Raw genomic sequence first — 115343 nt, forward strand, 5'->3', positions numbered from 1 at the left:
GTGTTACCCAACCTTCAACCTGCCCATGGCTAGATCACCGGGTTTCGGGTCTATACCTTGCAACTAGACGCCCAGTTAAGACTCGGTTTCCCTACGGCTCCCCTATACGGTTAACCTTGCTACAAAATATAAGTCGCTGACCCATTATACAAAAGGTACGCAGTCACACCACGAAGGTGCTCCCACTGCTTGTACGTACACGGTTTCAGGTTCTATTTCACTCCCCTCGCCGGGGTTCTTTTCGCCTTTCCCTCACGGTACTGGTTCACTATCGGTCAGTCAGGAGTATTTAGCCTTGGAGGATGGTCCCCCCATATTCAGACAGGATGTCACGTGTCCCGCCCTACTCATCGAGTTCACAGCATGTGCATTTTTGTGTACGGGACTATCACCCTGTACCGTGCGACTTTCCAGACGCTTCCACTAACACACAAACTGATTCAGACTCTGGGCTCCTCCCCGTTCGCTCGCCGCTACTAGGGGAATCTCGGTTGATTTCTTTTCCTCGGGGTACTTAGATGTTTCAGTTCCCCCGGTTCGCCTCGTTAGACTATGTATTCATCTAACGATAGTGCAACGAATTGCACTGGGTTTCCCCATTCGGGTATCGTCGGTTGTAACGCTTCATATCAGCTTACCGACGCTTTTCGCAGATTAGCACGCCCTTCATCGCCTCTGACTGCCTAGGCATCCACCGTGTACGCTTAGTCGCTTAACCTCACAACCCGAAGGTGTCTTTCGACATCATCGTGCTGCGATTATTGAGAGACTCTACCTGCAGATGACTCCTTGTCTCGGTAAATCTACGGAGAGACAAGTTTTAGCTGCAGTGTTTCAATTTTCAGCTTGTTCCAGATTGTTAAAGAGCAATATCTTAAACACGACTCGTTAAAGTCATCTTTAAGATATTCAGTTGATAATGTCTTTCACTCATTATCGGATGGCGTCCCCAAGGGGATTCGAACCCCTGTTACCGCCGTGAAAGGGCGGTGTCCTAGGCCTCTAGACGATGGGGACACAGGAAATTCCGACTAAATCAAAAACTTAATCGTTTCTCGTGTCATCATGAGTCGAAACTCACGACATCAACAGGTGCTCTTGCTCATTACTATTATCAGACAATCTGTGTGGACACTACGCAATGCGTATCATTAGGTAAGGAGGTGATCCAACCGCAGGTTCCCCTACGGTTACCTTGTTACGACTTCACCCCAGTCATGAATCACAAAGTGGTAAGCGCCCTCCCGAAGGTTAAGCTACCTACTTCTTTTGCAACCCACTCCCATGGTGTGACGGGCGGTGTGTACAAGGCCCGGGAACGTATTCACCGTAGCATTCTGATCTACGATTACTAGCGATTCCGACTTCATGGAGTCGAGTTGCAGACTCCAATCCGGACTACGACAGACTTTATGTGGTCCGCTTGCTCTCGCGAGTTCGCTTCACTTTGTATCTGCCATTGTAGCACGTGTGTAGCCCTACTCGTAAGGGCCATGATGACTTGACGTCATCCCCACCTTCCTCCGGTTTATCACCGGCAGTCTCCCTTGAGTTCCCACCATGACGTGCTGGCAACAAAGGATAAGGGTTGCGCTCGTTGCGGGACTTAACCCAACATTTCACAACACGAGCTGACGACAGCCATGCAGCACCTGTCTCACAGTTCCCGAAGGCACCGAAGCATCTCTGCTACGTTCTGTGGATGTCAAGAGTAGGTAAGGTTCTTCGCGTTGCATCGAATTAAACCACATGCTCCACCGCTTGTGCGGGCCCCCGTCAATTCATTTGAGTTTTAACCTTGCGGCCGTACTCCCCAGGCGGTCGACTTAACGCGTTAGCTCCGGAAGCCACGCCTCAAGGGCACAACCTCCAAGTCGACATCGTTTACAGCGTGGACTACCAGGGTATCTAATCCTGTTTGCTCCCCACGCTTTCGCACCTGAGCGTCAGTCTTTGTCCAGGGGGCCGCCTTCGCCACCGGTATTCCTCCAGATCTCTACGCATTTCACCGCTACACCTGGAATTCTACCCCCCTCTACAAGACTCTAGCTTGCCAGTTTCAAATGCAGTTCCCAAGTTAAGCTCGGGGATTTCACATCTGACTTAACAAACCGCCTGCGTGCGCTTTACGCCCAGTAATTCCGATTAACGCTTGCACCCTCCGTATTACCGCGGCTGCTGGCACGGAGTTAGCCGGTGCTTCTTCTGCGAGTAACGTCAATCACTTCACGTATTAGGTGAAATGCCTTCCTCCTCGCTGAAAGTGCTTTACAACCCGAAGGCCTTCTTCACACACGCGGCATGGCTGCATCAGGCTTGCGCCCATTGTGCAATATTCCCCACTGCTGCCTCCCGTAGGAGTCTGGACCGTGTCTCAGTTCCAGTGTGGCTGGTCATCCTCTCAGACCAGCTAGGGATCGTCGCCTAGGTGAGCCATTACCCCACCTACTAGCTAATCCCATCTGGGCACATCCGATGGCGTGAGGCCCTAAGGTCCCCCACTTTGCTCTTGCGAGGTTATGCGGTATTAGCTACCGTTTCCAGTAGTTATCCCCCTCCATCAGGCAGTTTCCCAGACATTACTCACCCGTCCGCCGCTCGCCGGCAAAGTAGCAAGCTACTTTCCGCTGCCGCTCGACTTGCATGTGTTAGGCCTGCCGCCAGCGTTCAATCTGAGCCATGATCAAACTCTTCAATTTAAGATTTGTTTGATTTGCTACCGAAGTAGCGATGCTCAAAGATTACTTTCTGCAAATATGCATTCGAACCGAAGTTCAAATGTTTACTGCTTTGGTCACTCTTCAAGACTTGATATTTCTTCTGCCTGCCGAAACAGGCTTTGATATCGTCTTGCGAGTGCCCACACAGATTGTCTGATAAATTGTTAAAGAGCGTTCGTTACCCGTTCGCTTGTGGCGAATCTTACGGTAACGCGGGAGGCAGATAATACGCTTTCCCGCTACAGAGTCAACAACTTAATTCGTTAATTTTCTCTGTTCTCCCCGGCCACTCTGTGAAGTTGCTCACAGCGCCGTGTCGATGGATGCGCATTATAGGGAGCTGCTTCAGAATGGCAAGGGTTTATCGTAAAGTTTATTCCGTTTGCTGATTATTTGCGCTTTACGCTTATTTAACCCGCATTTTGATGGCTTTTGGTAGTTCTGCGAGGCTATTTAGCACCCAATCGGCCAGCGCTTCACCCGCTTCAGTTACGGGTTTACCGCTTCTCACCAGAACTTTAGTACCGACATTGGCAGCCAATGCGGCCTGCATGTCTTCAATTTTATCACCTACCATATAAGAAGCAGCCATATCGATGTTCAATTCTTGCTGTGCTTCTATTAACATGCCAGGTAACGGCTTGCGACATTCGCAGGTTTGACGAAACTCGTCGACACTTCCTTCCGGATGATGCGGACAGAAATAGATACCATCCAAATCCACACCGCGATCGGCCAGTGACCAATCCATCCATTCTGTCAGGCTGACAAACTGGGCTTCGGTAAACATGCCGCGGGCGATGCCAGATTGGTTAGTCACTAGCACCAAGGCAAAGCCCATTTCTTTTAATTCACGGCAAGCATCAATCACACCGTCAATAAACTGAAAGTTATCTATCTCGTGGACATAACCGTGGTCGATATTAAGAGTACCGTCACGATCTAAAAATATTGCGGGAACTGGCTGCGTCACTTATATGCTCCTGAGGACTGTAAACACCGCTAGTATTGCATGTTTCACCCATCATTGAGAATGAAGAGAAATAACCTTCCCAGTTGACTTGGACGTCTAGACGCCTTAACATCCGATCCATGCTTTGGTTTCACTAAAGTTTACTTTTTATCTAGCCACGGAAACTAACGATAAAATAAGAATAATATGATTAAACTCTCCAATATCAGCAAAGTGTTTCAGCAGGGATCGCGTGTTATTACCGCCCTCTCTGACGTGACTCTTCACGTCCCTGCCGGACAGATCTATGGCGTTATCGGCTCATCAGGCGCAGGCAAAAGCACCCTGATTCGCTGCGCCAATATGTTAGAGCGACCAACCAGCGGTCAGGTTCTGGTTGATGGTCAGGATCTGACTTCATTATCAGAACGCGAACTGACTCGCGCACGCCGTCAGATTGGCATGATTTTCCAGCATTTTAATTTGCTCTCCTCCCGTACCGTATTCGGTAATATTGCTCTGCCGCTTGAGTTGGATAACACGCCGCGCGCAGATATAAAGAAGAGAGTGCTCGAATTACTTGATTTGGTCGGTTTGGCTGATAAACAGGACGCCTATCCGGCTAACCTTTCCGGCGGACAAAAACAGCGCGTGGCTATTGCCCGAGCGCTTGCCAGCAATCCGAAAGTTTTATTGTGCGACGAAGCCACCAGCGCACTGGACCCAGCGACGACCCGTTCTATTCTGGAACTGCTGAAAGACATTAACCGTCGGCTGGGATTAACTATCTTGTTAATCACCCATGAAATGGACGTGGTAAAACGCATTTGCGATCAGGTTGCCGTTATTAGCGAAGGCAAGCTGATTGAGAAAGACAGCGTGAGCGAAGTGTTCTCCCATCCGAAAACGCCGCTGGCGCAGCAGTTTATTCATTCCACGCTGCATCTGGATATCCCAGAAGACTATGCCCTACGCATGAGCGCTGAACCTGCGTCTGACCGTGTGCCATTGCTGAAACTGGAATTTACCGGCAAATCCGTAGACGCTCCGCTGATTTCTCAGGCAGTACGTCGCTTTAACATCGATATCGGTATTCTGAGTTCACAAATGGATTATGCCGGCGGAGTTAAATTCGGCGTTATGTTGGCGGAATTGCACGGCGAAAGTGAAGATGGCCTGGCCGCAATCAAATTCCTGCAAGATCATCATGTAAAAGTAGAGGTTCTGGGTTATGTCTGAGGCAATGATGTGGTTAATGGGCCGGGGCATCTGGGAAACGATTGTGATGACCTTCGTTTCCGGCTTTTTCGGTTTTGTACTGGGCCTGCCAATTGGCGTGTTGCTGTATATCACACGTCCTGGGCAAATCAGCGCCAACAGTACCTTATATAAGACAGTCTCAGCGTTGGTGAATATTTTCCGCTCCATACCTTTCATTATTTTATTGGTTTGGATGATTCCATTCACTCGCATGATAGTAGGCACCTCTATCGGCCTACAGGCGGCAATCGTTCCTTTAACCGTAGGCGCTGCGCCATTTATCGCGCGTATGGTAGAAAACGCCCTACTGGAGATTCCATCTGGTTTGGTAGAAGCGGCTCGCGCCATGGGTGCCACGCCGTTCCAAATCATCAAAAAAGTATTATTACCAGAAGCTTTGCCCGGTTTAGTTAACGCGGCAACCATTACGCTGATTACTCTGGTCGGTTATTCCGCCATGGGTGGCGCAGTCGGTGCCGGTGGTTTAGGTCAAATCGGATACCAATATGGTTATATTGGGTATGACGCGACCGCAATGAATACCGTCTTAGTATTATTGGTTATTTTGGTCTATCTGATTCAGTTCTGTGGTGACCGGATCGTCAGAGCCGTGACTCACAAGTAATAATCAGCCTGCGATAGCGCTCACAGCGGCGCCTATTAAAATGAATGTCTATAGAGGAAAGGATATGTCTTTTAAATTAAAATCTATCGCGGCAGTCGGCGCGCTGATCGGAACCCTGCTTTTGGCCGGTTGTGGTCAGGAAGAAAAAGATACTAATCACATCAAAGTAGGTGTGATCGTTGGCGCTGAGCAGCAGGTTGCAGAAGTTGCGCAGAAAGTTGCGAAAGATAAATACGGTCTGGACGTTGAGTTAGTTGTATTCAACGATTATGTGTTGCCTAACGAAGCGTTGAGCAAAGGCGATATCGATCTGAATGCTTTTCAGCATAAACCTTATCTGGATCAGCAAATCATTGATCGCGGTTATAAATTGGTTTCCGTTGGTAATTCCTTCGTTTACCCCATTGCCGGTTACTCCAAGAAAATCAAATCACTGGACGAACTGCAACCGGGCTCCAGCGTCGCAGTACCTAACGATCCAACTAACCTAGGCCGTTCCCTGCTGCTGCTGGAAAAACAAAATCTGATCAAACTGAAGCCAGGCGTAGGCTTGCTGCCAACGAAGCTGGATATCATCGAAAACCCTAAAAACCTGAATCTGGTTGAGCTGGAAGCGCCCCAGTTACCGCGCGTTCTGGATGACCAGAAAATTGCGCTGGCGGTGATCAACACCACTTATGCCAGCCAGGTTGGTCTGACTCCGGCGAAAGACGGTCTGTTTGTCGAAGGCAAAGACTCACCTTACGTTAACCTGATCGTGGCGCGTGAAGACAATAAAGACGCGGAAAACGTGAAGAAATTCGTACAGGCCTACCAGTCTGAAGAAGTTTACGAAGCCGCGAATAAAGCCTTTAACGGCGGTGCTGTAAAAGGCTGGTAATTTTTCATTACTGATTTTAGTGAATATATCTTCAAGACGGGCTACGGCCCGTCTTGTTATTTGCATGATAGATTGCTTCAATAGCGCAACTTAAATATAAAAAGCAAAGGAATCTCTATGCGTGCGTTACCTCTCTGTTGGTTAGCTCTTTCGCTAACTGGATGTTCCATGCTGCAAACCGAATCATCCAATGGCGGGAAGATGTTGCCAAACCCACAGCCGACGGCCAAATCCACTCAAACTACGGCTCCGCGTTCTGCGCCGGTGAAACTGTATAAAACCGCCGAAGAGTTGGTCGGTAAACCTTTCCGTGATTTAGGGGAAGTTTCAGGTGAATCCTGCCAAACCAGCGCGCAAGACTCACCGCCGAATATTGCCACGGCGCGTAAGAGAATGCAGATTAAAGCCTCTTACCTGAAAGCAAACGCGGTATTGCTCCATGAATGTCAGATTATCAGCGGCGCGCCAGGTTGTTACCAGCAGGCGATTTGCCAAGGTTCTGCGTTGAACGTATCGTCAAAATGACCACGTTTTCCTTTGAGCAGATCGGCGTTATCCGGTCGCCCTATAAAGAAAAATTTGCAGTTCCTCGACAGCCGGGGCTGATTGAAGACGGCGGCGGTGAGCTACAATTACTGGCTCCTTATAATCAGCCAGAGGCAGTTCGCGGCCTGAATGATTTTAGCCACCTATGGATAATGTTTGTTTTCCATCAAACCATGGACGGCGGTTGGCGACCTACTGTGCGTCCTCCACGCCTTGGCGGCAATGCTCGTATGGGCGTATTTGCCACCCGATCGACTTTTCGTCCCAATCCCATCGGTATGTCGCTCATTGAGCTGAAAGCCGTGCGAGTGAAAGGTTCGGAAGTGGTGCTTGAGCTAGGGAGTCTGGATCTGGTCGACGGCACGCCGGTTATCGATATTAAACCCTACCTGCCCTTTGCAGAAAGCCAGCCGCTGGCTCGTGCCGGTTTTGCTCAATCAGCACCTGACACCGATATGCCAGTAACATTTTCCGCTTATGCCCAACGGCAGTTAGCAGAAAATCAGGCGCGCTACCCGAATCTAGAGCGTTTTATTTCTCAGGTTCTGGCACAGGACCCTCGTCCGGCCTATCGGAAAAATGAAGTAGAAACGCGGGAATACGCAGTATTATTATTAGAGTTTAACGTTCGTTGGCGAGTTATTGGGCAGCAAACCGAAGTGTTATCCCTCGACCCACGCTAAATTTCGTGCTGTTCTCTTTTGACAACCGTTTCTCACTGGTAAACTAAGCTACTTTTACTGTTTTTGACTGCCTGACCAATCTCGGCAGCCTGTTGCAATTTGCAGTTCTAATGGAACCAAAACATCATGCGCACTAGCCAATATTTGCTCTCCACTCTAAAAGAGACGCCTGCCGACGCGGAAGTCATTAGCCATCAATTGATGCTGCGTGCCGGCATGGTTCGTAAACTGGCCTCAGGTCTTTATACCTGGCTGCCCACCGGTATTCGCGTTCTGAAAAAAGTTGAAAACATCGTTCGTGAAGAGATGAACAATGCGGGCGCTATTGAAGTTTCCATGCCGGTAGTTCAGCCCGCAGACCTGTGGCAGGAGAGCGGTCGTTGGGAGCAATACGGCCCTGAATTGCTGCGTTTTGTCGATCGCGGCGAACGTCCTTTTGTACTTGGCCCGACTCACGAAGAAGTGATTACCGATCTGGTTCGTGGCGAAATCAACTCTTATAAGCAGTTGCCGCTGAACTTCTTCCAGATTCAAACCAAGTTCCGGGACGAAGTACGTCCGCGCTTTGGCGTTATGCGCGCCCGCGAGTTTCTCATGAAAGATGCTTACTCTTTCCATACAACGCAGGAGTCTCTGCAAGAAACTTACGATGCCATGTATGCCGCATACAACCGTATCTTTGAACGTATGGGGCTGAACTTCCGCCCGGTTCTGGCTGATACCGGCTCTATCGGTGGCGACGCATCCCATGAGTTCCAGGTTCTGGCCGACAGCGGTGAAGACGATATCGTTTTCTCTACCGAATCAGACTACGCGGCGAATATCGAATTCGCGGAAGCCATGGCGCCAAACGAACCTCGCGCGGCCGCGTCGGAAGAATTGCGTGTTATTGATACGCCAAATGCGAAAACCATCGCTGAATTGGTAGACCAATTCCAGTTACCCATCGAAAAAACCGTCAAAACCCTGATGGTTCATGCCCATGAAGAAAGTGGCCATAAGCTGATTGCCCTGCTAGTACGTGGCGATCACGAGCTGAACGAAATCAAGGCGGAGAAACTACCGCAGGTTGCCAAACCGCTGACCTTCGCGAGCGAAGAAGAAATTCGCGCTATCGTAGGCGCAGGTCCTGGTTCTCTCGGCCCGGTGAACCTGCCAATGCCAGTGGTTATCGATCGCAGCGTTGCAGTTATGAGCGATTTCGGCGCTGGCGCAAACATTGATGGCAAACATTACTTCGGTATTAACTGGGAGCGCGATCTGCCGCTGCCGCAGATTGCTGATCTGCGTAACGTGGTTGAAGGCGATATCAGCCCAGACGGCAAAGGTACTTTGCAGATTAAACGCGGTATCGAAGTGGGTCATATCTTCCAGCTGGGCACCAAGTATTCCGAAGCAATGAAAGCGACGGTTCAGGGTGAAGATGGCCGCAATCAGGTCATGACCATGGGCTGTTACGGCATTGGGGTTTCCCGCGTAGTGGCGGCGGCGATTGAGCAAAATCATGATGACCGCGGGATTATCTGGCCAGATGCTATTGCGCCATTCCAGGTTGCTATTCTCCCTATGAATATGCACAAGTCTTTCCGCGTTAAAGAGCTGGCGGAAGAACTGTACGCCACTCTGCGCGCTAAAGGCATCGATGTCATTCTGGACGACCGTAAAGAACGTCCGGGCGTGATGTTTGCCGATATGGAACTGATTGGCGTGCCGCACAATATCGTTATTGGCGATCGCAACTTGGACAGCGAAGAAGTGGAATACAAAAACCGCCGTGCCAGTGAGAAGAAAATGATTAAAACCAGCGAAATCATTGAGTTCCTGCTGAGTGAAATCAAAGGCTAATCAGCCGAGAATGGATACCAAAAAGCCCTGTTTTTAACAGGGCTTTTTCTTTAGCTGAATCACTGAAAAACCAGTGAATAATCCGTCCGCTTACGATTATTTGCTATTACAGGTCTTACCCGCAGTGAACTTGATATTGCCATCAGGAATCATGGACTTATCCCACTGTCCGTCTTCCATAGACGGTCGCATACCAAAATGTCCATTTAACGTCAGGAAAATCGGCTCGCCGGCGTTTTTCCGCGCATTCATATAACCGGTTTCCAACTCGACATTATTATCAACCGCGAAGCTATGGCCGGTAGCGCAGTCGGTAAACTGTGCCGCATCAGCCATATAAATATACATGCCACGCAAAGGAATAGACGTCGTTGGCAAAGCTTCGCTGGCCGTTAACTGGTAGTTCAGAGAGGATGTAATCCGTTGTCCATTTTGATCCAACATTTCCAGATTCTTTCCTACCGGATGGAAATAGCGCTTCTCACCTTTAGCGCTGGTTAACACTAGCTTATCGGCGGTTCGCGCCCAGGTTCCCTGCTCTGAGAATGTCCTATCGCCATCTCTGGTATCGCGATAAGTTTCCTGCAATACGAAGGTGCCGTCAGCATCTAAAAATAAAGACGTATCCAGCCCACTGCAATCCGCGCAAGGCAATACGCCCTGATAACTTTGCAGCATCGGTTGTAAAGGTTGCTGTTTTGGCTGATAAAGGTTTTTACAGCCCAGCAGTGACAAAGCGCCAGCTGCTAATAACAAAGTAATACTGAGTTTTCTCACAGCTTATCTCCTACTGCGTACCAATCCTATGGACCCACACCCCTGCGGTATCAATCCTGATGTATTTTGCCGCGCAGCGCTTTAGTTGCACCTTTGCGGACTTTTCCTTCCACCCGCCGAATTTTAGAGCCTTTGGTCGGCTTGGTTGGTCGCCGGGTCTTCTCTACGACCATGGCTTGGCGAATCAGCGCCGCTAAACGGGCCAGAGCTGCCTCGCGATTCATATCCTGACTGCGGTATTCCTGAGCCTTGATAATCACCACCCCATCCGCCGTGACCAGATGATGATTCAGCGCCAACAGGCGCTGCTTGTAATACTCTGGCAGGCTAGAGGCCTTGATGTCAAAGCGCAAATGTATTGCCGTTGAGGATTTATTAACATGCTGGCCACCCGCGCCCTGAGCCCGGATCGCCGTTAGCTCTATCTCGCTGTCGGCCAGCGTCACGCTATTCGAAATATTTAACACACTTATTGCTCGCTGCCTTGCCATTCAGAAAAAGTGATTTCCAGATTATTCTGAGCATCAGAAAGCCAAATGGTTCCCTCTTGCAGGGTCGCCTGCAAATTCATGTTGCGAGCGGACATCGCAGCCAGTTTCGCCATTTGCTCATCATCCAGAAAACGTACCTGAAGATTTTCATGGCCGGAAAGTTTCTCTTTAACCTGCGGCCACCACACTTTCGCCGCGCGTTCCCCATAGGAATAAAGAACAACTTTTTTCGACTGATTGCAGGCTTTGCGCAAGCGCTTCTCGTCCGGCAGCCCTAACTCCACCCACAGCTCGATGCCGTTATGATCGTTACGCAGCCAGATTTCCGGCTCATCGTCCGCACTTAGGCCTTTGGTAAATAACAAACGCTCGTCCGCATGGCAAATCCACGCCAATAGCCGCAGCATCATGCGTTGATCGGTTTCGGAAGGGTGCTGTGCCACCGTCAGGTTAGTATCCATAAAGACATTGCGATCCATATCGGCAATATTGACTGTGGCTTTGTGAATGGTTGCTTTTAGTGCCATGGGTGACCTCTTGATTTTCAGGAGGACAGTGTACTTGATCCCGCCTTTGCGCGCGCTGCTAACCCCACATAAACCGATTATTAATGGCTTTTAGTAAGCAAAGAAACCTTCCGCTGAACGCTGATATCTCTTCAACTCCTGTGCTATAGTCCTTATAAGTTCAGAGTTTATCTTCGTGGTTTTACAATGTGGTTTACCATTGAAAATCCACCGGGTTAAACTTTTCCGGGAGGATACCGTGCAACAATACTGTGAATTAGTACGTCGTTTTTATTCCGAGATTGGCAGTGGCGATCTTGGGTATGTGCCTGATGCGCTGGGCTGTGTATTGAAAGCATTGGACGAAGTTGCGGCAAATGACGCACTGCCGTCCTCCGTTAGGGAACAGGCGGCTTACGCCGCCGCTAACTTATTGGTGAGCGATTATGTCGATGAGTGAAGAGTATCAACCCATCAATTGCGATGATTACGATAATCTGGAACTCGCCTGCCAGCATCACCTGATACTGACGTTGAAGTTGAGAGGCGGTGAGATCGTAGAAGGTAAAGCCAGCGACCTGCTATTACGCAAGCATGTCGAATACCTGATTGTGGAAGAATCGGGGAAAATGCGCGAGTTACGGCTGGATCATATCGCCAGCTTCAGTCATCCAGAAATTGGAACTGTCGTGGTCAGTGCTTCGTAATCCTTTCGCCAAAAAAAACGGGCCGCTGAAAAGTGGCCCGTTTTGTTTTTAACCAAGGCGAAATATTAGGGTTTAAGGCTGGCATAGTAAGCCGCCAAATCAGACATATCCTCATCGGTCAAACCTGAAACATAGGCGCGCATCACCTCAGCCTGACCGCCAGAACGCCCGCCGGTTTTATACGCTTTTAGCGATTGCTCAAGATAGAGCGCATTTTGCCCTGCCAAATTCGGATACATCGGCACCGAAACCTTACCATTCATACCGTGACAGGCAATACAGGCGGCAGACTTCGCCTTACCGGCCTCAATATCATTTTTCGCCATTGCAGAAAAACTGCATAGGCTCAACGCCACTGCCAGACACACAACTGATTTCATCATTGATCCTCAAGACCGCTTTTATTATTCGTTATTTATTCTGTTATTCAGCTGACGCCACTGAACGCACCAGCAGGCTCCGCCTTCTTCGGCTACGCCCTCTGGCGTGATAAATACGCCGATGGCGGCTATCAATTGCTCACCAAAATACAATAGCGGAATACGTTCGCGCTCCCAAGGCGGAATGCCTAATTCCTGCCACAATTTTTTAGCGCGCCGCGAATGCCGACGCCCAACGATTCTGATGTTCCCCTGTAGGCCAAAACGGACGCTAACAGGTTCATTTTCAGCGGGCACTCGGATTTTCTGTCCCTTCTCATCAGCCAGTTCCAAACGTCCCAGCCCGGCGGGTAGCTCCAACGGCGATGGCACAGACCACGGTAAAACTGTCGTAGTGATGGCTTCCAACTGCGGTAATACATACAAATATTGCCGAAAACGCCGTACCTGATGAGGAGCTAACTCCAGCACCGGTTCTGCATCAGCCCGCGCCAACGCCACTTCATTCCAAATTCGCTGTAGCTGTTCTCTGGCGGGCATCGCCACGCCTTTCTCTGCCAGCCAACGACGCAGCAAGGCACCGCGTTTAGCTTCCGACATTAGCGCTAAACCGTTGATCGCTAAAGAACCATCCGGTTGCCGTAGTTGCGCCAAGGGTTCAGATAATAGCTCATCTAACAATTGTTCCTGCTCAGCGCACAACTCCGCACTACGCGCCACCGATCGGGAAAAATGCGGCCAACGTTCGGATAAAACCGGCAATACTTTCAGACGCAGAAAATTACGATCGAAGCGATCGTCCTGATTGCTATCATCTTCTATCCATGCCAACTGGCAATCTTCGGCGTAACGCTCTAATTGTTTGCGAGAAATAGCTAATAATGGGCGCAAAATCTGCCCCTCAGCAAATGGCATAGCCGCAGCCATCGAAGCTAAACCCGCAGGGCCGCTGCCGCGTTTTAACGCCAGTAAAAAGGTTTCACTTTGATCGTCGAGATGCTGAGCAGTAAGTAAGGTTTCTCCTTCTGCCAAGTGGCTGGAAAAGGCCTGATAACGCGCGGTTCGCGCGGCGGCTTCTATCCCACTGTGGCGCGTATCGAGCTGTACCCGAACAACTTCAAATGGCACATTCCAGCCCTGACACTGTGCCTGGCAATGTTCCACCCAGTTTTCCGCCAGTGGATTCAAACCATGATGTATATGAATAGCGCGCAGGGTTAGAGACGGCAACAGACTAGCGCGCAGCTGCACCAAAGCGTGGAGCAACACGCTGGAATCTAGTCCACCGCTGAATCCCACCAGAAAACTGGTTTGCCCACGCAGGTTATCGGCAATATATTCAACGAGTTGTTGTGGCTGATTCATCGATACATCACCGAGACGGCTTCAATTCATACAGTTCCAACGGCAGCCCGTCCGGATCCTGAAAGAAAGTGAAACGCGATTGTGTATAAGGATCGATTCGCACCGTTTCACAAGCCACGCCCTTCTCAGCCAATTGCTTAACGCTCAAATCAATATCATCTACCTGAAACGCCAGGTGACGTAAGCCACAGGCTTCCGGGCGGCTTGGCCGCGCAGCCGGAGCCGGGAAGGAAAATAACTCAATGATATAATTATCGTTTAATGCCAAATCGGCTTTCCAGGAATCACGCTCTGCGCGATAAACCTCACTCAGCAAAGCGAATCCCAATACGTCGCAGTAGAAATCCTTGCTGACCTGATAATCTGAGCCGATCACCGCAATATGGTGAATCTGGCGAATGTCCAACATGGCTGGCTCCATCATTATTTTTCACCCGCTGGCTAACGGGTGATGGGTTATCAACTGGTTTTCAGCACCTTAACCATATATCGTCCATCGTCGGCCAGATGAGCGCCGTGAATATCGGTTTCAAAGCCGGGATAGTGCTCGCCGATAGCACACAGCATCAGCAGGAAATCCAACACCGCTCGGCTTTCTTCGGTAATCATTTCACCCGGCATCACCACGGGTACGCCCGGCGGATAAGGCAGAATCATATTGGCAACCACTTTGCCAATCAGATCACCCATTTCACATTCTTCTATATTACCGCGGATTTGCTGTTGGAACATATCGTAAGGCGTCAGTTTCATTTCCGGCAATACGCTAAAGGACTGATGCATTAGACGCGGCAAGTCATGGTGACGAATAAGTTGATGTATGCCGGCGGCGAGATCCTGAATTCGCATATGACGATAAAAATCAGGATCTTCCGCATACAAATCCGGCAGCATATTTTTGACACGTAAATTCAGATCATAGGCGCGCTTAAACTCCATCAGCCCACGTAATAAACTCATGGCTTTGGTTTTATCTATACCAATACTGAACAGGAACAATAAGTTATACGGCCCGGTTTTCTCAACTATAACGCCACGCTCATCGAGAAATTTTGCCACTAGAGCGGCAGGAATACCTTCCTCCGTCAACTGCCCATCACTGTTCATTCCCGGCATCAGAATCGTGACTTTAATCGGGTCCAGATACATATGATCAGCGTCTGCCTTAGCAAAGCCATGCCAGTTTTCGCCCGGCTCTAGCGGCCAGCACTGGATGTCTTCAATATCATCTGGCTGCCAGACGTCAAAGAACCAGTTATCGCTTTCGGCTCTCAAGCGCTTAACTTCTTTACGGAAATGCATCGCGCGCTCAATAGAGCGCTGAATCAGCCGTTTGCCCGGTTTACCTCGCATCATGGCGGCTGCCGTTTCCATTGAGGCCACGATACCGTAATGTGGGGAAGTGGTCGTGTGCATCATATAGGCTTCATTAAAGGTCGATTCGTTATAATCGCCTTTTATATGAATCATCGAAGCCTGAGAAAATGCGGCCAGTAATTTATGCGTCGATTGGGTTTCGTAAATAACTTTACCGGGAATCCTATCGCCGCTCATTCCACTCTTACCATCGTAGATCTGGTGAAATTGAGTGTAAGGCACCCAAGCAGAATCAAAATGTATCGAAGGAACGTCCAGAGTCTGTTTAATATAATCGGTGTTATACAACAGACCGTCATAGGTTGAGTTAGTAATAACCGCATGGACAGGCCAGGTAGCCCCCGCCGTTTGCGCGATCTTTTCGTTGATGCTTTCGCGAGTAAACTCTCTCTTCGGTATTCCGCCCAAAATACCGTAGGCATTACGCGCAGGCCGCAAATATAGCGGCGTGATATCGCTCATCATCAATAAATGCGTCAGTGACTTATGACAATTACGGTCGATCAATATGCTGCAACCGGCTGGGGCAGAATACATGCCGACGATTTTATTGGCGGTCGACGTACCGTTGGTCACCATATAACTTTTTTCGGCGTTGAAAGTACGCGCGATATACTCTTCGGCTTCTAAATGCGGGCCGCTATGATCCAGTAAAGACCCCAGTTCGGTCACCGAAATAGAAATATCGGCTTTTAAGGTATTGGCGCCAAAGAAATCATAAAATAGGCTCCCCACCGGGCTTTTCTGAAATGCCGTGCCCGCCATGTGCCCTGGGGTGCAAAACGTATATTTTCCCTCTTTAACATAGTGAAACAACGCTTTGGTCAGCGGCGGCGTGATGACATCAATATACTCGGCGGTATACTGCTCAATATGCTGAGCAATATCATCGGCTGCGTTAAGCGCATATTCGAAGAAATACAGTGCCATGCGCATTTCATTCAGGCTGACATCCAGCGATGAGGTCGTATTGATAAAAGCATAAATCGGCAGGTATTCATTTAACTCGTTGATCTCGGTACACAGCGCCATGCTGTGCTGATCCCAATCGAAAATGACGCCAATAATCCGAGCGTTATGTTCAATCAGCTTGAGTAGATCCTGCCCATCTTTCGGGTAAACCAGTTGAAAACCTTTAGCTTGCAGAGCGCTGTGAAGCTCACGAATTGGCTCATCCTTATAGTAACCCCCCATTGGGCTCATAATGGCGATGATATTCATTTGTATAGTCCTCACATTTTTATTTATCCCTATAACAACATGAAAACTCGCCGCTGTGTACCTAATTAGATAATAATGTTGGAAATTCTATATCAGACACCATGCCATATATTGACTGCATTCTGGACAAAATAATAAATTTAATCACCGAGTGAATTAATCGGGCGAGATTAAAGCCACAATTAAAACTAAAAAAGAGAACGATCAGACAATAATAATTATCAAAACAAGCCCAGCCAGCAAATTAAATAACATCAAGTAATAATCAAAATGTAACTTATTTTAAGGCTTTTAAATTTTTGATTTACATTTAACACTTCACCATCAAAATATAATATTTTATTTCACAGGTTATAAGGATGGTGTTATGCAGGGAAAGTTTCTCTCTCTATTAATCAATACACTGTTTATTATTGGACTTCTATTTTTTTATATATCCGCCAGCTATGCTATTTACCCCGTTAACCTGGTATACCGCGCCGACACCCGGGACTTAGGGGAGATAAATGCAGCTAACGGAATGCGTCCTTGGGCAGGCCCACGCGTTGATTATGATCTTATACATCATTTTGATGGAGAATCTGTCGATGATTACACCAGTGCCTTTGTCTCTACCAGCGCTTCGTTTCGTCATAGCATCGAGCACGCAGCATCACTTGCCAGAGCCAATAGCGAAGAGCCTTTTGAGGAAGACTTTCGAATTTTTATCTATGCCATAAGGCCAGAGTCAAACTTCTATGAAGTCGAAGGTTCTATCGCACATGCCAGAGATACCAGCGCCGAACACTCACCACGACAAGCCGGATTATCAGCGCTATTGCATAATTATGGCGGAATGGAGGAATGGGTGGCGCTGGAAGGTATATCGGCGGAGCGGATCATTTCTTTTATCGAAATAACCGGAGAAATATTGCAGAATTATTATCAATCCGGTCAGCTATTTTCAAATGGCTTTTGGATAAATCGATGGCAGCCAAATTTAGGTTATAACTCAGCCAACGATGGTGATATCAGTAGCTCAGAATTTTATACCCATATTGGCAATCCGCGAGGTTATCGTGATGTAATACAAGGTGAAACACTGCCCCCATTAGCCGCCTCTTTTACTTGTATAACTCCCAACTCCAATTCCATGAAGAAAAGGCAGTTACAAAATAAAAGATGTAAAACCAGAAAAGGCAGACATTTTTATTTCGTCAACAGACTTATTGCGGCATTAGAGAATAACGTTGAATAAATAAACATATCTCAATGAGATATTAACCCACCATAATATAAATGATACACGGAGGTTATTTTGAATAAACCGATTATTTTTTCTCTGTTTGTTTCATTAACGCCTATTGCCTTTGCCGATGATACTCCTGGCTCCAGTTATGTCATCGATGGGACCGTCGCGGCCATTCGCGTATCGGATCAGGGGTGTCGGATTTCATTTAGTGAGAGAACCGAACCACGCGAAAATATGGTCTGGCATTTTAGTGACGTACCGATAATCTGTAATCTGGCTAAAACGGCTTATGTACTGCGGGAAAAGGTCAGAGTAAACGTGGAGATAAACCCGGATAAAAGTTACGTTAACACTATTTCTAGTATTATTCTTGGCGATACCAACTCAAAGTGGTTACCCAATAATCTCTGATTGAGCGGCTATTATTGCCCAATAAAAAACCCGGAGTCAAAGTGAGTCCGGGTTTTTGTCTGAAAGATTAAATCAGCAATAGCCGTAGTTCATCAACCGCTGGTAGCGGCGATTCAGCAACTCATCGTTATTCAACACATCCAGATCGCTCAGATCGGCCAGCAATTGCGCTTTCAGTGAAGCGGCAATGGCCTGATAATCGCGATGTGCACCGCCTAAAGGTTCAGGAATCACGGAATCGATCATCTTGAGCTCTTTCAGGCGTGGCGCGGTAATACCCATAGCTTCGGCAGCTAACGGCGCTTTATCCGCACTTTTCCACAGAATTGACGCACAGCCTTCCGGCGAAATCACCGAGTAAGTGCTGTACTGCAACATATTCACTTTGTCGCCTACGCCAATCGCCAACGCGCCACCGGAGCCGCCTTCACCGATAACGGTACAGACGATAGGCACATTCAGACGAGACATTTCGCGCAGGTTACGGGCAATGGCCTCTGACTGGCCGCGTTCTTCGGCGCCAACGCCAGGGTAAGCCCCCGGAGTATCAATGAAAGTAATGATCGGCAGCTTGAAGCGCTCAGCCATTTCCATCAAACGCAGCGCTTTACGGTAGCCTTCTGGAGCAGGCATACCGAAGTTGCGACGAATTTTTTCTTTGGTTTCACGGCCTTTCTGATGACCAATGATCATCACCGGACGGCCTTCCAAACGGGCAATTCCGCCGACGATAGCTTTATCATCAGCATAGGCACGGTCACCTGCCAGCTCTTCGAAATCCGTAAAAATGTTAGCGATATAATCCAGGGTATAAGGACGTCGCGGATGGCGCGCTAATTGAGCGACCTGCCAAGCCCCGAGGTCCGAAAAAATCTTCCGCGTCAGCTCAACGCTTTTCTCACGCAGACGCTGGACCTCTTCATCCAGATTAATATCTAATTTTTCGTCTTGACGGCTGACTGCAGTCAGCGAGTCAATTTTCGCTTCCAGCTCTGCAATCGGCTGTTCAAAATCAAGAAAATTCAGACTCATAGCATTCCTATTTTAGTCAAATTCCAGTTCCACCTGCTCATTACCAACCAGCGTCCGCAGGTCGATCAATAAACGGTCTGTCGGGGTAACACGCCACGTGGCACCAAATCGTAGTCTGGCGCGCGCATCTTCCCGTTGGTAATAAAGATGTACTGGGATCGTCCCCGATCGGTGGGGTTCCAACGATTGGCGGAGACGGTTCAAAAGCTGGTCATCAATTTGCCTGTCAGTCAGCGAGATAGCAAGCCCACGGGCATATTTTTCACGAGCTTCACTGATATCCATTAACTCACGGGCGGTCATTTTAAGTCCACCGCTAAAGTCATCAAAGCTGACCTGCCCACTGGCTATCAGGATACGGTCTTTTTCTAACAAATGCTGATATTTTTCCAACGCATCCGTGAACATCATCACTTCCAGACGCCCGGAACGGTCATCTAGCGTACAGATGCCGATACGATTTCCGCGTTTTGTTACCATCACGCGCGCAGCGATTACCAGCCCCACTGCTGTCGTCATTTTGCCCCGATCCGTCGGGTGCATATCTTTCAGGCGCAACCCACCGGTATAACGCTCGATTTCCTTTAGATACTGGGTAATCGGGTGACCGGTTAAATACAGCCCCAGCGTCTCCCTCTCACCGTCAAGAACCACCTGTTCCTGCCAGCGCGGTACGTTAGCATAAGATTGCTCGACCTGCTCAGGCGCATCCGCCAGTACGCCGAACATATCTGCCTGACCAATAGCTTCCGCTTTGGCATGCTGATCTGCCGCTTTCAGCGCTTCTCCGAGAGAGCTCATCAAGGCCGCACGATGCGGACCGAGACGATCGAAAGCGCCGGACATTATCAGTTTTTCCAGAATCCGTCGATTCAGTTTTTTGGTATCAACCCGCGCACATAAATCGAACAGATCTTTAAAGTAGCCGCCTTGGTTGCGGGCTTCCAGCATAGCTTCGATTGGGCCTTCGCCCACGCCTTTGATAGCGCCAATGCCGTAAACGATCTCGCCTTCATCGTTCACATGGAAATGATACAGCCCGCTGTTTATATCCGGCGGCAGGATTTTCAGCCCCATGCGCCAGCACTCATCCACCAAACCAACGACTTTCTCTGTATTATCCATATCAGCGGTCATTACCGCAGCCATAAATTCAGCCGGATAATGTGCTTTCAGCCACAAAGTCTGATAGGAAACCAACGCGTAGGCGGCAGAGTGAGATTTGTTAAAACCGTAACCCGCAAATTTTTCTACCAGATCGAAGATCTTAATCGCCAGTTCGCCGTCAATACCCTGACTTTTAGCTCCATCTTCAAACACGGAACGCTGCTTGGCCATTTCCGCCGGATTTTTCTTACCCATTGCGCGGCGTAGCATATCCGCCCCGCCGAGGGAGTAGCCCGACAGCACCTGAGCGATCTGCATAACCTGTTCTTGGTACAAAATAATGCCGTAGGTAGGCTCTAGTACCGGTTTCAGAGATTCATGCTGCCATTGGATATCTGGATAGGACAACTCTTCGCGACCGTGCTTACGGTCAATAAAGTTATCTACCATGCCTGATTGCAACGGTCCTGGGCGGAACAGCGCCACCAAGGCGATCATATCTTCGAAGCAGTCGGGTTTCAGGCGTTTAATCAGATCCTTCATCCCGCGGGATTCGAGCTGGAATACCGCCGTCGTTTCCGACCGTTGCAGCATATCAAAGCTCTTTTTATCCTCCAGCGGAATGGACGCGATATCGATGGGTTCCAGCCCGGTCTTGGCGCGACGGGCGTTGATCATCTCCAGCGCCCAGTTAATGATGGTTAGAGTACGCAAACCGAGGAAGTCAAACTTCACTAAACCGGCATATTCGACATCATTTTTATCGAACTGAGTAACCGGGTTATTCCCCTCGGCGTCGCAATATAGCGGCGCAAAATCGGTAATTTTGGTCGGCGCGATAACTACCCCACCGGCGTGTTTACCGGCGTTACGGGTAACACCTTCCAATTTACGCGCCATATCGATCAAGGCTCGAACTTCTTCGTCCGCTTCGTAAATTTCAGGTAACTGTGGCTCGGCGGCGAAGGCTTTTTCCAGCGTCATCCCCGGATCGGGCGGAATCAATTTGGAAATACGATCGACAAAACCATAGGGATGGCCCAGCACCCGGCCAACGTCGCGGATTACCGCTTTAGCGGCCATCGTACCGAAGGTAATAATCTGCGAAACCGCGTCACGGCCATACATTTCAGCAACGTGCTCAATCACCAGATCGCGTTTTTCCATACAGAAATCGACGTCGAAATCGGGCATGGATACACGTTCAGGGTTCAGGAATCGTTCAAAAAGCAGATCAAATTCCAGCGGATCCAGATCGGTGATTTTCAGGGCATAAGCCACCAGAGAACCTGCACCTGAACCACGCCCCGGCCCAACCGGTACGCCGTTATCTTTCGACCACTGGATAAACTCCATCACGATCAGGAAGTAGCCTGGGAATCCCATCTGGTTGATAACTTTAAGCTCGATATCCAGACGTTCATCATATTCAGGCCGCTTTTGCGCCCTGACTTCCGGATCCGGGAATAAAAATTCCAGACGTTCTTCCAGACCCTGTTTGGATTTTTCGATCAGAAAATCTTCGGTACTCATATCCCCGGTCGGGAATTGAGGCAGGAAATATTCACCCAGCCGAATTGTCACGTTACAACGTTTGGCAATTTCAACGCTGTTGATCAGCGCTTCAGGAATATCCGCGAACAGCTCGCACATCTGCTCTTCATCGCGCATAAACTGCTGAGGACTATAATTTTTTGGTCGTTTCGGATCGACCAAAGTGAAGCCATCATGAATCGCCACGCGAATTTCATGGGCATCAAAATCCGTTTCATCAATAAAGCGCACATCGTTGGTGGCAACCACGGGAATACCGCGTTCAGTCGCTAATGCTACCGCTACGTGCAGATAATTTTCTTCGTCCTGTCGTCCAGTACGGATTAGCTCTAAATAGTAGCTACCAGGGAAGTATTCATTGTAAAAATCAAGACATTGATCGACCTGAGCCTGATTGCCACGCAGCAAAAATTTGCCTACGTCGCCCATACGTCCGCCGGACAACAAAATCAGCCCTTCGCGGTGCTTAATCAGCCAGTCACGATCGATAACCGGCCCTGCGGGGCCATAGCCACGCTGATAAGCCTCGGAAATAAGCAGGGTAAGGTTTTGATAGCCTTCGTTGTTACGCGCCAGAATAGTCAGATGCGCAAACTCATCGCCCAGCATCTCGCTCTGCACACAGAAATCAGCGCCAATGATAGGTTTGATTCCCGCGCCGTGAGCGCTGCCGTAAAACTTCACCAAACCGCACAGGTTGGTAAAGTCAGTAATCGCTAACGCTGGCATGCCTAAGGCGGCAGCCCGCTTCACCAAGGGTCCAATCTTGGCTAATCCATCGATCATGGAATAATCGCTGTGAACACGCAGGTGGACAAAACGAGGTTCGGCCATATCCAGATACCAGAAATTAGTGGATTGAATCACACCCGCAGGACTGGGTGTCTCGGGGCATCATAACTATAACCTGTATCACGCAAACCATTGTATGGATGCAATTCGATATTCACTGGCTATACGTTGTTTCCATCAGGCAGTAGCAATGCGGGCCTATGCCAGCCCGAGCACGCGTTTAACCGGAGCAAAACTGCGACGATGGTGATCTGTGGCACCCAATGCGGCCAACCGCTCTAGATGGAATGCGGTCGGATAGCCTTTATGCTGAGCAAAGCCGTAATCCGGAAACTCGGCATCCAGCAACGCCATTTCCCGATCGCGGGTCACTTTTGCGACGATAGACGCAGCGCTAATCTCAGCCACTCGGCTATCCCCTTTCACCACCGCGAGGGACGGCATCGGCAGTGCCGGACAACGGTTACCGTCGATTAAGACATAATCAGGCGCAATATGCAGCCCGGCAACCGCTCTCTGCATCGCCAGCATGGTAGCGTGCAATATATTCATATCGTCAATTTCTTCCGGCTCTGCGCGCCCCAGACTCCAAGACAGCGCCTTCTCGGTAATCTCGTCATAAAGCGCCAATCTGCGCTTTTCACTGAGTTTCTTTGAGTCTGCCAGCCCGATAATGGGTTGATTCGGGTCGAGGATCACTGCGGCGGTCACGACCGCGCCAACCAGCGGCCCGCGCCCGACCTCATCAACGCCGGCAATGAGATTTGCCTGCGGATAAATAAAAATATCGCTCATTGCTTCGCTAATTCCAATACCGCCTGTGCGGCCTGTTTGTCCGCATCGCAGCGAATGCTTTGGTGCAAGGCCAGAAAACGTGTTTTTAGTGCTTCAACCGCCTCGCCACCCTTCAATAAAGGTAATAAAGCGTCTGCCAATTTTTGCGGCTGACACTCTTGCTGTAGCAATTCGGGAACCAGTTCTTCGCCCGCCAGTAAGTTAGGTAATGAGACATAAGGCGTTTTCACCAAACGCTCCGCCAACCAGAAGGTGAAAGGCTTCATACGGTAACCCACAACCATCGGCGATTTGGCCAACATGCATTCCAGCGCGGCGGTGCCCGAAGCCAACAGAGTGGCATCGCTGGCGACCATTGCAGCTCTGGCTTTACCATCCAATAAATGGACGGATAATTCCGGTGCAACTTCGGCTTTTATACGTTCGAACTGTTCCCGACGCTTGCTGTTCACCAGCGGCACCAATACTTCTAAATCAGGGAATTGCTGCCGTAATATCTCGGCGGTGCGTAGAAAGTCGGCACTTAACATTTCGACTTCTGAATGCCGACTCCCCGGCAATAACGCCAGACAGTGGACATCAGTAGCGATACCTAATTCAGCACGAGCCGCCGCACGATTGGCAACCAACGGCATGGCATCCGCCATGGTGTGACCAATAAAACGACAGGGAACGTTGAAACGATCGTAAAACGCTTTTTCGAAAGGCAGAAAAGCCAAAACCATATCTGTGGCTTTACCGATTTTGAAAACGCGCTTATGACGCCAGGCCCAAACCGAGGGACTGACGTAATGAATAGTGCGAATTCCGTTCTGCTTTAAGCGGCCTTCCAGGGTGATGTTAAAATCGGGAGCATCGATACCCACGAATACATCGGGAGAAAGCTCGCTGAAACGGCGCGTCAAATCCTTACGGATTTTAAGAAGACGCGGTAACCGTTCCAGCACCTCCACAACCCCCATCACAGCCAACTCTTCCATTTCGTACCAGGCTTCACAACCCTCGGCTTGCATTAAGGGGCCGGCAACGCCGACAAAGCGGGCATTGGGAACCTGAGCTTTAAGCGCCCGGATTAACCCTGCACCTAAAATATCGCCGGAGGTTTCTCCGGCAACTAACCCAATAGTTAATGGGCGATCGGCTGTCATGACAGGCTCTTGCATAAGTTAGCGGATAATACCGCGGGTCGAACGAGCGAAGAAATCGCTGAACGGCTTAACCGCAGGATGCTGCTCGGCCAATTCGGCAATTTCCGGCTTCACTTCATCCAAAGTACGTCCGCTGCGATACACAAGCTTGTAAGCATTACGGATAGCATGCAGAGATTCTTTATCAAAACCACGGCGTTTCAGCCCTTCGATATTAATACCGAACGGTGTCGCGTGGTTTCCTTGCGCTATGACAAAAGGAGGCACATCCTGCGCAACCCCGGAACAGCCGCCAACCATTACATGTGCACCGATCACACAGAATTGATGAACAGCGGTCATTCCGCCAATAATGGCATAATCATCCACTTCAACGTGGCCACCCAAAGTCGCGTTATTGGCAAAGATGCAGCGGTTGCCGATAATGCAGTCATGAGCGATATGGGCATTAATCATCAGTAGGTTATCGCTACCAACTTTCGTCACCCCGGTACCTTGTACCGTGCCACGGTGGATAGTCACACTTTCACGGATACGGTTACGATCGCCAATTTCCACCCGTGTCGGTTCGCCGGCATATTTCAGATCCTGGTTAGCTTCACCAATGGAAGCAAACTGGTAAATCTCATTATCGCGGCCGATTTTAGTCACGCCGTTCACGACAATATGGGATTTCAGTACTGTGCCTTCACCAATTTCCACCTGGGAACCGATATAGCAAAATGGGCCAATGTGAACATTAGCACCAATCACAGCACCTTCTTCAACGATAGCACTCGGGTGGATAAAGGCGGTTTTGTCAATCACGTATCAAGACTCCTTAGATGCGGGTACTGCTGCTGGTGCCGGTTTGCTGCGTGCGCACATCATGGTGGCAGTACAGACAATTTCACCGTCAACTTTAGCAACACCGGTAAAGCGGGTTAAACCACGACGCTCTTTGACGAATTCAACTTCCATAATCATCTGATCGCCAGGCACTACCGGGCGTTTAAAGCGGGCTTCATCAATACCAGCAAAGTAGTAAAGTTCGCCTGGTTCAAGTTTACCGCGGCTTTTAAATGCCAAAATACCGGTAGCCTGCGCCATTGCTTCCAAAATCAGTACGCCAGGGAAAATAGGCTTACCGGGGAAATGGCCTTGGAAAAAAGGCTCGTTGAAAGAGACGTTCTTCACTGCACGTAGAAATTTCCCTTCCTCAAAATCCAGGACGCGATCTACCAGCAAAAAAGGAAAACGGTGCGGCAGTAGATCTAAAATCTCTTCAATATGCAGAGTATGAGTGTCAGTAGTCAAAATACTCTTCCTGTCTAAAAAATTAATGCTATCAACGACACGGCCTGCTTTGACCCCAAAAGGAGATCATTAGGCAGGCCGCAAATTAGGAACTCTGTACGCTTCGGGCAGTAAGCGCCAATAGCTTTTGTTATTGGCTCAGAGTGGTAATTACTCTTTATCGATTTTACGTTCGACAGCTTTCAAACGCTTATTCATCTCATCGATATTCATCACCAGTGCTGCGGTTTTTCGCCACGTTTTATTTGGCTGCAACGGAATTCCGGAGGAGTATACCCCAGGTTCAGTGATTGGACGCATCACCATTCCCATTCCGGTCACAACAACCTTGTCGGCAATCTCCATGTGACCATTGATCACACTGGCACCACCGATCTGGCAATATCGGCCAACTTTCAGGCTTCCCGCCATGATAACGCCGCCCGCAACTGCGGTATTGTCGCCAATAGTCACGTTATGCGCAATCTGGCATTGATTATCAATGATGACACCATTACCGATAACCGTGTTATCTAACGCGCCGCGGTCGATAGTTGTACAGGCACCAATCTCCACGCGGTCACCAATTATTACGGTGCCAAGCTGCGGGATTTTGATCCAATTGCCACGATCGTTAGCGTAACCAAAACCATCTGCACCAATGACCGTACCGGATTGAATCAGGCAATGCTGCCCAATCTCAACTTCATGATAAACGGAAACATTGGCCCACAAACGGCTACCTGCACCGATACGTGCATTTTTACCGACAAAACAGCCCGCACCGATAACCACGTTATCACCCAGAACAACGCCGGACTCAATCACCGCATTTGCGCCAATTGATACCTGATTGCCCAAGGTTGCTTCAGGGGAAATCACTGCGCTTGGGGCGATGTCCTGAGCTGGCTGCGGAGTGGTATCCATAATCTGCGCCATGCGCGCATAGGTCAGATAGGGATTTTTAACGACTAAAGCAGCAACGTTACAATAAGGCAGATCTTCCTCGGTCAAAACCACGGCGCTAGCTTGGCAAGACGCGAGTTGTTCCCGGTAACGGCTGTTTGACAAAAACGTGATTTGCGCAGGTTTGGCAGAATGCATTGAAGCGATGCCGGTGATGACAATTTCGCCATCACCGTGCACTTGTGCATCCAACTGCTGGGCTAAATCAGCCAGTCGAATTGAAGGCATGTGTTATTTAACCTGTTTCAGCACGTCAGCAGTGATGTCTTTTGAGGAATCAGCGTATGCCACAGCATTCGCGTCGATAACCACATCATACCCACCTTTACTTGCAACAGATTTCACAGCGTCCTGAATACGGCTCAGGATTTTGTTACGCTCTTCCATCTGGCGACGACGGTTGTCTTGTTCAAACGCCTGCGCTTTTTGAGAGAAGGTTTCACGCTGCGCCATGACGTCTTTTTCCAGTTTGGTACGATCGCTGGCTTTCATGGTAGAACCGTCGCGCTGCAGCTTCTGCATTTTGGTCTGCAGATCGCGCTCCATTCCTTGCAGCTCGGTTGCACGGCCTTTGAATTCATTCTCCAGCTGCTTAGCCACGGTTTCACGCGCGGGTAATTGTTGGAAAATGCTGGAAACATTAACAATAGCAATCTTGTCAGCGGCTTGAACGCTGGCTGAAGCAGCCAATGCTAAACCAAGACCTGCGGCACACAACCACTTTTTCACTATAAACTCCTTACCATTACCCGTTTGTGTCAGAGACACCCTGAAATGCACTTGACGCCGGATTTATCCGATGCGGCAAAGGTAATACTAGATCACCTTTGCAACAGGGAGATCGGCGTCAGCGCGATCTTTACTTATCGATCAACAATTCTTGCTCAACTACTCAGTAGCCTGTTACCAGGTTTTACCGATGTTAAACTGGAACTGCTCGGATTTATCACCCGGATAGTCTTTGACCGGTTTGGCGTAAGAGAACACCAATGGACCCAGCGGTGACATCCACTGTAATGCTACACCCGCAGAAACGCGAATATTGCTTGGGTCGCTGTAGTCAGGAATCCCGGCGGCTCCCGTTGCCGCAGTGTTTTCCCAGTGGGTATCCCAAACGGTACCTGAATCGATAAAGATCGAAGTACGAACCGAGTTAGAATACTTTTCACTGATAAACGGCGTTGGCGTGATCAATTCGATACTCGCCACAGCCATGGCATTACCGCCCACAGCATCGGTAGATTTATTAACCGTAGCGCCATTATTCGCATAGTATGCAGCTTTAGGCCCGATGTTGTTCGAGCGGAAACCACGTACAGTGCTGGAACCACCGGCATAGAAGTTCTCATAGAACGGCATTTCTTTGCCACCGAGGCCATCGCCATAACCTAAGCGCCCGCGACCTAACAGAACCCAAGAACGATCCTGATCCAACGGCAGGTAGCCGGAAGTATCGAAGGTCACTTTGTAGAATTCATTATCGGAGCCAGGAACGGTTACTTTACCGTTAACCGAAGATTTTACACCGGAAGTCGGGAAGAAACCTCGGTCTAGGTTGTTATAAGTCCAACCAAGGTTCAGGGTAAAGTCATCAGCGGTGAAGTCAGCGCGGTCAGTATAGTTCGGCTTTTGGCCGACTGACTCGAGATAACGCCACATAGCAACCTGCGGCAACATGTCGGACAGACTGTTGTGCACATAGCCCACGCCTACGCGTAATGAGTTATTTTCGTTGATTGGGAACCCAAGGGTACCGTCAACACCGTAGCTGCTGTTGGTATAGCCAGACAGGTCTGCGTTATCCGCTTTAAAATCGTTGTAGAACACACGACCACCCAGACTCACACCGTCAACGGTGAAGTAAGGGTCGGTTAACGTAAATTCAGCATAGGTCTGGTAATCATTCTTAGTACCGTTAATCCCTACGCTGTTACCCGTGCCCAGCCAGTTATCCTGTTGAACACCCACCTGGAAACTCACGCCACTTTCAGTACCGTAGCCAATGCCGAAGTTCAGGCTACCGGTATTACGTTCTTTAACTTTGTAAACAATATCAACCTGATCGGCAGTACCCGGAACACGCTGCGTTTCCACATCGACGGTTTCGAAGTAACCTAAACGGTTCAGACGATCTTTACCTTGTTCAACCTGAGCGTTACCCAGCCATGCACCTTCCATCTGACGCATTTCACGACGAAGAACGGAATCTTTACTGGTGTCATTGCCTTCGAAGCGAACGTGACGCACATAGAAACGGTTACCCGCATCCACATTAATGTGCAGTTTCACGGTTTTATCCGCATCGTTGATTTCAGGCTGAGTCTGTACGCGTGGGTAAGCGTAGCCATAGCGACCTAACATCTTTTTGATGTCGTCTTCCATGCGCGTCACTTTACCGCCGTTATACAACTCGCCCGGCTCAATTTTGGTCAGCTTCTCAGCTTCAGACTGATGGCCCGCCAGATTCCCGTTGACCACCACGCTGCTCAACTTGTACTGCTCGCCTTCTGTCAGGTTGATTGTGATGTAGATGCCTTTTTTATCCGGCGTCAAACTCACCTGAGTAGAATCGATGTTGAAGCGTGCGTAACCGCGATCCAGATAGAAGCTACGCAGGATCTCAAGATCGCCTGCCAGTTTCTGTTTCTGATATTTACGGTCACCAACCACGTTCCACCAAGGCACTTCATCGCGCAGCTGGAAACGTGAAATCAGTTCGTCTGTGCTAAACGCATGGTTACCGACGATATTGATCTGCTGAATCTTGGCAGATACACCTTCGGTAAACACCAGCTTCAGATCGACACGGTTGCGCGGCAACGGCGTCACTACGGCTTTCACCGAAGCGCTGTATTTACCCACGCTGTAATAGAAGTCCTCCAGACCTTTTTCAATGCTGGAGATCGTTGTGCGGTCTAGTGCCTCGCCAACCCGAACGCCAGAGGCTTCAAGGTTCTGTTTAAGCATATCCTCTTTCACCGCTTTGTTACCGGAGAAAGTGATACTGGCGATCGTTGGGCGTTCTTTGACTTGAACAATCAGAGTATTACCATCGCGCAGAACGCGAACGTCCTCGAAGTTGCCTGTGGCAAACAACGCACGGATAGTATTACTGATGTCATCATCACTGACGGTATCGCCTACGCGAACCGGCATATTAAGTAACGCCGCACCGACGGCGACTCGCTGCAGGCCCTCGAAATGAATGTCTTTCACTACGAACCCGTCTGCACCGTATACGGTGGCGCTGCCAAACAGCAGCGACGCTATGAGCAACTTTTTCATCGCCATCGTTGTTATGCGTTCTTCCTAACCTATCCCCTGCCGTTAAAAGCGGGAGAAATCATTGAAAAGTGCAAGTCCCATCAACAGCATTAGCAATATCGAGCCAATGCGGTAGCTGAAATCTTGAACTCGCTCAGAAACCGGCCCACCCTTGAGCTTTTCTATCGCCAGGAAGAGCAGATGTCCACCATCTAATACCGGTAACGGGAACAGATTGATAATCCCCAGGTTGACACTAATCAGTGCCAAAAACATCAGGTAATAAACCAATCCGAACTCGGCTGAAACCCCTGCGCCCTGTGCAATGGAAATCGGGCCACTCAGGTTATTCAGCTTAACATCACCAGTAATCAGTTTACCCAACATGTTGACCGTCAACCGCATCAACTGCCAGGTTTTATCCCCAGCCTGATAGAGTGCCGTAAACGGACCATATTGGCGAATCGTTTTATACTCATCCGGAAGCGGTATAACTTTCGGAATTACGCCTGCAAAGCCTTCGGTTCTGTCTTTACCCGCCGATTTTGTATCTGGAATCAGGGTTAAAGACAAGGGAGAACCACCCCTTTCAATTTCAACTGCCAGCGGCTTGCCAGGATTTTCGCGTACCCGGCTGGCAAATGTCTGCCAACCTTCAACTAGCTGACCGTCAACTTTAACGATCCTATCCCCTGCTTGTAAACCCGCCTTTTGCGCTGCCGACTCTGTTTGAACCTCTTGCAGCACTGATTCAATCTGCGGGCCACGAGGAATAATCCCCAAAGTCACCACGGGGTCCTGCTTATCAGGCTCGAACGACCATTGACGTAAATCCAGAGTTTTCTGTACTACGTTATCAGAGCCAAAAGGGGCTACGCCAACTTGCACCTGCTGGTCGCCAATTTTACCGACCAGAGCAAGACGAACTGCAGACCAATCAGGCGTTTCGATACCGTCAACAGACTTAAGTTCCATTCCAGCAGAAATATCAGCCTGCGCAGCAATGGATTGTGGGGATATTTCACCCACAACCGGACGAAAGCTCGGGATGCCGATGATAAACACCAGCCAGTAGGCAAAAATAGCGAAGAGGAAGTTGGCGATAGGGCCGGCGCTGACGATCGCAGCGCGCTGGGCAATACTTTTATTGTTAAAAGCCTGATGGCGGAATTCCGGGGCAACGGCCTCGGCACGCTCATCCAGCATTTTCACATAACCGCCGAGGGGAATCAGGGCGATCACATATTCTGTACCTTGTCGATCGGTTCTGCGCCATAAGGCTTTGCCAAAACCGATAGAAAAGCGCTCAACACGGACTCCACAGCGACGCGCCACCCAAAAGTGGCCGAACTCGTGAACCGTAATTAAGATGCCCAGCGCAATGATAAATGCAGCCAGGTTCCAGAGTATGCTCATCATAATCCCTAAACTCCCCGTCAGTGACGGATTAAAACACTAACAGCATCAGGCAGGCAAATACCGGCACGGCTGCGGTCAGGCTATCGATACGATCCAGTATCCCGCCATGACCAGGAATCAGATGACCGCTGTCTTTGATTCCCGCTTCACGTTTGAACATACTCTCGGTCAAATCCCCGAGTACTGAGGCCAGAGCCGCAACCACAGAACACACTAACAGTTTTTCCGGAATCACATCCAGCGGAGCATAGCGGCCAAACAACCAGGCTATCAACGCCGATGACAGCAAGCCGCCTATCAACCCTTCCCAGGTTTTCCCGGGGGAAACTTTCGGTGCAAGCTTATGTTTGCCGAACATTTTGCCAAACATGTAGGCACCGGAATCCGCGCCCCACACCAGCAACATCACGTAAAGCAGCCACCAGGCACCGGTTGAATGATTTTGCTCATAACCGTACTGACGCAGCGCAAACATGCCCCAGAAGAATGGCACTATGGTCAGAATACCGAAGATAATTCTGATGGTTCGCGAGTCACGCCAGAAAGCAGCCGAGCGCGGGTAGGTCAACACCAGCAACAGAGCGGCTATCCACCACCCCATCGATGCCCAAAGCGGGCCACTGACTTGCAAATCGTGCACTGTAGGTTGATATTCTGGAATACTCAACCACATCGTTACCAGCAAGAAACCGCAGAGTATCGCCAGCCAGATGCGCTGTGAGTGCGAAGCGAAGCCAGCGAGCTGCCCCCACTCCCAAGCAGCCAGCATACATACAGCCAGCGTCACTATGGCAAAACCAATCGGAGGCAGCAAAAACAGCGCCCCGATGACGATAGGGATTAAAATCAAAGCAGTTATGAGACGATACTTCAGCAAAAGTTCCCCCTAGGATGCAGCAACATCGTTAGGTGTCGTTCCACCGAAGCGGCGCTCGCGTTGTGCAAATGCATTCAGCGCACCTTCAAAGACAAGTTCATCAAAATCAGGCCAAAGGACATCAGTAAAGTAAAGTTCAGCATAGGCTATTTGCCACAGCAGGAAATTACTGATGCGATGTTCGCCACCGGTCCTGATCACTAGATCCACCTGAGACTGTTCGTTCAGGCAAATATGAGAATTTAACAAATCCTCAGTGATATCTTCAGGTTGTAACAATCCCTTTTGAACCTGCCCAGCCAATTGGCGCATTCCCTGAATGATATCCCAACGTCCACCATAATTGGCAGCAATGTTAAGCTTCAAACCATCATTATTTTCCGTCAGCGCTTCAGAGCGTCGAATGCGTTCCTGCAGACGTCCACTGAAGCGGCTGATATCACCAATAACGCTTAAACGTACGTTATGTTTATGCAGACTTTTCACTTCGCTGTCCAGCGCTCGAACGAAAAGCTCCATCAGTGCGGTCACTTCCTGAGCAGGGCGATTCCAGTTTTCACTACTAAAAGCATAAAGCGTGAGCGCATCTAATTGATGAGTGGCGGCAAAACTCACCGCACGGCGAACTGATTTCACTCCCGCTTTATGACCGAAGATCCTTAATTTACCCTGGCGTTTAGCCCATCGGCCATTACCATCCATAATAATAGCAACGTGGCGCGGGCCTTGGGGGGACAAGTTAGCCCTATCTTCATTTACGGACGACATAACGCGAACATTCTTCCTCAATAAATACGACTGCTCTTCCCTAACATTAGGCCTCATGCGCACAAAAAAAGCCGTGTACTGAATCACGGCTTCTTATATGACAGCCAAACCAGAGGGTCTAAATACCCATAGAACCGTTAATCAAGGGTCTGTCTGCCCATTGACGGCGCAGACTATATCATCTCAGTCCGAGACGAACAAATTCCACCAATGAATAACATCACCTTCAACGACTTAATGCACCTAATGCTCGCTCAGCAGCAATTCGTGCCAAACGGTCAATATCTAAGACTTCATCGACTGAATTGGGTTCCTGCAATGCCAAACTTTCGAGCACATTTCTGTTTAATCTCGCAATATCTGTGAAACCGATACGCGATTGCAAGAAAGCCATGACAGAAATTTCATTAGCCGCATTTAACACTGTGGTCGCCGCTTGCCCTGCGTTAAAAGCTTCCATCGCCAGCTGCAGACACGGATAACGCTGATAATCAGGCTCTGCGAACGTCAGCGGGCCCATACGGCAAAAATCTAGCGCTTCAACGCCTGATTCTACCCGATTTGGGTACGCCATAGCGTGGGCGATTGGCGTGCGCATATCCGGTGTACCAAGCTGCGCCAGCACGCTTCCGTCCTGATAGCGAACCATCGAGTGAATCACCGACTGCGGATGCAGAATCACTTCAATCTGCTCAGCCGAAGCGTTAAACAGCCAGCGAGCCTCGATATATTCCAGCCCTTTATTCATCATGGTAGCTGAATCGACGGAAATCTTACGCCCCATCGACCAGTTTGGATGAGCGCAGGCTTGGTCTGGCGTCATTGTGGCAAACTGATCCAACGGCGTTTCACGGAAAGGACCGCCGGAGCCGGTCAGGATAATGCGCGATACACCATTCTCAATCAGAGAAGAATAGCCTAACTGTTGCTGAACGCGCTCTGGCAGGCTTTGAAAAATGGCATTGTGTTCACTATCGATGGGGAGCAGCTGCGCACGACTTTCTCGCACCGCGTCCATGAAAAGACGACCACAGGTAATCAAAGATTCTTTATTGGCCAGCAGCACTTTTTTACCGGCGCGGATCGCCGCCAGCGTAGGTAATAGCCCGGCTACGCCGACGATAGCCGCCATTACCTGATCGACTTCACCGAGAGCAGCAAGTTCGCAGGCCGCCTTTTCACCGGCTAATACTTCGGTTTTGCTACCTTGCTCAGACAGCAAAAGGCGCAGCGCCGCAGCAGAATCTACGTCCGCCATTGCCGCATAACGCGGGGCAAATTCCAGACATTGTTCTGCCATTAATGAGACATTGCGCCCTGCAACCAATGCGGTGACGGCGAATAAATCGGGATTAGCCCGCACAACGGCCAATGTACTGCAGCCAACGGAGCCGGTAGAACCAAGAATAGTCAGTTGCTTCATGAGGGTGCTCTGAATAACTGTTTTTATGATAGGAAGATGCATCAGTATGAAACATCTGAGCCCGCAAGACTAAGACATTTAGCCCAAATATCAGCTGTTGTCTTCAATAAAACCGTACAGATGTAAAAAACAAAGCGCCGCCTAAGCGACGCCTTGCGGAACCGGTTAACGATTAGAAATTCATTAACTCAGCTTCTTTATCGGACAAAATAGAGTCGATTTTCTTGATGAAGGTATCAGTCATTTTCTGAACTTCATCCTGACAACGACGATCTTCATCTTCGCTGATAGCTTTATCTTTCAACAAGGCTTTAACCTTATCGTTAGTATCGCGACGCACGTTACGCACAGAGACACGGCCCTGCTCTGCTTCGCCACGCACCACTTTGATCAGGTCTTTACGACGCTCTTCGGTCAGCGGAGGCAGCGGAACGCGGATCACGGTGCCAGCTGAAGATGGGTTCAGACCCAAATCAGAAGACATGATCGCTTTTTCTACCGCGGCGTTCAGGCTGCGGTCAAATACGGTAATTGCCAGCGTACGGGAGTCTTCTACTACCACGTTGGCCAACTGGCGCAATGGCGTTGCGCTACCGTAATATTCAACCTGAATACCATCAAGAATACTTGGTGAAGCACGGCCAGTACGGATTTTATCGATATGGCCCTGGAATGCTTCTACGCACTTACCCATGCGCACTTCTGCATCTTTTTTAATTTCGTTAATCACGTTGCGAACCCTTGTAAACTGGTTACTTGGCAGGCTATACCTTGCAGCATAGCCGGTGAATATGTAAACCAGCAATTGCTGGTTAAAAGGGACTCAGCGCACAATTACGTGAAGCCCCTGATTAGAACGGCGCTATTTAGCGATCAACGTTCCTTCGTTTTCACCCATCACAACACGACGCAGCGCGCCAGGTTTGTTCATGTTAAATACGCGAATTGGCAAGTTATGGTCACGAGCCAGCGTAAAGGCGGCAAGATCCATCACTTTCAGTTCACGTTCTAACACGTCTTGATAGGTTAACTGTTCGTACAGCGTTGCATCAGGATCTTTCACAGGATCGGCTGAATACACACCGTCAACTTTGGTGGCTTTTAACACCACGTCGGCTTCGATCTCGATACCGCGCAAACATGCCGCTGAATCAGTAGTGAAGAATGGGTTGCCGGTACCGGCAGCAAAAATCACCACGCGATTGTGACGCAGTAGGCTGATTGCTTCAGCCCAGCTGTAATTGTCACATACGCCGTTCAACGGGATTGCCGACATCAGGCGGGCGTTCACATAGGCACGGTGCAGTGCATCACGCATTGCCAGGCCGTTCATTACGGTAGCCAGCATTCCCATGTGGTCGCCCACTACGCGGTTCATCCCAGCCTGTGCCAAACCGGCACCGCGGAATAAGTTACCACCGCCAATTACCACACCGACCTGAATACCCAGTTCGACCAGCTCTTTGACTTCCTGAGCCATACGATCCAAAACGCTAGCGTCGATACCAAAACCTTCCGCGCCTTGCAGGGCTTCGCCACTCAGCTTTAGCAGGATTCGCTGATATACGGGTTTTGCATTGGTTGCCATGGTGTTCTGTCCTAAGCAGCAGTAATAGTATTGGGGATTTGACCGTCATACATTCAAAACACCTATAAGTGCGCTGAAAGTTTACGGACTAAATTCTAGATTGGATAAAATGGAACCGCCTGTTGGCGGCCCCATTTTTAAGCATTAAGACTGTTTGCTCATTGCTGCAACTTCAGCAGCAAAGTCAGTCTCAACTTTCTCGATGCCTTCGCCCACTTCAAAGCGGATGAAGTTGATCACGTCAGCTTTATGCTCTTTCAGCAGCTCGCCAACGGTTTTGCTTGGGTCCATTACGAAATGCTGACCGGTCAAAGAAACTTCGCCGGTGAACTTACGCATGCGGCCTTCAACCATTTTCTCTGCGATTTCGCGTGGCTTGCCAGATTCCATAGCGATGTCCAACTGGATTTGGTGCTCGCGAGCAACAACTTCAGCAGGGACGTCTTCTGGTTTAACGTATTCTGGTTTGCTTGCAGCGATGTGCATAGCGATGTGCTTAACCAGCTCTTCATCAGCACCGGTAGCGGCAACCATAACGCCGATACGTGCGCCGTGCAGGTAAGTCCCCAGAATGTCGCCTTCCAGAGCAGCAACACGACGGATATTGATGTTTTCACCGATTTTAGCAACCAGGTTAGCGCGTTGTTCTTCGAACTGTGCTTTCAGCACTTCGATATCAACGATTTTGCCAGCCAGTGCTGCATCGATAACTTCGTCGCCGAATGCTTTAAAGCCAGCATCTTTAGCAACAAAGTCAGTTTCACAGTTCAGTTCCAGCATCACGCCGAATTTGCCGTCTGCAGAAACTTTCGCCAGGATGATACCTTCAGCAGCGATACGGCCTGCTTTCTTGGCAGCTTTAGCCTGACCAGATTTACGCATGTTATCGATCGCCAGCTCGATGTCGCCATCAGCTTCAACCAGCGCTTTCTTACATTCCATCATGCCTGCGGCAGTACGCTCACGCAGTTCTTTTACCAAAGCAGCGGTAATAACAGCCATTTCAATTTTCCTCGGTTCTCTCGTGAAGATAGTTCTCACTGTAGATACGCAAAGGGGGCCTATAAAAGGCCCCCTAACCAACATATTTCAATACCTGGTTAATAAGGGCTCAGTGACGAGCCTGTCTTATTATTCAGCTTCTACGAAGCTTTCTTCCGCTTGAACGGCCAGATCTTGAGAACGACCTTCACGGACGGCGGCAGCAACAGCGCTCAGATACAGTTTAACTGCACGGATTGCGTCATCGTTACCAGGGATAATGAAGTCAACGCCATCTGGATCGGAGTTGGTATCAACGATAGAGAATACCGGGATACCCAGGTTGTTAGCTTCTTTGATAGCGATGTGTTCGTGATCGGCGTCAACAACGAACAGTGCGTCAGGTAAACCGCCCATGTCCTTGATACCGCCCAGGCTGTTTTCCAGCTTGTTCAGCTCACGGGTACGCATCAGAGCTTCTTTTTTGGTCAGCTTTTCAAAGGTGCCGTCTTGAGACTGGATTTCCAGATCTTTCAAACGTTTGATGGACTGACGAACGGTTTTCCAGTTAGTCAGCATGCCGCCTAACCAGCGATGGTTCACGAAGAACTGGTCGCAGTTATGAGCAGCTTCTTTTACCGCTTCGCTTGCTGCGCGTTTAGTACCAACGAACAGGATCTTACCTTTACGGGAAGAAATCTTGGTCAACTCAGCCAGAGCTTCGTTGAACATTGGTACAGTTTTTTCCAGGTTGATGATGTGAACTTTGTTACGTGCGCCGAAGATGAAAGGCTTCATTTTCGGGTTCCAGTAACGAGTTTGGTGACCAAAGTGAACACCAGCCTGAAGCATGTCGCGCATGGAAACAGTTGCCATGATTAAAACCTCTATATTTAACGATTGGGGTTATGCCTCCACGTGTCCCATAACACCGACCCCACAAGCCTCCGCTATAAGACAGCGACTTTAGGGCACCCCGGTGTATGTGCCGACACGTGTGTGTTATTTACACATATGAGTGCGATTAGTACTACTTGGCTGAAGACTCATTGCTGCCCTAAGGACAAATGACGCAGAGCGGATCGCCGGCGCGCTTTATACCATAATCCGGCACCATACACCAACTTTTGTTGCATTTCGTGGCAGCATAAAAAGGAAAGTTTGGCAGCAATTTGCTGGGCTGGTACCATGTGCAACAGCATTTTTTACTTATTTAATCATAACAGCGGCCACGCTCTGGCCCCTGTGGACCTTTTCTTCATGGCTATCACAATTAAAACACCTGCAGATATCGAAAAAATGCGCGTTGCCGGCCGCCTGGCCGCCGAAGTGCTGGAAATGATCGAACCTTACGTAAAACCGGGCGTAACGACCGGCGAACTGGATCGTATCTGCCACGATCACATCACCAATAAGCAGCAGGCTATTTCCGCCTGTCTGGGCTACCACGGCTTCCCGAAATCAGTCTGTATTTCTGTTAACGAAGTCATTTGCCACGGTATTCCAAGCGACGATAAAGTGCTGAAAGACGGCGATATCGTGAATATCGACGTTACCGTAATCAAAGACGGTTTCCACGGTGATACGTCCAAAATGTTTATCGTTGGCAAACCAACTATTCTGGGCGAGCGCCTGTGCCGCGTCACTCAGGAAAGCCTGTATCTGGCGATTAAAATGGTGAAACCGGGCATTCGTCTGCGCACCTTGGGTAAAGAGATTCAGAAATTCGTCGAAGCGGAAAACTTCTCCGTAGTACGCGAATACTGCGGCCACGGTATCGGTGAAGGTTTCCACGAAGAGCCACAGGTTCTGCACTACGATGCAGATGACGGCGGCGTGGTGCTGCAACCCGGTATGGCTTTCACTATCGAGCCGATGGTTAACGCCGGCGATTACCGCATTCGCACCATGAAAGACGGCTGGACGGTAAAAACCAAAGATCGCAGCTTGTCTGCACAGTATGAGCATACTATTGTGGTAACTGAGAACGGCTGCGAAATAATGACGTTGCGTAAGGATGACACCATCCCCAACATCATAACGCACGAGTAATGACGACAAGCCGGCAATCGCCGGCTTTTTTATGGGCTGCGTTTTATATCAGGAACCCCTATGTCTGACCACAACACTGAAAACCCTCTCCCATCGGCATCAGTGAGGGCTCTCCCTGAGCAGCCTGCATTTCCCAGCACTTATTCTGATAGCGAACTCCACTGCCAACCGTTGAAACAACGTCTGGAAACCTTCCAGAACTGGCTGGCCGACGCCTTCAATGCAGGGGTGAGCGCGGAAAAACTGGTGGCAGCCCGTAGCAATTATATTGATGCTCTATTACAGCGACTGTGGTCATTTTATGGCTTTGAGCATATTCCGCAGACCGCACTGGTCGCCGTTGGTGGCTATGGGCGCGGCGAACTGCATCCCCTGTCCGATATTGATGTATTGGTATTAAGCGAGCAGCGTTTAAGCGATGAGCAGGCGCAGCGCGTCGGGCAGCTTATTACCCTGCTATGGGATTTAAAACTGGAAGTCGGTCACAGCGTACGCAGCCTTGAAGAGTGTCTGCTGGAAGGCTTGGCTGATTTAACCGTCGCCACCAATTTGATCGAATCCCGCATGATTTGCGGTGATGTCGCACTGTTTTTGCAAATGCAGAAACACATTTTCAGCGACAGCTTCTGGCCCTCACCCGAATTTTTCGATGCCAAAATTGCCGAGCAACAAGAGCGGCACAAACGCTACCACGGCACCAGCTATAATCTGGAGCCGGATATCAAAAGCAGCCCCGGCGGCCTACGAGACATTCACACCTTGCTGTGGGTTGCCCGCCGCCACTTTGGTGCCACCACGCTGAGTGAAATGGTCGAGTTCGGTTTCCTGACCAAAGCGGAAAGCAACGAGCTTATCGAATGCCAAAGCTTCCTGTGGCGCATCCGTTTTGCCCTTCATCTGGTCTTAAATCGCTACGATAACCGGCTGCTGTTCGACCGCCAGCTTAGCGTGGCACAACTGCTTCGTTATCAGGGAGAAGGCAACGAACCGGTGGAGCGCATGATGAAAGATTTTTATCGTATGACGCGTCGTGTCAGCGAACTGAACAACATGCTGCTACAGCTATTCGATGAAGCCATACTGGCACTGGATACTAATGAAAAACCACGGCCTTTGGATGATGATTTCCAGCTACGCGGCAATCTGATTGATCTACGGGATGAGCAACTGTTTATCCGCCAGCCCGAAACCATCATGAGAATGTTTTACCTGATGGTTCGCAATCAGGATATCATGGGAATCTATTCCACCACCGTGCGCCAACTGCGCCACGCTCGCCGCCACCTAAAACAGCCGCTGTGTACCATTCCAGAGGCTCGTAAACTGTTTATGGCTATTCTGCGCCATCCGGGAGCCGTTTCCCGCGCCTTACTGCCAATGCACCGCCACAGCGTGCTGTGGGCCTATATGCCACAGTGGGGCAGTATTGTCGGCCAGATGCAGTTTGACCTGTTCCATGCCTACACCGTCGATGAACACACTATTCGGGTATTACAAAAACTGGAAAGCTTCGCCGACGAATCAACTCGTCCGCGTCATCCATTATGCGTAGAGCTATATCCGCGCCTGCCGCAGCCGGAATTACTGTTGCTCGCCGCGCTGTTCCACGATATAGCCAAAGGGCGCGGCGGCGACCACTCAATTCTCGGCGCGCAGGATGTGCTGGAATTTGCCGAATTACACGGATTGAACTCGCGGGAAGCTCAGCTTGTTGCCTGGCTAGTTCGTTGCCATTTATTGATGTCAGTGACGGCTCAGCGTCGTGATATTCAGGACCCAACGGTTATTCAGCAATTTTCTGCCGAAGTACAAAGTGAAACGCGCTTACGCTACCTGATTAGCCTGACGGTGGCTGATATTTGTGCCACCAATGAAAACCTGTGGAATAGCTGGAAGCAGAGTTTATTGCGCGAGCTATATTTCGCCACTGAAAAGCAGCTGCGACGAGGCATGGAAAACAGTCCGGATCTGCGAGAGCGCGTGCGCCATCACCGCCTCCAGGCGCTGGCATTACTGCGAATGGATAATATTGACGAAGAAGCGCTTCACAGAATCTGGAGTCGCTGCCGCGCCGATTATTTCCTACGCCATTCACCAAATCAATTAGCCTGGCATGCCCGTCACTTACTTGAGCATGATTCCACCAAACCTTTGGTGCTAGTCAGTCGCCAGGCTACGCGGGGCGGCACAGAAATCTTTATCTGGAGCCCGGATCGCCCTTCCCTATTCGCTGCCGTGGTGGGTGAATTAGATCGGCGTAATCTGAGCGTTCACGACGCTCAGATTTTCACCAATCGTGACGGTATGGCGATGGATACCTTTATCGTGCTAGAACCGGACGGCAGCCCGTTGGCGCAGGATCGGCATCCGGTAATTCGTCATGCGCTGGAACAGGCAATGACACAGCCGAACTATCAGCATCCGCGGGTCAGACGTTTATCGCCCAAACTGCGTCATTTCAGCGTGCCTACCGAGGCTAACTTCCTGCCAACTCATACAGATCGCCGTAGTTATCTCGAACTGATCGCCTTGGATCAGCCGGGATTATTGGCCAGAGTTGGGGAAATATTTGCTGATTTGGGATTATCACTTCACAGCGCTCGCATCACCACTATTGGCGAAAGAGTTGAGGATTTATTCGTATTAGCAGATAAGGATCGTCGGGCATTGAATGCCGAAACGCGAAAGGAATTAGCACAACGGTTGACAGACACCCTCAATCCGAACGATAAACTGTGATACAAATAACTTTTTAACGATTATTTTTTCTTACAACCTTTCAACTTCAGGAAAGAGAACCGGATGCAGCAACTACAGACCGTTATTGAAAACGCCTTCGAACGCCGTGCAGAGATCACTCCGGCTAACGTAGACACCGTAACGCGCGAAGCCATTAACCACGTTATCAATCTGTTAGATACCGGCGCATTGCGCGTAGCGGAAAAGATTGAAGGCCAGTGGGTAACACATCAATGGCTGAAAAAAGCCGTTCTGCTCTCCTTCCGCATCAATGATAACCAAGTGATGGAAGGTGCAGAAACTCGTTATTACGATAAAGTCCCAATGAAATTTGCTGATTACGACGAAGCGCGCTTCCAGCGCGAAGGCTTCCGCGTCGTACCTCCGGCTACCGTGCGCAAAGGCGCTTACATTGCCCGTAACACCGTGCTGATGCCTTCCTACGTCAATATCGGCGCTTTCGTTGACGAAGGCACCATGGTTGATACCTGGGCGACAGTAGGTTCTTGCGCACAGATCGGTAAAAACGTGCACTTATCCGGCGGCGTTGGCATCGGCGGCGTATTGGAGCCATTGCAGGCTAACCCAACCATCATCGAAGATAACTGCTTCGTAGGCGCACGTTCAGAAGTCGTTGAAGGGGTTATCGTCGAAGAAGGCTCCGTGATTTCCATGGGCGTATTCATCGGTCAAAGCACTCGTATTTACGATCGCGAAACCGGCGAAATTCATTACGGTCGCGTACCGGCTGGTTCGGTTGTGGTTTCAGGTAATCTGCCGTCCAAAGACGGTAGCTACAGCCTGTACTGTGCGGTTATTGTGAAGAAAGTCGACGCAAAAACCTTGGGTAAAGTCGGCATTAACGAGTTATTACGTACCATCGACTAACATTCAACTAGCGGGCCAATCAGCCCGCTATTTTTTTGTCTTGTAAGCAGTTATCGCCTGCAATCACATATTATGGCAACAATAACCGCCATAATAGAAACTGTGGAATATAAAACCAATAAGGTGGCGCTATGTATGACAACCTGAAAAGCTTAGGAATCACTCAACCGGAAGATGTCGATCGCTACAGCCTGCGTCAGGAGGCCAATAACGACATTCTGAAAATTTATTTCCGCAAAGATAAAGGCGAGTTTTTTGCTAAAAGCGTCAAATTCAAATATCCGCGTCAGCGTAAAACCGTAGTTGCGGACAACGCCGGACAAGGTTACAAAGAGATTCACGAAATTAACCCGAATCTGCGTTATGTGATTGATGAGTTGGACCAACTTTGCAAACGCGATCAAGTTGAAGTGGACTTGAAACGCAAAATTCTGGATGACCTGCGTCATTTGGAAAACGTGGTTGCTCACAAAATCTCTGAAATTGAATCCGATCTGGAAAAACTAACGAAAAGCGGCCGCTAATACCTGCCCATAATCCGTTAGGAACAAGATAGACAATCACAAAACAAACAGTAAAAAGTGGCGATATCTGTTCGCCACTTTTATTTACATCAATTTATTTACGCTGAGCGTGTGAGCACGGCTACGGCTGGATTCCAACCCGGTTTATTTCAGCAACTGGCCCCATTGCTCTACCCACGGGCAGGAAACCGCCTCAGGCTCCGGCTGCTCAATCGCATCAATTTCCAAGATCTCGCCGATACGCGTCGCGCCCTGCTCCTGCAATAAAGCGTCAAAAGCACGACCTGCGCCACAGTAGTTATCGTAGCTGCTATCGCCTAATGCAATAACGCCGTAGCGCAGCTCAGGCTGGTAACCAACCTGATCGCGCACAGCCTGAAACAACGGCGCGATATTGTCAGGAAAATCACCTTGCCCAGTGGTGGACGTGATCACTAACGCATAATGCTGGCGATAATATTGCCAGGCTTCCAGCGTACCTTCGTCAAATAGCTTAACTTCGTGGCCTTGCTCATTCAGTATGTTTTCAGCTTCTTCCGCAACTAAAAGCGCATTGCCATAAACCGTACCGACAAAAATACCCACCTGAGCCATAAAAAACCTTCTTTAAATTACCAATAAGTTACTCACTATCCTGACCTTCGTCGCCAAGAAACTCAACCCTTTCAAGCTCAGGGAGAAGGCCTTCCCAGCCAAATTGTGACATCACGCCCTGCCAGGCACTGTCCCAGCGCGCAGATAGCGCCAAGGATTCACCGGTGACCGGATGATTCAGCGATAAATGGCTGGCATGTAACATTAAACGTGAGCAATCAAAATGTTGCGACATTCCGCGATTCTGACGTAAATCGCCATGCGTGCTGTCCCCCAGAATCGGGTGACGAATATGCGCCATATGACGTCGTAACTGATGTTTACGCCCGGTTTCCGGAGTCAGTTCCATCAAGCTGTAGCGAGCGGTTTCGTAGCGACCAATAGCAACCGGCATCTCGGCTCTCGCTAACGCACGGTAATGCGTAATCGCTGGTTTTGGCGCTTTATCCCGGCTGGCAAACTTATCGGCAATTTTGTCCAACTCTTCGGTCAAAGCGTAGTCGAGAGTGTCGTCTTCTAACACATAACCGCGTACAACCGCATGATAAACCTTCTTAACTTCATGTTGTTCGAACTGTTGTGACAATGCGCGTGCCACTTCGCTAGACAGCGCCATCAACAATACGCCGGAAGTCGGACGATCCAAACGGTGTAGGGTATACACATGCTGTCCAATTTGGTCACGCACCGTTTGCATCACAAAAACGGTTTCATTACGGTCAAGCCAGCTGCGGTGTACCAGCCAACCGGCAGGCTTATTAACCGCAACAATATGTTCATCTTGATAAAGTATTTCGAGCATTATTCGCTTTCTATGTTTAACAGGTCATCGAGACGCTGCAACTGCGCCAGAAGAAGACTGCAATCCGTCTGATGATCTTTCAACGCCACCTCAAAATAAGGCGTTACGGCAAAGCGGGTCGGTAAGGGAGCATTTTTTTCTAGCAGCGCATTCATTCGCGGTAGCAATACCCACTGAAGCCATTGCTCAGCGGCCATGGTATCGACGCAAAAAGGCTCAACGCTTTCAAAGGCCTCAGCCTCAGGCGGAGATGACTGCCAAAGATTAATGGTGCGTAATGCCAGATCGATATCCTGTAAAATCTGGCGTACCTGATTGTTTAGACTCATGTTTTAATTCTCGACCAAAAATGGGCCAACACAGGCCAGAAAGGAAGGTTCACTCCAGATAATCCGGATGAAAACAAAAGCGCGCAAGCATACCATCGAAGCGCAGGAGACCCAACTATCGGCTAACTAAATCCGCTATCAGTAAACTAATTAAAGGAAGCGAGCCTAAGCCGCAGTGAAAAAAAGCATAAAAAAAGGGGTACTGTTTGACCAGTACCCCTCTGTTCGTTTTATAGCAATCCAGCTAAATTGATGCTCCCTGCTCAATCCTTGAAAACTTTTCCTGCGGTTATCCTAACCAGCAATCCTTCGCGATGTCCTACACCATCCTGGTGCGATCCTTAGGTCATCCTAACCCACCAATAATCCTTTATCGGCTCCCTATCTCCATCCTGGAGGTGTCCCTTGTTTCGTCCTAAAACATCCCTTCACTCGTCCTGAGCAGTCCCTGATTTCCTTCATCCTGAAGCTGCATCATCCCGATGCTGTTCCTTTCCAACCAGATCCTATCTGGTGAATAAAGGATCGCTTAATTGGCGAACAGAGACAAGATACTGTAAAGCCTCTTATCTATACGTTTTAATAGACAAAAAATTGAATGTTTATAACGGAGTGATTTTATTGAGAATAATTCTCACGCAAGAAAATCATCTTCAAAAAATAGAAGCTATGTCTTACAGGCCGTGTGAGAGATCTCTCACACGGAAATCAGATAACCTTAATTAAATTAAGGTTTAGATTGGCATTACTGGGCGCAATGCATCGAGGAAATGGCTCAGGTTGGAGGCTAAAAGCGTACGTTGATTACTGCCAAAGTGCTCCAAAACGACATTGCCAGTAACGTTGCACAGCGATGCCATTGTCATTTCAGATTCTGTCGTTGCCAGAAACAGCGTCGGGGACAGTTTGAGCCGTTTTTGCGTAACCAAATGACCGATAAGGTTTTCCTGTAATCGAGTAAAATCATCCTCACTCCATACCTGCAACAGAGTAAAACGATGATCGCCCAACTCCGCGGTCATATCTCCCGCATACTGCTGCGTGTAAAAGGTATGAATATCGTCATGTAACTGGATTTCTAACGCGCGAGCCACGTTTTCTAACGTTGCTGCCGGCAAGAATGGCTGCGGAAGCCAATAAATCTGATCCTCGTGCGTTTCCGTGATACAAGGCGAAGCCACCCCGTACAACTCGTGGCTGGCTGGCGCATGGGCGGTTTGCTGCTGCCATAGTTCAACGTAGCGCTGCGTAAAGCTCTGTAGAGCGGTTGAAACATTCTGGTCCATATTTTCTCTCAACATCCGATAAGCCTGCGCTAAACTGGGAAACGAAACTTCGCCTTCAGCGACAATGCCTAGCGCGGCATAAATGGTAAACTGTCGGCTATTGTACCGATCTCTCACCTAGGGAACAGCATGTCTTCATATCAAGATCATCAGGCTCTGGCCGAACTCACTTTAGGTAAGCCTACCGCTTACCGTGACCACTATGATGCGGCCTTGCTACAGGCAGTTCCCCGCAGTATGAATCGCGAGCCGCTGGGATTATATCCTGATAACCTTCCCTTCCACGGCGCGGACATTTGGACTATGTATGAGTTGTCCTGGCTCAATGCCAACGGCTTGCCGCAGGTTGCCGTCGGCGAAATCAGCCTGAATGCCGATAGTGTTAATCTTATCGAATCCAAGAGTTTTAAGCTGTATTTGAACAGCTTTAACCAGACTCCGTTTAGCGATTGGGAAAGCGTTCGCCATACTTTACAACAAGACCTATCTATCTGCGCGCAGGGCGAAGTCAGTGTCACACTCTATAAACTGAGTGATATAGCCGGGCAACCTATTGCTGATTTCCATGGAGAATGTCTGGATGAACAAGATATTCGCATCGATAATTACGAATTCAGCACCGATTATCTGAAAGATGCCACGGGTCAACAGATCGTTGAAGAAACGTTGGTCAGCCACCTATTGAAATCCAACTGCCTGATCACTCATCAGCCAGATTGGGGTTCGGTTCAAATCCGCTACCGTGGCCCACAAATCAATCGTGAAGCATTGTTGCGCTATCTGGTTTCCTTCCGTCATCACAATGAATTTCATGAGCAATGTGTGGAGCGTATTTTCAACGACTTAATGCGCTTCTGCCAGCCTGAAACGCTGTCGGTCTATGCCCGCTATACCCGCCGCGGCGGCCTGGATATCAACCCTTGGCGCAGCAATACCGACTTCACTCCGTCGAACGGGCGTTTAGCGCGTCAATAATGCGTGCCATTACGCAACATTGGCAGTAAAAATCTCGTTAGTATTGGCAAAAAACAAGGGACAACGTTAAGGTGAATTGAAGTGTGTTACGGCAATAATGAACGATAAAGACTGCCGTCACCTGAAGAACAATTTATGTGATATTTCAATGGAGACATCGAGAGCGGAGCTCTGGTACGCAAAAAAGCGAGATCATAAAGAGAATAGCCGCTCTCTGGTGCAATGCAGTTACGACGGCCCCTCTGCGGGGCGTAAAGGAGTCATTTTGATTACACATATTAGCCCGCTTGGCTCAATGGATCTGTTGTCTCAGCTCGAAGTTGACATGCTAAAACGCACTGCCAGCAGCGACCTTTACCGCCTGTTCCGTAATTGCTCTCTGGCGGTATTGAATTCAGGTAGCCAGACCGATAACAGCAAAGAGCTGCTATCTCGCTACGAAAACTTTGATATCAATGTGTTACGTCGCGAGCGAGGCGTCAAGCTGGAGCTTGTCAATCCGCCAGAACATGCCTTTGTTGATGGACGAATCATCCGTTCACTACAAGCTAACCTGTTTGCGGTTCTGCGAGATATTCTGTTCGTGAATGGTCAGATCGTCAGTGCCGGACGTTTCCAGCACCTGAATATGGAAAACTCCAGCCATTTGACCAATCTGGTATTTTCTATCCTGCGTAACGCCCGCGCACTGCATATTGATGAAGATCCTAATATGGTGGTGTGTTGGGGCGGGCATTCTATCAATGAAATTGAATATCTGTATGCCCGCAAGGTCGGTAGCCAACTGGGTCTGCGTGAACTAAATATTTGTACTGGCTGCGGGCCAGGTGCGATGGAAGCGCCGATGAAGGGCGCGGCGGTAGGCCATGCGCAGCAGCGCTATAGACAAGGTCGTTTCATCGGTATGACCGAGCCTTCAATTATTGCCGCTGAACCGCCAAATCCTCTGGTTAACGAACTGGTAATCATGCCAGACATCGAAAAACGTCTGGAAGCCTTTGTACGCATAGCTCACGGCATTATCATCTTCCCCGGTGGCGTTGGTACCGCAGAAGAGTTGCTCTATTTGCTTGGGATTTTGATGAATCCTGAAAACAGCAATCAAGTTTTACCTTTGATTCTGACCGGGCCAAAAGAGAGTGAAGATTATTTCCGGGTATTGGACGATTTCATCGTGAATACATTAGGAGAGAAGGCGCGGACTTACTATCAGATTATTATCGACGATCCGGACGAAGTGGCTCGCCAAATGAAAAAAGCCATGCCACTGGTGAAAGAAAATCGCCGAAATACCGGCGATGCCTATAGCTTCAACTGGTCTATGCGCATTGAACCAGACTTGCAATTGCCATTTGAACCAACCCACGAGAACATGGCTGCACTGAATTTATACCCTGATCAACCGGCAGAAAAGCTGGCTGCAGCACTACGTCGGGCATTTTCAGGCATTGTGGCTGGTAATGTAAAAGAAGTCGGCATTCACGCCATTGAGGCTTATGGGCCTTATAAATTACACGGCGACCCACAAATGATGAAGCAGATGGATCATTTGCTACAGGGCTTTATTGCTCAGCATCGAATGAAATTACCGGGCAGCGCATATACGCCATGTTATGAAATCTGCCCTTAAACGCGAGCGGCTACGCGTGCTCAATAAGGTTTAAGCGGCAGTGAGGATAATCCCCGATACTTAGTCATTCTAAGTATCGGGAGAGTACGGGGAGTAATAAAGTCGATGCGATAGCATGACGTATCAGAAGTATCAGAAGTATCAGAAGTATCAGAAGTATCAGAAGTATCAGAAGTATCAGAAGTATCAGAAGTATCAGAAGTATCAGAAGTATCAGAATTATCAGAATTATCAGAATTATCAGAATTATCAGAATTATCAGAATTATCAGAATTATCAGAATTATCAGAATTATCAGAATTATCAGAATTATCAGAATTATCAGAATTATCAATAATACCGATTTTATTTTCACCCACACAATTTCGACTATCAGGACTCTTGCCTTCAGGTTATGGATATACACCTTCTTATCGTTGACGCTCTCAATCTCATTCGCCGCATCCATGCAGTGCAAGGTTCCCCTTGTGTAAATGCCTGTACCCATGCATTACAGCAACTTATTTCACACAGCCAGCCTACCCATGCGGTTGCCGTTTTTGATGAGGATGACCGTTCCGATAGCTGGCGCCACCATTGTTTGCCGGATTACAAAGCAGGGCGATCGCCAATGCCGGATAATTTACAGCAGGAAATGCCGCAGCTTAGACAAGCTTTTGCCGAACTGGGCGTCCCCTGCTGGCACTCTCCCGGCAATGAGGCCGATGATTTAGCCGCCACGCTAGCAGCTAAAATTGCCGGAGCCGGACATCAGGTCACCATAGTTTCTACCGATAAAGGTTACTGCCAGTTATTGGTGCCAAACGTACAGATTCGGGATTACTTTCAGAAACGCTGGCTGGACTTACCATTCGTCAAACAAGAGTTTGGCGTTGCCCCACATCAATTACCTGATTATTGGGGGCTAGCCGGTATCAGCAGCAGCAAAATCCCCGGCGTAGCAGGGATAGGCGCTAAAACGGCAGCGGTGTTATTGCAACAGGTCAACAGCCTGGAAGAGTTATATCAAAACCTAGAACAGGTTCCGGAAAAGTGGCGAAAAAAGCTGCAACAGCATCAGGACATGGCCTTTATCTGCAAACAGGTAGCCACGCTTAAAACAGATTTACCGCTGAACGGTAACCTGCAACAGCTACGCTTAGGCCATAGTTAAGGGAGCAATCGGCCTAATGCTGGTCACTTAAGGTGACCAACTGCCTTTTTATCCGAGCTGGTAAGATTACGGGCATGCTCAGGAAAAGTGAGATTGATAATGCCGAGGGCTTGTGAAAGTTCCATTAAAAAGGGTTCATGCAGAGACATGAACCCTTTTACATCAACCAACGGATCGGTCAACCGCTCATTAAACGATCGGCATTAGCCAATCGCCCCCCTGATTTTACATCTTAGCTATTGAATCTCTGCCGTTGACCCGAAGGTTTTAAAGATCGGGGTTTGAACGTTTAATTTTGAATCCCGAGCGCCCAATCACTCACGTTTGGCTGTGAGTGAAATCATAGATTTAGCTTTAACCAACAACTAAATACGTTCATCTCTACGACCTGGAACGCCAGCCCAGATACGACGAACATGCACGGTCACTTCCTCACGATCGTGATAAAGCTGTTTAGCCTGAATATGCGCATTAATACCGTTTTCTTTCAACTGTTCATCCATCATCGCCAGGTTTTGCAACACTTCTTCGTAGCGCTTTTTCATTGGCAATTTAAGATTGAAAATTGCCTCACGACACCAGCCATTGACCAGCCAGTCGGTAATCAGCTGCGTTACTCGCGCTGGCTTTTCAACCATATCGCAAACCAGCCAATAGATATTGCTGCGCGTTGGCTCATATTTGAATCCGTCCGCACGGTGATGAGTCACCTGCCCGGTATCCATCAGACTCTGGGCCATAGTGCCGTTATCCACCGCCTGCACCATCATGCTGCGTTGAACCAGCTGATAAGTCCAGCCACCCGGACAAGCGCCGAGATCCACCGCGTGCATGCCGCTTGCCAAGCGTTCTTCCCACTCATCCGCAGGAATAAATTCGTGGAAAGCCTCTTCCAGCTTCAGCGTCGAACGGCTTGGTGCATCCGAAGGGAATTTCAGGCGCGGAATCCCCATATACAGAGGAGAGTTGTTGTTACTGTAGGAATAACCGACATAACAGCAACCAGAAGCGATAAAGAATACGTGAACCACCGGACGATGCGGATTTTCACGAGTCTGCAAAATCTTCTGTTCACGCATCGCGGCACGCAGCGGCACCGTCAGTTTGCGGCAGAATTTAAGCAATTCTTTACTCTCATTGGTGTCCGGCACTTCAACTCGCAGTTCACCGGCTTTTTCCACCACGCCGACCAACATCCCTACGATCGGAGACACTCGGTCTTCCGGCGGCAGATCCTTTAGCAGTTCGCCAACAACCATCATTTGCCGAGCAAAAATCAGCTCTTTAAACGGCAGCTCGCGAATCAGGCGATCCGCATCTTCATGCTGGTAACACTCGAATAAGACATAACCGCTATTATCTTTTACCCGAGCAAAACCAAAGACTTCGTGTTCTGCGGCCTTGGCGGTAATTTCCGCCGCACACTCTTTTTCAAAGCCTTGACGGCAATATAAAGCAATTTTATTCATGGCGTTCTGCCCTTTTCCGTAGACGCAGCGCGCCAATCAACATCAAAATCCATCCCGCCAGAAAGCATACGCCGCCAATCGGCGTGACATATACCCAAAGTTTCAGGTGCGATAGAGCCAGGCAGTAGAGACTGCCACTAAATAACACGGTGCCGAGGGCCAATAAAGCGCCGCTCCAGTAAAACCAAATACTGATCTGGCGCTGCATAGCAACGGCCAAAGCGAGAATAGCCAGAGTATGAAATCCCTGATATTCCAAACCGGTACGGATCCAGGCCATTTCATTTACGCCCAGACTTCCGCTTAATACGTGTGCGCCAAAAGCACCAAAAGCGACATAGAAAAAACCGCTGATAGCGGCAAAGATCAGCATCAAACGACCACTCATCGTTATTTACCTTATTTTATAGATAGTTACCGTGGTGAAATTAGGTAATTTTGCGTTTTTTCACGATCAATTTTCGTAGCGGAATCGTAATTTCTCTTGTTCACTGGCTGCCCGAGCCAGAATCCACTGACGAAAGGCAGCTATTTTACCCAGTTCTGCCTGACTGTCATGACAAACCAGATAAAAAGCATTTTTACTTACCAGAACCTCATTGAACGGACATACCAACCGCCCCGCTTCGATTTCGGTCTGAGCCATCACATTATTCACCAAAGCAATACCCTGACCGTGAACCGCGGCCTGAACCACCATGGCACTGTGACTAAAAATCGGCCCCTGCTGCACATTAATTTGCGGAACGCCCAACTGACGGGTATAGGCCAACCAGTCGCGGCGGGAAGTATCATGCAACAAAGTATGATTAGCCAGATCTGCCGGCATTTTCAGCGGATGTTCGCCCATTAGCAGGCTAGGAGCACAAACTGGCAGCAGAAACTCGGCGTACAATCTTTCGGTGCGCAGCCCCGTCCAGTTGCCGCGACCGTAGAAAATAGCCACGTCTACATCATCTGCCAATTTATCTTCTTCACGGTCAACGGCCTGGATTCTGACGTCAATCCCCGGATAAGCTGAGTTAAAGCTAGATAAACGCGGAACCAACCATTGAATAGCAAAACTCGGCGGTAAACTGACCGTTAATGCCCCCTTGGCGCTACGGGCCTGTAATTTGCGCGTAGCTTCGTTAATCGAAGTGAAAATTTCTTTAATATCCAGGTAGTAACTTTGCCCTTCTTCCGTCAGCAGTAAGGAACGGTTACGTCGACGGAAAAGCTTCAGGCCCAGAAAGTCTTCCAGAGATTTAATCTGGTGGCTAACGGCGGCCTGAGTGACAAATAATTCATCCGCCGCCTTAGTAAAACTGAGGTGGCGCGCGGCCGCATCAAACACGCGGAGAGCATTAAGGGGTGGCAATCGTTTTGACATGAATTGGATACTTTTTTATAACGGCTCATCCGCGGATGAAACCCTTTGTTTACTTATTAGTTTTTGTAATGCGAGCCATTATAAATTGTCCGTTGATGATGCGCCAGCAAATACCTATAGTGGCGGCACTTCCCGAGCCGGAACGAAAAGTAAGTTTAGTATCCAGGTACTGAATTGCTTTTGGCTTTGTGGTTGTGATGTTGTGTTTGCAAATGGTCTGGAATGCCAGACATAGTAGCTAAGCTACTGTTTTTTCACTTCCTGTACATTTACCCTGTCTGTCCATAGTGATTTTATGCAGCACCGCCCCATAAAGCGGTGCTTTTTTTTATCTTAAGTTTAAGCTTCACTGCGCGTTGCACGTCAGAAAAGCTTAAACTTAATCAGGTAGTCAGGCTAAAATCCGCCGGTATTATTTCCCTTCCGCCATTTCTTTTACTTCGGAACGGTTAATTTGCTGTTCTGTGCCGTTGGCATCAATGTAACTGATCATACCGGTATCATTATCGACTTTAGGTTTACCATCGGCGACGATGGTGCGACCATCATTGGTATGCATGACATAGTTGCTTGAGCAGGCTGCGAGAGTAAAAGTAAGCATTAAAGCGGAAAGTACGGCAGCTGTCTTTTTCATGGATCACTCCTTGCAGATTAAAATACTGAAAAAAATAATTTAGATTATTAAATTAATTATTCGCCAGACACTATTCAGCATAACAAACTTATTACATATTTCCATGAATCTGGGCAATTAGCGGGCTAATTACCCGTTAAACACCGAAAAATAAGAATGATCTTAGCTTTTCAGAGGATTTGAGCACTGTATGAAGTCTTTTAACCCCGCAGCTTTTCGCGCAGAATTCCCGGCTATCAATAGTTCGGGAATTTACCTGGATAGTGCCGCTACCGCGCTGAAACCCCAAGGGGTGATTGATGCCACTCAACAGTTTTATGCGCAAGATGCGGCCACGGTACATCGCAGCCAGCATCAGGCCGCTCGTTCCCTGACCTTGCGTTTTGAACAAGCTCGTCAGCAAGTCGCTGATTTTATTAACGCTCCTACGGCAGAAAATATTGTCTGGACCAAAGGCACTACCGAAGCGATTAATCTGATCGCGCAAAGCTACGCTCGCCCTCGCCTCCAACCCGGAGATGAAATTCTGGTGAGCGAAGCAGAACATCATGCCAATCTGATTCCCTGGCTAATGGTCGCAGAGCAAACTGGCGCAACCTTGGTAAAACTACCGCTGGGCAGCGACTTTCTCCCTGATTTTCAGCAGCTACCCGCGTTATTGACCGGGAAAACGCGCATTTTAGCGCTGGGGCAAATGTCTAATGTCACCGGCGGTATGCCTGATTTGGCTTTGGCTATCGATCTGGCACACAGTAAAAACTGCATAGTGGTCGTTGATGGTGCTCAAGGTGTGGTACACAGCCCGGCGGATGTTCAGGATTTTGATATTGATTTTTATGTTTTTTCTGCTCATAAACTCTATGGCCCGACGGGAATTGGCGCGTTATATGCCAAAACAGAACTGCTGGAAGAAATGTCTCCTTGGCAGGGGGGCGGTAAAATGCTGACTCAAGCTTCCTTCGCCGGTTTTACTCCGCAGGATGCTCCTTACCGTTTCGAAGCAGGAACCCCCAATATCGCCGGGGTTATCGGCCTGTCCGCCGCACTTAGCTGGCTTGAAAATATTGATATTGAAGCGGCAGAAGAATACAGCAGTGGTCTGGCTACGTTAGCGGAAGAAAAACTGAGCAAACTGGACGGATTTCGCAGTTATCGTTGCTCTCACTCCAGCTTGCTGGCTTTTAACTTTGACGGAGTACACCACAGCGATTTGGTAACACTGCTGGCAGAGCAAGGTATCGCTCTGCGCGCCGGTCAGCATTGTGCTCAGCCGCTAATGAGTGCGTTGGGTATCAGCGGTAGCCTGCGAGCCTCGTTCGCGCCCTACAATACCCGTGAAGAAGTAGAAAGCCTCTGCTCAGCGATAACTTTCGCGCTAACATTATTGCAGGATTAATGAAAACCTCAGGAAAAGCTGAGGCTCACTGAATAGAAAAGAGAAGAAAATGACCGCCCCACATCCATTTGGCCAAGAAGTTACCCGCGACGACCTTATCGAGAAATTCAGTACTCTGAAACAGTGGGAAGATCGCTACCGCCAACTGATTTTGCTGGCTAAGCAGTTACCGCCGATGGATGAATCGCTGAAACAAACTGAATTCGAACTGTCCGGCTGTGAAAACCGAGTCTGGCTTGGCCACGAACTTTTGGCGGATGGCCGACTGCATTTTTATGGGGACAGCGAAGGCCGAATCGTTCGAGGTTTACTGGCGGTATTACTGACCAATGTGGAAGGGAAAACGCCCCAACAGATTTTGAATCAAGATCCGTTAGATTTGTTTGATCGACTGGATCTGCGCCAACAGCTAAGCAGTTCCCGCGCCAGCGGTTTACAGGCACTGGCGCAGGGCGTTAAAACGATTGCTGCTCGCTATCAGAATCCGATTTAGACCGCCTCAAGTTGTCGCGCCGCTTTTGCCAGCATTTTTTTCAGGGCATGAGAGACCGCAACAAAACCGAAGGTGGCGGTGACCATAGTCACCGAACCGAATCCTGAGGCGCAATCCATCTTTTTAGGGCCTTCCGCAGTGCTGCGGGAGGCACAGACGGAACCATCAGGTTGCGGATAAACCAGCGGTTCAGTGGAAAAAACGCAATCAATCCCGAGCTTACCTTTGCTGTTTTTCACTACGTTATAATCGCTTTTCAGCCTTTCACGCAGTTTAGCTGCCAACGGATCCTGAATCGTCTTGGCTAAATCAACAACTTCAATCCGAGTTGGATCTATCTGACCGCCAGCGCCACCGGTTGCTATAACCGGAATTCTATAGCGACGGCAATAGGCCAGTAATGCCGCTTTGGGACGAATGCTATCAATTGCATCAATGACATAGCTAAAGTTTCGATCCAGCATCTCAGCCACGTTGTCTGGCGTAATAAAGTCATCAATGCAGGTAACCTGACATTCAGGGTTAATCGCCCGAATACGCTCGGCCATAACCTCTGTTTTAGACTGCCCCACATATTGTCTCAGCGCATGTACCTGCCTGTTGGTATTGGTTACACACACGTCATCCATATCAATCAGAGTAATGGCACCGATACCGGTTCGGGCTAAGGCTTCTGCCGCCCAGGAACCCACTCCGCCAATACCAATCACGCAAACGTGAGCCTGCGAAAATACCGCCAGCGCCTGTTGACCATAAAGACGGGCTATGCCACCAAATCGCTGTTGATAAGCTTCAGAATACAGTGTGCTCATAACCTTATTTGTACCTTATAGAGAAATAACCTAAAACCAGTCTACGAATGCAAAAGCGGCCAATTGGCCGCTTGATAAGCTGTGACTGTAAACAGAGTCACGCCATGAGTCGCCTAGTTGTTCACTAAAAGCGAAGAGCTGGAAGGCGTGTTAGCTTTATCACCTTTATAAGCGGTAAACATTGGGCCACCGCTTTGAGCATTTTTCAGCACCCATACACGGCCATAATGGTTATAGAAACCAGCAGCCTGACCGGCTTCATGACCAATACCCTGATAAATATCGAAATGCTGACCTTTGATTGCTCCACCGACGTCCAGTGCAACCATCAGGCGCATTTGATATTGCCCGGTAAATTTGCCCTGTTCGTCCAGCAGCGGCACTTCGGCCAGCAGCGTTGTTCCCGCAGGAATTAATGAACGATCCGATGCAACGGAAGCTTTCGCAATCAATGGAACCGCGCTCGCACCTTTTACCGGGGCGTACATTTCCGGTTTAAAGAACACAAAGGACGGGTTCTGCTCTAATAACTCTCTGACTTCAGCTTCACTGTGCGTTTCAGCCCATTTACGAATAGCCTGCATCGACATATCGGCCTTAGCGACTTCACCGCGGTCGATCAGCACTTTCCCAATGCTGCGGTAAGCATGGCCATTTTTGCCTGCGTAACCAAAGAAAGTCAGAGGCCGCCCATCACCAAAATCTACGTAACCGCTGCCCTGCACTTCCATCATAAAGTTATCCATCAACGAATTGGTGTAAGCGATAACTAAATTGCGATCATCCAATGCGCCCGCGTAGATTCCGGCGCGATCCGGCAGACGGCCTTTGCCTTTTTTAGATGGCATACGGTACAGAGGATGACGGAATTCTCCTTGCGGCGTATAGCGAGCTTGTAAAACCGGAGTGTAATAGCCGGTAAACTGGACGTTTCCAAAATTATCCACCCCTTCCATTTGATAAGCGTTCAAACCAAACAGGCTGAGTTTGCTGGTATCCGCACCCGCTAACATCCAGTTTTGGACTGCTTCAAAAGTATTACTGTGGCGGTTGTAAAGATTAGGTGAAGCCTGATTAATCACTTTCACCTGATCTGAATAATCTTTTGCGTTGACCGGCTTACCCGTGGCGCTGGGTTCATTCACCAGTTCCAGAGAATGGCTCAATCGACCATCCTTATATTGTTGACCACGATCGGTGGGCCGTGACTGACAACCAGCCAATACTGCAATCATTAATCCGCTCAGTAGGTATTTGCCCCAACGTCCTTTCATTACACGCCTTCTTATACACACATTTTATCTTCCGGCTGAACGATAACAAACGCCTATGGATAAAGGAATCAGTAGCCACAAAAAATCATATACTGACTCATATTGCCCATTACGTAGAAAAACAAACCACATAGTTCACAAATTAGTCAATTGATTGTCTTTATGCAGTTTAAATGCCAAAAGCACTTGCAAGAAATGTGATCCAGAGTATAGTGCGCTGAATCGGACGCGGGGTGGAGCAGCCTGGTAGCTCGTCGGGCTCATAACCCGAAGGTCGTCGGTTCAAATCCGGCCCCCGCAACCAACCGATACTGATTACCAGCAGTATCAAATGTCGTCCGATAGTCTTGAAATAATAGTAAAATAAGTTGTTAGACGGACGCGGGGTGGAGCAGCCTGGTAGCTCGTCGGGCTCATAACCCGAAGGTCGTCGGTTCAAATCCGGCCCCCGCAACCAACAACTTGATAGTCAGTAGAAAATAAGCATTAAGACGGACGCGGGGTGGAGCAGCCTGGTAGCTCGTCGGGCTCATAACCCGAAGGTCGTCGGTTCAAATCCGGCCCCCGCAACCAATTCTTAATCACAGTTTTCTAACTCAAGACACCCTCAAGGGTGTTTTTTTGTTTCTGGCCTCCGGAAACTACCCTATCCCGTCTGACTTCCCTAATGTATTTCCTTACTCCATTCCCAATCAGCCAATCCTTGGACCGATAAATTCCAAAGCGCCTTAATACCATTCCCAGCGCCATTACACCCGAGCAACTGCCCCACCGTTAGCAAAGTAAGCTTTGATTCCGGCAAATACAGATTCAGCAATTTGTTGTTGGAAATGACTGGTACGTAATTTACGTTCTTCTTCTACGTTACTGATAAAGGCGGTTTCTACCAGAATCGAAGGGATATCCGGCGCTTTTAATACGGCAAATCCAGCTTGATCAACTCGATTTTTATGCAGTTTATTAATTTTACCCAATCGATGTAACACTTCTTTACCAAATTTTAGGCTGTCGTTAATCGTCGCGGTCTGTAGCAGGTCAATCATGGTGTGATCCAGATAGCGGTCGCCGCTTTTACTGACGCCGCCGATCAGGTCAGCCTCGTTCTGGGTTTGCGCCAGGAATTTCGCCGCCGTACTGGTTGCACCTTTGGTGGATAACGCAAATACCGACGAACCTCGAGCGGCTCTATTGGTAAACGCATCTGCATGAATCGAAATAAACAGATCGGCGCGCTGCTTACGGGCTTTTGCCACCCTGACTTTCAGCGGGATAAACACATCTTCATTTCGCGTCATAAATACCCGCATATTTGGCTCACGCTGAATCAGCGCGCGAAGGCGGCGGGCAATTTGCAGCACAATGTCTTTTTCGCGAGTTTTGTTTTTCCCTATTGCGCCAGGGTCTTCGCCACCGTGCCCAGGATCCAGCATAATAACAATCGGGCGATCACGTCCTGCCTTACCCGCCCGAGCCGATTCGGCCGGCAAGGTTCGCTCCACGTTACCTTTGTTGTAATCCTCAAGTAGCGCCAACAAAGGATCGTCTTCCTCGGAAACGCCTCCCTTAGCGGGATAAAGATCGACAACCAGACGGTTACGGAATTTGGAAACAGGCTTCAGGGTAAACAGCTGCGGGCTAATACTTTGCTTGAGTTCCAATACTAGACGCACGGTATTTTTATCAAACTGTCCAACGCGAGCCTGCTTTAAGTAAGGATCGCCAGATTGGATTTGCTCACCAATCTCTTTCAGTACGCTATTGAGATGAACGCCTTCGATATCCACCACAATTCTGTCGGGATTCGTTAAAGCAAATTGGCGATATTTAAGTGGCGTATTCGATTCCAACGTCACACGGGTATAGGTTGAGGAAGGCCATACCCTAACGGCAACTACCTGAGATGCGGAGGCAAATCCAACCTGACTAACACTGAGTAACCAGGTTGCAGCTACGCCTTGCAGTAAACGGCGACGCGCGGGATTATGATCTGAATTTGCCATGGAACTCCAAAGTAACTACCAATAAACGATGAAAAAACAACCAAAAAAGATAATGATGGCAAAACTTTAGCGAATCACTCCTCCTCTGTCATCAGAAAACATTTTTATGTTATTCAATTTATTACTCTCTCATAGCCATACACATGCATTTAATAGCAATTTCTTGCTTGCCTTCACGGCCACAAAAGAATAAAAATACAAAAATACCGAATAAAAATTCAAAGAGGGTCTGCCGTGAAGGAACGTAGTACTGAACTGGTCCAAGGGTTTCGCCACTCAGTTCCCTATATTAATGCGCACCGGGGCAAGACGTTTGTCGTCATGCTCGGCGGGGAAGCGATCGAACATGAAAACTTCGCCAATATTGTCAATGACATAGGGCTATTGCACAGTCTAGGGATTCGTCTTGTGGTGGTTTATGGTGCCCGCCCACAAATCGACAGCAATCTCGCTCAGCATAACTATGAACCTATTTATCATAAGCATACTCGGGTAACTGATTCCCGAACTCTGGAGTTGGTTAAGCAGGCAGCAGGATTACTTCAGTTAGATATCACCGCTCGTTTATCCATGAGCCTGAACAACACGCCACTGCAAGGTGCTCATATCAACGTCGTCAGCGGTAACTTTATTATCGCGCAGCCGCTCGGCGTGGATGATGGTGTTGATTATTGCCACAGCGGCCGTATTCGCCGTATTGATGAAGAAGCGATTCATCGTCAACTGGATAGCGGGGCTATCGTTCTGATGGGGCCGGTGGCCGTTTCTGTCACCGGAGAGAGCTTTAATCTGACCTCTGAAGAGGTGGCAACGCAGCTTGCGATTAAGCTAAAAGCGGAAAAAATGATCGGTTTCTGCTCATCTCAAGGGGTAACGGATAGAGATGGGAATATTATTTCCGAGTTGTTCCCCAACGATGCCCAGAAACGCATTGAAGAACTGGAGCAAGAAGGCGACTACCACTCCGGCACGGTACGTTTCCTGCGTGGGGCATTAAAAGCCTGTCGCAGTGGCGTTCGTCGCAGCCATTTACTGAGTTATCAGGAAGATGGAGCACTAGTGCAAGAACTGTTCTCCCGCGATGGTATCGGTACCCAAATCGTAATGGAAAGCGCAGAGCAGGTAAGACGTGCAACTATTAACGATATTGGCGGCATACTGGAGCTTATTCGTCCATTGGAACAACAAGGTATTTTAGTGCGCCGCTCCCGTGAGCAGTTAGAAATGGAAATTGATAAATTTACTATCATCGAGCGTGATAATTTGACTATCGCCTGCGCGGCTCTCTATCCATTCCCAGAAGAACACATTGGCGAAATGGCCTGCGTAGCGGTTCATCCCGATTATCGCAGTTCGTCCCGCGGTGAAATGCTGTTAAAGCGGGTAGCCAATCAGGCACGCCAGATGGGGCTGAAAAAGCTGTTTGTGTTAACCACTCGCAGCATTCACTGGTTTCAGGAGCGCGGTTTTACTCCCGCAGAAGTGGACGTTTTGCCCGTTGAGAAGCAGGAACTGTACAATTATCAACGGCGTTCAAAGATCTTGCTGGCAGATCTATAGCTCATTGATATAAATAGCCCGTTGATATAAATAAATTTGAATCTGAGAATTTAAAAAGCGCAGCTCGTTACCGGTAAAGCTAATAATCGATGGTACAAATTATTAGTGGGGGTTCGAGCTGTAACTTTTATTTATGGGCAGCGCTTATGTGTAGATAGATGTCGATGCGTAGATGCTGATGCGTCGAAACGACAGATTTCTTATACGACGAACGTCAAAAACCAAGCAAACAAAAAAATAGCAACAAACTGATTTATAACGATTTATACATCCCCCTGCCGTTACTCTTTTTTGATCATCAACATACCAAAACATTAACTGAAAGCCCATCACCTAACCCTTCCGCTGATAAGCTTTACCAGGCTTTCCATCCGCTTACGTTGAGATATTGCGACCATTTCCCCCATTAAACATGGCACCCAAATCACCGGCTAAACGCTAGCGAATTAAGCGTTCCACCAAACCACTGCGTCGCTGAGTTGGAGTCAATATTGCGCTGGTCAATACCTTATCAGTGCAATAGAGCGTTAAGTGCTTCCGAGCACGGGTTATCGCCGTATAAACCAATTCTCTGGTGACTACCGGAAGAAAATGGTTCGGTAAAACTAACGCCGTGTGCTCAAACTCCGATCCCTGAGACTTATGCACAGTCATCACATAGGCTGTTTCATGGCTGGGCAAACGACTCGGTTGTACCGATTTAATGCTGCCATCAGGTAACTGGAAATGAACGCGTAAATCGCCTTCAGAGTCATATAAAGCAATACCAATGTCGCCGTTGAATAACCCAAGGGCGCTATCATTGCGGTCAATCATTACAGGCCGGCCAAGATACCAGCGACCTGATGGCCCAGGAATCCGGCGAATCAATCCTTTCTGGTTGAGAATCTGCTCAATTCGTTCGTTCAGACCGCTAACGCCAAATGGCCCGGTTCGAAGCGCACAAAGCAACTGATAACGACCAAATTCAGTCAATATAACAGCGGGATCGGCCCCCTCAACCACCTGCTGCAAATAACGCTGATAACCGACGAGGCTATGGTGTAATAGAAGTTGGTAGTCCTCAGCGTCAGATAACGGGAAATACTCAATATCTTCGAAGTTGCCATTCAATATGGAGAGTGCCTCACGAGGCTTACCCGCGTTGACCGCTAACGCCAGTTGTCCAATGCCGGATTTCTCATCAAAACGGTAGCTTTTCCGGAGCAAACACAGGCTATCGCGTATATTTGCCGCGTTATCGATAGCAGTTCCAGCAAGCTGGCAACCGGTCAGACGCGTCAGCTCTTCTGCCCGCTTTGGGCTATACCCTGACTCTACCAGCCGGCAGATATCCCCTAAAACGGCACCGGCTTCAACCGATGCCAATTGGTCCCTATCTCCGAGGAAAATCACTCTAGCCTGCGGTGGCAGTGCCGCAATCAATTTTGCCATCATAGGTAAATCAACCATCGATGCTTCGTCTACCACCAATACATCCAAATTCAACGGATTTCCCCGGTGAAAGCGTAAACGTTGGCTATTGGGTTGAGCGCCAAGCAGGCGATGTATCGTTGAGGCCTGATCGGGAAACAGCTTTCTTTCGTTTTCACTGAGCGGCAGAGCGCTACTGGCCTTACCTAATGATTCCGTTAATCGCGCGGCAGCTTTCCCGGTCGGGGCAGCCAATTGAATACGCAATCTTTTCACTTCATTCAATTGCACCAGCGCCGTTAACAGCTTGGCCACCGTAGTCGTTTTTCCGGTGCCTGGCCCGCCGGAAATCACCGAAATTCGGCGAGTCACGGCAACAGCCGCAGCCACCTTCTGCCAATCGATTTCACTCGATGACGAACCAAACAGGTTATCCAGAATCCCTCGTAACCGTTTCTCATCGATTGGTTCATTCACTTCATCACGGGCAATAAAATCTGCTACATCGCCCTCACTCTGCCACATACGCTGCAAATAGAGGCGTTCCTGCTGTAATACTAAAGGCGTAGGTAAAGAGCCATCACTGATTGCATCCGAATTTTCTAACGCAGCCTGCAAATCTGCAGCATCCGGTTCGCCGGCAGCTTGCCATAACGCATGAGCCAAATCGGGCTGGCGCCCGCAAAACAGTCGTTCCGGATGCAATCTATCTAAAGGCAGGCAAACGTGCCCGGCTCCGGTTTCAGCGCTTAAATATGCTGCTACTAACTGGATTAAAGGAGAATTATCAGTGGCAATCATCCGTGCAAACTGAACGTCTAACGGGCGCAATAGTTTGTCGCTAACCGCCTGTTCCAGCAGCGTTATCATACTGACTCTCCTTCTACGTTCACGGATTCCCCGCTAAATAGGCGATCCATTCCTTCAACCAAGGCGATATCCGGCCGACAGTCAAAAACGCCGTTTCCGGGTTTTTGGCTGTCGGCACCACGTAAAAAGAGATAAATCACGCCGCCAAAGTGCCGCTGATACTCATAGTCGGGTAAACGATGGCGCAAATAACGATGCAGAGCCAAGGTATAGAGCTGATACTGCAAATCATAGCGATGTTCAGCCATAGCCTGTTCCATCGCCTCTCTGGTATAGGCGCTGCTATCTTCCCCCAGCCAGTTTGATTTGTAGTCCAACAGATAATATTTACCCTGCCAGCAAAATACCAGATCGATAAAACCTTTTAGCATTCCTTGAACCTGCTGGAAATCCAGCTTGGGGCAACGGGCGGACAGAGGGTCATAGTACCTGACCAAAGCATCCAGTTCATTTGGCTGCAATAAACGCTCGATAGGTAGGTAAAACTGCAGCTCTGCTTGCTTCTCCTTCGGTGATAAATGGCTCAATGTCACGCCTGTATTGTTTAACGGCGTAGTGAGGATATCGGTAATCCATTGATACAAAACCGGTTGCCATTCATCCCCTAGCCCCTGCTGCTGTAGTTGCTCAGCTAACCAGGCTTCGTCGAGGGGCTGACTGAAGTCCAAAGGTTCCAGTAAATCATGTAAAAAGGTTCCAGGCGCAGCGCCTCGCGGGAAGGTATGAGCCGTCAAACCCGCTTCTTCCGTAGGCCCTTGTTCTCCAGCAGCGTCGGTGTCCAGCTTCGGTAATAGCTCCTGAGGTAACACATCGTCTGCCGGAATACTGATATTTTTGGACGAGCCGTGTTGTTGTAACCCCGAATAACTGGTTACACGCCAGTTATCGAACATTCTGCGGGAGAAGGTACGACCAGCCAGCTCGGGCATAGGTTCGTTTTGCTGCTGCCACTGACGATCATCCAGCCGTTCGACCACGGTGACCGCAATATCCTCATCGGATAATTCAGCCAGTTTTTCAGCCAGGTAAACGGCGTCTCCTGCCTGCGCAGCTTGAACCAGGTAACCGAGAGCACTGAGATGCATATCACTCTCCCCCTGTTTTTTCCGGCCACCTTTAATGAGGGGAGCAATACCTATGCTACAGTGATAAACCGAGCGGGTAAGGGCAACGTATAACAGGCGAAGATCTTCAGCTAACCGCTCTTCTTCAGCCAGTTGCTTACTCTCGTCACTGGCGTTCAAATCCAGCAGGGCTTCAAAATTGGTTCTATCGTGGTACAACACATCCTGTTGCTGCCTGAAATTGCCCACAAAAGGCAACCAGACCAAGGGGTACTCCAATCCTTTCGACTTATGAATGGTGATGACCTGCACCAAATGGCGATCGCTTTCGAGCCTTAACTGTTGATTTTCCGATTGATGGTTGGGCTGAGCAATCTGTTGAGCCAGCCAGCGAACCAGACCATGCTCACTTTCTAACTGCGATTCTTCTTCCTGCAATAACTCCCCCAAATGCAACACGTCAGTCAGCCGCCGCTCACCACCAGCCGTAGCCAGCAGATTTTCAGCCAATCCCCTACGCGCAATAAGCTCACGTAGCATCGGTAAAACACCACGTTTTTGCCAGTGTTGGCGATAGCGATCAAACTCCTCAACTAACGCATCCCAAGCTTTTTCATCGTGATTAAGGGCATCTAACATCTGCGCATCCAGCCCCAGCAAACTGGTCGCCATAGCGCTGCGTAATGCCCTTTCTTGCTCTGGTGCCAATACCGCCTGCAACAACCACAATAAATCCTTGGCTTCTGGGGTATCAAATACGCTGTCTCGGTTGGACATATACACCGAAGGAATAGAAAGCAGACTTAAGGCATCACGTATTAACGCAGCTTCCGCGCGGCTACGCACCAGAATAGTGATATCCGACGCTTGTACCGGACGCGGCCCATCCGGTGTCTGTAAAATCGCCTTTCCATGCTGCCCGGCGGTTAGCCAATCACGAATCTGCACGGCACATTGGCGAGACATAAGCTGCTGATATTCACTCACACCAACGCCATCACCATGCTGTAACCAGAAATGCAGTGCAGGCTGCGTAAGACCCTCAATCTGGAAATCCAATACCTGGTTTTTCTCTGCCGCCGCAACTTCAATAAAGGGTATTTGCTCGAATAAAAAAGGCGCTTTAACTCGGCTAAATAAGCGGTTTACCGAACGAACCATCGGAAAAGATGAACGCCAGTTGGTTTCCAACGTGTAGTGAGCATTAACCTCAGAGCGAGCACGAATATAGGTAAAGATATCCGCACCACGGAATGCATAGATCGCCTGTTTGGGATCGCCGATAAGCAACAGACCGCAATCTTTCTGGCGGCCATACAGCGTATTGAAGATGCGGTATTGTTGAGGATCGGTGTCCTGAAATTCATCAATCATTGCAACGGGATAACGCTGCCGGATAGCGTCAGACAACATTTCACCGCCCGGCTGCTGTAAAGCAGCATCCAAACGGCTGAGAAGATCGTCAAAACCGAGCTCTGCCCGCTGCCGTTTCTCCTGCTGAACACTCATTCGAATTTCGCTGATAGCTCGAGCCAAAATCAGGTCTCGCAGCGTTAAGGGTTGTTCAAACAAAACGTCAATCGCGGTAAATAGTGGATGTTCAGGAACCGCACCTTTTTTGGTTTTTTCAAACAAAACTGTCTGGCGAAACTTCTCTAATTCTTTGGGCAAGAGATAGTCTAGGGTTTCCTGCTCGGCCCATAGCCCAACTTTCTCAAGCCAATTGGGGAGATGTTTACTGCTGTAACTACGCTTATCAACCCCTGATTCGCTAATCAAAGCAGCCAGTTCATGGGCGCTTTGACGCCAGAATTCTTTTAACTCATCGATCTTCGTGATGACCTGCTGATGACGGCTGAGAATCGTTTCGTCATCCCCAGGAGTTTGTCGCAGCTTAGGCGCCTCCCCCTGTAAATATGCAGATAAATCTTTGAGTAACGCTTCTGGTCCACTCCATTCCTGACTCACTACCGTGGCAACAGCCAAAGGCAATGGATAACAGTGACGACGCCAAAAATCGGCACAGGCCTGCCGCCGCAGCGGTAATTCATCCTGAATCAGTTTTTGTTCGAACAGAATCCCGGATTCAAATGCGTTATTAGCCAGCATCCTCTGACAAAAACCATGAATGGTATAAATCGCGGCTTCATCCATTTGCCGCTCGGCCGCGAGTAGATACGCCGCAGCAGCGGGTAAATCCGTGATCTCTGCCAATAACGCCCGATGCGCGGGATTACTACTCTGCCCTCGCACACAGGCGATACGTAATTCATGAATATTGTTACGGATTCTCCCCCTCAACTCCTCGGTCGCTGCTTCGGTAAAGGTTACCACCAAGATTTTCTCTACGGTCAGCGGGCGTGGGTAAGCGGAGCTTCCCCCCAATCCGAGTAACAATCGTAAATAGAGCAATCCGATAGTAAAAGTTTTACCCGTACCGGCCGACGCTTCAATCAGGCGTTCGCCATAAAGCGGTAAAGTCAGCGGTTCAAGGCGTTGGGGAGAATTTGTCATCATGGCACCAATACTTTCCGTGGCAGAGTTTGCTGTAACGAGGACACGTTGGGATAAGTTTTCCACCCTTTAGGCGCAGCATAACTCCCCACATCCTTTCCGTTACCTTTAACCTGAGAAAGCAACGCAAGCCCCTGAGGTTTAATCACTGCCTGCTGGAAATAGTCAGCTAGCTCGGCGTTATTAATTAGCCGAACCTGAGCGATCAATTTATCTCGAGTATCAAAAGCAAAATTATTTCGATTAAAGTCATTACTGAAGCGGCTGGCTTCTTCACCCAACGTCTGCGGGCGTTGCAGCAGTTGGTTAATCAGTCCCTGCTTATACTGCTCGAAATCTGCTGGTTTCATATCCCGCAAACGCTTCTCAGCCTGAGGATAGAAAGCCTGATAGCGTTGATAGAGGTACTTAGGTTGCTTGCTATTACTTTGCAGCAAGAAACCTATTCCCCATTGACGCCCTACCGACATCGGGAAGGCAAAGACGGCATAGCCTAACTGCTCCTCGGTACGCAACCGGTCGTAGAACCACGGTTGAATGATTTGCCCCAACAGGTTGCTGTAAGCCATGCTTTTGATTTCATCATAGCCAGTAGGAATATATACCGCAGCCAGAGCCGCATCAGTGCTACTACCAATTCGTTGTAAATTGGCCAGCTGCACCTTATCAACGATTACGTCTTCGTTGGTCCACCAATTTGTGCCAATGCAACCCAGCTGGTTTTTCAGGGCTTCAGCTAACTCGCTAACCTGTTTAGGTGCCATATTCCCGATAGCCAGGATTTCAACCGCAGACTCCTTAAGTAAACTATCACGGTAAGCGATCACGTCCTGCACTGTGATCGTATCGAGGAGCTTACTTCTTTCACTACGCTCGGTATAAGGCACGCGAGAAAGCATTTTTATCGGCTGAATCGCCAGTTCAAATGCTTTTCCTTTATCCGCAATAGCCAGCTGTTCGCGATACCAGGATTTAGCCTGCGCCAACTGCTCTTCTGTCGGAGTGAAGCTGGAGTACCCTACGACTAAAGAGGTCAATAGCTGAGGTAAACGCTGAGTAAAACCATTGGCATTGACGTATAAACCATTGTCCGGCCCGGTCGAGAAGCTAATGCCACCGATAGATGCCTGATAGCTCAATTGATCGAGAGAAAGTGAAGCCAGATAGTCTGTCAGAGCGAACAATACCTGATGACGAGCATCGTCCAGCGCATGTTGATTACGGAATGCGAGAGAGATATCCGCTTTAGGTTCATCGGCAAAATACTGGCTAGGCATATAGAACACCCGTAAACCTGGCTGATCGACGATTTTCTCTGGTCGGGTCATTTTTTTATCGACTTCAACCAAAGAAAAATTATCAGGAATATAAGGATTTAGCGTCGGTAAAGAGAGCGCGACTTTTTGTTCTAAATTTTGCCACTCTTTCAACTGCTGCGGCGTGATTTTGTTCACCTGATAAGGTGCATCAACAAAGTAAGCCGTTTTGTTATGTGGTTCATCAGGGCTGATGTACCAGATTCGGGCATTTTCCGGCGTCATTTCCGCCAATCGTGCTGCAATGGCTTTAGGATCAAAACGATCGGCCAGATAAGGCGCATCAAGCGTATGCTCGACCGGTACTCGCAGCATCATATCCACCAGCCACTCAATATAATCCATATCCCGAGTGATAGATGGATAACGGAAATCCAGGTTCAATACATGTGCAATTTCATCAAAGTAGCTTTTATTAATGCCTTCTTTGGCCAACATTTTCAGATATTCAAAAATAGCCGCAACGACTAAATCTCGCTGTGCCAGCCCTTTATCTGTCAAGGATACTGAGATTGAAAATACTCCACCGTTGCGATCAACCATAGGATCGGCCCCTGCGTTGATCGAGTCGGCAAGCCCCTGCTTTTGTAGCCAATCAGATAAGGTGTTTTTGCTACGGTTACCAATCAGATAACTAATATAAGTATCTGTCTTGCTTCGAAATTCGGCACTATTGTTGTCGATGCGAAAATCAATTTTCAGCTGCTTACGCGGCTGTGCGGGAACATAGTGAATGATGATGCCGGTTTGCTCAGCGGTAACCACAGGTACGGTGATAGGTGGAACCTTGGCATCATGATTAGGAATACGACCAAACGTATCTGCCGCTAACTGAGCCAGCTTATCCAGAGGCTGGTTACTATAAATTACGCCAACCATCAGGTTTGCGGAATAATAACGCTTATAAAAATCTAACAGTTCATCGTGCAACTTTCCGTCAGGCTTATCTCTCAGCGTCTCCAAATTTCCACCGGAAAAACGAGCGCTAGGGTGAGCCGGATTGAGCGTTTCTGCGTTAACTTGCCCAATGCGCATACCGTCACGAGAACGGGCCATAGTCAGTTCGGCATTGACCGCGTTACGCTCACGATCGGCATTAATCGGATCCAGCAGAGGCTCGGCAATAGCATCGGCCAAACGTTCGAGCGCAGGTGCTAAGGCGTCATTTTCCACTTCCAGATAAAATGCTGTGCGATAAGAAGCCGTGCTGGCATTGTGGCTACCACCGTGTTTTTTCAGGAATTCCGAAAGATTTCCCGGTTCAGGGAATCGCTTCGACCCCATAAGAACCATATGTTCAAGGTAATGAGCTAACCCCAACTGATTATCAGGATCTTCCAGCGTGCCAACAGGCAGCGCCAAAGCAGCCAAAGACTTAGGCGCATCCTGGTCAGAAACCAAAAGTACCGTCATACCGTCAGCCAGTTTTATTGCCTGATATTTGCGTTGATCGTGTTGGCTTTTATGAATGGTTTCCGCTAATGGTTGCCAACCTGTCGAAGCCCAGCTAACCGGCATCCACAACCATAATAAGAAAATTACACCGGCGATACGGGTAAGCTGTTTGTGCATTCCTTTCTCCCATGACCCTAAAAATATGGCACCAGAATTTTGTCGCGTTTGTTGAGTACCAAACGTTTGGCACCTAGTTTTTCCACAGGCTGATACTCATCAGCAAATCTCAAAAAATGTAATATTTAGGACAATAAAACAATCAGTTAGCAAAAGGTGAACAGCTAAATAAAAAGTTCGAATACTATTGCCATTTACTCTTCACCGCCCAATTGTTGTTAAACTCGATTGTGCTGCGCAACAGGTAATAAGTAACGTTCCGTTTCTTGTAAAATCATCGCCAGACGAGCGCTGTCCATGTGGCGGAAAACTCGTTGAATGTAAGGATCTTCTCCCTCTCCAGCTATTTGCTGAGATCCCTGCCAAGCCAATAAAAGCTTGTTGCGGGCTTTTTCCTGCGTGTCTTCATCCCACAGAATTTGTCCAGACTCCGCATTAAAACACTGACTGAGCCAAGCCCAGCCACTTTTGCTCAAAAGCAATAATGGTCGGCTCATTCCTTTTTGGTAACCCTCGAGTAATATCTGCAGATTAGCCTGAGCCTCACAGGCCTCCAGAGGCCCAAAACGCCATGCGGTTCCTTTTCGACCATACATTCGGCTTTCGCCCTTTCCGCCCGCTGCACAGTAAACCACGTGTTCAACCCAAAGAAGCAACCCATCCACTGCGGTTAGAGCCGCTGGCCGCCAGCGAACTAATCCATCGGCTTGCACCTGATGTATCCAGCCGGTGATAGACATGTTTTCCACAGTGATATTTAATTCAAGGCTATATGTCTCGCAGCGCTCCTCTCTGACTTGCTCGGCAAGCAAGGCCATTTCTTCGAGCTGACCGCGCCAGTAAATCTCGCCAAATGCCCCGAAAGGAAGATCGCCACTCGCTCGCGCTCTAGCAAAAACTTTATCAACATCTGACTGCTCTACTAATGCATTCAATAACTGAGTATTTAGTTGATAACGGCTGAGATTATCCAGCGTGAATGGCTCTTCGTCTGGTAATTCCGTCTCTTCGATCACGAAGTTAACCCCCAAACGACGCTGGAAAAAGGCTCGAATCGGGTGACGATAAAAGCTGGTTAAGTCATCCAGTAGCAGTTCTTGTACTGGCTCCGGCGAGAGCGGCTGATTAAAATCAGGATGAGCCTTCCCCTTTGCGCCTGCAGCAGGCAACCATTCCACCGCATAGCTTTGCATTTCACTACCCTGAATAAAGTTCTCTATCGCGAAGGGTACTCGCGCATGCCAGTTTTGTAAGTGATCAATAACCTGTTGTGCGCTTTCATCCACGCTAACAGACTCATCGCCGGGAAGATGGAAACTCTGACCGATATATTCGATCAATTCACTCACCAGTACCGACGGATAGCGCAGACTATTATCCTGAATCGAACGCCCGATATAGCTGATATACAGACGCTGTTGTGCTGACAGTAGAGCCTCGAGGAACAGATAGCGGTCGTCGTCCCGACGGCTGCGATCTCCACGCTGAATTTGTTTAGCCATCAAATCAAAGCCCAACGGGGGCAGAGTGCGCGGGTAGACACCGTCGTTCATTCCCAACAAGCAAACCACTTTGAATGGGATTGAGCGCATCGGCATCAATGTGCAGAAGTTTATTGGCCCTGCCAGGAACCGCTGACTGATTCTCTCGTTATCCAACCGAGAAGCCAGTTCTTCTCGCAGTAAAGTCAGGGGAACACATTCAGGATACTGGGCGCTAATGCCATAACCGATCACTTTTAACCATTGCTGCTCAATCAGAGCAAGCACCGCTTCAGTTTCATTATCCTGTTCAAAAAAGGTATCGAGCAGTTGGCGACATAGCGGCGACCATTCCGCCAGCGTTCGCGCCTCACTCAATTGCTGCCTCCAACGACTCAGTTGCATCAGCATTTCGGCTAATTGCCCAACTATTTCTGCCGCCAGACCACTGGCTTCATCATATGGCAGAACATCATGCCAATCGCCGGCCTCACTGCTCATCGCGTAACCCAATAACATGCGAGTCAATCCAAAGCGCCAGGTATGCTGCCCCGTAGCCGGTAACGATAATTCGCGGACATTATCATCATCCAGCCCCCAACGAATGCCGGATTCACCGACCCACTGGCGTAAGCGTCGCAGCCCGTGTTCATCAATACCAAATTTGTTAGCTAGGGCTGGAACTTCCAGTAGCGCCAATACCTGCTCGGAGGTAAAACGGCTTTGAGGCAGGTCCAGCAAGGTAATGAAAGCCTGCAGCGCAGGATGTGCCTGACTGGCTTTCCGATCTGAGATAGCAAAAGGCAGGTAACGATCGGCAGAAACATTACCAAAAACCGCCTGAATATAAGGCGTATAGCTATCTATATCCGCAACCATCACAATGATATCTCTTGGCGTCAAACTGGGATCTTCCTCCAGCATGGCCAAGAGTTGATCCTGTAAGACCTCGACTTCTCTTTGTGGGCTGTGACAGATATGCAGGCAGATAGAACGATCAGACGGATCCAAAAGACGTTTTTTATCGCTGGAGGCTAACGTTTCTGGGGTTGTACCAATAACGGCGTGATCTTCTAGCTCCAGCATATCGTGTTGAATCGCGTGCAGCAGATTATCAGGCTCAATATCGACAAAAGCATGTACCTCTTGAATCTCATCGACCTGAGATAACAAATACATATGGTCGCGCCCCAAGCGTCCCCAAGAAGCCAAAAGAGGGTTACTTAGCTCTTGCTCCCCTTCCTCGTTAAACAGTAGTGCAGCATTCTCCGGCTCACGGAATAGGCTTAACTCCAGTTTTTCGCGATAATGTCGACGTTTACGGCTCTGCAACTTTGCCAGAAAAGCGTAATTCTGGATATCGCCCCAAAAATAGCGGCAAGGATTGGTGAACATCAGGTGAATATCAATATGTTTACCTAAGGCTTGCAACGCCGACAGGTAGATTGGTGGTAATGCAGAAATACCACAGATAAAGACTCGTTTAGGCAAACCCGGAGGGCAAACGTCGGTTTCAAGTAAGGTGCGAATAAACCGTTGATAAAGATTGGCACGATGCCATTCTGGCTGCTGAAGCTGACGTGTATATTCGGTTAAAGCTTTCCAAAGCGGAGCCTGCCATTCCTGAGCCTCGTCCAGACCGTCGACTCTAAGCCCTTGCTCCCAAGCCTCCAGCCACTTGGGTCGATATACCAAATATTGGTCAAACAGGTCAGCGACCCGCGCCGCTAGCTGATAAATTTTTCGTTTATCGCCATCGTCACTCAGGTAGCGCTGTAGCGACGAAAAGACGGGTTCGTTTAGTAAATCGGGAAGTAGCCACATCAGTTTCCAAGTCATGGCATCTTTGCTGAAGGCGCTTTCTTTCGGTATGCCAGGTAATACCTTAGTAAACATATCCCAGATGAATGTTGCGGGCAGCGGGAACTCGATATTAGCCGCAATGCTAAACTGTTGTGCCAATTGCATCTGTAGCCATTGCGCCATTCCGGGGCTTTGCACCAAAATAACTTCCGGCTCAAAGGGATTATCCAACGGATCTCTTTCTATCAATGCCGTAGTCAGCGTTTTGAGTAAATCTAATTGATTAGAATGATAAACCGTGAACATCGCGACTCCCAAATGGCGCATATAATCTATAGGTCAATCGGGTCATTCCTGATGAATTCCCTCTAGTACCCAATACTCTAGCCTGACATAGCCTAATGTAACAGGTTATAAACCTATAAGAGATTCATAACCCCTTACTTCCCCGATAACAGTAAAGCCGATAAAGCTCGACTCGCTGTCGCAGCGGCGTAAGGATCTCAACGTTTAACCTCTCGCACAAGTCATCAACCCGCGTAATCACACTGTTATGTTGCCAGCCTGTACGTTGCCAGCCTGTCTTCGGTGGCCACGTCATTGACTCTGCAAGTTCCCTGGTCATAAAAGACTCGGTTTCATACTGAGCTAAAAGCCACGCCTGTTTTCCATGCCATTCCCGATAAAAACCCTGCAACAATATTTGGTGATATTGCAATACTCCGAGTAAGGAAACTGACAATAACAAAACCGCTATCATGACCTCAGGTAAGCTCAAACCCTGCTGACTGTTTTGATTGATGAACCGCCTCTCCATGGTCTTATTTTTCCTGCTAGAAATTGCTATTAGCCTGAGCAAAATTCCCTCTCCTTTTCCGGGCAAAAATCTAGCCAACCCTGAGCGATACCAACAATATGATGTCCCTCCGGCGAAACTTGCGCGTTGTCTGGAGCAACTCGCTGATAAAGATCTATTTTGTGCCCGTGGCGGTTCCCCCCCCCTTCTCCCCTTAATACGAAGATATTTGGTGTAACACTCGCTTTAATACAAACCCTCAATGCTTCTGAAAGATGCTCCTGACAGTGCCACAATCTTTTACTCTGCCGGGGGGGGGCTACCTGATGCAAAGGCCATCTCTGGCTTATTCCCCAGCTCAGGGCGGAAATCGCCAGGTTATAGCTACGCAGGTAATGTTGCTCATTACGACTCATCAGTAGCAGATTATCTAACTGCCTATGCATGGCCTGAAGCAACAAGAGGCTCAGAGCAAAAACGAAAGTCATCGTCATCAGTATGGCGCTACCGTTCTGCGAAGATTTTCTCATAGGTTGTAACCTCGGACTCTACGCTGCAACTCTTGCCGTATCTGCGTTCGCTTCCCTACCTGCCCAGATAAGTTAAGGGTTAAGAGATTTCCCCTTAACGGAATATATTCTCGTTGTACGTCAAAGCCAGTGACAAAAACTTCTGTTGCATCAAATAACCTTTCCCACCCACTACTTTGACAATCCGTTTCCCCGCGAGCACTTTCCAGCTGATTTTTACGTAGTCGATAGCCAAAATACTCGGAATGCTTATGCCTTATCCCCTCCCACTGACCGTTTCGATTCAGGTCGTAAGCCACAATGACGCAAGAATTGGCTTTCTCTCCTGAATACTGCCCCAGAAACAACCGCTTCCCTTGACAGAACCCATTGCAGAACCCGGCTCGGCGCAGATCTTTTTCAATGATTGAGAGAACCCGTTGCATTGATAATTCAAGCCGATAATGCTGATAAACTGCCGTCAGCCGCTGGCGTAGTTGCGGATAAATATTCACACTGCTTAAAACCATCATGCTGCCAAATATCAAGGCAACCATCACCTCCGGCAGGCTGAATCCGTCAGGGAAACAACAACCGAAACATCGGCTTCTTTTCGTTCGAAGGTTAGGGTCAGTGACTAACATAGTGGTATCCGAAACTGAGCATGTTTCTCTCCGCACAATCTGATTCGTCCATGATTCGAAATAACTAACCGAATACGACCTGCCGCATTAGCCAGAATAATTCGCCCCGGTTGCGCAGTGTTCCTTAGGCCATAAAATCCAAGGCTCTCAGGCGTTAACTCAACCAAAGTAATACCTGAGTAATCGGGCGTGAATAACCATCCATCCTGCGCCTGACACCCTTGTAATGGCTGCTCCCCGCTACCAATACACCAGGTATCATCGAAGCTGTGCCAGAGCAATGCCGGCCTATTCAACCAAAAAGCGTCAGCCTGCAAGCGAGTTAAGAAACCTAGTAACTGCCGAGCGGTTATCTCTAGCCTCTCCCGCTGCTGATAATGGCTCCAATGTTGAAAACTGCTGACTGAGATGTAAGCAAGCAGAGCCAGCACCAGTAGCCATTCAATCAGGCTAAACCCGCGTTGTTTCATACATACATGAGTTTTCATCCGGCGAGTTTAAGGAAATCACCAAATGAAGCCAGAGGTAGAATGAGAAGTCTGGAGAGGCTCCGCAACCTCTTTAACGGTGGTGTAATGGCGGCTGTCAATCTGCGTAGCAACACGCATTTCTAAACTGAAAATGAAAATAAGAAGGTCTGGGGAGAAATAAAAAAACGGAGCCGTTTGGCTCCGCTCTGTTCTGAGACTCATTTATTAAACAAGTCAGTTATAGCTGTTGTATTGACGGTTAAATAGCTATTGGAGCTTTAATCCCCGGATACGGATCGTAGCCTTCAATTTCAAAATCTTCAAAGCGATAGTCAAACAGCGACTCAGGTTTACGCTTGATCACCAGCTTCGGCAAAGCACGCGGCTCCCGGCTCAGTTGCAAATGAGTTTGTTCTATATGATTGCTGTACAGGTGAGTATCCCCGCCCGTCCAGACAAAATCGCCGACTTCCAGCTCGCACTGTTGCGCCATCATATGCACCAACAGCGCGTAACTGGCAATATTAAACGGCAAACCGAGGAATACATCGCAAGAACGCTGATACAGCTGGCACGAAAGCTTGCCATCGGCCACGTAGAACTGGAAGAAAGCATGGCACGGTGCCAGCGCCATTTGATCCAGCTCGCCAACGTTCCAGGCAGAAACAATGATACGGCGTGAGTCCGGATCTTGTTTTAGCTGCTCCACAACTTTACTCAATTGATCGATTTGGCGGCCGTCTGCCGCTCCCCACGCCCGCCATTGCTTACCGTATACCGGGCCTAAATCACCGTTTTCGTCCGCCCATTCATCCCAGATAGAAACGTTATTATCCTTCAGGTAACCAATGTTGGTATCCCCGTTCAGGAACCATAGCAGTTCATGAATAATGGAACGCAAATGGCAACGCTTGGTGGTGACCAGCGGGAAGCCTTCCTGCAAATTGAAACGCATCTGATGCCCGAAAACCGACAGAGTACCGGTTCCCGTACGGTCAGCTTTTGGGGTGCCCTCATCAAGCACTTTTTTCATCAAATCCAGATACTGTTTCATGTCACCTCACGAAAGTTGTTGCTGAGGACGGCGGTACGCCCAAATCATCATAATAATACCGGCCACAATCATTGGCACAGACAAAATCTGCCCCATGCTGATTACACCGTCGAACAGGCCAAGCTGCGCATCTGGCTGGCGGAAACATTCCACCACAATACGGAAGAAGCCATAACCAATCAGGAATAGCCCCGACACGCTGCCCATTGGGCGCGGTTTGCGGATAAACAGATTCAGGATAATAAATAGGACTACACCTTCCAGAATCATTTCATATAGCTGAGACGGATGGCGTGGCAACACTCCATACTGGAACAGAATGCTTTGTAACTGAGGATCGGTCGCTGCCAGCGCAATATCTTCACTACGTGAGGTTGGGAACAACATCGCCCACGGAGTATCCGTGGTTACTCGTCCCCAGAGTTCGCCGTTAATAAAGTTACCTAAGCGACCGGCACCTAAACCGAATGGAATCAGTGGCGCTATAAAATCGGAAACCTGGAAGAAATGGCGTTTTGTGCGATGGGCAAACCACAACATGACGCAGATAACGCCGACCAGCCCACCGTGGAACGACATGCCGCCATCCCAGACTTTAAACAGGTAAAGCGGGTTATCAATAAACATCGGCAGGTTATAAAACAGGACATAGCCTAAACGTCCGCCGACGAACACGCCGACAAAACCAGCATACAATAAATTCTCTACTTCATCTCTGGTCCAGCCGCTGCCAGGCTTGTTTGCACGGCGAACCGCCAACCACATGGCAAAAACGAAGCCCACCAAATACATTAAACCGTACCAATGGAGAGACACCGGCCCGATGGAGAAAATGATCGGATCAATATTAGGAAACGCCAGATAGCTGTTGCTCATCTATCACCACAATATGTCTAGGATTTTCCCCAAATTGGGGGCTGCAGGGAGCGCATGATAGCATAGGCAGGCGACATTCAGGGGAACGGCAAAGGGAAAAGTTCTGTAAACAATGACGGCGAATATTCCCGCCGCCCTCTGACTGCTCAGCTATTTTCCGCCTCGAATCAGCCCGCCTAAACCGCGGCGTTCCATAAATGCGGCAGTTAAATGACGCACATCGGTGGTCATTTGCGCCGTCAATACACGCTCTGCCAAAGCTTCCGCTTCGGCCAGATCAACATTACGCAGCAGGTATTTAATTCGCGCCACGCTGCGCCCATTCATACTCAAATGACGATAGCCTAGACCTATCAGCAGTAAAGCGCCCATAGGATCTCCGGCCATTTCACCGCATAAACTGACCTGTAAACCGGAATCGGTCGCCTGCACCAGTATTTGCCGCAGCACTTGCAGCATAGCCGGATGCAAACTGTCATACAGCGAAGCAACTCGCGTATTATTCCGATCAACCGCCAACAGATATTGTGTTAAGTCATTGGTCCCAACCGAAATAAAATCCACCCGAGATTTCAGGTACGGCAACATAAAGATCATCGCCGGTACTTCGATCATCACGCCAAGGCGCGGCTTTGGTAATTCATACCCCAGCGCTTCTTCCACTTCCCGTCCGGCTCGATCGATCAAGCGCTTCGCTTCATCCACCTCTTCCAGACTGGTGATCATTGGCAGCAAAATCCCCAGATTGCCGGTACCGGCATTGGCCCGTAGCATCGCCCGTACCTGAATCAGAAAGATCTCCGGCTGATCCAGCGTGATCCTTATCCCTCGCCAGCCCAGACACGGATTTTCCTCGCTTATCGGCATATAAGGCAGCTGTTTGTCAGCACCGATATCCAGCGTTCTAAGTGTGACCGGTTTTTGCGGATAAAGCTGTAACATGCCCTGATACTGGGCCACCTGCTCTTCTTCGGAAGGAAAGCCGCTCTGGAGCATAAAAGGAATTTCGGTACGATACAGGCCGACGCCATCGACGCGCCCGCCGAGCAGTTGCTCATGTTCCGGACTTAAACCCGCATTGAGCAGCACCTGAATACGTTCGCCACTTTTCAGCTCAGCGGGTTGCTCAACATCGTCTTCGGCCAGCTTGCTCAGCTCGATTTCTTCGTTAACCAGACGCTGGTATTCCTGCACCAGCACCGGCTCTGGATCCACCAGAATCTCGCCGCGATAGCCATCAACAATCAATAATCTTTGGCTTAATAGGGAAGGCTGAATATCCGCACCCATTACGGTAGGAATACCCATGGCGCGCACCAGAATCGCCGCGTGCGAATTTGCTGCACCATCGCGCACCACTACGCCCACCAGACGATCCTGAGGAACTTCAGCCAACAAAGTGGCGGTTAATTCATCAGCGACCAGAATAAAACGCTCAGGCCACTGGCTCGCGCCGGAGGTGCTGTCATCGAGATGGAAGAGTAAACGCTGCCCCAGAGCACGCAGATCGCCGGCTCTTTCACGCATATAAGTGTCTTGCAGGCTGGCAAACTGAGCAGCAAACTGCTCCACAACTTGCTTGACCGCCCATTCCGCAACGGAACCGGCGTCAATTTCAGCAAACAACTCCCGCTTCAGGCGAGCGTCGTTTAATAAGTGGGAGTAAAGGTCAAAAATAGCCGCACTTTCTTTCTGGGAACTAGCGGCAAAACGCTTACTGAAACGACGAAACTCGGCCGCCGCTTCTTCCAATGCCTGAGTTAAGCGTTCACGCTCACGCGCGCTATCCAAGGTTGAGGCTTTGTAAACCTGATCCAGTGAAGGCTGGGTAGTGTCCTGCCAACCTTCTGCAACCGCCACGCCCGGTGCGGCAGCCAGTGCCCGAATGCGAGTTTGACGATATTGACCAAAAATAGCGTTGAGCTGAGATTGAGACAGAATGGCCGCCAACTGTGTGGCCAGCGTGACCATAAATGATTCTTCGCTTTCATCGAATTGACGATGTTCTCGCTGCTGCACCACCAGCACGCCGAGCAATTGCCGACGATAAATAATGGGAACACCGAGAAAAGCGCGGAAGCTATCTTCTTTAACCTGCGGGACATACTTAAAACTGGGGTGACTTTGCGCATCAGCCAGGTTGATCGGTTCGGCCAGTCGCCCGACCAATCCCACCACACCTTCATCAAAAGCCAGCGTAATAGTGCGACCCCGAGGCTTTTTCAAACCTCGGGTCGCCATTAGGTAATAACAACGACGGTCATTATCTGCCAGATAAATCGAGCAAACTTCCGTGTTCATCGCCAGACAGGTTTCATTGACCAACAGCTCTAACGCATCCGTCAGGCTGGCTGCCATCGCAACTTTCTCTACGACTTCTCGTAAACGCGTGAGCATGATTGGATAACTTAACCTCTTTTCCGGCGATAAGCGGGTGGTGTCCGCGGCGGAGTCACCTCCTGCATCGGCATCACTGTAGCAGCAAATTCCTTCATCACGCGGCGGTAGACATCCCGTTTGAATGACACCACCTGACGAACCGGATACCAGTAGCTTACCCAGCGCCAACCATCAAATTCTGGCGTGCTGCTGCGCTGCATATTGATATCGGCATCGTTACACATTAACTGCAGTAAAAACCATCTCTGCTTTTGGCCGATGCAAACCGGCTTTGTATCCCAACGCACCAAACGTTTCGGTAATTTATAACGCAGCCAGTTACGGGTTGAAGCCAGTATTCGGACGTCCTTTTTATTCAGTCCAACTTCTTCAAACAGTTCGCGGTACATCGCCTGTTCCGGCGTTTCGCCAGGGTTGATTCCTCCTTGAGGAAACTGCCAAGAGTGCTGACCGTAACGTCTGGCCCACAACACCTGCCCCTGCCTATTACAAATTACAATACCCACGTTCGGGCGGTAGCCATCATCATCGATCACCGGACTACCTCGATAAGCTTAATACTCAAAGATGCTCTGATTGTTTCACACTACCAACAGGCGGTAAACCACTGCTTATCAGTGATTGAAACACCATGACCTTGGGATAACTCACAGATATTGGCAAAGTTATAAACACCCTCGGCCAGGCTCGGCTAATTTTATTCACTTTTTCTGTGGATATATGTGTGCAGAACTCAGGGGTAAGACGGGTACAACTCATTTTAAGTAAATTATAGACGAATAACAAAAAACAAATTAAATCATATTTTTCATCAAATTAAGTTATGCACAGGGTATAAGTAAAGTGCAAAAATGTGATCTGTATCCGTTTATGATCCTTGGCTGATTAAAGATCCACCAATGCGGTTTTTATCCACAGATAATGCGGCTAAGTTACACAAAAAATGGCTAAACTCGCAAAAAAACCCTGCGTCAAGGCTGTAAATTGAACCAGTATTCATGTTTCAACCAGGTTATCCCACAAATCTGTGGATAAATAGGTGTAAGATCCTGTTCATTGTTGCTGGCAGCTAGTGTACAAATCGATGAAAACAAAATCACAGCCCGGTTTAAGTGCTAAAAAATCACTGTTAAATCATGCTATTATTAATTTTCATTCACAGCGATAATTAAAGTTCGCTGCGGTGTATTAAAGCAGTGCATTTTTTAACCCATCCTGATGAGTTTTTTCACTATGTCGGTTTATTCACAACCCCCAGCACCACCGGTAGACGAACAACAGCTCGTGGATCGCGCTCAGGCGCTGGCAGGCTTCACGCTAGGAGAGCTTGCCGCCCGGGCTAACTGGCCTATTCCTGCGAATCTAAAGCGTGATAAGGGGTGGGTTGGTATGCTATTGGAGTTTTATTTAGGTGCCAGCGCTGGCAGTAAGCCCGAACAGGATTTTGCAGATATTGGCATCGAGCTAAAAACGATCCCAATCAGTGCGCAAGGTAAACCGTTAGAAACGACATTTGTGTGCGTCGCGCCCTTAACCGGAAATAGCGGCGTAACCTGGGAAAGTAGCCATGTTCGTCATAAACTGGCGCGAGTTTTATGGATTCCGGTTGAAGGTGAACGACAAATTCCACTCGCCGAACGTCACATCGGCGCGCCACTGTTGTGGAGCCCAAACGCAGAAGAAGAAGAGCTGCTGCGCCGCGATTGGGAAGAATTAATGGATCTGATTGTGTTAGGTAAGGTGGAAAGTATCACTGCCCGCCACGGTGAAGTATTGCAATTGCGTCCCAAAGCGGCGAATAGCCGAGCCTTAACCGAAGCTATCGGCGAAAAAGGCCAGCCAATTCTGACGTTGCCGCGCGGGTTTTACCTAAAGAAAACCTTCACCGCGCCCTTGCTGGCTCGGCATTTCCTGCTTTAGAGATTGTTCTGAGCCGTACTGAGGTTATGATCCATTAATAACAGCGTATAATTACATTCTTGTATTTTTTAAGGTGTGTAAACGCAATGTTTGAATGGATTGCCGATCCAAATGCCTGGCTGGCACTGGGCACGTTGACGATTCTGGAAATTGTTCTGGGTATTGACAATATTATTTTCCTTTCTCTAGTCGTAGCAAAATTACCTAAAGCCCAACAAAACAAAGCTCGTCGCATTGGGCTGGCCGGTGCCATGCTAATGCGTTTGGCATTACTGGCCTCTATCGCCTGGGTTATTCGCCTGACTAATCCATTATTTACGGTGATGGAACATGGGGTTTCCGCGCGGGATCTGATTTTGTTACTCGGTGGACTCTTCCTGATTTGGAAAGCCAGTAAAGAAATCCACGAAACGGTAGAAGGCAGCAATAACGATCATCAGAGCAATGTCAGCACGTTCTTTGGTGCCATCGTACAAATCATGCTGTTGGATATTATCTTCAGCCTGGATTCTGTTATTACCGCTGTGGGACTTTCCGATCATCTCTTTATTATGATGGCGGCGGTGGTTATTTCCGTGGGCGTGATGATGTTTGCCGCCAGACCTATTGGCGAATTTGTTAACCGTCATCCTTCCGTCAAAATGCTGGCACTGGCATTCCTGATTTTAGTGGGGTTCACCCTGATGCTGGAAAGCGTTCAAATCCACATTCCGAAAGGCTACATTTACTTCGCCATGTTCTTCTCTATGGGCGTTGAAACGCTGAACCTGCTGCGCAGCAAAAAGAATAAAACCAATAATATTTAAACCTAATTTCTGCGGGTGCAACCTTATGCGCCCGCATCACTCTTTTTTGCTCACATTCATCTCATGCCCTTCCCCCGTATCTACGGCTTCGATATAGTCGGATAAGGCCGTTTTATTTTCGCCTGGTAATTTCGGACATTAAGGAAGGTCGGCAATGCAATATCACCGTATCCCCCACAGTTCTTTAGAAGTAAGCCTGCTGGGTCTGGGCACCATGACCTTTGGTGAGCAAAACAGCGAAGCCGATGCCCACGCTCAACTGGATTACGCCATCTCGGCAGGTGTTAACCTAATCGATACCGCCGAGATGTACCCAGTACCGCCCAAACCTGAAACTCAGGGACTGACCGAGCAATATATAGGTAGCTGGCTTAAAGCCCGCGGTTGTCGCGAAAAAGTGATCCTGGCAAGCAAGGTTTCTGGCCCGTCACGTGGAAACGATCAACCCATTCGCCCTGCGATGGCATTGGATCGCAAAAATATCCGCATTGCGCTAGATGCCAGCCTTAAACGCCTCAATACCGATTATCTCGATCTCTATCAATTACATTGGCCACAGCGGGAAACCAACTGCTTTGGCAAACTGAATTACCGCTACGCGCAGGAAACCGCCACGGTCACACTGCTAGAAACGCTGGAGGCACTGGCAGAACAAGTCCGCGCAGGTAAAATCCGCTATATCGGCGTGTCTAATGAAACCCCTTGGGGTGTGATGCGCTATCTGCAATTAGCAGAAAAGCACGACCTGCCGCGAATCGTTTCTATCCAAAACCCTTACAGTTTGTTAAATCGCAGCTTTGAGGTAGGTCTGGCTGAAATCAGTCAGCACGAAGGTGTAGAGTTACTGGCTTACTCCAGCCTGGCATTCGGCACGCTTAGCGGTAAGTATCTGAACGGCGCCAAACCACCTCAGGCACGTAATACGCTATTTAGCCGCTTTACTCGCTACTCTTCGCCGCAGGCACAGTTAGCCATAGCCGAATACGTGGCGCTGGCTAAAAAACACGGACTGGACCCAGCTCAAATGGCGTTGGCTTTTGTTCGTCAACAACCGTTTGTCGCCAGCACGCTGCTTGGTGCAACCACGTTGCCACAGTTGAAAAGCAATCTGGATAGCCTGCATCTGATTCTGGATGAAGAAGTTTTGCAAGGTCTGGAAGAAATTCACACTCGTTATACTTTCCCCGCACCTTAACTGTAGCAGTGGTCGCTAAATGCAAAAAGGCCGTCACATTGGACGGCCTTTTCTATATAAAATTATATAATTATATCAGCGTCGTTTTTGCCACCACTGCCATACCCACAGTGACGCTATAGCCAAAGCGAAGATGACACCGAACCCAATGCCTACGGCCACCACCGGTGCACCCAGTTTGATTACCAGAGAATACAGCGCCAGCATCAATAACATCGCGGTATTTTCACCTAAATTCTGTACCGCAATGGCATTGCCTGCGCCCACGCTGTGTTTTCCACGCTCTTGCAGCAATGCATTAAGAGGAACCACAAAGAAGCCGCCGAGAATCCCGATCGTCACCAGTAATAAATAAGCCATCGGCATACTCTGTTGCAAAGAGAATGCCGCTACCGCAACGCCGATCAAAACCCCGGCAGGCATACAGCGTCTGACCGTTTTCAGTGTAACAAAGCGCGCTGCCGCCGCTGCGCCGATCACAATCCCCACCGCTACCGTTGCGTTAAGGATCGTCGGCGTCGCGTTATCAATGATCCCCAATGCCACCGGAACCCAAAGTACCAGTAGAAAACGCAAAGTGACTCCCGCCCCCCAAAAAAGGCTGGTTCCGACCAGCGAGAAACGCGTTTCCCCATCTCGCCACAGCGTCTTACAAGCGGCAAAAAAGCGACGACTCATCACTGTCGGACGCCAAGATTGTCCACGACGGGCGGCGGAAAGACGAGGAATAAACAGGTTAGCGACCACCGCAGCGGCGTAAACCAGCGCACACACGCCTAAAGCGATACTCAGATTCCAGTCCGCTAACATTCCTCCAGCCACCGAGCCAATCAAAATTGCGGCAATGGTTGAAGCCTCCATTAAACCGTTGGCTTTCACCAATTGATCGCCGGAAGTAATTTCTCCCAGGATACCGTATTTAGCTGGTGAATAAGCCGCAGCACCAATCCCAACCAAGCTATAACCGAAGAACGGATTCAAGCCAAAACAGATGGCTAACGCCCCCGCTAATTTCAGAGCATTAGCGGTCATCATGACTCGTCCTTTGGCAAAACTATCGGCGAACTGACCGACAAAGGGTGCCAAAATGATATAAGTCGCGACAAAGGCCATTTGTAAAATCGGCTGGCTCCAATCGGGATAAAGCTGCTGCTTAATCACTGCCAACGTAACGAATAACAGCGCGTTATCACCAAAGGCCGAAAAAAACTGCGCCGCCAAAACGGCCATCATTCCGCGAGATAATAATGGCTTATCATCTGTTGCCCCGTGCTGGGTCATGCTTCCATCTCCGGGTGCTCCGCCATTTTAGCCAGAGTGACAAAATCGGGTTTACCGCTGCCTAGTAACGGCAAAGCTTTCAACGGGCGAATATCGCGCGGAACGGCTAACTCTGGAACGCCACTTTCCCGCGCCGCGGCGGATAAACGTTCACGCGTCATATTGCTATCCGTTGTGAACAACACCAATGCCTCTCCTTTCCCACTATCGGATTTTGCCGCAGCCGCGTGTTGATAATCAGGAGAAACCCGCAGTGCCAGCTGTTCAACGCTTTCCAGAGACACCATTTCCCCTGCTAGCTTAGCAAAACGTTTCATTCGGCCACGAATAGTGCAAAATCCTTTTTCATCTATTGAGACGATATCACCGGTGTCATACCAACCGTTCTGTAGCTCTCCATCAGCATTTTCCGCTACCGGTGGCTCCAGCACATCAGGTTTTTCAACGCGCAGATAACCTTTCATAATATTTGGGCCGCGCAATTGCAAGCGGCCACCCTGTTCAATTCCAGGAACTTTGATCAATCGAGCTTCCATCGTCGGCAAAATTCGCCCAACCGTACCGACTTTAGCCGCCATTGGCACATTAATCGCCACCACCGGCGCGCATTCCGTTACGCCGTAGCCTTCAAGGATGCGAATACCGAATTTATCCTGCCAAATCTGTTTGGTTCCTTCCGCCAATTTCTCTGCGCCAGCAACCACATAGCGCAAGCGGGCGAAATCATAAGGATGAGCAAAACGAGCGTAATTACCAAGAAAAGTCGAAGTACCAAACAACACGGTACAGTTTCGATCATAGACCAGTTCTGGCACGACCCGATAATGCAGCGGGCTAGGATAGAGAAATACCCGACTACCAGTCATTAATGGCGTGAATAATCCAACCGTTAGACCAAAAGCGTGGAACAACGGCAATGACGACATAAAGCGATCTCGAGGCGTAAAATCAGCAATAGTGCGAATTTGCTCGACGTTGGCAAGTAAACTTCCGTGAGAATGCACAACACCTTTGGGATGGCCTTCCGAACCTGAAGTGAACAGAATCAGCGCTGCATCTTCCGCTTTCTGAGCCACCATAGCGCGACGAGGGAGAAAGAGATGGAATAGAATCCAGAGTTTATCCGTCAGACTAACCGTATCCTTTAAATCCTCCAGATAGACCCAATGGGCCTCGCTCACCTGTTCAGGTAAATGAGTTAGCTTCCCTTTCTCAAGGAACTGGCGCGACGTCACAATGGTTTTCAGGCTGGCCGCAGTCATGGCACTTTTCAGCCCTTTAGCGCCGGAAGTGTAATTAAGTAAAGCCGGAATACGCCCACTCAGTGAAGCACCGAAAATAGCCGCGGCGGTAATAGTTGCGTTAGGCAAAAGCATACCGACTCGCTCACCCGATTCGGTAAAACGTTGTAATATCCGGCTCACTCCCAAGGATTTCTTTAATAACGTCTGATAACTATCTTCTTTAAAAGCGATATCTTCGATACACGGCTTATGGCGACCATAACGATCTCTGGCAGACAGCAAAGCTTCGAACAGCGTTTCACGTGGGATTATAGCCATACGTGCCGCCATCATAATCTCATGAAGCTTTTCTCCTGCCAGTATTCGGCGTTCTTTGGCTCTGGGTGCCTCAGGCATCGGTAATTGGGTTGCTGGCAGGACGTAAATACTGATTTTGGGGAACCATTGAAGCTTTAATATCCCCCCCAGGCGGCCAAAGTGACTCAACTCAGGCCCCTCTAAACGCACGGGAATAACTGTCGCACCTGATTTCGCCGCAATAAAGGCCGCACCATCATAAATCTTCATCAATGAACCGGTCACGGTAATCCGGCCTTCTGGGAAAATGACGACGGGTTTTCCCTGCTCGACCATTCTTACTAACTGCTTGATCGACATAGGTTTTGCTGGATCTAGTGGTACGAAATCTACGTAAGACTTTAGCCAACGCATATACCAACTTTCCGTCACGCTGGAATACACGGCAAACACAGGTTTTATCGGTAAGAACAACGCCAATAATATTCCATCGAGAAATGAAACATGATTGGGAGTAATCAGAATTTTTTGATGGGAGAACTGATCGCCGATACCTTCAATGGTGACGCGAAACAGTCGACGAAAAAGGGCGCGCAGTAAGCGGAGAATCATATCCATTTCTCTATCAGTCGATGAGTCAGATAAATGCAGAATACTATAATCACAGCATTTATTCCGCTAACCAACGTAAGAGAATCTGCATGGAAAAAAGAATAAAAAAAAAACCTACGTATCTACGTAGGTCGGTGTAAATAAAAAACTGGCTCTAACACACAGCGTATGTTGATTACTCACCAATTAATACCTCTGGGATATCAACTGTACCGACTTAACCCAAAGCTCAGCCAGCAAATAATCGCAATATTTACGCGCAAAGTGTAACCAGCAATGAACTTTGTCAGAAACAAGATATATGCTGTTAATTCATGTAACTACGGCCATATTTAAGGCTGAAGTTACCGGCTTCTCATCAACTGTATCCCTGCCAATTGCGCCATTATTATAACGCTCTGACCTCCACCAAACAGCTCATTGCATTTGGGCCCTGCGTTAGTGGTGACGTTCCTATATCCAAAGTTAATACATTCGGGTTTCCAGACTGCTCTATCTGATGCCGCTGTTGGCCAAAACCGGGATCAAACCAGGCTCCAGTCGCCATCAAAACGACGCCTCTCGTCACACCGTCCGTAATGCTCACACCGGCCAGACAACTGCCGCGAGCGTTGCTAACCAGCACTTCCATACCTTCGGTAATAGTTCGTGTAGCGGCATCATCTGGATGCATAAATAAGGTTTCGTGTCCGGCAGTTTTGTTTGATTGCGCCAGCGGCGCGGGATCAAGCTGGCTGTGTAGCCGATCCGCTGGCTGGATTGAGATCAAATGCAATGGCCATTTTTCAGCATCGACACTGCCCAACCACTCTACCGGCGGTTTCCATTCAGCGTGAGGACCAAAATCTTCATATTGATAGCCCGCAATTTTCTCACTGAACAATTCTATTTTACCGCTGGGTGTCTGTAAGGGATGCGCCTGAGGATTCGAACGGAACTCATCGAAGAAAACGAACTCTTTCTGCGGGGCAGGCAAGCCAACATAGCCCTGCCGCCAGAAATCCTCAAAGTCCGGCCATTCCACGCCTTCGGCACGCTGCGCTACACCGCACTGTTGATAGATATGCGCGATCCACGCCATTTCATCCCGATTTTCAGTGAAAGCTTCCCGATAACCTAAACGTTCGGCTAAATCAGCAAAAACATCAAAATCGTTTCGCGCCTGATGCTGCGGAGCTATCGCCTGATGCATGGCTAAAACATAACGATCGCGCGAGGAACCACCAATATCATTGCGTTCCAGAGAGCTGGTGATGGGTAGCACGATATCCGCCATTTTAGCCGCTGGCGTCCACCAGATATCCTGCACAATAACGGTATCTGGCTTTTGCCACCCTTTCACTAGCCGATTCAGTTGCTGATGATGATGGAAAGGGTTTCCTCCCGCCCAGTGCACTAAGTGTATATCGGGGTAGGTATGGGTTTCCCCTTGAAATGAGTAACTCTGCCCCGGTTGAAGCAGCATATCGCAAATTCTGGCAACCGGAATTGCCAGCCCGGACGGATTTTTACCCACCGACATAGTCGGTGCCGGTGTATCTATACGCGGGTTCCCAACGCCATTCATTGAGCCGTGCCCGAAAGAAAATCCGCCGCCGGGTAAGCCGATTTGCCCCAACATCGCCGATAGCGCAATCATCATCCAGTAAGGTTGCTCACCTCGATGAGCGCGCTGGATGGAATAAGAACAAGTGATAAAACTACGTACACCAATCAATTGCAGTGCAAGTTTTGCAATGCGATCGGCAGGAATACCAGTAATCTGGCTGGCCCACTCCGGAGTTTTGGCTACACCGTCATGAGTGCCGCGAATATACTCCGCCAACTGCTGGTAGCCAACGCAGTGACTAAGAAGGAAAGCCTTGTCTTCAGCACCACGGCGCTGAATTTCATAGGCCAGCCCCAGCATCAGCGCGACATCAGTATTCGGACGAATGGGTATCCATTCCGCATTTACGAATTCCGGGCAATCATCACGCATAGGGCTGATATTCACGACCGGAGTGCCTTTTCTCACCAGTTTTTCCAGCCAGGGCTTGAGAGAGTGCTCCGCAGCACCACCGGATGATACCTGCGCATTTTTTAACGCTAAACCGCCAAAAGCGATAAAAATCTCGCAGTGTTCCACCACACTTGGCCAGGAAGTCACTCGTCCAGTCAGTGGGCTAAACGTTCCAATGACGTAGGGCAGGAAAAACTGAGCCGCACCCCAACTGTAATTACCCATTTGGTCAACGCCGCCACCGCCGCTAAAGTAAAAACGCCGAACTAGCGAACGAGCGTGGTGTACTCGCCCTGCGGAAGACCAGCCATAAGAACCGGTAAATAGGCCAGACGGGCCATATTGCTCTCTGACTCGGCGGTTTTCTTCCGCAACCAGATCCAGCGCAACATCCCAATCTACCTCAACGAAATCTTCCCGCCCGCGTAAGGTACGATCGCTTCCCTCTCGTTTCTGCAACCATGAACGGCGTACCGCCGGTTTTCGGATGCGTTTATCGGAATAAACCATAGGTACGATAGAGTTTAATAGCGGCGAAGGATCGGGATCTTCTACAAAAGGTTCACAACGAATGAGTTTTCCGTCTTCAACCACGGCGGTATAAGCGCCCCAATGAGCAAGCTGCGGGTAACGAGTAATGGTCATGGCGCTCTCATATAGATCAGTAAAATAGATAAACCTGCAGATGAAAATACCTTCGCCAGCTAGCTAGTTCAACGAACTAATTAAGCTAAACAAGTTCTATTTTGCCTAACCTTCCGGTACTCACCTTAAGTCGCAATAGAAAATGCTCTCTTTTCCGTTTTATTTGGTTTTATCTGGCCAAGTTGCGATCTCTCCCCCTTGCGAGAAGCATTTTTTTCCGCAAAACTGAAGGATGTAAGCGATTACCCTAAAAGTTTATGGAAAAGAAATGGCCACTATTAAGGATGTTGCCAAACTGGCAGGCGTGTCTGTTGCTACAGTTTCACGCGTAATCAACCAATCCCCCAAAGCCAGTGAAAGTTCCCGCGCGGCGGTTTTAAGCGCAATGGAACAGCTACAGTATCACCCAAATGCCAATGCCAGAGCTCTTGCACAACAATCAACAGAAACCGTTGGCCTCATCGTTTCCGATGTTTCGGACCCCTTTTTTGGTGCAATGGTCAAGGCTGTTGAGCAAATTGCCTATGCCACAGGGAATTTCCTGCTAATTGGTAACGGTTACCATAATGCCGATAAAGAACGGCAAGCCATTGAGCAGTTGATTCGCCATCGCTGTGCCGCATTAGTAGTACATGCGAAAAAGCTGCCCGATGAAGAGCTTGTTTCATTGATGAAACAAATTCCCGGAATGGTTTTAATCAATCGGACACTGGCAGGATATGAAACACGCTGTGTCGCTCTTGACGATCGTTACGGTGCCTGGCTGGCAACCCGTCACCTTATTCAGCAAGGTCATAAACGCATTGGAATTATCTGTTCAAACCACCAGATTTCAGACGCTATTGACCGTCTTCAGGGCTATCTGGATGCGCTAAACGAGCATGATATTCCCGTGGATGAAAAACTGATCGCTTATGGCACACCAGATGAACTGGGCGGCGAGCAGGCAATGACCGAGTTATTAGGTCGCGGCAAGCAAATCACTGCAATAACCTGCTACAACGATTCAATGGCCGCTGGTGCTTTATCAGTACTTAGCGATAACAGCATTGATGTACCACAGGAAATCTCTCTTATTGGTTTTGATGATGTTCTGATCTCTCGTTATTTACGCCCTCGCCTTACCACTATTCGCTACCCGGTAGTTGCGATGGCAACTCAGGCAGCAGAGCTGGCTTTGGCTCTGGCTAACCAGACCCCACTCCCTGAAATCACCAACATGTTCAGCCCAACGCTGGTTCGTCGGCACTCGGTGACCAATCCGCCAAATCGTACAGAACATACGGAGTAACCTGCACTTATCCCTATTATGTTAAACTGCGCGCCCTGGATATCAGACTGGCTAAGAGGTTAGTGCTTAATGATTACTATGCTAGATGTCTCTATACGTGCTGGCGTTTCAAAAGCGACGGTTTCTCGCGTATTAAACGGCACTGGGCAAGTGAAAGAAAGCACCCGGGCTGCGGTTTTCAAAGCAATGGACGAACTTGGCTATCGCCCTAACTTTTTAGCCCAATCTTTAGCGAATAGAAGCTCAAACAGCATTGGCCTGGTGGTTTCCAATTTTAACGGCCCTTACTTTGGTCGCCTGCTACATCAAGCAGCCACGCTCACCGAAGCCAGCGGCAAACACCTGATCGTAACTGATGGCCACGATACACCAGAAGGAGAGCGTCAAGCCGTCCGGCTGTTGGCAGACAGGCGCTGTGACGCCATCATTCTCTATACGCGTTTTATGGCTGAGGCTGACCTGATGGCGTTACTTACCAGCCTACCCACTCCGCTTATGGTGGTTAATCGCGATTTACCTCAAGCGCGTGAGAGGTGTGTATTCTTTGAGCAGCAACAGGCCGCTTTTAACGCCGTTAGTTATCTGATCCAGCAGGGTCACAGAGATATTGCCTGTATCACTGGCCCTATTAATACGCCGACTGCGCTATCCCGTCTGTCTGGTTATCGTCAGGCACTGGCCGTTCATGATATTCCTTGTAATGATTCGCTGGTTGTTCAGGGCGACAGCAACGTGGCCAGCGGCTATTCCGCCTGTCATGAATTACTGCATCATAATCGGCATTTCACCGCTCTTTTTGCCAGCAATGACGATATGGCAATAGGTGCTATGAAAGCACTTAATCAAGCTGGAAAGAAAATGCCCCAAGATGTATCGCTATTCGGTTTTGACGATGAACCCAGCGCAGCCTATCTGCAGCCGGCGCTGTCCACCGTATACCTGCCTATTGACGCGATGATCGAGGCTGCGATAACTCAAGCTTTAAAATTAATCGATGGCAAAAGCGTTAATCCCTTATCACCTTTCATCGGCGAGTTAAAAATTCGCGAATCTGTCTCTCCCGGCCCCTATAAACCCTAAGTTACTGTTAGACAAAACCGCTCGCCATACCTTATTCGCCAAGATGCGAGGCGTTTCGCATTCTTTATCCTGACATTTCCCTTGGGATAAAAAATGCTTCATTCTGCTTTAAAACTTGGCCAACCTCATATTTCACAGGACGAGAATGGAGGTATTAATGTTTAAAATCATTGGATTGAGAAATACAAAGCGGCTAACTCACATTCGTGACGGAGAATACCTGAGCAATTTAAGGCTCTATCATCAACAGCGCGGGTATTCAAAAATATCAGGGCAGAATCATGCAGGGAAAGGGAGTGGGGGTTTGCAACGCAAGGCTCAGACCGCCAACGGCAGCCTAAGCATCAGTCTTCGCCAATCTTTAAAGCATTTCCAAGGCAACCAGTTCTTCGATAGTTTGGCGGCGGCGAATCAATCTCGGTTTCCCATTTTCAAACAAAACTTCTGGCAGCAATGGGCGACTGTTGTAATTGGAAGACATCGACGCACCATATGCCCCGGTATCATGGAACACCAAATAATCACCTATTACAGCCCGGGCCAAAGCTCTGGTTTCCAGCCCACCGCCAGCTTGCTGAGTAAATACGTCACCAGATTCACACAATGGTCCGGCAATCACCGAATCAATCAAAGGCTCATTGGTAATATCTCTGCCATCGGCAGGTAATAACGAAATATGGTGATAACTACCGTACATGGCGGGTCGCATCAGATCGTTAAAACCAGCATCGACTAATACATAATGACGGCTACCCATATTTTTTACCGCCCTAACCTGTGCAACCAGAACGCCTGATTCAGCAACAAGAAAACGGCCAGGCTCAATCTCAAGGCTAATTGGGTGGCCTAAATGTTCAGCGATTTGCTGTCTGGCTTTATTCCATAGGCCGTAATAATGTTCGGTATCGATAATATCCTCCCCATATTGGTAGGGAATGGATAAGCCCCCGCCGGCAGATATCGCGCTGATATCCTGATCCAATTCGATTACCTGACGTACCATAGCAGCACAGACTTGTTCCAAATGTTGATAATCAACACCAGAACCAATATGCATATGAATGCCAACCAGCTTTAACGAGTATTTTTGGATTTCGGCTATCGCCGCAGGCAGATCTTGATGCCAGATACCGTGTTTGCTGTTCTCTCCACCGGTATTAGTTTTCTGACTGTGCCCGTGGCCAAATCCGGGGTTTACCCGGAGCCATACGGGATGCCCCGGTGCATGCTCACCAAGCTGAGTTAGCATATCAATTGATCCAGCGTTAACCGGTATATCTAACTCGACAACACGCAGCAGAGTCGTCTGATCCAATAAATCAGCGGTAAATACAATCTCTGCAGGCTCTTGGCCCGGCTGAAAACCGGCTAACAAAGCTCTTTCAATTTCCCCTAATGAAACGGAGTCGACCTTAACACCCTGCTCACGCATTAAACGTAGAATATGAATATTCGAACACGCTTTCTGCGCAAAGCGTATCACATCAAAATTACGCAACTGATTGATACGTTGTGCAATAATATCTCCGTCATAAGCCCAAACCGGGCATCCGAAGCGCGCAGGTAATGCCAGCAGGTTTTCGGCATTCAGGGCGGAGGAAGTATCAGTCAGAGAGAGCGGCATAGGGTTTCCTTTTGGGTAAATCTATTCTGATTAATTTATTGGCTAACTCATTATTAGTCATTCACTTTGGCATTCAAAATATCTATTTACGCACAGTCTATTCATTTATGATATAGCATGAATGCGTTGAAACAGATCAAATCGCCGGTGCACAGGAGCGAATAATGCCCGCTATTTCATTACGACAAATAGAGATTTTTCATGGTGTTATGACAACTGGCAATTTGACGGAGGCCGCAGCTCTCTTACAAACCTCACAGCCAACGGTAAGCCGCGAACTGGCTCGTTTTGAACAGTTAATTCAACTTAAGCTTTTTGATCGTGTACGCGGTCGGCTCTACCCAACGGCGCAAGGATTAAGACTTTTCGAAGAGGTACAGCGCTCTTATTACGGTTTAGACCGCATTGTGCAAGCCGCGGACAGTATTCGCCAGTTCCAACAGGCGCAGCTCTCAATTGCCTGTTTACCCGTTTTTTCACAATCACTACTACCGGCGGTGTGTAAGCCTTTTATCGATCGTTACCCGGAAGTGAGCTTGAATGTAATACCGCAGGAATCGCCGTTGTTGGAAGAATGGTTATCGGCTCAACATCATGATTTAGGTCTGACCGAAAATACACAAACGCCTGCGGGAACCCAACGATATACATTAATGACGCTCAATGAGGTTTGCGTTTTGCCTGCGGACCATCCATTGCAAAGCAAAAAGGTGTTAACACCGCAGGATTTCAACGGTGAGAATTTTATCAGCCTGTCGGTAACCGATAGCTACCGACAATTGCTGGATAATTTGTTTAATGAAGAAGGAATTAGTCGCCGTTTAGTGATGGAAACCCACAGCGCAGCATCAGTTTGTTCAATGGTACGAGAAGGCGTCGGCGTGTCTATCGTGAATCCGCTTACCGCACTCGATTATGCGGCAAGCCATCATGGGCAAGGCGTTTGCGTGCGCCCCTTTAGCGTCGAGGTTCCTTTCACGGTTAGTCTAGTTCGGCCATTGCACCGCCCCTCTTCCGAATTAGTCGACACTTTTATTGCTCATCTAAAACAGCAGGTAACACGCTTTAAGACACGTCTGACCAACGTCATTACCCGCTAACTTGGTTAACACCAGCGAGTCGCGAACGCCGGAAAGTATAAAGGCACAAGAACAGCCCAAGCAGTGCAAGCAATGCAGCAGCTAAAGGCACTGCATTTAATCCTAAGCCTTGTGCAATAACCACACCGCCGACCCAGGCACCTAATGCGTTACCCACGTTAAAAGCAGCAATATTCAGAGTAGAAACCAGATTAGGTGCTTTTTTCCCATAAGCGACAACGTTGATTTGTAACGCTGGCACGGCAGAAAATGCCGCCGCAGACCATAAGAACAAAGTCAGTTCTGCTGCTAGCAATGAATAACTGCTCCAGCTAAATAAGGCAGAGAATACGGCAATCAGCAAAAAGGTCATGGTCAAACTCACTGACAAGCGCCAGTCTGCTAAACGACCACCAACGATATTCCCAAGAGTTAAACCTAATCCCATCAGTAATAGCGTCCAACTGACGCCAGAGGCGGAAACCTTGGTTACCTCAGTCAATAACGGTGCGATATAAGTGAACAGAGCAAACATAGAGGCGGCGAATAACACTGTCATCATCAGTGAAAGCCAAATTCCCGCCCCGCGCAACGCAGCGATTTCTTTGCATAAATCCGTAGGTATTTCATCTTTAGAATCAGGGAGTTTGGCATATAGGGCGAACAATGATAACAGCCCAATCGCGGCCACAACCCAGAAAGTCGATTGCCAGCCAAATGCCTGCCCCAACGCTGTTCCCAGCGGTACGCCCAACACATTAGCCAGCGTTAGTCCGGTGAACATTAATGCTACCGCGGAAGCCCGGCGATTAGGCGGCACCAAATTGGCCGCTACGACGGCACCAATACCGAAGAAAGCACCGTGACATAACGCAGTAATAATGCGAGCCAGCATCAAAAAATCGTAGCTGAACGCTAAAGCGCACATAACGTTGCCAATTATAAAAATAACCATTAGCAACAATAGCGTCTTTTTACGCGGCAATTTTGCCGTTAGTACCGCCATAATAGGCGCGCCAATGGCTACGCCCAGAGCATAACCACTAATTAACCACCCAGCTGTTGGTATAGAAATATGTAAATCACCGGCCACCTCCGGTAATAACCCCATAATAACAAACTCGGTCGTACCTATAGCAAAAGCACTTAACGCCAGTGCCAGTAGCGAAACAGGCATACAAAAACTCCCAGTCAAAAATATCCCTCAGCCGTTACGCGGACGGATTAACAATGTAAAGATCTTATGCTCGGCCTAAAAAACCGACGGGTTATTGAGTCGAAAAGAATGACAGAATAAGTGGGAGCGAGTGTAGGCTCATCAATATAACCTTATAAATTTCAAGTATTTATTTTCTCATCCTGCGAAACAGAAGTAACATGAATGCAAATAGAAAAACCAGAGTTAAGCGAAATCAATCAGGTTTGAAAAAGAGATCCTAGGTTAACTATATGAAGATAGTAATAACGCTTTCCTCTGAACCTGAATATAAATATGTTCGAGAAGGTTACTAACTCGATTCATTTCATCATGCCTTGCCATTGTTCACTGGTCGCAAACCACTCAATTAAGAAGTCCAGCAGAGTTCTTAGCGTTGTAGGCATCTGTCGCCGCGAAGTATAAATACCATAAATGCCCATCGCCTGAGGTTGGTAATCTGGCAATAGCTGGACTAAATCACCAGCGATAATATGTGGCATAGCCGAATAACTGGGCTGAAGAGTAATTCCTACGCCTTCCAAAGCTCCGCTGAGCAGGACAACCGACTCATTAGCGCTCAGGTTGCCGCTAACCGGTACCGAAGATTTAATCCCCTCCTGATCGAAATGCCACAAACTTTTGCCAAAATAAGAATAGGTCAGACAATTGTGCAGAGCCAAATCCTGGGGAGTCTGGGGAATTCCCTTATTTTTCAGATAGGAAGGAGCAGCACAGACTACGGAATAACAGGTAGAAAGCGGACGAGCAATTAAATTAGGATCTAATTCATTGGTGATGCGGATGGCCAGATCTATTCGTTCCTCAACCAAATTGATAGCGCGGTTATTCATCTGTAAATCAATAGCAACCTGAGGGTAACGCTGCAAAAATGCCGCGACAGCAATGCCTAGCGCAGTTTGAGCTAAGGATTGGGAACAACTGATCCTGAGTAATCCACGCAATACATCGCTTTCGCCCCCATCAACCAGATCCATTTCATTAGCCAAAGCCAGCATTTTCCGGCAACGCTCCAGAGTGGTTTCTCCCGCGTGAGTTAAACTAAGTTTACGCGTTGTCCGATGCAATAATCTGGCACCAGCCCATTGCTCCATCTGCGCCAGATAGCGTGTCACCATCGCTCGGGACATCTCTAGCGCTTCTGCGGCAGCAATCATACTGCCCCGATCGACGATGGCTACAAATACTTCAGCGGCCGTTACTCTATCCATAATTAGTCCTATTTAAGCAACAAACAATTGCTCATTATCCGGTTTTTATTGCGTGATATGCAATTTATTATTATTCCCGTACCCAGCAGCTAACAGCCAATAGGATGACTAATATGTTTACTAAAACCCTTTTACAGATGACTTTTGCCAGCATTGCAACTTTCGGGGCTATTTCCACCGCCGTTGCAGCGGAACCGCTGAAAATGGAAGTGTATAACCCTGGCGAGAAAAGTATTTTCCCTGTTTCTTCTGAAATTATCAGTGGAAAAACTGAGGTTGTATTGATTGATGCTCAGTTCCAACGTAATGATGCAGAAGCACTGATTAAGAAAATCAAAGATAGTGGCAAAAAGTTGACCACCATTTATATCAGCCAATCTGATCCTGATTTCTACTTCGGCCTTGATGTCATCACCAAAGCTTTCCCTCAAGCAAAAGTGATCGCAACACCGCAAACTATCGAAGAAATTAAAGAAACAAAAGACGGTAAAATTGCGTATTGGAGCGGGATTCTGAAAGATAATGCACCAAAAACTGTCATTGTACCTCAACCGTTAGTAGGCAATAGCTTCACCGTTGACGGTGAAAAAATTAGCGTAGAAGGTTTAGATGGCCCATCGCCAGAGCGTACTTTCGTATGGATTCCAGCACTGAAAGCCGTTGTGGGTGGCGTGGCGGTTTCCGGGGATATTCACCTGTGGGCCGCCGATAATCAAACTGTGGAATCTCGCGATAATTGGTTAAAAACACTGGATGCGATTAAGGCATTAAAACCCGTTACCGTAGTACCTGGTCATTTCCTGGGTGATGCGCCGCAAACATTGGAATCAGTGAATTTCACACAAAAATACCTGACAACGCTAAATGCTGAAATTCCGAAAGCAAAAGATTCAGCGGAATTGATTTCGGCGATGAAAAAACATTATCCAAATCTTAAAGATGAATCTAGCTTGGAATTAAGTGCGAAGGTGCTGAAAGGTGAAATGAAATGGCCACAATAATTGCCATCTATCAGAGCTGCAGCATTTAAAGCATTCACGAGGAAATAAATATGTCCGGTACCACATTACACTACATTTTCGATCCACTGTGCGGATGGTGCTACGGCGCCGCCCCACTGGTAAAAGCGGCGCAGGCCATACCAGGGCTTTCCATCAGTTTCCACGGAGGTGGAATGATGACTGGAGAAAACCGCCGTCAGATAAATGCAGAGTGGCGTAGTTATGTTATGCCTCACGACCAGCGCATTTCAGGACTGACCGGACAGCCATTTGGCGATCGCTATTTCGATGGGTTGCTGAAAGATACTTCAGCCATACTAGATTCGGCTCCACCAATTACCGCTATTCTTACGGCAGAAATAATCGCAGAACGCGGTTTAGATATGTTGCACCGTATTCAGCACGCACATTATTTTGAAGGTCGTCGGATCGCAGATACGCCAGTGTTGATCGAGTTAGCTACAGAACTAGGTTTAGATGTACAGTCATTTAGCCCAGTATTTCAGGAAACCTTAAGCACGGCGACGGCTCAGCATATTGCTAATAGCAGAGCTTTTTTGGCTAAGGTACATGGCCAAGGTTTCCCGACCTTTATTCTACAAAATGAAAAGGGCGAAATGCAGATTATTAATGCTGGACAATATCTTGGAGATCCAGCGGGATGGACTCAGATGTTAAATGAAGCTATACCTTAGAGATATTACGAGTCTGGTTGATTCATTTATTTTGACAATCAACCAGACAACTTATTTTTGCGCAACTTTAAGAATATAGAATAATTTTTTGGTAAAACGCATATCACTTTTTACCCGCCCCATAACCCACTGTTTAAATCGCCACTTATATACGAAAAAAAAATCATACAATCTATAAATATAAAAGAAAGATTCAGGTTTTTTTGCAGTTAATATTATTGACTCGTTCCAATAGTCTTGCCGTTCCCAAAGGATGACCTTGGGATTGCTCCATAATAACCGTATTACAATCCAACAAGAAAAATAGAGGATAACTTATTACATAAGGCGCTTTGAGTAAATTATTTAGCTCTTCATCATTGCTCTCTTCAGGAACCATAGAGACTACTTTTCCATTAAAGATATTCATCTTGATATCTAAAACTCTAAACAACATTTCCCGATTAACTTTAAAGCTTGCATGATCATCATAAATATCAGCAGAGGTAGTAATCTCACGACCCAAAATGGTAACTCTGGCATTAAGATGGTACTGGTCTAATGGTGTTTTAATTAACTGGTTTACTTCCCAATACCCCTCTATTTCTCTCATGGGATTGAAGTAGGCATACAGAAAACCAAAGCTACTACCAATAATCCCACCCAAAAATGCAGATAGAACACAAAAACCAATTATTTTCTTGTACATAAAAACTCACCGTCCACTCGCCCACAAACGTTATAGCTTCCGTCACTATTTTTTTTCAACATAAGGTTAGGATGCTTACGATAAAGCTTTAAAAAATCCGCGTCTTTCTTTTCATCCAGATTAATAAGTATAGGCAAATCCTGATACTTTACTTTGAAGATGTTAATCTGGTATTCATTAAAGAAGAAAACAAATGAAAAATAAAAAGCCGCGCTAAAAGAAAGTACAACAAGCAATAACTGTGTTAACTGGAAAGGCTTTCTTACATTACGAGAAATTAATTGAGCGTCGTCATTAATTACCTCTAGCACTGTAGGAGTTAATTCATTTTCATCAGCGTTATAAAATACCCGTTTAGGCTCCAAACCTAAACAATATCCTTTTTTTGGTATAGTAATAATTAATTCATGTTTTTTATCATTTAGCGCATTGCGCAGGTTACTGATAGTTTGCGTCAAGGTATTGTCCGTAACATAGCTATCAGTCCAGATTGTCTTTTCTATTTGCTCACGAGAGACAGGGTCTGGATAATTATCACACAATAGAGCAAGAACTTCGGACTCTTTATTTCTAAGTTTTACCTCATTCCCATCGTGTTCAACCGCTCTAATCTTAGGGGTAAAAGTGATATCTCCAATAAAAATCCTATCCATTAGTCCTCCGTTTCAACATCCATGCCGCTTTGTCGGCCTGCTTGGACCTGTCCCATAGCAATAGAAGTTTCAGTATGGCATTGAAATAACTACACAACCCCTAAAAATATCAATCCATGAATGTTCTAACAAAAAATCAATAAACTATAAAACACCACATAAGCGCAAAATTCAATATAGAAATCCGAAAAATAGATTTTTACATCATATATCACACAAAAACATCGGCGATTCTCATGTAAGTATCCTCGCTTCAGTTCCACATTCTTTTTGAAATTTCCAGTTTATCGGCCATCAGCCGGTATGCTTTTGGTGTCAGATTATCCGGGGATGCATGGGGCCGCTCAATGTTATATTCAGCCAGCGATCCGTCATTTCCCGTGCTTCATTCAACGTTCTAAATAGGCAAAATCCAGTATTTCGGTCCAGTACGTCTTGTTAAAACGTAAAACATCCGATAAACGCGTTCAGTGTCGGCTTACCCGGTTTGATGAATTCTAGCCGCACACCATGGGTCTTCAGCCCATTGTGCAAAGCCAGTGATATCAGTTCCAACCCATTATCCATCCGCATCTTCAGCGGATATCCACGGTTTTCCTCTATCCTGTCCAGCTCGCGGACAGCACGCTGCGCTTGGATAGTCAGGTCAATTTCGATAGCCAGAGCTGCACGGTTAACATCATCCTTTACCTTGAAGCGCCGAAAACGTCGATCGCACACCAACTCGTCGTGCATAAAATCGATAGACCCGCTCTGATTGAGTACTCCCGGCGTGGCAGCGGAGTCGGATTACGATAACATAGCGGGGATAGCGCTCAGCATTCCAGACTCAGATCTGCAACCATCTGTTTCAGAAGATGATTTTATCCTCAAGATCTTTCATCTTTTTCATATCAGAGGCTCGCATCCCAACTTGCTTGGCTCTCCAGTTGTAGTCTGAGGCTTCAGAAACCCCAGCTGCGCGGCAGGCATCCTTAACGGTGCGTCCGGCTTCGACGGACTTCAGAACGGCAATGCTCTGGTGCTCAGTGAATCGGGCTTTTTGCATGGTGAACGCCTAAAAAGACATAATTAATATGTCGGTAGATCTTTAGAAGTAAATGGTTCGTTTTGATGGAATAGGGACAGATCCAAAGGCTGCTCAATTTCTCCCGTCAGATATTTATGAGCCAACATTAAACAGCTACGAATATCAGCAACGATACCAAGAATCCGCGAAAACATTTCATGGATTGAACACCCGGAATTATAATTTGAAGGAGAGATAGTTGAAGAGTTTTCCAATTCGCCTTCTCTTTCAGAGAGATTAAATAGTAATACTAAAGAATCGTGAACACTTATTGATGAACACCGAATCCCAGGGGTGAACTCTATCAAACAAGGGCTATTCCTTCAGACGTATCTGAAGACGAACAAGCCGAACGAAGGAAACGCTCAAATGTAGGCCATAATGTAACAGGAATAATGGCTCGCAGGTTTGAATCCTAACGTCAGGGTGAAATATATACAATCATAAGATTAACAAGTGAGATAGTCACAATTGTGCTGGCAGACAGTTTTGACAGTGAACAAGATATATAATTGATAGCATCAGGGGCCAACCCAGCCTATATCCCGACACCAACAGCAAATGATGCCATTCGAGATGCAGGTACCACTGGTGTCGGCGTTTTGGCCAAATATCTTAAGCAAAAAGTGGCAAGAGCGTTGATCTCAAAAGTTATCTCGCCCCCCTCAGCTATTGTTAAAGAAAAATAGGTTTTACTTTTAAAAAAGAACGTTTAATTAAGAGCTAACTAATCGAGATTGCCTACAGCTATAGCGTCGGCTATCTTATATTTACTCTTGAGAAAAAACCAACAACAACTATTACCAACAGTTTGTTAAACTCAATATCACAGACAATAATTTATTATTGTAAACAGAAAAAATCATGCTTTCGGAATATAAAAATTCTGAATATGAGCAAAGCCTCAAACTCATTTAACAATCGGCGCAAATGCTATCTATTTTTAATTATAGTTCCGCATCTCACCCCCTTAATTCATACCTTTTTTGTATTAGCGTAGCTCGACCACTTTGAATTTTATACAATGTAATCAACTTATAATTCCCAACGTCATTATCTAGCTTAATAATAGACATTAGATATTTATGTTCTATGGATAGCATATCACGGAAATATGAAGATAACTCATTTCTGATAGTAGAGTTAATTCCAGTGAATAACAGGTTTATAAATTCATCGACTCCTACCCAACCTCCATCCGGTTTACTTTTTATTACGTTGATTATGTTATCTTTTGGCACCTTGGAGAGTAACAATATGAATATAAGTTCAACATGGCTTTCATTTATGGAGTTTATATTTATATGGACTTTATCATCAGGTAAATAACAGACTCTATTTTTATCAAAATTTTTAATTTTATGTTCCACATTATTTCGCCCCAGAATATCTATAAGATATTTTGAGCTTTCTTCCCAAACTTTCTCGTCAACGCCAAGTTTTTTAGCTATATAGTCTAATTTCTCCCTATCTATCTTAGCTTTGTATCTCAAAGTATAAAATGCGTTTATATTAAAACACTCTGTAATAGAAATAATTGATAAATTTAATGCAGTACCACCCACTATTATTTTTTCATTCACAATCAATACTTCATCACTCTCAGCACTCATATTTATTTTTTTCATAGCAATGCCTTGCACACTTAATAACCATTCCTTTTCTTTATTTATCTCCAACACTCTTTTGTGAAAATAAAAGAATCTACTCCAAACATCATTCACCTTCATCAAGGCTGAACTCATAAGAGAAATTATAATTAAAACAAAGATCAGTGAAATACCTGATTGTTTCTTAATTAACATTTAATCACTGCCATTCATCATGATTATTTTATTAATTTCACCATACTTATCCAGATCTATAATAATTTCAATTGCCATCGGATGTTTACTAAATTCATTCCAGTAATCTTGCCATTTACCTTTTGAGAAAAACCTAAACTTTATGCTTTTCACTCCTGTTAATATTCGTTCTTTTATCACTTCACCTGATCTCTGAGGATAAAATAACGCATCATCAACATTAATTGCGCGAATTCTCTCTAAACTTTTATTATTAATCTTATATCCTACTTTTTCCAACTGATAGTAATAACCGACACTATTTACATTAAGTTTATTATTCCTCACTATTTCAATAGTATTGGATACACCTCCTGATTTACCAACAAAGAAATCGATAGGACCATTATTAGTGATCTCTTTTGGCGTTCTTACTATCGCATGAGTTAAATCATTCTCTATGATATAAATAGAATTTCTTATATCTTCAAGTTCATCTAAATGACTGATCACATTTGACGTCGTTCTCAATGTCACTTGCAATACCTGGTACATGGCTAAACTCAATAGTGAAAAGATACTGATTGCCAAAATCACTTCTATAAAGGTGAAGCCATTGTTATATTTCAGAATCAATTTATCACCCTGTAATATTTAAAATGTAAGGGAGTATCCATATTATTTTCAATTTTCACTTCAATATCTATTAACATCAAACCAAAATATTCAACATCTTCACTTCTGGCGCGCCACTGCCATTTTTTCTCGATCATATATTCATCACCAGAGATCCAATCATTACCAGGAGGATTGCGATTAAGTATCATTTCATTTAATTTATTTTCTGCTATTAACACAGAAAATATATCACTCTTAACCTGGTTATTTAAGTATATGCTTTGCGTCATAAATTGAAGTATAGCAAGACCTGTAGTGGAAAATATAATTAAGGAGAACATAACTTCAAGTAGAGTCATCCCTTTACTTTTTTTTATTATTACATCTGAAATATTCATGTTCTTGTTATATTTAAAGAATAGTTATTATAATCAATAACACTCACTCCGTATTTATCATACAGATTTATTGACAAACTTGATTCTGGTAATAATGGGTAAAGGATGAAATAAAAAAAATGATGTTCTGAGTTTGCATCTCCCCATTCATCATACCCAGTCAACACAACTTTCATATCTAACACTGAATTGCCAAAATCTCTTTTTAATGCTTTTCTTCCATAATATACTTGCTCCCAGGATTTATCTGGCCAAAACTTGCTCTTTGCTATTTTATTGTCCCCGTTACATTCTTTTAAACATAGTTTTTCTACAGCCCATCCCTTTACATTTATTCTAATAATGTACACAGTCTGCTCAAACTTCCCTAGTTTTCTTATCCAATCTATAGTGGTATATAAATGCTCGGCCTCAGTAATAGCATCTTTTTTATCATCCTTTATTTTAAAAATAGCTATTACAGACATGGAGGATAAAATAAAAATTACCAACATTATTTCTAGCAATGTAAAACCATAAAACCTAGTTTTGCGTTCCGCTATCTGCATGCTCATTTAGCCAATTACCTATATCATCGCTAGTGCCGATTTCACCATCAGGACCTTTAGATAAAACATCTATACTGTTATAAAAACCAGGATTTTTTATTATATAACTATTACCCCATGGATCTTTCGGCAACCTACGTAAATAACCACCAGACCGAAAATTCTTTGGTAAAGGCTCTTCTAACGGCATTTCCACTAATGACTTAATTCCTTGCTCCTCGGAAGGGAATAATCCATTATCCAGCCTATACATATCTAAAGCATTTTCAAACGTAGCGATATCAGTAATAACTTTTTGTATATCAGCCTTACTTTTGTTTCCCATAAGATTAGGTATCGTTAAACTCGCCAGCAAACCCAAAATGACGATAACTATCATGACCTCTAGCAAGGTAAATCCTTTGTAATATCTACTTTTTTTACACATAATCTTTTAACCGCCCCAAAATAAATTAAGCCATATTGTTAAGTAACAATATTGGCTGTAAAACAGATAAAACAATAAATAGAATTAATGAAGCCATTATGATGATGAGTGTCGGCTCAAATATACTCATTGAGATCTCTATGATTCGTTCAAATTCCTCATCTATAATATCTGCCGTTTTTTCTAACATGATATTTAAATCACCGCTTTTCTCGCCTGAATAAATCATATGTCTGGCTAATGGAGGAAAAATATTGGTATGACTCAATGCAGCCGAAAGACTCGCTCCTTTTTCTACCAATGATACTCCCTGTTTCATTTCTAGTTTAATTGATTCGTTAGTTAAAACTGTCAAACCAATTTTCATCGATTGCATCAAAGGAATCCCACTAGAGCACAGTATAGCCAGCATTCTTATATAGCGTGAAGCATGTATCTTTTTAATCACTTTACCTATAACTACAATTTCAAGTAACTTTCTATGAACATAGAATTTATATTTTAACTTCCTCATACCAAAAACATTAATCATTAAAAAAATGACAATGGATATCATTAATAATGAAAAATAACTGCTCATAAAGTCACTTATCGACATTAAAACCCTAGTTGATAGAGGGAGATTTTGTTTCATGAAAACAAACTGTTCTATGACTTCTGGGATTACCGCAGTGAGTAAGACCGAAATAACTGCAAAAGACACTAATATAAGCATGACAGGATAGACTAATGCCTGAATGAATTTATTTTTCTTAAGATGTGACTTCTCAATATTATCAGCCAACCGTTTCAGGATAAGATCTAACTTTCCGGATGATTCACCAGATTTTATCAATGCTCGGTACAACACGTTAAAATCTCGTGGAAATGATTCCAGAGAATCAGATAATGAGTAGCCAGAGATAATATTATTTCTTATCTTTTCTAAAGTGATAGATACTGATTTTCGTTCAGTTTGCTGCGATACGGCTAATAATGCCTCATCAACTGGGATGGATGCCGAAGTTAAAATGGCAAGTTGTCTCGTTAAAACCAACAGTTCTCTTTTATTAATTGTTTTCTTGATTCTTCCATACCAGTTTATAACATTAACTTTTTTTATATTTAAGAGTGTTAATCCACGAGCACGTACTAGCTCTCTTGCCCCTCGGATACTTTCCGCTTCAACTTGCCCCTTACACCTTGAGCCTTTTTTATTTATGGCAGAATATTTAAATATGATCATCAATATTCTCCCGAGTGACTCGAATCACTTCCTCTAATGTAGTCATTCCTTGTGTTATTTTAACTATCCCACTATTCTTTATTCCCACTGTTATTTTTCTTGCGAGTTTCTCTAACTCAATCTCACTACCTCGTCGATAAATACAGTTCCTTATACTTTCATCCACAATAAGTAACTCATGAATAGCCGTTCTCCCTCTATAACCAATAAAATTGCATTGTTCACACCCAACGGCTTTAAAACCGGAAATTAAGCCATTATTTGCCTCATGCAAATCAGAAAATTGAAACTGGTGAGGGCTACGGCAGTAAACACAAAGTTTTCGTACCAAACGTTGAGAAATGACCGCCAGCAATGAGCTTGCCAACATAAAGGTTTCGATCCCCATATCTTGCAAACGAGTTACTGCGCCAGTGGCGGTATTGGTGTGCAGCGTTGAGAGTACCAGGTGGCCGGTTAATGAAGCCTGAGTCGCTATCTTAGCCGTTTCTGTGTCTCGTATTTCGCCAATAAGAATAACATCAGGGTCCTGCCGTAAAATGGCACGTAATCCTTTAGCGAAGCTCATATCCACTTTAGGACTAACTTGCGTTTGCGCGATACCATTAAGATCAAATTCGATCGGATCTTCTATTGTCATAATATTACGAACGCTACTATCAATTTCCATTAACGCAGCATAAAGTGTCGTACTTTTACCCGAACCAGTTGGCCCTACCACCAATATCATTCCATGAGGTTGCTGCAATAACTTCCTTATTAACTTATAGTTACCGTCCTCCACCCCAAGAGCCTTGAGATCTAACTTCACACTACTTTTATCCAAAATTCGCAGTACAACCCGCTCACCGTGGTTAGATGGTAAAGTTGACACCCTGACATCCAACGCTCGCCCACCGACTCTTACCGCAATTCTCCCATCCTGCGGCACTCTCTTTTCCGCAATATCTAGTCTTGCCATAACTTTTATTCGGGACACCAGTAAGGCCGTTAGTTCCACCGGCGGTTCAAGAATCTGATTTAGCATGCCATCAATTCTGAATCTTATTAGCAATCTTTGCTCGAAGGGCTCGATATGAATATCGGACGCAGCTTGCTTCACTGCTTCAGACAAAACGGCATTTATAAGGCGAATAATTGGCGCATCGTCGGTCGTATCCAGTAAGTCATCATCTTTTGGCAATTGTTCTATGAGGGTGCTAAGAGCTAATTCATTACCGATATCCGTCATTATTTGATGGGCTTGCTGGGCATCATTCTGGTAGAAATCGACCAACCTGGATTCAAACTCCTCATCGGTAACCAAGGCCAGTACTACCTTTCCAGAAGCAACTCTCTGCCCTTCGAGTAAATCATCAAACGACGCTGAACAACGGCAAACTAAATGACAACCATGTTCCATAGGGATAAGTAATACGCCATATTTTCTTGCCCAACTAAATGGCATAGGTTTATTAATTATGGTTGTCGACAGCGACTTCAATTAACACCCCCTCTACCATAAAAAGAGTTAATATCTTTCTTTATTAAATTTATTACCTCTTTATTATTTATAGTAGACAATCTACGAACATCACTATATTCATTCACCTTAACTTCTGAATTGACTAACAAGCTTCTACTTTTTTCATTTTTTTCATTGAAAGCTCTAAACTTATCTGATGTTTCATATAAATATTCATCAGCCTCTCTTATTATTGTAGGCTTAATGAACAAAATTAGATTTCTCTTTTCTACTCTATCTTTATTTTGTCTGAATAATGCGCCAATGATAGGAATATCACCAAGTATAGGCACTTTGTTTATAACATTCGTAATTTTCTTGTCTAATAACCCGCCGACGACGACTGTATCCCCACTTTTAACCAGCACGGCATTATTGACGATTCTTTTATTGAACGTTGAACCTATATTATCTTTATCTGCACTAGAGTTCTCTGCCACACTTGATACCTCTTGGCGGATCTCCAGTAATACCGTATCCCCTTTATTTATTTGTGGTTTGACCTTTAAAATAATACCGACTGACTGACGAGATATCGTGTTATAAACCTTATCTGTGGGTGTCGTTTGCTGTGATGAAAGAACAGGTACTTCTTGGCCAACGCTAAATTCAGCATCCATATTATCCAGTGTTACTATGCTGGGCGTAGCCAGAATATCATTACTTGAATTTGTAGCCAGAGCGGTGAATAAACCCGCCCAATTTCCACGATAAAATCCCGTCGCCAGCCCGCTCATACCATTCACCACAGCACTCATATTCCCTTGAGCACTATTGGTTATTTTTCCAGAGTCAAGCAAACTAACACCACCACCGTGACTGTTTGCCCATTGAATCCCAAGGTTCATGCCTTCACCATCCTGAGCTTCCACAATAATGGCTTCAACCAGGACCTGAGCACGCCTAATATCGAGCTTAGTTATAACCTGCTCTAAATCATACATAACCGTAGGCGCTGCACTAATAATCAATGCATTAGTCTGATTATCAGCTTTAATCATGATTTTTTTATTTGGGGAAAAAGCAGGCACTGATTTTTTCTTATCATCTTTTAGGCTAGAACTTACACCATTTAACACATCTAGTAAGTTTTCAGCCTTGGCATACTTCAAATAAATCACTTTTGTATTTCCATCTGCCGTCTGTTCCTGATCAAGTTTCCTTATTATTGATACCGTATTTTTACGAGCCCCGGCATCTCCATTTATCAGGATTGAATTAGTTCTTTCATCAGCAACAAGCTTTACTTCCTGCGGCATTTCTTTCTTTGACGAGCTGTTTGCTCTCAAAAGTTCATTGACGATCCGTGCGATATCCATCGCAGATGCATGTTTCAGCTTAAAGACTTCTGCTATTGAGTCACTTTCACGATCAAATTTATCAATAATAGATATTAATCTATTGACCACTGCGGCTCTTCCAGTGATTAGCAACGAGTTATTCGGTTCGTAATGTACGATACTGCCAGAATCTGTATTATCATTTAATTGCCGTAATAACGGCGCTATATTTTTAGCTGAAATATACTTTAACGGCACTATTTTATTAATAAGCTCATCACCATTAAAAATATCATCCTGCGTAATAATTACTGATGCTGAGCCTTTTGCTCTTTTGGCGGGAACTACCTTCAATATATTATTCGGCATCTCAATTACAGTAAAACCATACACGTCAAGGACGTTAAGAAAAAACTGTCGATACTTATCTTCATCCATATTTTCGTAACTACGAATTGAAATTGTCCCCTTTACTTTAGGATCCATGATTATAGTTTTATTTAATATCCTACTTGCCGAGTTTACGAACTCTCTGATATCAGCATCTTCCAACCTTACAGTGTAATCATTTGCATAAGTTACAACCGAAAATAGCTGTACAGCTATGATGGCGACAGACAAGCACAGTTTGTTTTTTATATTTATAAAAATAATAAAAAACAAAAAAAACGGAAACTTACTTTTTTCCACATAAATAGTTCTTATAATAGAGAGCGGCATTGCTTACCCCTAAGTTATGAGATTATGAATTGATTACATAACGCCATCTCTTAAAATCATTATAAATAATTCACTATTCTTACTAACTACAATTCCATCTTCAATTATTTTTAAAATTTTAGTCTCACCATCACTAAGAAAATCATTTTTAAAATACGTTTTATTTATCTGATTACTTGAAACTATAGCCATAGATGATGAATTAGAACTGGTTATTGTTCCTGTCAGGCGTGAATCCCCATAGTATTTTTTAATGAGTAAAAACTCATCACGACTCATATTTTCAACGTCAATATCATCTAACTTTTTTGTGTATGTAGAAACAGCTTTTTCTTTTTCACCAAATATACCAATGGCTTTTACTCTATCTATATCGTAATTAATTTTATCCAACGATACTTTCTGATCTAACTTAACCTTTCTTTCATCATTTTTATATAAAATAACAACGTCATTGTTGGCATGAGTTTCGTCATAAAAATCATTTATTAATAAAAATGCATTATATATACAAAAAATTACGGGTAAAAAAATTGAAAACCTGTGAGAACTACTTAACAAAAAGGTGGCATAACTTAATTTAATAATTTTAAGCATTGACCACCTTTTTCCATTAAAAGTATGTTACTTAAATATAGCTGATAAGTGCTAATTATTTTTAGCACTTATCTAACTACTAACTTGAGATCAACAATAGCCATAAAAACGATCATCACAATGATTATTTCCTGTAGCACACAGCAAACTTGTATCAAGGCGCAAGCCGTATCTGTTGATGGTTTTAATGATATCGGCAGGAATCTCAAATTCAGACAGTAAGGTTCTAAATTTGTGAATTAATTGATGGTAATTATTATCTGAAATACCTTTATGGTTTTCATACCAAACAACCTTTATAATATCTTGCTTTCTATTCACATCATTGAATAAGCACATAACCAAGCGTTTTTGCTTTTCATTAATGTTGATAGTTAGCTTTCTGTTATGAAAGTGGATTTTATTCATGCAACAATCAACGGATACCTCAGAACCATAGTCAATGATGCCTTTTCCGTTAATGTCGATAAACTTACTCTCAGTAACTACTGACACAGTATTAACATACATAGATAACTCCCCAAGTAAAATAATAAAAACAAAAAATACGTAAAATCATAATTATCAATAAATAATAAGTACGGTAATAATTATTGTTATCATCCGTTAGATAAAGCAAATCAAATTATATAAAAAGATATATTTTTATATATTATGTTTTCCAAAGCAATCTTTCACATAGACTCAAACGCACGCAAGCCACTGAATACATGAAAGAAAAATACAAAACAAAGAGCAATGATTTTTGAATGTTAAATTATCACAGTCCCTTTTCACATCGAAATCATACTAATTAATCATTATGCATATCCATATAATTACATTTAATCTTTAAGAAGGTTTAGGCCTTACTGTTAAAAGTACAGATAATTACTGCATTTGAAAAGAGGAATTTATCGAAATAAGTAACCTATATATAACAGTTAAACTTAAACTTATAACAGAATACCATTTAATATGAGTTATCATTCATTATACCGCTGAAATAAGTAATTATTATCATGTAACTATAGTTCATAAGACATCTTTACTTTTATAAGAATTATATAATTACATCTAAATTCACTAGCTAATGAATTATTTATATCTTTGATGATAATTTTGTATTGAATACGAATATCACATCAAAATCAGTTAAGTTAAGTTAAGTTAAGTTAAGTTAAGTTAAGTTAAGTTAAGTTAAGTTAACACACAATACGAATCCAGACTAAACAATCAAAGAACACAAATTAAAATTAATAGAATTGATTCCAATAAGAATATTTTATTAATGATGTTTATATATTTAATATTGCGTGAACATTTAATTTATTATTATCTATAGTTCAACACACACTATATAAAATTATTAATAAAATAGAAATTTTTATTTTTAACATCGATGTGGATAATATTAAGTTCAATTTACTACATGCTGTTACATTGTAAGAAAAAACTATTACTTCACAAAGTGAAACTCCAATTAAATAAAATTACGACATAAGTTTATCAATTAAAAACGGAGACCAACGCTAACCAACTTAAGGTTAGTGATAATAATACATTAGCATAGCCAACTCGCAAGAATAGCTTATTTGCTTTACTGAAAACCATTAAATTTAAACATCCTCTCATAGACCGAACCCGCTATTTTTTATTTAATTAATCAATCCTTACTCAAAAATTCAATAAAATTAAAATTAAAAAGTTGGGTGTAATATGTAATAGACGTGGCTTTATCGTGTTCGGTAGTTAGTGAATTTATAGTTTTTTTTGCATTACAGCATTTAGAAAATGGCCTAAAAAAATAAACTCTATCAAGGCACTATAAAGCAAGCTGAAAAGCCAGCTCAGAAATTGGAAGTATATACATACAATATTGATGAGGTAGCGACCCAGCGTAATAAAAATGAACTTAAGCCAAAGGATAGGCTTAGCCGCGGCTGGATACGTTTTACAATGAAAATTGACCGCATCCACTGTGAACACGATGCTAACTGCTATGCGGTGAGTAAAGAAGGTAGGATGGGATTTATTTTCGCCCAACGATACATTGCCCGCACAATACAAAGTTAGATGATTTTCAATGGCTCAAATAATTTGATGCTGGGAATACCTTAGATACGTTTACAGCAAATACAACCATCAGGGACGGTATTGTGATTGATGCTTCCGACTTTAAATATAAGTGTTCTCTTCTGACGCTAAAGCAATGCTTGGAGCAAGTATTATGCCCAAGTTAAACGGCAACTTTCTAAATTTATAGCGGTTTCTAGTTTAAGATTATTTTTAGATTGTTGTGCACACAACGAGTGGGCTAATAGCTTATTTAAGCACTAATCGCCATTTTCCCAATAGGATGATGATCGCCGTCATACATAGCTATAGCAATATTTATGGGCTATACGCTGAAGAAGTTCTTAGGCGAGCATTGAGTTGTCTTGCGCTTCGTTCTATTCATATCAAGATCCACGCGTAGAAAGCATGGCATGTATAAATTTTTAAGGTGGGAAATTTATCTGCGGATAACTATGCGTTTTGCAGACAGAATCTATGAGTATCGACTGATACAACGAGGGGGAAAAATTTAATTCATTGATATAAATGGATTTATTAGAGGTTGGGAAATATTCTGAGACATGTTTTTGGAGCGGGTGAAGGGAATCGAACCCTCGTATGCAGCTTGGGAAGCTGCCGTTCTACCATTGAACTACACCCGCGTCTATGTGCGAGTGGCATTATAACCGGTTATGCCTTAGGGGCAAGGAAAGATATGCTTTAACTGCCGGAATTTTAAGCTGTTAGCGTTGTTATTTTCTTAACTGGCTTATTTGATAGCTGTAAAAAAGGGCGCCTAAGCGCCCTCATCGATAAAGTTCGGGATTACTTAACCGGACGCATCGCAGGGAACAGAATCACATCACGAATGGTGTGGCTGTTAGTAAACAACATAACCATACGGTCGATCCCAATGCCCAGACCAGCGGTCGGCGGCAAGCCGTGTTCCAACGCAGTGACATAATCTTCGTCGTAGAACATTGCTTCGTCATCGCCTTCATCTTTAGCACGAACCTGCTCCGCAAAGCGCTCGGCCTGATCTTCCGCATCATTTAACTCTGAGAAACCATTACCGATTTCACGGCCGCCGATAAAGAATTCGAAACGGTCAGTGATGAATGGATTATCATCATTACGGCGAGCCAATGGCGAAACTTCTGCTGGGTATTCAGTGATGAAGGTTGGCTGAATCAGATGGCTCTCTGCGGTTTCTTCGAAGATTTCACACTGAACACGCCCCAGCCCCCAGCTCTTCTCGACTTTGATTCCCAGAGACTCAGCGATAGCAACAGCTTTATCCATGTCGTCCAGATCGGTAACGTTGGTTTCAGGACGATATTTGCAAATCGCTTCTTTCATGGTCAGTTTGGCAAATGGTTTGCCAAAATCGAATTCCTGCTCGCCGTATTTAACGACGCTGCTGCCCAAAATGGTTTCTGTCAGCGTGCGGAACAGTTCTTCAGTCAGAACGATCAGATCTTTGTAATCCGCATACGCCATATAGAGTTCCATCATGGTGAACTCAGGATTATGACGCGGAGAAACGCCTTCGTTACGGAAGTTACGGTTAATTTCGAATACGCGCTCAAAACCACCAACAACCAAACGTTTCAGATACAGCTCAGGCGCAATACGCAGGTACATGTCGATATCTAACGCATTATGATGAGTGATAAACGGACGAGCAGATGCGCCGCCAGGAATCACTTGCATCATCGGCGTTTCAACTTCCATAAAGCCTTTTTCCACCATGAACTGGCGGATGCCGGACATTACCTGAGAACGCACTTTGAAAGTATTACGCGATTCATCGTTGGCAATCAGATCCAGATAGCGCTGACGATAGCGAGTTTCCTGATCGGCCAAACCGTGGAATTTGTCAGGCAACGGACGCAGCGCCTTGGTTAGCAAGCGCAGTTCGCTACAGTGGATAGACAGTTCCCCAGTTTTGGTTTTGAACAGCTTACCGCGAGCGCCGAGAATATCCCCCAGATCCCACTTTTTAAACTCTTCGTTGTAAACGCCGTCTGCCAAATCGTCACGGGAAACGTACAGCTGGATACGACCGCCGACGTCCTGCAAGGTAACAAAAGAGGCTTTACCCATGATGCGACGAGTCATCATGCGGCCAGCCACGGTCACTTCTACGCCCAGCGCTTCTAATTCTTCGTTATCTTTATCACCGTACGCAGCATGCAGTTGATCTGAGAGGTTCTCCCGACGAAAATCGTTCGGGAAAGCAATACCCTTCTCACGTAGTGCAGCCAATTTTTCACGACGCGCCTGTAATTCACTATTCAGTTCTTGCACTTGCTCAGCGACTTGTGGTTTTTGCTCTGACATTTCAGTTCCTCATAACCCGGCTTTCAAACTTGCCTCAATGAATTTATCCAGGTCGCCATCCAGTACGGCCTGCGTATTACGCGTTTCAACGCCGGTGCGTAAATCCTTAATACGGGAATCATCCAGTACATAAGAACGGATTTGGCTGCCCCAGCCGATGTCGGATTTGTTGTCTTCCAACATCTGTTTATCAGCATTTTTCTTTTGCATCTCAAACTCATACAGCTTGGCTTTCAGCTGTTTCATGGCTTGATCTTTGTTTTTATGCTGAGAACGGTCGTTCTGGCACTGAGTCACAATATTGGTCGGAATATGGGTAATACGTACCGCAGACTCAGTTTTGTTTACGTGCTGACCACCGGCACCGGAAGCACGGTATACGTCAATACGCAAATCTGCCGGGTTAATTTCGATATCAATATCGTCATCGACTTCCGGGTAGACAAAAGCAGAGCTGAAAGAGGTGTGGCGACGGCCACCGGAATCGAACGGACTCTTACGCACCAGGCGATGTACGCCGGTT

General features: G+C 47.1%; 97 protein-coding genes, 5 tRNA genes, 2 rRNA genes and 1 pseudogene (2 of these 105 cut by a window edge). 31 read left to right on the top strand and 74 right to left on the bottom strand.

What is annotated here, in order from left to right; translation table 11 throughout:
• The 4 genes from PL78_RS08490 to gmhB form a co-directional block, all read right to left on the bottom strand.
• A 23S ribosomal RNA gene (locus tag PL78_RS08490) occupies window positions 1-718 on the bottom strand; it reaches 2189 nt to the left of the window's first position.
• Between the two features lie 223 nt (window positions 719-941).
• Window positions 942-1017, bottom strand: a tRNA-Glu gene (locus PL78_RS08495).
• 139 nt (window positions 1018-1156) lie between these two features.
• Window positions 1157-2699 (bottom strand): 16S ribosomal RNA (locus PL78_RS08500).
• The 16S and 23S rRNA genes sit together here with 1 tRNA gene alongside, the layout of an rRNA operon.
• Window positions 2700-3126: 427 nt before the next feature.
• The gene (gmhB, locus tag PL78_RS08505; protein WP_064514741.1) at window positions 3127-3693 is read right to left on the bottom strand and encodes a D-glycero-beta-D-manno-heptose 1,7-bisphosphate 7-phosphatase; all 567 of its coding nucleotides are present in this window, start codon (window positions 3691-3693) and stop codon (window positions 3127-3129) included.
• A gap of 186 nt (window positions 3694-3879) precedes the next feature.
• Between gmhB and metN the strand changes: the two genes are divergently transcribed.
• The 6 genes from metN (at window position 3880) to proS (ending at window position 9511) form a co-directional block, all read left to right on the top strand.
• Window positions 3880-4911 (top strand): methionine ABC transporter ATP-binding protein MetN, encoded by a 1032-nt coding sequence (metN, locus tag PL78_RS08510; RefSeq protein WP_064514742.1) that lies wholly within the window; start codon window positions 3880-3882, stop codon window positions 4909-4911.
• A complete protein-coding gene (locus PL78_RS08515; protein ID WP_064514744.1) occupies window positions 4904-5557 on the top strand; it encodes a methionine ABC transporter permease MetI in 654 nt (217 codons plus the stop codon). The genes metN and PL78_RS08515 overlap by 8 nt, the downstream gene beginning before the upstream one ends.
• A gap of 64 nt (window positions 5558-5621) precedes the next feature.
• Window positions 5622-6437: a MetQ/NlpA family lipoprotein gene (locus tag PL78_RS08520; RefSeq protein ID WP_064514747.1), complete on the top strand. Its 816-nt coding sequence runs from the start codon at window positions 5622-5624 to the stop codon at window positions 6435-6437.
• Window positions 6438-6554: 117 nt separating this feature from the next.
• The gene (rcsF, locus tag PL78_RS08525) at window positions 6555-6962 is read left to right on the top strand and encodes an Rcs stress response system protein RcsF (RefSeq protein ID WP_064514749.1); all 408 of its coding nucleotides are present in this window, start codon (window positions 6555-6557) and stop codon (window positions 6960-6962) included.
• On the top strand, window positions 6959-7666 hold the full coding sequence (tsaA, locus tag PL78_RS08530; protein WP_064514751.1) for a tRNA (N6-threonylcarbamoyladenosine(37)-N6)-methyltransferase TrmO: 708 nt from the start codon (window positions 6959-6961) through the stop codon (window positions 7664-7666). The genes rcsF and tsaA overlap by 4 nt, the downstream gene beginning before the upstream one ends.
• A 126-nt stretch (window positions 7667-7792) precedes the next feature.
• Entirely contained in the window at window positions 7793-9511 is a 1719-nt protein-coding gene (proS, locus tag PL78_RS08535; protein WP_064514753.1) for a proline--tRNA ligase, read from the top strand.
• A 96-nt stretch (window positions 9512-9607) separates the two neighbouring features.
• Here proS and nlpE read toward each other — a convergent pair whose 3' ends face one another.
• From nlpE to PL78_RS08550, 3 genes are read right to left on the bottom strand one after another with little or no spacing between them, the layout of a single operon-like run.
• The gene (gene nlpE / locus PL78_RS08540) at window positions 9608-10288 is read right to left on the bottom strand and encodes an envelope stress response activation lipoprotein NlpE (RefSeq protein WP_064514755.1); all 681 of its coding nucleotides are present in this window, start codon (window positions 10286-10288) and stop codon (window positions 9608-9610) included.
• Window positions 10289-10338: 50 nt separating this feature from the next.
• Window positions 10339-10755: an alternative ribosome rescue aminoacyl-tRNA hydrolase ArfB gene (arfB, locus tag PL78_RS08545; protein WP_049599972.1), complete on the bottom strand. Its 417-nt coding sequence runs from the start codon at window positions 10753-10755 to the stop codon at window positions 10339-10341.
• Window positions 10756-10757: 2 nt separating this feature from the next.
• Complete coding sequence (locus PL78_RS08550) at window positions 10758-11306, bottom strand: YaeQ family protein (protein WP_064514757.1); 549 nt, start codon at window positions 11304-11306, stop codon at window positions 10758-10760.
• A 238-nt stretch (window positions 11307-11544) separates the two neighbouring features.
• Between PL78_RS08550 and PL78_RS08555 the strand changes: the two genes are divergently transcribed.
• Both PL78_RS08555 and rof read left to right on the top strand, forming a co-directional pair.
• A complete protein-coding gene (locus PL78_RS08555; protein ID WP_049599966.1) occupies window positions 11545-11745 on the top strand; it encodes a YaeP family protein in 201 nt (66 codons plus the stop codon).
• Window positions 11732-11992: a Rho-binding antiterminator gene (rof, locus tag PL78_RS08560; protein WP_049599964.1), complete on the top strand. Its 261-nt coding sequence runs from the start codon at window positions 11732-11734 to the stop codon at window positions 11990-11992. The genes PL78_RS08555 and rof overlap by 14 nt, the downstream gene beginning before the upstream one ends.
• Before the next feature lie 65 nt (window positions 11993-12057).
• Here the strand turns inward: rof and PL78_RS08565 are convergent, their stop codons facing one another.
• From PL78_RS08565 to PL78_RS08580, 4 genes are read right to left on the bottom strand one after another with little or no spacing between them, the layout of a single operon-like run.
• On the bottom strand, window positions 12058-12375 hold the full coding sequence (locus tag PL78_RS08565) for a c-type cytochrome (RefSeq protein ID WP_084414307.1): 318 nt from the start codon (window positions 12373-12375) through the stop codon (window positions 12058-12060).
• A 21-nt stretch (window positions 12376-12396) separates the two neighbouring features.
• Window positions 12397-13737, bottom strand: a complete 1341-nt coding sequence (tilS, locus tag PL78_RS08570) for a tRNA lysidine(34) synthetase TilS (RefSeq protein WP_064514761.1) — start codon at window positions 13735-13737, stop codon at window positions 12397-12399.
• Window positions 13738-13744: 7 nt separating this feature from the next.
• Entirely contained in the window at window positions 13745-14146 is a 402-nt protein-coding gene (locus PL78_RS08575; RefSeq protein ID WP_064514763.1) for a VOC family protein, read from the bottom strand.
• 50 nt (window positions 14147-14196) lie between these two features.
• Window positions 14197-16335 carry a lysine decarboxylase LdcC gene (locus tag PL78_RS08580; RefSeq protein WP_064514765.1) on the bottom strand — a complete coding sequence of 713 codons (2139 nt, stop codon included), beginning with the start codon at window positions 16333-16335 and terminating at the stop codon, window positions 14197-14199.
• 367 nt (window positions 16336-16702) lie between these two features.
• Between PL78_RS08580 and PL78_RS08585 the strand changes: the two genes are divergently transcribed.
• Together PL78_RS08585 and PL78_RS08590 are read left to right on the top strand one after the other, a co-directional pair.
• Window positions 16703-17572 (top strand): hypothetical protein, encoded by an 870-nt coding sequence (locus PL78_RS08585; RefSeq protein WP_064514766.1) that lies wholly within the window; start codon window positions 16703-16705, stop codon window positions 17570-17572.
• A gap of 60 nt (window positions 17573-17632) precedes the next feature.
• Window positions 17633-17977: a hypothetical protein gene (locus tag PL78_RS08590; RefSeq protein WP_064514768.1), complete on the top strand. Its 345-nt coding sequence runs from the start codon at window positions 17633-17635 to the stop codon at window positions 17975-17977.
• A 72-nt stretch (window positions 17978-18049) separates the two neighbouring features.
• On the opposite strand, the gene accA is transcribed toward PL78_RS08590, so the two are convergent.
• The 17 genes from accA to rpsB form a co-directional block, all read right to left on the bottom strand.
• Window positions 18050-19009, bottom strand: a complete 960-nt coding sequence (gene accA, locus PL78_RS08595) for an acetyl-CoA carboxylase carboxyl transferase subunit alpha (RefSeq protein WP_064514770.1) — start codon at window positions 19007-19009, stop codon at window positions 18050-18052.
• Window positions 19010-19021: 12 nt separating this feature from the next.
• Complete coding sequence (gene dnaE / locus PL78_RS08600; RefSeq protein ID WP_064514772.1) at window positions 19022-22504, bottom strand: DNA polymerase III subunit alpha; 3483 nt, start codon at window positions 22502-22504, stop codon at window positions 19022-19024.
• 156 nt (window positions 22505-22660) lie between these two features.
• Window positions 22661-23257: a ribonuclease HII gene (gene rnhB, locus PL78_RS08605; RefSeq protein WP_064514774.1), complete on the bottom strand. Its 597-nt coding sequence runs from the start codon at window positions 23255-23257 to the stop codon at window positions 22661-22663.
• Window positions 23254-24420: a lipid-A-disaccharide synthase gene (lpxB, locus tag PL78_RS08610; RefSeq protein ID WP_064514776.1), complete on the bottom strand. Its 1167-nt coding sequence runs from the start codon at window positions 24418-24420 to the stop codon at window positions 23254-23256. The genes rnhB and lpxB overlap by 4 nt, the downstream gene beginning before the upstream one ends.
• Window positions 24421-24423: 3 nt before the next feature.
• Window positions 24424-25212: an acyl-ACP--UDP-N-acetylglucosamine O-acyltransferase gene (lpxA, locus tag PL78_RS08615; protein WP_049599940.1), complete on the bottom strand. Its 789-nt coding sequence runs from the start codon at window positions 25210-25212 to the stop codon at window positions 24424-24426.
• 3 nt (window positions 25213-25215) lie between these two features.
• Window positions 25216-25701: a 3-hydroxyacyl-ACP dehydratase FabZ gene (fabZ, locus tag PL78_RS08620; protein ID WP_064514778.1), complete on the bottom strand. Its 486-nt coding sequence runs from the start codon at window positions 25699-25701 to the stop codon at window positions 25216-25218.
• A gap of 150 nt (window positions 25702-25851) precedes the next feature.
• Window positions 25852-26874: a UDP-3-O-(3-hydroxymyristoyl)glucosamine N-acyltransferase gene (lpxD, locus tag PL78_RS08625; RefSeq protein ID WP_064514780.1), complete on the bottom strand. Its 1023-nt coding sequence runs from the start codon at window positions 26872-26874 to the stop codon at window positions 25852-25854.
• Window positions 26875-26877: 3 nt separating this feature from the next.
• Entirely contained in the window at window positions 26878-27375 is a 498-nt protein-coding gene (skp, locus tag PL78_RS08630) for a molecular chaperone Skp (RefSeq protein ID WP_049599935.1), read from the bottom strand.
• Between the two features lie 174 nt (window positions 27376-27549).
• On the bottom strand, window positions 27550-29937 hold the full coding sequence (bamA, locus tag PL78_RS08635) for an outer membrane protein assembly factor BamA (RefSeq protein ID WP_064514782.1): 2388 nt from the start codon (window positions 29935-29937) through the stop codon (window positions 27550-27552).
• Window positions 29938-29973: 36 nt separating this feature from the next.
• Entirely contained in the window at window positions 29974-31329 is a 1356-nt protein-coding gene (gene rseP, locus PL78_RS08640) for a sigma E protease regulator RseP (protein WP_064514783.1), read from the bottom strand.
• Window positions 31330-31357: 28 nt separating this feature from the next.
• The gene (gene cdsA / locus PL78_RS08645) at window positions 31358-32206 is read right to left on the bottom strand and encodes a phosphatidate cytidylyltransferase (RefSeq protein WP_064514785.1); all 849 of its coding nucleotides are present in this window, start codon (window positions 32204-32206) and stop codon (window positions 31358-31360) included.
• A gap of 9 nt (window positions 32207-32215) precedes the next feature.
• Window positions 32216-32974 (bottom strand): (2E,6E)-farnesyl-diphosphate-specific ditrans,polycis-undecaprenyl-diphosphate synthase, encoded by a 759-nt coding sequence (gene ispU, locus PL78_RS08650; protein WP_064514787.1) that lies wholly within the window; start codon window positions 32972-32974, stop codon window positions 32216-32218.
• 226 nt (window positions 32975-33200) lie between these two features.
• Window positions 33201-34397, bottom strand: a complete 1197-nt coding sequence (gene ispC / locus PL78_RS08655) for a 1-deoxy-D-xylulose-5-phosphate reductoisomerase (RefSeq protein ID WP_064514789.1) — start codon at window positions 34395-34397, stop codon at window positions 33201-33203.
• Between the two features lie 172 nt (window positions 34398-34569).
• Entirely contained in the window at window positions 34570-35127 is a 558-nt protein-coding gene (frr, locus tag PL78_RS08660) for a ribosome recycling factor (protein WP_049599918.1), read from the bottom strand.
• A 132-nt stretch (window positions 35128-35259) separates the two neighbouring features.
• Window positions 35260-35985: a UMP kinase gene (pyrH, locus tag PL78_RS08665; RefSeq protein ID WP_004719674.1), complete on the bottom strand. Its 726-nt coding sequence runs from the start codon at window positions 35983-35985 to the stop codon at window positions 35260-35262.
• 144 nt (window positions 35986-36129) lie between these two features.
• Window positions 36130-36987, bottom strand: a complete 858-nt coding sequence (gene tsf, locus PL78_RS08670; RefSeq protein ID WP_064514791.1) for a translation elongation factor Ts — start codon at window positions 36985-36987, stop codon at window positions 36130-36132.
• 129 nt (window positions 36988-37116) lie between these two features.
• A complete protein-coding gene (gene rpsB / locus PL78_RS08675; RefSeq protein ID WP_049599912.1) occupies window positions 37117-37842 on the bottom strand; it encodes a 30S ribosomal protein S2 in 726 nt (241 codons plus the stop codon).
• Between the two features lie 384 nt (window positions 37843-38226).
• On the opposite strand from rpsB, the gene map reads away from it, so the two are divergent.
• The 4 genes from map (at window position 38227) to PL78_RS08695 (ending at window position 43169) form a co-directional block, all read left to right on the top strand.
• Window positions 38227-39018 (top strand): type I methionyl aminopeptidase, encoded by a 792-nt coding sequence (gene map / locus PL78_RS08680; protein ID WP_064518334.1) that lies wholly within the window; start codon window positions 38227-38229, stop codon window positions 39016-39018.
• 60 nt (window positions 39019-39078) lie between these two features.
• Complete coding sequence (gene glnD / locus PL78_RS08685) at window positions 39079-41757, top strand: bifunctional uridylyltransferase/uridylyl-removing protein GlnD (RefSeq protein ID WP_064514793.1); 2679 nt, start codon at window positions 39079-39081, stop codon at window positions 41755-41757.
• Between the two features lie 63 nt (window positions 41758-41820).
• Window positions 41821-42645: a 2,3,4,5-tetrahydropyridine-2,6-dicarboxylate N-succinyltransferase gene (gene dapD / locus PL78_RS08690; RefSeq protein WP_049599907.1), complete on the top strand. Its 825-nt coding sequence runs from the start codon at window positions 41821-41823 to the stop codon at window positions 42643-42645.
• Between the two features lie 131 nt (window positions 42646-42776).
• A complete protein-coding gene (locus PL78_RS08695; protein ID WP_049599904.1) occupies window positions 42777-43169 on the top strand; it encodes a DUF3461 family protein in 393 nt (130 codons plus the stop codon).
• 144 nt (window positions 43170-43313) lie between these two features.
• Here the strand turns inward: PL78_RS08695 and PL78_RS08700 are convergent, their stop codons facing one another.
• The 4 genes from PL78_RS08700 to syd form a co-directional block, all read right to left on the bottom strand.
• Window positions 43314-43763 (bottom strand): flavodoxin, encoded by a 450-nt coding sequence (locus PL78_RS08700; RefSeq protein WP_064514795.1) that lies wholly within the window; start codon window positions 43761-43763, stop codon window positions 43314-43316.
• Window positions 43764-43791: 28 nt separating this feature from the next.
• Window positions 43792-44565, bottom strand: a complete 774-nt coding sequence (gene truC, locus PL78_RS08705) for a tRNA pseudouridine(65) synthase TruC (RefSeq protein WP_064514797.1) — start codon at window positions 44563-44565, stop codon at window positions 43792-43794.
• Window positions 44565-44894: a YqcC family protein gene (locus tag PL78_RS08710; RefSeq protein ID WP_064514799.1), complete on the bottom strand. Its 330-nt coding sequence runs from the start codon at window positions 44892-44894 to the stop codon at window positions 44565-44567. Before PL78_RS08710 ends, truC begins: the two co-directional genes overlap by 1 nt.
• A 734-nt stretch (window positions 44895-45628) precedes the next feature.
• Window positions 45629-46180 (bottom strand): SecY-interacting protein, encoded by a 552-nt coding sequence (gene syd / locus PL78_RS08715; RefSeq protein ID WP_064518336.1) that lies wholly within the window; start codon window positions 46178-46180, stop codon window positions 45629-45631.
• 129 nt (window positions 46181-46309) lie between these two features.
• Here syd and queF point away from each other — a divergent pair, with 129 nt between their 5' ends.
• A complete protein-coding gene (gene queF, locus PL78_RS08720) occupies window positions 46310-47155 on the top strand; it encodes an NADPH-dependent 7-cyano-7-deazaguanine reductase QueF (RefSeq protein WP_064514801.1) in 846 nt (281 codons plus the stop codon).
• Between the two features lie 265 nt (window positions 47156-47420).
• Window positions 47421-48785, top strand: coding sequence for a nucleotide 5'-monophosphate nucleosidase PpnN (gene ppnN / locus PL78_RS08725; protein WP_064518338.1), 1365 nt, complete (start codon window positions 47421-47423; stop codon window positions 48783-48785).
• A gap of 20 nt (window positions 48786-48805) precedes the next feature.
• On the opposite strand, the gene PL78_RS20640 is transcribed toward ppnN, so the two are convergent.
• Window positions 48806-49144 (bottom strand): hypothetical protein, encoded by a 339-nt coding sequence (locus tag PL78_RS20640; protein WP_179207956.1) that lies wholly within the window; start codon window positions 49142-49144, stop codon window positions 48806-48808.
• Between the two features lie 35 nt (window positions 49145-49179).
• Here PL78_RS20640 and xni point away from each other — a divergent pair, with 35 nt between their 5' ends.
• Window positions 49180-49938 carry a flap endonuclease Xni gene (gene xni / locus PL78_RS08735; protein WP_064514806.1) on the top strand — a complete coding sequence of 253 codons (759 nt, stop codon included), beginning with the start codon at window positions 49180-49182 and terminating at the stop codon, window positions 49936-49938.
• A 365-nt stretch (window positions 49939-50303) separates the two neighbouring features.
• Here the strand turns inward: xni and rlmM are convergent, their stop codons facing one another.
• The 4 genes from rlmM to PL78_RS08755 all read right to left on the bottom strand — a co-directional run bounded on the left by rlmM (window position 50304) and on the right by PL78_RS08755 (window position 53413).
• Window positions 50304-51407, bottom strand: a complete 1104-nt coding sequence (gene rlmM / locus PL78_RS08740) for a 23S rRNA (cytidine(2498)-2'-O)-methyltransferase RlmM (protein WP_064514808.1) — start codon at window positions 51405-51407, stop codon at window positions 50304-50306.
• Window positions 51400-51795: a DUF423 domain-containing protein gene (locus tag PL78_RS08745; protein ID WP_128821888.1), complete on the bottom strand. Its 396-nt coding sequence runs from the start codon at window positions 51793-51795 to the stop codon at window positions 51400-51402. The genes rlmM and PL78_RS08745 overlap by 8 nt, the downstream gene beginning before the upstream one ends.
• A 66-nt stretch (window positions 51796-51861) precedes the next feature.
• Window positions 51862-52779 carry a transcriptional regulator GcvA gene (locus PL78_RS08750; protein WP_064514810.1) on the bottom strand — a complete coding sequence of 306 codons (918 nt, stop codon included), beginning with the start codon at window positions 52777-52779 and terminating at the stop codon, window positions 51862-51864.
• A gap of 412 nt (window positions 52780-53191) precedes the next feature.
• Window positions 53192-53413 carry a YgdI/YgdR family lipoprotein gene (locus PL78_RS08755; RefSeq protein ID WP_064514812.1) on the bottom strand — a complete coding sequence of 74 codons (222 nt, stop codon included), beginning with the start codon at window positions 53411-53413 and terminating at the stop codon, window positions 53192-53194.
• Between the two features lie 190 nt (window positions 53414-53603).
• Here PL78_RS08755 and csdA point away from each other — a divergent pair, with 190 nt between their 5' ends.
• Together csdA and csdE are read left to right on the top strand one after the other, a co-directional pair.
• A complete protein-coding gene (gene csdA, locus PL78_RS08760; RefSeq protein WP_064514814.1) occupies window positions 53604-54809 on the top strand; it encodes a cysteine desulfurase CsdA in 1206 nt (401 codons plus the stop codon).
• A 49-nt stretch (window positions 54810-54858) separates the two neighbouring features.
• Window positions 54859-55302 carry a cysteine desulfurase sulfur acceptor subunit CsdE gene (gene csdE / locus PL78_RS08765; protein ID WP_064514816.1) on the top strand — a complete coding sequence of 148 codons (444 nt, stop codon included), beginning with the start codon at window positions 54859-54861 and terminating at the stop codon, window positions 55300-55302.
• Here csdE and tcdA read toward each other — a convergent pair.
• Both tcdA and mltA read right to left on the bottom strand, forming a co-directional pair.
• A complete protein-coding gene (gene tcdA, locus PL78_RS08770) occupies window positions 55299-56114 on the bottom strand; it encodes a tRNA cyclic N6-threonylcarbamoyladenosine(37) synthase TcdA (RefSeq protein ID WP_064514818.1) in 816 nt (271 codons plus the stop codon). The genes csdE and tcdA overlap by 4 nt on opposite strands.
• Before the next feature lie 113 nt (window positions 56115-56227).
• Entirely contained in the window at window positions 56228-57388 is a 1161-nt protein-coding gene (gene mltA, locus PL78_RS08775) for a murein transglycosylase A (RefSeq protein WP_049599868.1), read from the bottom strand.
• 227 nt (window positions 57389-57615) lie between these two features.
• On the opposite strand from mltA, the gene PL78_RS08780 reads away from it, so the two are divergent.
• The 3 genes from PL78_RS08780 to PL78_RS08790 all read left to right on the top strand — a co-directional run bounded on the left by PL78_RS08780 (window position 57616) and on the right by PL78_RS08790 (window position 57961).
• Window positions 57616-57692: transfer RNA gene (locus PL78_RS08780), tRNA-Met, on the top strand.
• A 76-nt stretch (window positions 57693-57768) separates the two neighbouring features.
• Window positions 57769-57845, top strand: a tRNA-Met gene (locus PL78_RS08785).
• A 39-nt stretch (window positions 57846-57884) separates the two neighbouring features.
• Window positions 57885-57961 (top strand) — tRNA-Met (locus tag PL78_RS08790).
• 176 nt (window positions 57962-58137) lie between these two features.
• Here PL78_RS08790 and amiC read toward each other — a convergent pair.
• Window positions 58138-59388: an N-acetylmuramoyl-L-alanine amidase AmiC gene (gene amiC / locus PL78_RS08795; protein WP_064514820.1), complete on the bottom strand. Its 1251-nt coding sequence runs from the start codon at window positions 59386-59388 to the stop codon at window positions 58138-58140.
• A 234-nt stretch (window positions 59389-59622) separates the two neighbouring features.
• Between amiC and argA the strand changes: the two genes are divergently transcribed.
• Window positions 59623-60948: an amino-acid N-acetyltransferase gene (argA, locus tag PL78_RS08800; RefSeq protein ID WP_064514821.1), complete on the top strand. Its 1326-nt coding sequence runs from the start codon at window positions 59623-59625 to the stop codon at window positions 60946-60948.
• Between the two features lie 438 nt (window positions 60949-61386).
• Here argA and recD read toward each other — a convergent pair whose 3' ends face one another.
• The 12 genes from recD to rppH all read right to left on the bottom strand — a co-directional run bounded on the left by recD (window position 61387) and on the right by rppH (window position 80266).
• Window positions 61387-63231 (bottom strand): exodeoxyribonuclease V subunit alpha, encoded by a 1845-nt coding sequence (recD, locus tag PL78_RS08805; protein ID WP_064514823.1) that lies wholly within the window; start codon window positions 63229-63231, stop codon window positions 61387-61389.
• Window positions 63228-66812 carry an exodeoxyribonuclease V subunit beta gene (gene recB, locus PL78_RS08810; RefSeq protein WP_064514825.1) on the bottom strand — a complete coding sequence of 1195 codons (3585 nt, stop codon included), beginning with the start codon at window positions 66810-66812 and terminating at the stop codon, window positions 63228-63230. Before recB ends, recD begins: the two co-directional genes overlap by 4 nt.
• Window positions 66809-69697, bottom strand: a complete 2889-nt coding sequence (gene ptrA, locus PL78_RS08815) for a pitrilysin (RefSeq protein WP_064514827.1) — start codon at window positions 69695-69697, stop codon at window positions 66809-66811. The genes recB and ptrA overlap by 4 nt, the downstream gene beginning before the upstream one ends.
• A 218-nt stretch (window positions 69698-69915) precedes the next feature.
• The gene (recC, locus tag PL78_RS08820; RefSeq protein WP_064514829.1) at window positions 69916-73287 is read right to left on the bottom strand and encodes an exodeoxyribonuclease V subunit gamma; all 3372 of its coding nucleotides are present in this window, start codon (window positions 73285-73287) and stop codon (window positions 69916-69918) included.
• 124 nt (window positions 73288-73411) lie between these two features.
• Window positions 73412-73798 (bottom strand): prepilin-type N-terminal cleavage/methylation domain-containing protein, encoded by a 387-nt coding sequence (locus PL78_RS08825; protein ID WP_064518341.1) that lies wholly within the window; start codon window positions 73796-73798, stop codon window positions 73412-73414.
• Between the two features lie 29 nt (window positions 73799-73827).
• Entirely contained in the window at window positions 73828-74307 is a 480-nt protein-coding gene (locus PL78_RS08830) for a YgdB family protein (RefSeq protein WP_064514831.1), read from the bottom strand.
• Complete coding sequence (locus PL78_RS08835; protein ID WP_084414309.1) at window positions 74304-74930, bottom strand: prepilin peptidase-dependent protein; 627 nt, start codon at window positions 74928-74930, stop codon at window positions 74304-74306. Before PL78_RS08835 ends, PL78_RS08830 begins: the two co-directional genes overlap by 4 nt.
• A complete protein-coding gene (locus tag PL78_RS08840; RefSeq protein ID WP_235601016.1) occupies window positions 74924-75400 on the bottom strand; it encodes a prepilin peptidase-dependent protein in 477 nt (158 codons plus the stop codon). The genes PL78_RS08835 and PL78_RS08840 overlap by 7 nt, the downstream gene beginning before the upstream one ends.
• Before the next feature lie 259 nt (window positions 75401-75659).
• Window positions 75660-76454: a thymidylate synthase gene (gene thyA / locus PL78_RS08845; RefSeq protein WP_064514837.1), complete on the bottom strand. Its 795-nt coding sequence runs from the start codon at window positions 76452-76454 to the stop codon at window positions 75660-75662.
• Between the two features lie 6 nt (window positions 76455-76460).
• Window positions 76461-77330, bottom strand: a complete 870-nt coding sequence (gene lgt / locus PL78_RS08850; protein WP_049599839.1) for a prolipoprotein diacylglyceryl transferase — start codon at window positions 77328-77330, stop codon at window positions 76461-76463.
• A 150-nt stretch (window positions 77331-77480) separates the two neighbouring features.
• The gene (ptsP, locus tag PL78_RS08855) at window positions 77481-79727 is read right to left on the bottom strand and encodes a phosphoenolpyruvate--protein phosphotransferase (RefSeq protein ID WP_064514839.1); all 2247 of its coding nucleotides are present in this window, start codon (window positions 79725-79727) and stop codon (window positions 77481-77483) included.
• Between the two features lie 11 nt (window positions 79728-79738).
• Window positions 79739-80266 (bottom strand): RNA pyrophosphohydrolase, encoded by a 528-nt coding sequence (rppH, locus tag PL78_RS08860; protein WP_049599834.1) that lies wholly within the window; start codon window positions 80264-80266, stop codon window positions 79739-79741.
• 697 nt (window positions 80267-80963) lie between these two features.
• Here rppH and mutH point away from each other — a divergent pair.
• From mutH to PL78_RS08875, 3 genes are all read left to right on the top strand, one after another.
• Entirely contained in the window at window positions 80964-81650 is a 687-nt protein-coding gene (gene mutH / locus PL78_RS08865; protein WP_064514841.1) for a DNA mismatch repair endonuclease MutH, read from the top strand.
• Window positions 81651-81736: 86 nt separating this feature from the next.
• Complete coding sequence (locus PL78_RS08870) at window positions 81737-82456, top strand: TerC family protein (protein WP_064514843.1); 720 nt, start codon at window positions 81737-81739, stop codon at window positions 82454-82456.
• Window positions 82457-82610: 154 nt separating this feature from the next.
• Window positions 82611-83651 carry an NADP(H)-dependent aldo-keto reductase gene (locus PL78_RS08875; protein ID WP_064514845.1) on the top strand — a complete coding sequence of 347 codons (1041 nt, stop codon included), beginning with the start codon at window positions 82611-82613 and terminating at the stop codon, window positions 83649-83651.
• A 75-nt stretch (window positions 83652-83726) separates the two neighbouring features.
• On the opposite strand, the gene lplT is transcribed toward PL78_RS08875, so the two are convergent.
• The 3 genes from lplT to PL78_RS08890 all read right to left on the bottom strand — a co-directional run bounded on the left by lplT (window position 83727) and on the right by PL78_RS08890 (window position 89732).
• Window positions 83727-84932, bottom strand: coding sequence for a lysophospholipid transporter LplT (lplT, locus tag PL78_RS08880; protein ID WP_064514847.1), 1206 nt, complete (start codon window positions 84930-84932; stop codon window positions 83727-83729).
• Window positions 84929-87085 (bottom strand): bifunctional acyl-ACP--phospholipid O-acyltransferase/long-chain-fatty-acid--ACP ligase, encoded by a 2157-nt coding sequence (gene aas, locus PL78_RS08885; protein WP_064518343.1) that lies wholly within the window; start codon window positions 87083-87085, stop codon window positions 84929-84931. The genes lplT and aas overlap by 4 nt, the downstream gene beginning before the upstream one ends.
• Before the next feature lie 388 nt (window positions 87086-87473).
• Window positions 87474-89732, bottom strand: a complete 2259-nt coding sequence (locus tag PL78_RS08890) for a molybdopterin guanine dinucleotide-containing S/N-oxide reductase (protein WP_064514849.1) — start codon at window positions 89730-89732, stop codon at window positions 87474-87476.
• Between the two features lie 268 nt (window positions 89733-90000).
• On the opposite strand from PL78_RS08890, the gene galR reads away from it, so the two are divergent.
• Window positions 90001-91023 carry an HTH-type transcriptional regulator GalR gene (gene galR / locus PL78_RS08895; RefSeq protein ID WP_064514851.1) on the top strand — a complete coding sequence of 341 codons (1023 nt, stop codon included), beginning with the start codon at window positions 90001-90003 and terminating at the stop codon, window positions 91021-91023.
• A gap of 69 nt (window positions 91024-91092) precedes the next feature.
• Window positions 91093-92103, top strand: coding sequence for a LacI family DNA-binding transcriptional regulator (locus PL78_RS08900; RefSeq protein WP_064514852.1), 1011 nt, complete (start codon window positions 91093-91095; stop codon window positions 92101-92103).
• Between the two features lie 361 nt (window positions 92104-92464).
• Here the strand turns inward: PL78_RS08900 and lysA are convergent, their stop codons facing one another.
• The gene (gene lysA / locus PL78_RS08905; RefSeq protein WP_064514854.1) at window positions 92465-93727 is read right to left on the bottom strand and encodes a diaminopimelate decarboxylase; all 1263 of its coding nucleotides are present in this window, start codon (window positions 93725-93727) and stop codon (window positions 92465-92467) included.
• 164 nt (window positions 93728-93891) lie between these two features.
• On the opposite strand from lysA, the gene PL78_RS08910 reads away from it, so the two are divergent.
• Entirely contained in the window at window positions 93892-94827 is a 936-nt protein-coding gene (locus PL78_RS08910; protein ID WP_064514856.1) for a LysR family transcriptional regulator, read from the top strand.
• Here the strand turns inward: PL78_RS08910 and PL78_RS08915 are convergent.
• Both PL78_RS08915 and PL78_RS08920 read right to left on the bottom strand, forming a co-directional pair.
• Window positions 94817-95983: an MFS transporter gene (locus PL78_RS08915; RefSeq protein ID WP_064514858.1), complete on the bottom strand. Its 1167-nt coding sequence runs from the start codon at window positions 95981-95983 to the stop codon at window positions 94817-94819. The two genes, PL78_RS08910 and PL78_RS08915, sit on opposite strands and share 11 nt — an antisense overlap.
• Window positions 95984-96324: 341 nt before the next feature.
• Window positions 96325-97233: a LysR family transcriptional regulator gene (locus tag PL78_RS08920; RefSeq protein WP_064514860.1), complete on the bottom strand. Its 909-nt coding sequence runs from the start codon at window positions 97231-97233 to the stop codon at window positions 96325-96327.
• A 113-nt stretch (window positions 97234-97346) separates the two neighbouring features.
• Between PL78_RS08920 and PL78_RS08925 the strand changes: the two genes are divergently transcribed.
• Entirely contained in the window at window positions 97347-98234 is an 888-nt protein-coding gene (locus tag PL78_RS08925; RefSeq protein ID WP_064514862.1) for an MBL fold metallo-hydrolase, read from the top strand.
• Between the two features lie 50 nt (window positions 98235-98284).
• Window positions 98285-98929, top strand: coding sequence for a DsbA family protein (locus PL78_RS08930; protein WP_064514863.1), 645 nt, complete (start codon window positions 98285-98287; stop codon window positions 98927-98929).
• Window positions 98930-99122: 193 nt separating this feature from the next.
• On the opposite strand, the gene PL78_RS08935 is transcribed toward PL78_RS08930, so the two are convergent.
• From PL78_RS08935 to prfB, 16 genes and pseudogenes are all read right to left on the bottom strand, one after another.
• Entirely contained in the window at window positions 99123-99617 is a 495-nt protein-coding gene (locus PL78_RS08935; protein ID WP_064514865.1) for a hypothetical protein, read from the bottom strand.
• Window positions 99602-100270, bottom strand: a complete 669-nt coding sequence (locus tag PL78_RS08940) for a winged helix-turn-helix domain-containing protein (RefSeq protein WP_064514867.1) — start codon at window positions 100268-100270, stop codon at window positions 99602-99604. The genes PL78_RS08935 and PL78_RS08940 overlap by 16 nt, the downstream gene beginning before the upstream one ends.
• A gap of 253 nt (window positions 100271-100523) precedes the next feature.
• A pseudogene (locus PL78_RS19960) lies at window positions 100524-101318 on the bottom strand (transposase).
• 983 nt (window positions 101319-102301) lie between these two features.
• Window positions 102302-103144, bottom strand: a complete 843-nt coding sequence (locus PL78_RS08955) for a hypothetical protein (RefSeq protein ID WP_064514871.1) — start codon at window positions 103142-103144, stop codon at window positions 102302-102304.
• On the bottom strand, window positions 103145-103678 hold the full coding sequence (locus PL78_RS08960) for a type II secretion system protein GspJ (protein ID WP_235601017.1): 534 nt from the start codon (window positions 103676-103678) through the stop codon (window positions 103145-103147).
• 77 nt (window positions 103679-103755) lie between these two features.
• The gene (gspI, locus tag PL78_RS08965) at window positions 103756-104139 is read right to left on the bottom strand and encodes a type II secretion system minor pseudopilin GspI (protein WP_064514875.1); all 384 of its coding nucleotides are present in this window, start codon (window positions 104137-104139) and stop codon (window positions 103756-103758) included.
• Window positions 104136-104693, bottom strand: coding sequence for a pilus assembly FimT family protein (locus PL78_RS08970; RefSeq protein WP_084414311.1), 558 nt, complete (start codon window positions 104691-104693; stop codon window positions 104136-104138). Before PL78_RS08970 ends, gspI begins: the two co-directional genes overlap by 4 nt.
• On the bottom strand, window positions 104662-105114 hold the full coding sequence (gspG, locus tag PL78_RS08975) for a type II secretion system major pseudopilin GspG (RefSeq protein ID WP_064514879.1): 453 nt from the start codon (window positions 105112-105114) through the stop codon (window positions 104662-104664). Before gspG ends, PL78_RS08970 begins: the two co-directional genes overlap by 32 nt.
• Window positions 105115-105139: 25 nt before the next feature.
• Window positions 105140-106339, bottom strand: coding sequence for a type II secretion system F family protein (locus PL78_RS08980; protein ID WP_064514882.1), 1200 nt, complete (start codon window positions 106337-106339; stop codon window positions 105140-105142).
• On the bottom strand, window positions 106326-107786 hold the full coding sequence (gene gspE / locus PL78_RS08985) for a type II secretion system ATPase GspE (RefSeq protein WP_064518345.1): 1461 nt from the start codon (window positions 107784-107786) through the stop codon (window positions 106326-106328). Before gspE ends, PL78_RS08980 begins: the two co-directional genes overlap by 14 nt.
• 32 nt (window positions 107787-107818) lie before the next feature.
• Window positions 107819-109843, bottom strand: coding sequence for a type II secretion system secretin GspD (gene gspD, locus PL78_RS08990; protein ID WP_084414312.1), 2025 nt, complete (start codon window positions 109841-109843; stop codon window positions 107819-107821).
• Between the two features lie 33 nt (window positions 109844-109876).
• The gene (locus PL78_RS08995; RefSeq protein WP_064514885.1) at window positions 109877-110440 is read right to left on the bottom strand and encodes a hypothetical protein; all 564 of its coding nucleotides are present in this window, start codon (window positions 110438-110440) and stop codon (window positions 109877-109879) included.
• Window positions 110441-110530: 90 nt separating this feature from the next.
• A complete protein-coding gene (locus PL78_RS09000) occupies window positions 110531-110950 on the bottom strand; it encodes a winged helix-turn-helix domain-containing protein (protein WP_049599767.1) in 420 nt (139 codons plus the stop codon).
• Window positions 110951-113065: 2115 nt separating this feature from the next.
• Window positions 113066-113139, bottom strand: a tRNA-Gly gene (locus PL78_RS09010).
• Window positions 113140-113302: 163 nt separating this feature from the next.
• Complete coding sequence (gene lysS / locus PL78_RS09015) at window positions 113303-114820, bottom strand: lysine--tRNA ligase (RefSeq protein WP_064514889.1); 1518 nt, start codon at window positions 114818-114820, stop codon at window positions 113303-113305.
• Between the two features lie 9 nt (window positions 114821-114829).
• The gene (gene prfB / locus PL78_RS09020; protein WP_120806859.1) for a peptide chain release factor 2 occupies window positions 114830-115343 on the bottom strand (it continues 585 nt past the right edge of the window). Within the gene, window positions 114830-115343 belong to an annotated coding region that runs on past the window's edge; the region does not span the whole gene.

The sequence above is a fragment of the Yersinia entomophaga genome (genome assembly GCF_001656035.1).
Taxonomy (GTDB): Bacteria; Pseudomonadota; Gammaproteobacteria; order Enterobacterales; family Enterobacteriaceae; genus Yersinia; species Yersinia entomophaga.

Bases quoted from the DNA above. Each gene is read 5' to 3' on its own strand.
- metN (WP_064514742.1), top strand. From the start codon at position 3,880: ATGATTAAACTCTCCAATATCAGCAAAGTGTTTCAGCAGGGATCGCGT.
- PL78_RS08515 (WP_064514744.1), top strand. From the start codon at position 4,904: ATGTCTGAGGCAATGATGTGGTTAATGGGCCGGGGCATCTGGGAAACG.
- PL78_RS08520 (WP_064514747.1), top strand. From the start codon at position 5,622: ATGTCTTTTAAATTAAAATCTATCGCGGCAGTCGGCGCGCTGATCGGA.
- rcsF (WP_064514749.1), top strand. From the start codon at position 6,555: ATGCGTGCGTTACCTCTCTGTTGGTTAGCTCTTTCGCTAACTGGATGT.
- tsaA (WP_064514751.1), top strand. From the start codon at position 6,959: ATGACCACGTTTTCCTTTGAGCAGATCGGCGTTATCCGGTCGCCCTAT.
- proS (WP_064514753.1), top strand. From the start codon at position 7,793: ATGCGCACTAGCCAATATTTGCTCTCCACTCTAAAAGAGACGCCTGCC.
- PL78_RS08550 (WP_064514757.1), bottom strand. From the start codon at position 11,306: ATGGCACTAAAAGCAACCATTCACAAAGCCACAGTCAATATTGCCGAT.
- rof (WP_049599964.1), top strand. From the start codon at position 11,732: ATGTCGATGAGTGAAGAGTATCAACCCATCAATTGCGATGATTACGAT.
- PL78_RS08565 (WP_084414307.1), bottom strand. From the start codon at position 12,375: ATGATGAAATCAGTTGTGTGTCTGGCAGTGGCGTTGAGCCTATGCAGT.
- tilS (WP_064514761.1), bottom strand. From the start codon at position 13,737: ATGAATCAGCCACAACAACTCGTTGAATATATTGCCGATAACCTGCGT.
- PL78_RS08575 (WP_064514763.1), bottom strand. From the start codon at position 14,146: ATGTTGGACATTCGCCAGATTCACCATATTGCGGTGATCGGCTCAGAT.
- PL78_RS08580 (WP_064514765.1), bottom strand. From the start codon at position 16,335: ATGAATATCATCGCCATTATGAGCCCAATGGGGGGTTACTATAAGGAT.
- PL78_RS08585 (WP_064514766.1), top strand. From the start codon at position 16,703: ATGCAGGGAAAGTTTCTCTCTCTATTAATCAATACACTGTTTATTATT.
- accA (WP_064514770.1), bottom strand. From the start codon at position 19,009: ATGAGTCTGAATTTTCTTGATTTTGAACAGCCGATTGCAGAGCTGGAA.
- dnaE (WP_064514772.1), bottom strand. From the start codon at position 22,504: ATGGCCGAACCTCGTTTTGTCCACCTGCGTGTTCACAGCGATTATTCC.
- rnhB (WP_064514774.1), bottom strand. From the start codon at position 23,257: ATGAGCGATATTTTTATTTATCCGCAGGCAAATCTCATTGCCGGCGTT.
- lpxB (WP_064514776.1), bottom strand. From the start codon at position 24,420: ATGCAAGAGCCTGTCATGACAGCCGATCGCCCATTAACTATTGGGTTA.
- lpxD (WP_064514780.1), bottom strand. From the start codon at position 26,874: ATGCCTTCAATTCGACTGGCTGATTTAGCCCAGCAGTTGGATGCACAA.
- bamA (WP_064514782.1), bottom strand. From the start codon at position 29,937: ATGGCGATGAAAAAGTTGCTCATAGCGTCGCTGCTGTTTGGCAGCGCC.
- rseP (WP_064514783.1), bottom strand. From the start codon at position 31,329: ATGATGAGCATACTCTGGAACCTGGCTGCATTTATCATTGCGCTGGGC.
- ispU (WP_064514787.1), bottom strand. From the start codon at position 32,974: ATGTCGTCCGTAAATGAAGATAGGGCTAACTTGTCCCCCCAAGGCCCG.
- ispC (WP_064514789.1), bottom strand. From the start codon at position 34,397: ATGAAGCAACTGACTATTCTTGGTTCTACCGGCTCCGTTGGCTGCAGT.
- pyrH (WP_004719674.1), bottom strand. From the start codon at position 35,985: ATGGCAACCAATGCAAAACCCGTATATCAGCGAATCCTGCTAAAGCTG.
- tsf (WP_064514791.1), bottom strand. From the start codon at position 36,987: ATGGCTGTTATTACCGCTGCTTTGGTAAAAGAACTGCGTGAGCGTACT.
- rpsB (WP_049599912.1), bottom strand. From the start codon at position 37,842: ATGGCAACTGTTTCCATGCGCGACATGCTTCAGGCTGGTGTTCACTTT.
- map (WP_064518334.1), top strand. From the start codon at position 38,227: ATGGCTATCACAATTAAAACACCTGCAGATATCGAAAAAATGCGCGTT.
- glnD (WP_064514793.1), top strand. From the start codon at position 39,079: ATGTCTGACCACAACACTGAAAACCCTCTCCCATCGGCATCAGTGAGG.
- dapD (WP_049599907.1), top strand. From the start codon at position 41,821: ATGCAGCAACTACAGACCGTTATTGAAAACGCCTTCGAACGCCGTGCA.
- PL78_RS08695 (WP_049599904.1), top strand. From the start codon at position 42,777: ATGTATGACAACCTGAAAAGCTTAGGAATCACTCAACCGGAAGATGTC.
- PL78_RS08700 (WP_064514795.1), bottom strand. From the start codon at position 43,763: ATGGCTCAGGTGGGTATTTTTGTCGGTACGGTTTATGGCAATGCGCTT.
- truC (WP_064514797.1), bottom strand. From the start codon at position 44,565: ATGCTCGAAATACTTTATCAAGATGAACATATTGTTGCGGTTAATAAG.
- PL78_RS08710 (WP_064514799.1), bottom strand. From the start codon at position 44,894: ATGAGTCTAAACAATCAGGTACGCCAGATTTTACAGGATATCGATCTG.
- syd (WP_064518336.1), bottom strand. From the start codon at position 46,180: ATGGACCAGAATGTTTCAACCGCTCTACAGAGCTTTACGCAGCGCTAC.
- queF (WP_064514801.1), top strand. From the start codon at position 46,310: ATGTCTTCATATCAAGATCATCAGGCTCTGGCCGAACTCACTTTAGGT.
- xni (WP_064514806.1), top strand. From the start codon at position 49,180: ATGGATATACACCTTCTTATCGTTGACGCTCTCAATCTCATTCGCCGC.
- rlmM (WP_064514808.1), bottom strand. From the start codon at position 51,407: ATGAATAAAATTGCTTTATATTGCCGTCAAGGCTTTGAAAAAGAGTGT.
- PL78_RS08745 (WP_128821888.1), bottom strand. From the start codon at position 51,795: ATGAGTGGTCGTTTGATGCTGATCTTTGCCGCTATCAGCGGTTTTTTC.
- PL78_RS08750 (WP_064514810.1), bottom strand. From the start codon at position 52,779: ATGTCAAAACGATTGCCACCCCTTAATGCTCTCCGCGTGTTTGATGCG.
- PL78_RS08755 (WP_064514812.1), bottom strand. From the start codon at position 53,413: ATGAAAAAGACAGCTGCCGTACTTTCCGCTTTAATGCTTACTTTTACT.
- csdA (WP_064514814.1), top strand. From the start codon at position 53,604: ATGAAGTCTTTTAACCCCGCAGCTTTTCGCGCAGAATTCCCGGCTATC.
- csdE (WP_064514816.1), top strand. From the start codon at position 54,859: ATGACCGCCCCACATCCATTTGGCCAAGAAGTTACCCGCGACGACCTT.
- tcdA (WP_064514818.1), bottom strand. From the start codon at position 56,114: ATGAGCACACTGTATTCTGAAGCTTATCAACAGCGATTTGGTGGCATA.
- mltA (WP_049599868.1), bottom strand. From the start codon at position 57,388: ATGAAAGGACGTTGGGGCAAATACCTACTGAGCGGATTAATGATTGCA.
- amiC (WP_064514820.1), bottom strand. From the start codon at position 59,388: ATGGCAAATTCAGATCATAATCCCGCGCGTCGCCGTTTACTGCAAGGC.
- recD (WP_064514823.1), bottom strand. From the start codon at position 63,231: ATGATAACGCTGCTGGAACAGGCGGTTAGCGACAAACTATTGCGCCCG.
- recB (WP_064514825.1), bottom strand. From the start codon at position 66,812: ATGATGACAAATTCTCCCCAACGCCTTGAACCGCTGACTTTACCGCTT.
- ptrA (WP_064514827.1), bottom strand. From the start codon at position 69,697: ATGCACAAACAGCTTACCCGTATCGCCGGTGTAATTTTCTTATTATGG.
- recC (WP_064514829.1), bottom strand. From the start codon at position 73,287: ATGTTCACGGTTTATCATTCTAATCAATTAGATTTACTCAAAACGCTG.
- PL78_RS08825 (WP_064518341.1), bottom strand. From the start codon at position 73,798: ATGGAGAGGCGGTTCATCAATCAAAACAGTCAGCAGGGTTTGAGCTTA.
- PL78_RS08830 (WP_064514831.1), bottom strand. From the start codon at position 74,307: ATGAGAAAATCTTCGCAGAACGGTAGCGCCATACTGATGACGATGACT.
- PL78_RS08835 (WP_084414309.1), bottom strand. From the start codon at position 74,930: ATGTTAGTCACTGACCCTAACCTTCGAACGAAAAGAAGCCGATGTTTC.
- PL78_RS08840 (WP_235601016.1), bottom strand. From the start codon at position 75,400: ATGAAACAACGCGGGTTTAGCCTGATTGAATGGCTACTGGTGCTGGCT.
- thyA (WP_064514837.1), bottom strand. From the start codon at position 76,454: ATGAAACAGTATCTGGATTTGATGAAAAAAGTGCTTGATGAGGGCACC.
- lgt (WP_049599839.1), bottom strand. From the start codon at position 77,330: ATGAGCAACAGCTATCTGGCGTTTCCTAATATTGATCCGATCATTTTC.
- ptsP (WP_064514839.1), bottom strand. From the start codon at position 79,727: ATGCTCACGCGTTTACGAGAAGTCGTAGAGAAAGTTGCGATGGCAGCC.
- mutH (WP_064514841.1), top strand. From the start codon at position 80,964: ATGTCGGTTTATTCACAACCCCCAGCACCACCGGTAGACGAACAACAG.
- PL78_RS08870 (WP_064514843.1), top strand. From the start codon at position 81,737: ATGTTTGAATGGATTGCCGATCCAAATGCCTGGCTGGCACTGGGCACG.
- PL78_RS08875 (WP_064514845.1), top strand. From the start codon at position 82,611: ATGCAATATCACCGTATCCCCCACAGTTCTTTAGAAGTAAGCCTGCTG.
- lplT (WP_064514847.1), bottom strand. From the start codon at position 84,932: ATGACCCAGCACGGGGCAACAGATGATAAGCCATTATTATCTCGCGGA.
- aas (WP_064518343.1), bottom strand. From the start codon at position 87,085: ATGATTCTCCGCTTACTGCGCGCCCTTTTTCGTCGACTGTTTCGCGTC.
- PL78_RS08890 (WP_064514849.1), bottom strand. From the start codon at position 89,732: ATGACCATTACTCGTTACCCGCAGCTTGCTCATTGGGGCGCTTATACC.
- galR (WP_064514851.1), top strand. From the start codon at position 90,001: ATGGCCACTATTAAGGATGTTGCCAAACTGGCAGGCGTGTCTGTTGCT.
- PL78_RS08900 (WP_064514852.1), top strand. From the start codon at position 91,093: ATGATTACTATGCTAGATGTCTCTATACGTGCTGGCGTTTCAAAAGCG.
- lysA (WP_064514854.1), bottom strand. From the start codon at position 93,727: ATGCCGCTCTCTCTGACTGATACTTCCTCCGCCCTGAATGCCGAAAAC.
- PL78_RS08910 (WP_064514856.1), top strand. From the start codon at position 93,892: ATGCCCGCTATTTCATTACGACAAATAGAGATTTTTCATGGTGTTATG.
- PL78_RS08915 (WP_064514858.1), bottom strand. From the start codon at position 95,983: ATGCCTGTTTCGCTACTGGCACTGGCGTTAAGTGCTTTTGCTATAGGT.
- PL78_RS08920 (WP_064514860.1), bottom strand. From the start codon at position 97,233: ATGGATAGAGTAACGGCCGCTGAAGTATTTGTAGCCATCGTCGATCGG.
- PL78_RS08925 (WP_064514862.1), top strand. From the start codon at position 97,347: ATGTTTACTAAAACCCTTTTACAGATGACTTTTGCCAGCATTGCAACT.
- PL78_RS08930 (WP_064514863.1), top strand. From the start codon at position 98,285: ATGTCCGGTACCACATTACACTACATTTTCGATCCACTGTGCGGATGG.
- PL78_RS08935 (WP_064514865.1), bottom strand. From the start codon at position 99,617: ATGTACAAGAAAATAATTGGTTTTTGTGTTCTATCTGCATTTTTGGGT.
- PL78_RS08940 (WP_064514867.1), bottom strand. From the start codon at position 100,270: ATGGATAGGATTTTTATTGGAGATATCACTTTTACCCCTAAGATTAGA.
- PL78_RS08955 (WP_064514871.1), bottom strand. From the start codon at position 103,144: ATGTTAATTAAGAAACAATCAGGTATTTCACTGATCTTTGTTTTAATT.
- PL78_RS08960 (WP_235601017.1), bottom strand. From the start codon at position 103,678: ATGTACCAGGTATTGCAAGTGACATTGAGAACGACGTCAAATGTGATC.
- gspI (WP_064514875.1), bottom strand. From the start codon at position 104,139: ATGAATATTTCAGATGTAATAATAAAAAAAAGTAAAGGGATGACTCTA.
- PL78_RS08970 (WP_084414311.1), bottom strand. From the start codon at position 104,693: ATGAGCATGCAGATAGCGGAACGCAAAACTAGGTTTTATGGTTTTACA.
- gspG (WP_064514879.1), bottom strand. From the start codon at position 105,114: ATGTGTAAAAAAAGTAGATATTACAAAGGATTTACCTTGCTAGAGGTC.
- PL78_RS08980 (WP_064514882.1), bottom strand. From the start codon at position 106,339: ATGATCATATTTAAATATTCTGCCATAAATAAAAAAGGCTCAAGGTGT.
- gspE (WP_064518345.1), bottom strand. From the start codon at position 107,786: ATGCCATTTAGTTGGGCAAGAAAATATGGCGTATTACTTATCCCTATG.
- gspD (WP_084414312.1), bottom strand. From the start codon at position 109,843: ATGCCGCTCTCTATTATAAGAACTATTTATGTGGAAAAAAGTAAGTTT.
- PL78_RS08995 (WP_064514885.1), bottom strand. From the start codon at position 110,440: ATGCTTAAAATTATTAAATTAAGTTATGCCACCTTTTTGTTAAGTAGT.
- PL78_RS09000 (WP_049599767.1), bottom strand. From the start codon at position 110,950: ATGTATGTTAATACTGTGTCAGTAGTTACTGAGAGTAAGTTTATCGAC.
- lysS (WP_064514889.1), bottom strand. From the start codon at position 114,820: ATGTCAGAGCAAAAACCACAAGTCGCTGAGCAAGTGCAAGAACTGAAT.